The organism is Pseudomonas sp. CIP-10, assembly GCF_020911845.1.
Classification (GTDB): domain Bacteria; phylum Pseudomonadota; class Gammaproteobacteria; order Pseudomonadales; family Pseudomonadaceae; genus Aquipseudomonas; species Aquipseudomonas alloputida.
On sequence record NZ_CP087160.1, the window covers coordinates 2,270,834 to 2,383,852 of the forward strand.

A 113,019-nucleotide genomic window follows, 5' to 3' on the forward strand; every position below is an offset into this window, starting at 1 on the left:
GAGGAGGCCGTTGCAGGCTATCGCAGCGTCCGCTCAATCCCGCCGACCAGCAAGTTTTCCATCAGCTCCAACCCTTGCGCTTCAGGCAGTGCTTTGAGCAACCCCGGCAGCTGGTTGAGAAACGTCGCCAGTACATGCGCTGTAGCGTCCAACGCTTGCCCCGGCAGTTTCGCTTGCGGTGCGATCAAGCGCAGCAAACCCGCCTCATAGCGCTTGCGCAACGATGCCAGGTGCGCCTGTTGCGCCTCACTCAAACAACACAAATCCCGCTCGGCCAGCCGAAACTGCAGCGGCCGTTCGGCATGCAACTGCCAGTGCGCAGCAATCAGGCAGCTCAATGCCGATGTCCCCCGGGCCATGGCCCGGCGGGCCTGGTCCAGGGTGGCCTGCAGCTCTTCGTACAACTCTTCGATCAAGTCGTACAGCAGGTCCTGCTTGCTGGGAAAGTGATGGTACAGCGAGCCGGCGGTCAGCCCCACATGGGCCGCCAGCTCGCGCATGCTGACCTGGCCAAAGCCCTTTTCGGCAAACAATGCCATGGCCCGGTCACGTCGCTCCTCAAAGTTGGCACAGCGCATTGCGGCATTGACCGGGGGCATGGCGCTTGGTCCTCAGTAGGTGAAGAAACCGCGACCGCTCTTGCGCCCCAGCCAGCCGGCCGCGACCATTTCCTTGAGCAGCGGAGCAGGGCGGTACTTGCTGTCGTTGAAGCCTTCATGGAAGGCCTCCATGATCGCCAGCAGGGTGTCCAGGCCGATCAGGTCGGCCAACGCCAGCGGGCCGATCGGCTGGTTGCAGCCCAAGCGCATGCCGATGTCGATGTCCTCGGCACTGGCCAGGCCTTCCTGGCGCACGAAGATCGCCTCGTTGATCATTGGCACCAGGATGCGGTTGACCACGAAGCCCGGACGGTTGCCGGCGGTGATCGGGGTCTTGCCGACTTTTTCGGTCACCACCAGCGCCTGGGCGTAGGTGTTGTCGCTGGTCTGCAGGCCACGAATGATTTCGACCAGCGCCATCATCGGTACTGGGTTGAAGAAGTGCACACCAATGAAGCGCTCGGGGTGCTCGATGCTGGCGGCCAGTTGAGTCACCGACAGCGACGAGGTGTTGGTGGCGATCAGGCAGTCGGCGGCAACGTTGGTTGCCACCTGCTGCAGGATGCGCTGCTTGAGCTGCAGGTTCTCGGTCGCCGCTTCGATCACCAGGTGTGCAGCGCTGAGCTGGGTGTAGTCGGTGCTGGTGCGAATGCGTGCTTTGGCGGCTGCGGCCTTGTCGGCGTCGAGGGTGCCTTTGCTGACCTGGCGCTCGAGGTTCTTGCTCAAGGTGGCCACGCCGCGCTCGAGCGCTGCGTCGGAAACATCCACCAGCAGCACCTGGTAGCCGGCAATGGCGCACACCTGGGCAATGCCGTTGCCCATGGTGCCCGCGCCGATCACGGCGATCTGTTCAATGCTCATGTGTCAGTCTCCCTCAGACGCGCTCGAACACGACGGCGATGCCTTGGCCACCGCCGATACACATCGTGGCCAGGGCGTAGCGGCCCTGGATGCGCTGCAGCTCATGGATGGCCTTGGTGGCGATGATCGCACCGGTGGCACCCACCGGGTGGCCCAGGGAAATGCCCGAACCGTTGGGGTTGACCTTTTCCGGGTCGAAGCCCAGCTCTTGGGCCACGGCGCAGGCCTGGGCAGCGAAGGCCTCGTTGGACTCGATCACATCCAGGTCTTGTAGGTTCAGGCCGGTTTTTTCCAGCACTTTGCGGGTGGCCGGAATCGGCCCCAGGCCCATCAGCTCGGGCTCCACCCCGGCGTGGGCATAGCCCACCAGGCGTGCCAACGGTTTCAGGCCCAGGCGGCGCACTGCGTCACCGGTGGCCAACACCAGGCCGGCGGCGCCATCGTTGATACCGCTGGCGTTGCCGGCGGTGACGGTGCCGTCTTTCTTGAATACCGGCTTCATACCGGCCAGTTGTTCGGCGGTCACATCAGCACGCACATGCTCGTCGACACTGAACTGCACGCTGCCCTTGCGGGTTTTCAGTTCCAGCGCAACGATCTGGCTGGCGAAGCGGCCCTCGGCAATGGCACGCGCGGCGCGGCGCTGGCTGGTCAAGGCCAGTTCGTCCTGCATTTCGCGGGTAATGCCGTGCTTGGCCGAAACGTTCTCGGCGGTGATGCCCATGTGGAAGTGCTGGAACGGGTCCTGCAGCACGCCGACGGTATAGTCGATGCCTTGCAGGTCACCCATGCGTGCACCCCAGCGCGCCTGTGGCAGCAGGTAAGGGCCACGGCTCATGGATTCGGCGCCGGCTGCGACGGCCACATCGGTGTCGCCCAGCAACAGGCCCTGGGCCGCAGAGACAATAGCCTGCAGGCCAGACCCGCACAGGCGGTTGACGTTGAATGCCGGCGTTTCCTTGGGGATGCCAGCGTTCATTGCCGCTACCCGTGCCAGGTAGGCGTCACGCGGTTCGGTGGGGATCACCGTGCCCATCACCAGGTGGCCGACTTGCTCGGCGGCCAGGCCCGAACGCTCGATGGCGGCGCGGGTCACGGCGCTGGCCAGGTCGGCCAGTGGCAGGTCCTTGAGGGAACCGCCGAAGCCACCAATGGCTGAACGGACGGCACTGACGACGTAGATTTCTGCGTTGCTCATGAGGGCTCCGATTGCGAAGGCGTGGCGGGACCGGGCCAGGCTCTGCGAGAATGGTGGGCGGCCCCGGAGTGGGATCGAGTCTAGGCAAAGGCTCTGTTGCCGCCTATGCCGGATCTGTTCAAACAACCTGGCACTTTTTGCCACTCAGCATAGACAGCGAAAACCGCCATGCGCGAAAGCGATTCAGTCGCCGTGTACTTCCTCAACGCCATGCTCCACGCCCTGCGCGACACGCCCGCCGAGCGTGATGCCCAGCTGCGTGCGGTGGGCATTGCCCCGCAGCTGCTGGATCAGCCTCAGGCGCGGGTGCCGGCCAAGGCGTTCGCCCAGCTGTGGCTGGCGTTGATCCAGCGCCTGGACGATGAGTTCTTTGGCCTCGACAGCCACGGCATGCCGCTGGGCAGTTTTGCCCTGATCTGCCGGGGTTTGATCCTCGAGCCGAACCTGGAAAAGGCCTTGCGCCAGTGCATGGGGGGCTTCGGCCTGTTCCTGCGTGACCTGCGTGGCAGCCTGACGGTACGTGGCGGGCGGGCGCTGATCAGCGTGCAGTCGAACATTGCCGACCCATTGACCCGGGTCTATGCCGAGGAAACCTACCTGGTGCTGATGATCGGCATGCTGTGCTGGCTGGCCGGGCGGCGGATTGCCATCGACCGCACGGAGCTCGCGGTTTCGCGCCCGGCCCAGGAGGACGACTTGCTGCTGTGGGGGCCGGACCTGCGCCTGGGCAGCGGACGCACCGAGGTGGAGTTCGACAGCGCTTATCTGCGCCTGCCGGTGGTGCAGGACCGGGCGGCTTTGCAGACCTTCCTGCGCAGTGCGCCACAGGGCCTGGTGATCCGCTTTCGCAATCAGAACGGGCTGGTGGCTGAGGTGTATCGGCACCTGCGGGCATTGCGCTATGGACAGTGGCCGACATTGGCCGCGCTGGCGCAGCAGCAGGGGGTCAGTGCCAGTACCTTTCGCCGGCAGTTGGAGCGGGAGGGGCGTTCGTACCAGCAGATCAAGGATGAAGTGCGCCGGGCCATGGCCTTCGAGCGGCTGCGCGAAGGCGCGTTGAGCATTGCCGAAATTGCCGAGCAGGCGGGGTTTCAGGAACCGAGTGCCTTCCACCGGGCGTTCAAGAAGTGGACCGGGCAGAGCCCAGGAAGCTACCGGGCGCGGCTGGCCGGCCTGCGTTCTACCTGTGGGAGCGGGCTTGCCCGCGAAGAAACCAACGCGGTGGATGGCACCGGCTCTGCCGGTGTTCGCGGGTAAACCCGCTCCTACAGGGCACGCACAGAATTGTGGGAGCGGGCTTGCCCGCGAATAGGCCTGCACAGGCCGCCCGAAAGGATCAGGCCGGCACCATGGCAAAGCCGACGCCGAACCGGTTCCAGGCATTGATGGTGGCAATTGCCAAGGTCAGGTTGGCCACCTCGGCCGGCTCGAAGTGTTCCTGCAGGGCTTCATATTGGCCCTGCGGCGCACCCTGTTCTGGCAAGCGGGTCAGGCTCTCGACCCAGGCCAGCGCAGCACGTTCACGCGGCGTGAAGTAGCTGGTTTCCTGCCACACGCACAAGGTCTGCAGGCGTGCTTCGGACTCACCGGCCTTGCGCGCATCGTTGGCATGCAGGTTGACGCAGTAGGCGCAGCCGTTGATCTGCGAAGCGCGCAGGCGTATCAGCTCCAGCAGCGAGTGTTCAAGGCCGCTGTTAGCCAGCGCCTGCTCCAGGCCGACCATGGCTTTGTAGGCTTGCGGCGCGTGTTTGGCCCATTCGATACGGTTGTGCATGTCAGTCTCCAGGCGTGTGGGGGTGGATATGGCGCTACTGTAGCGCCGCTCATTGGCCACCCCGATAGCCAATTTTGCGCATAAGCGGGAGGCCAATCGTCCATTCAGGTGGCCACTGACCTGCATCCAATCTCTTCATTTCTGCCAAGCCAGCCGAGCCGGGATAATGACCAGTTCCTGCTAAAAGAGAACCGACTCACAATGAGCGCTGTACTGAACCTGTTGCTGGTGATCCTGCTGGCGTTGAACCTGCGGCCGATCCTGACCAGTATCGGCCCGTTACTCGAACCTATGCGCGCCAGCACCGGCCTGGGTTACCAACAGGCCGCCTTGCTGACGGCGCTACCGGTGCTGTGCATGGGCCTGGTGCCCCTGTTGCAACCGTGGCTGCGACGCTGGGTCAGCGAGCACGGCGGCATGCTTGGGGGCCTGACCGCCATTGCCTTGGCCTGCCTGTGGCGCCTGCAACTGGACAGTGCCTGGGCGCTGATCGCCAGTGCGCTGGTCGCCGGCCTGGGCGTGGCGGTGGTGCAGGGCATGATGCCGGGGCTGGTCAACCGCTGGTTCCCTGGCCGTCTGGCCGGGGCGATGGGGCTGTACTCGGCGGCGCTGATGAGCGGCGGCGGCTTGGCGGCAGTACTCGGTCCACACATCAGCGGCCATTTCGGTTACTGGCAGGCGGGCCTGGGCGTTTGGGCGATCCCGGCCGTGCTGGCGGTGCTGGCCTGGGCCGTGCTGCGGCCGAGGCAGGAGGCGCCAAAGCTGTCTGGGGCCGCAGGCGGGCACTGGTTCGGCACCCGCCGGGCGTGGTTGCTGGCCCTGTACTTCGGCCTGATCAACGGCGGCTACACCAGCATGGTGGCCTGGTTGCCGGCTTACCACATCGAGCACGGCGGCAGCGCTCAGGGCGGTGCCGACCTGGTGGGCCTGATGACCGTCTTTCAGGTGCTCGGTGCGCTTGGCCTGCCGCTGCTGCTGCGACGTTGGGCCGACAGGCGCCCGGGTTTGTGGCTGGCGCTGGCGATCCAGCTGGCGGGCTTCCTGGGGCTTTTGCTGGCACCTGCGGCGGCTTCCGGGCTTTGGGTCGCCATGATCGGCTTTGGCTTGGGTGCCTGCTTCAGCCAGTGCCTGACGTTGACCCTGGAACACCTGAAAACGCCTGCCGAGGCCGGCAGCCTGGCGGCGTTCGTACAGGGTATCGGCTTTATCATCACCGGCATCGTGCCGTATATCACGGGTTGGCTGCGGGATGTCAGTGGCGACTTCCAGGCTTCGTGGACGCTGTTGACCGTGACCGTGATGGCAATGCTGCTGGTGACCGCGTGCTTCAATCCGCGCGGCTATGCGGCGGCTATCGCCCGGCCGGCCGCAACCGGCAGGGCCGCACCGGTCAACTGAGGCGTTGCAGGGTATCGCGTACCCGGTCCAGCGCCGGGTCGATATCCAGCAGTTCGATGGCGCCGAAGCCCATCAATAACCCCGGGCGGACCGGCGCCTCGCTGAAGAAGGGTGCCAGTGAATACAGGCCGACCTCTACCTTGCGCGCGAGGTTGGCCAACAGTTCCACATCCACTGCGGGCGTAGCCAAGGCACTGAGGTGGAAGCCTGCGCTGGCGGGGATGGCGCTGAACCACGGTGCCAGATCGCCGCCAAGGCGCGCCAGGATGCGCTCGCGGCGTGCACTGTAGACCTCGTGGCAGCGGCGGATGTGCTTGTTCAGGTGGCCTTCGCCAAGGAAGCGCGCCAGCGCCCACTGCAGCAGGGTCGGGCTGTGCCAATCGCTAAGGTGCTTGGCCACGCAAGCGGCCTGCAGTACGGCAGGTGGTAATACGGCATAGCCCAGGCGCAGCTCGGGCAGCAAAGTCTTGGAAAAGGTCCCGACATAGGCGACCAGCCCATGCCGGTCCAGACGCTGCAGCGCGTCCGAGGCTGGCCCGTGGTAGCGGAACTCACAGTCGTAGTCGTCTTCGATGATCAGTGCACCCAGCTCGGCGGCCCGCGCAAGCAGGGCATGCCGGCGTGGCTCGCTCATCGGCATGCCCAGCGGGAACTGGTGCGAGGGTGTGACGTAGATCAGCCGGGTGCCATCGGCGATCTGTTCCACGCACAGGCCCTCATCGTCCACCGGCACCGATTGCAGGCGTGCCCCCAGGGCCAGGAACAATTGCCGTGCCGGTGGGTAGCCAGGATCTTCCATGGCCACCTGGCAGCCCGGTTCGACCAGCACCCGGGCGATCAGGTCCAGCGCCTGCTGGGCGCCGTTGCACACCAGCAGGTCGGCTGCGCTGCAGTGCACCCCGCGCGAGTAGGCGATGTGGTGGGCAATGGCTTCGCGCAGTTCCGGCAAGCCCTGGGCCGGGAATTGGCGCTCGGGGTGGCGCTGGCTGCGGCGCAGTGCGTAGTTCAGGCAACTGCGCCACTGGTCGAAGGGGAACTGTGCCTTGCTCGAAGCACCACCGACGAAGTCATAGCGCGATGGCGCCTGCACCTGGCGTTGGCTGAGCACGGTGGCGCGCTGCTGCCAGCGCTCGAGGGAGGCGGCGCCAGCCAGGGGTATGGTGGCTGATTCGTTACTGCGCAGCGGATGGCGTGGGGTGACGAACGTGCCACGGCCGACCACGCCGCTGAGCAGGTTATCGTAGGTCAGCCGCGAATAGGCCTCGGCCACTGTCTTGCGGGATACGCCCAGTTGTTCAGCCAGCAGACGGGTGGGCGGCAGTTGGGTACCGGCGGCCAGGTGGCCGCTGTCGATACCGTCGCGCAGTTGCTGGTAAAGCTGATCGGCCAGGCCTTTGCGGCCCTCCAGGCGAATGTGCAGTTCCATGGGCGGGTCCGGAGCGGAGGATTGCTCAGGATAGCGGATCGGCTGCGACTCAGGTGCTTGTCACAGGCGACGAAGAGGCCGAGCCAACCGCTCAGAGCCGGGCGGTGCTGACGGTGATATAGCCTTTTTCTGCCAGGGCAATGCGTATCACGGTTTCATCCTCCGGCGCGTTGCGGTTGCGCTTGATGCGCACGCCTTCAACCGCCGAAGCTTTCATATGCTCTGAAATGGCCCGCCCGTTCGCGTCGAAGAACACCTCGCTGGCCAGCAACTCGATGCGTTCGATCAATTGCCGGGAATGTTCATCGGTGGCGCAGAAGAACATGACCCCCGACAAGTGCGGGTCATTGTCGGGGTTGGTCATGTCATGGGCCAGCATTTCGCGCAGGCTGCTGCGCAGTTCGGCGATGGGGCGGGCGTACGGGTGCATGCGGAGCCTCCTCTGGATCGCGACCTTGCGTCCTCCAGTGCCGATCATGTTTTCTGTGGGCAGAGGCAGCAAGTAGGGCGCTTCTGAGGGCGGCGTAGGAAACGTCTTAAGATGCTGGGCGGTGGTCGAACCCCAGGGTCTACAAGGCAGCAGCCCCCGCCTTGGCCACCTGGGCATCCTGTTCGGATTTGACGCCGGATACACCAATGGCGCCCACCACCTGGCCTTCCACCCGCAGCGGCACGCCACCTTCAAGGCTGGTCAGCAGGGGGGCGGTCACGAAGGCCGTGCGGCCGCCATTGACCATGTCTTCATAATCCCGCGTCTCTTTGCGCCCCAGTGCGGCGGTGCGGGCCTTTTCCATCGCGATGTAGGCACTGGCCGGTGCGCAGCCGTCCAGGCGTTCCAGGGCCAGTGGGTGGCCGCCGTCGTCGACCACGACGATGGTCACGCTCCATTGGCGGGCCTGGGCTTCCTGGCGGGCGGCGGTCAGTACGCGGGCGATTTCGGTCTGGCCGATAACGAACTTGCTAAGCATGGGCGGGCTCCGGGTTCAAGGCGGCTTCGACGATTTCGATCCAGTGGCGCACGGGTGTGCGTCCAGCCCCATCGAGGTGGGCCTGGCAGCCTATGTTGGCCGTGGCAATAACGTGCGGTTTACCGCTTTCCAGCGCGTTCAGACGATTGTCGCGAAGTTGCAGTGACAGTTCAGGTTGGGTCAGCGAATAGGTGCCTGCCGAGCCGCAGCACAGGTGGCCATCGGGCACCGAGGTCAGGGTAAAGCCAAGCCGTGTCAGCAGCGCCTCTACCGCGCCGCCCAGCTTCAGTGCGTGCTGCAGGGTGCATGGGCAGTGGAAGGCCAGGCGCTGTTCGGTGCACAGGGCCAATTGTTCGATCGGCTCATCGCGCAGGACTTCCACCAGATCGCGGGAAAGTGCACTGACCCGTGCCGCCTTGGCAGCGTAATGGGGGTCTTTCTCCAGCAGGTGGCCATAGTCGCGGACAAACGCACCGCAGCCGCTGGCGGTCTGCACGATCGCCTCGGCACCCGCTTCGATGGCGGGCCACCAGGCGTCGATATTGCGCCGTGCCCGCTGCAGGCCTTGCTCCTGAGCATTCAGGTGATAGTCCACCGCGCCACAGCATCCGGCCTGCAGGATGGGTTGCACACTGATGCCCAGACGGTCGAGCAGCCGCGCAGCCGCGGCATTGGTATTGGGTGACAAGGCCGGCTGCACGCAACCTTCCAGCATCAGTACCCGGCGCGCATGGCGCACTGCCGGACGCTGGCCGGGTGTGGTGACCTGCGCCGGCAACTTGCGTTTGAGTGAGGCCGGTAGCAGCGGGCGCAGCGCCTGGCCGCTGCGGGTCAGGGCCTTGAACAGTGCCGGGCGCGGCACCACCGCACGCAGGCCCAGGCGCAACAGGCGCTGGCCGAGTGGGCGTGGCACCTGCTGCTCGACCACTGCGCGGCCGATGTCCAGCAGGTCGTGGTACTTCACCCCCGATGGGCAGGTGGTTTCGCAGTTGCGGCAGGTCAGGCAGCGGTCCAGGTGCAATTGGGTGCTGGCGGTGACCGGCTCGCCTTCGAGCATCTGCTTGATCAGGTAGATGCGCCCGCGCGGGCCGTCCAGTTCGTCGCCCAGCAACTGGTAAGTGGGGCAGGTGGCGGTGCAGAAGCCGCAATGTACGCAGGTGCGCAGGATGCGCTCGGCTTCGTCGGCGCGGGCCAGGCGGCGCGAGGTTTCGCTAAGGTTGGTTTGCATGGGCTGGCCTCACAGGTCCGGGTACAGGCGACCAGGGTTGAACACCCCCTGGGGATCGAGCTGCTGCTTGAGGGCGCGGTGGTAGCGCATCAGTGCAGCCGACAGTGGCGGGCTGCTGGCTGCACCGGGGGCGTAGCAGGTGGCGTGGCCGCCCACCCTGGCGACCTGGTCGCGAATGGCCTGCGCCGGTGCGCAGGTCTTGAGCCAGCGCTGGGCACCCCCCCAGTCGATCAGTTGCTGGCCGGGCAGGTCCAGCTCGCCGGTGACGGTGGGTACGGACAGGCGCCACAGGGGGGCGGCGTCGGCAAAGAACGCCAGGCGCTGCTCGCGCAGGTCGCTCCAGAAGCGGTTATCGAGCGTTTCGCCCCCCAACCGCTGGCGTGCCGATTGCACCGACCCTTCGCCGCCTTCCAGGCGCAGGTACAACGTTTCGCCGTCATGGCAGGCGGCGCTGATCGGGAGCGGTTGCTGGCCCCATTCGGCCAGCTCGGCCAGCGCTTCATTGCGGCCCATCGGCAGGCGCAGGCTCAGGCACAGGCGCGGCCGTGGCAGCACTTTCAAAGAAACCTCGGTCAGCAGCCCCAGGCATCCGAAGCTGCCCGCCATCAGGCGTGACACATCGTAGCCGGCGACGTTCTTCATCACCTCGCCACCAAATCGCAGCAGCTTGCCGTGGCCGGTGATCACCCGTGTACCCAGTACAAAGTCGCGCACCGACCCGGCCCACGGCCGTCGCGGGCCAGACAACCCGGCCGCGACCATGCCGCCCAAGGTGGCCTCGGGGCCCAGGTGGGGTGGTTCGCAGGGCAGCATCTGGCCGGCCTCGTGCAGGGCGGCCTCGATCTCGCGCAGGGGGGTACCGGCGCGGGCCGTGAGTACCAGCTCGGTGGGGTCGTAGCTGACAATGCCGCGGTGGTTGCGGGTGTCGAGTACTTCGCCGGCCACCGGGTTGCCGAGCATCGCTTTGCTGTTGCTGCCCTGGATACGCAGCGGCGTACCTTCGTTCAGCGCCTGGTTGACCTGCTCCAACAGCGTCTGGCTCATGTCGCGCTCCATGCTCATCAGAAGCGCTCCAGCTCGGGGAAGGGCAGTTGCCCTTGGTGCACGTGCAGGGCGCCGAATTCGGCGCAGCGGTGCAGGGTGGGAATGTTCTTGCCGGGGTTGAGCAGGCCCTGGGGGTCGAAGGCGGCCTTCACCGCGTGGAACAGGGTAATTTCGTCGCTGTTGAACTGCGCGCACATCTGGTTGATCTTCTCGCGCCCCACGCCGTGTTCACCGGTGATGCTGCCGCCCACCTTCACACACAGTTCCAGAATCTTGCCGCCGATCGCTTCGGCACGCGCCAGCTCGCCGGGCAGGTTGGCATCGAACAGGATCAAAGGGTGCATGTTGCCGTCGCCGGCATGGAACACATTGGCCACCCGCAGGCCATACTCCGCGGACAGGTCGCTGATGCCCTTGAGCACCCGTGGTAACTCGCGGCGCGGGATGGTGCCGTCCATGCAGTAGTAGTCCGGGGAGATGCGCCCCACGGCCGGGAAGGCGTTCTTGCGCCCGGCCCAGAAGCGAACGCGCTCGGCTTCGTCGCAGGCCAGGCGCACCTCGCGGGCCCCGGCTTGGGTCAGCACGGCGGCGACGCGCGCGCAGTCGTCGTGAACATCGGCTTCCACGCCATCCAGTTCGCACAGCAGGATCGCCGCCGCGTCCACCGGGTAGCCGGCATGGATGAAGTCTTCAGCGGCGCGGATCGCCAGGTTGTCCATCATCTCCAGGCCGCCAGGAATGATGCCGGCAGCGATGATGTCGGCGACTGCCCGGCCGGCGTCCTCGACGCTGTCGAAACTGGCCAGTATCACCCGCGCCACCTGGGGCTTGGGCAGCAGCTTGACAGTGACTTCGGTGACGATACCGAGCATGCCTTCGGAGCCGGTGAACAATGCCAGCAGGTCGAAGCCGGGGCTGTCCAAGGCATCGCTGCCGAGGCTCAGGCGTTCGCCCTCGACCGTAAGGATGTCAACCTTGAGCACATTGTGTACGGTCAGGCCGTACTTGAGGCAGTGCACGCCACCGGCGTTTTCGGCGACGTTGCCACCGATCGAGCAGGCAATTTGCGAGGAAGGGTCGGGTGCGTAGTACATACCATGGGGTGCGGCGGCCTGGGAGATGGCCAGGTTGCGTACGCCCGGCTGCACGCGGGCGTAACGCCCCTGCGGGTTGACCTCGAGGATACGGTTGAAGCGCGCCATCACCAGCAGGATGCCCTTGGCCAGCGGCAGGGCACCACCAGACAGGCCGGTACCGGCGCCACGCGCAACCACCGGTACGCCGCGCTGGTGGCAAAGCTTCAACAGCGTCTGCACCTGCTCCAGGCGCTCGGGCAGCGCCACCAGCAGTGGCACGGTGCGGTAGGCCGACAGGCCGTCGCATTCGTACGGTTTGAGGTCTTCATCGCGGTGCAGGATTTCAAGATCCGGCAGGGCATCGCGCAGCGCCTGCAACAGGGCGGCCAGGTCCACGTTGGGCAGCGCGCCATCGACGCGTTCGTCGTACAGGATATTCATTGGCTCACTCGCAACGGTTTTTGTTGTTGTTGGCGAAGCGGTCACCGATGCAGCGTGCGCGTGCTAGCGTTTGGGGTCGAGTGAGATGTTGACTGGTCCTACCAGTTTCTTCGGGCAGTACTGTTTATTCACGGTTCTGTCTGGCTAGATTGGCGCTATAAGTCAAAGTGGTCCTACCAGCAGGGGTGTGCGCAGTGGGTACTGAAGGCAAGGCCAAGGTCGCCGACCAGGTGGCCGAACGGGTCGAGCGGCTTATCGTCGAAGGCGTGCTCAAGGTGGGCCAGGCGCTGCCATCGGAGCGACGGCTGGTGGAAAAGCTTGGCTGTTCACGTTCGGCCTTGCGCGAGGGCCTGCGCATTCTGCGTGGGCGTGGCATCATCGACACCGAACAGGGGCGGGGTTCGTTCGTCGCCGATCTCACCGGGCAGGCGGGTGCTACGCCTTTAATGCACCTGTTCAGTTCGCAACCGCGCACGCTGTTCGACCTGCTGGAGGTCAGGGCGTTGCTGGAGGCTGAGTCGGCGCGGCTGGCAGCGTTGCGGGCTACCGACGTCGACCGCCTGCTGATCCGCCGGCGCTACGAAGAAATGCTGGCTGCGCACGAGGCTGCGCAGGCGCTCGATGCCCGTGAACATGCCCGCCGTGACCATGCCTTTCACCGGGCGATCAGTGAGGCGTCGCATAACCCAGTGCTGGTGCATACCCTGCAATCGCTCAGTGACCTGACGTTGAGCACGGTGTTTGCGTCGGTCAACAACTTGTACTGCCGGCCAGCGCAGAAACGCCAGATTGATCGGCAGCATGCGCGGTTGTACCGCGCAGTCATGGAGCAACTGCCCGAGCAGGCGCAGCGGGCGGCGCGTGAGCATATCAACGGCATACGCGACAGTTTGCGGGAGATCGAGCAGGAAGAGCAGCGCCTGGTCAGGGCGACCATGCGTATGGATGGCTGGGGGTGAAGCGGCCCTGTGCCGGCCCTCTCGCGTCGAACCGTCGCGAAAGGGCCGGTACAGGTTTACTCAATGGTCAGCCACGGGGTCATCTTGCGACAAGATGGCCCGGGCCAGTTCTTCATCGTTGGCCTGCAGCCCAGGATGGTCCTTGCGGGCCTGTTCAAGCGCCGACTCCACATAGGCGCCGCGGATGGCACCGCCGCTGGCGACGAACGCTGAAAGTTCGTCACGGGCCGGGATGATCCGTTTGTCATCCTTGAAGGTCGAATACAGCGAAGCGGAAATACCGGCCGAGGTGGCGACGTCGCCCGCATCGACGCGGGCCAGGGCAGCACCGGCAGGCATCAGGAGCAGCAGCGCAGGGGCGAGCAGTAGGTGGCGCATGTCGTGTTCTCCAGTAACGTGAAGCACAGGGAAATAAACCACTCAGTGTCTAAGACGGTTGAGGCGTTCGGGTAGTTCCCTTCTGCTGGCAGGAGCGTGGCGGGGATGAAGGTGAACCTGCCGCTGACGATATGGCTGAACGCACGGTTCTCAAGGTGTCGACGGAGCGCGTCATGGATTGACCGCGTCGGGACGCGCGTGATTTGCTTGGGTGGAGGGGCTTCGCGGGCAAACCCGCAGAGCGCCCTGCCGATCATTCAAAGGAAACTGAAGGTTCGCCCATGTCCGACTACAGGCTGCATTGCTTCGCCGAATCCGGTAACGCCTACAAGGCTGCGCTCATGCTTGAACTCACCGGCCAGAACTGGCAGCCGGTGTTCGTCGACTTCTTCCATGGCCAGACGCGTGAGCAAACCTGGCGCGATGAGGTGAACGAGCAGGGCGAGGTGCCGGTGATGGAGCATGCTGGCAAGCGCTTCACCCAGTCTGCGCTGATTCTGGAATACCTTGCCGAACAGACCGGCCAGTTCGGGCCCCGTGATGAAGATGAAAAGCGTGAGATCTGGCGCTGGATGCTGTTCGACAACCATAAATTCACCAGCTATTACGCTGCGCTGCGCTTCCTGTTCTGCCTGAAAAACACCGGCGAAACCGATGTCACGCGGTTCCTGCGCGAGCGTGCCACGGCGGCTTACCGTATTGTCGACGCGCACCTGGCGAAGACGCCATTCATGGTCGGTGGCCGGTTGACCATTGCCGACCTGTCGTTGGCGGGGTATGTGTTCATGCCAGAAGACACCGGTATCCCGTTGGCAGCGTTCACGCACATCGAGGCCTGGAAAGCCCGGATCCAGGCGCTGCCGGGGTGGAAACACCCGTATGAGCTGATGCCGCGCACGGCATCCTGACTCATTCGCGACTAAAGCCGCCTGCACAGCGGCTACGCCAAATCATGTGTGTGGCACACCCCGAGTGGGTGCGCCGCCCGCATACTCCGGCTTCAGGTGCCCTTGCTCATCCAGCAGATAAGCATCCATCACTTCCCGCACCACCGGCCCTGCGACCCGGCCTCCAGCCTCACCGTTCTCGATCATGACCGCCACCACCACACTGGGGTGCTCAGCCGGAGCAAAGCCGACAAACAGGGCGTTGTCGCGGTGGCGCTCCAGGGTCTTGTTGCGGTTGTAACGCTCACCCTGTTTGATCGCCACCACCTGCGCGGTACCACTCTTGCCGGCGATCCGATACTGCGCGCCTGCTGCTGCGGCGCGGGCAATGCCGCGCGGGTCGTGCATGACCATCTGCATGCCCTGGCTGACCTGGTCCCAGGCATGCTTGTCGTGTAGCACGATGTCGGGCATGGGGTTTGGGTCGATCGGCGTATTGCCACCCACGGTCATGGCCAGGTGCGGGCGGTGCCACACGCCCTTGCTTGCCAGCAGGCTGGTGGCCTGGGCCAGCTGCAGGGGGGTGACCTGCATGTAACCCTGGCCAATGCCAAGGATCAGCGTCTCGCCCGGGAACCAGGCCTGGCGTCGTGTGGCGCGCTTCCACTCGGCCGAGGGCATCAGCCCGGAGGCTTCCTCGAACATGTCCAGCGACACCTTCTGGCCCAGGCCGAACTCGGCCATGTAGTCGTGCAGGCGGTCGATACCCAGCTTGTGCGCCAGGTCGTAGAAGTAGGTGTCGTTGGAGCGCATGATGGCGGTGTACATGTCCACCCAGCCGTCGCCGCTGCGGTTCCAGTTGCGGTACTTGTGGTCATAGTTGGGCAGTTCGTAGTAGCCCGGGTCGAACACCCGGCTGCCAGGGGTGATCACCCCGCTGTCGAGGCCAGCGATGGCCACTTCAGGCTTCACGGTCGAGCCAGGCGCATACAGGCCGCGCAGGACGCGGTTGAACAGTGGGCGGTCGATGGAGTCGCGCAGCGCGGCATACTGCTTGAAGCTGATGCCCTTGACGAACAGGTTGGGGTCGAAGCTGGGGTTGCTGACCATCGCCAGTACGTCACCATTGGCCGGGTCCAATACCACCACCGAGCCACGGCGGTCACCCAGCGCTTTTTCTGCGGCTATCTGCAAATGGGCGTCCAGGGTGAGGACTATATCCTGCCCTGGGGTCGGGTCCTTGTGGTTGAGCACGCGCATCACCCGCCCCTGAGCGTTGGTCTCGACCTCTTCGTAGCCCACATGGCCATGCAGCTGGCTTTCGTAAAAGCGCTCGATGCCGGTCTTGCCAATCGATTGGGTGCCGCGGTACTCCGTGCTGTCGAGCGTCTTGGCTTCTTTCTCGTTGATGCGTCCCACATAGCCCACTGAATGCGCGAAATGCCCGGCCAGTGGATACTCGCGGATGAACTGCGGCTCCACCTCCAGGCCCGGCAGGCGGAACTGGTTCACCGCTACCAGGGCGATCTGCTCCTCGCTCAAGCCCACCATAAGGGTCACGGGCTCGAACGGTTTGCGGCCACGGCGCAGGTCCTTGTCGAACTGCTTACGGTCGTCTTCGGTCAGGCCCAGCACCTGCGTCAGGGTGTCGAGCACCTTGGCCGAATCGCCGCCTGATCGCTCGCGGGTCATGGTCAGGTCGAAGCTGGGCTTGTTGTCGGCCAGTACCACGCCGTTGCGGTCATAGATCAGCCCGCGTTCGGGGGCGATGGGCAGCACGTGCACGCGGTTGTTTTCCGACACGGCCGTTTGTTGGTCGTGCTGCAGCACTTGCAGCACATAGAGCCGGCCCACCAGGACAGCACACAGGCTGAACACCATGGCAGCGCAGGCCAGAAGCCGACGGTTGACCAGGTGTTTTTCCTTTTCGTGGTCCTTTAACGGGATGGGTTGCGGCATCTGTGAATCGATCCTGAGGGGTGGCAATACGCGCGCGATCGGGTCGCGGATGCTACGCAACCCGCACCGCACCCTCAAGGCGAGTCCCGGCTGCCGGCTGGCTGGCATCGGCTGTGCGCCCCATGATCAGGGCGCTGAGGGGGAACATGAAGATTTGTTCATTGCGTAGTCATGGTGGTGAGTCAAGGGGTGGTTTTTGATGGTTTGTGGATCCATAATTCGATTGTGTTCGTTAATCGAACATCAAGTTTCTTTGGTTTTAAATTTATAACCTATTGAATTTAATTATAAAAAATATGATTTTTCCTAACGATGAGCTGAGGTTGGTCGCGCCTGATTGATAGGCAGTGCTTTCGTAACGTTGTTTGTGGATCCATTATCTGGTTGATTAGCGCCTGACAACGGCCGGAGCCCTCCTGCCGTATGCGATAACAATTACAAAAAGGGTCCAGTCATGAATGGCTATCCAGCGGCACTGAACCGTCAGGGTTCCTCCCGTTGCGCCTGCGCGTGCGCATCGTTCCTCTCGCCTGTGGCCAAGCCTGGCCGGCAGGTGACCCCATGAATACCGATCTCAAGCAACGTCTGGACAACGACCCGATGGGGCGCTTTCAGTACCTGGCCATTGGTATTTGCATCATCCTCAACATGATCGATGGCTTCGACGTGCTGGTCATGGCCTTCACCGCCGCCTCGGTGTCTGCCGAGTGGGGCCTGAATGGGGCGCAGGTCGGGCTTCTGCTCAGTGCCGGCTTGTTCGGTATGGCGGCCGGGTCATTGTTCATCGCGCCGTGGGCTGACCGCTTTGGCCGACGCCCGCTGATCCTGCTGTGCCTGGCGCTGTCCGGTACCGGCATGCTGCTCTCGGCACTGAGCCAGAGCCCGCTGCAACTGGCGCTGCTGCGTGGCCTGACCGGGCTGGGCATCGGTGGCATCCTGGCCAGCAGCAATGTGATTGCCAGTGAATATGCCAGCAAACGCTGGCGCGGCTTGGCGGTGAGCCTGCAGTCCACTGGCTATGCGCTGGGTGCGACCCTGGGCGGTTTGCTGGCGGTATGGCTGCTGGGGCATTGGGGCTGGCGCTCGGTATTTCTGTTTGGCGGCATCGTCACCGTACTGGTAATCCCGCTGGTACTGCTGTGGTTGCCAGAGTCGCTGGACTTTCTGCTGGCACGCCGGCCGGCCAATGCGCTGGCCCGGGTCAACCGCCTGGCTGTGCGCCTCGGCCAGCCGGCATTGGCGCAACTGCCGGCTGTTGCCGCACGGGCAGAAGGTGCCAGTAGCGGTTTCAAGCAGCTGCTGGCGCCGGCCATGCGCCGCACCACGCTGGTGATCTGGTTGCTGTTCTTCCTGGTCATGTTCGGCTTCTACTTCGTCATGAGCTGGACGCCGAAACTGTTGGTGGCCGCCGGCTTGTCGGCCCAGCAAGGCATCACCGGCGGGGTGCTGTTGAGCGTGGGCGGCATCCTTGGCGCGGCGCTGATCGGCGGCCTGGCTTCGCGCTGGCCACTGACGCGCGTGCTGGCGTTGTTCATGCTCATTACCGCCGCGCTGCTGGTGCTGTTCGTGGCCAATGGCGCCTCGGTCACTGCGGCGCTGGCGTTGGGCCTGCTGATCGGGCTGTTTTCCAACGGCTGCGTGGCTGGGCTGTATGCCTTGTCGCCGGTGGTCTATGACGCATCGGTACGCGCCACCGGCGTGGGTTGGGGGATCGGCATCGGCCGCATGGGCGCAATCCTGTCGCCGACCGTGGCTGGCGTGCTGCTCGATGGTGGCTGGCAACCCCTGCATCTGTACGGCGTGTTTGCCAGCGTGTTCGTGCTTGCCGCGGGTTGCCTGCTGCTGTTGCGCCCAACGACAAAGCCTGCGTCCGCCTTGCCTGCTGATGCACTGAGTCACTGAGTGCAACCCGGCCTTGCCGGGTATCTGAATGCAACTTACTGCTCCGGGTCATGCTGGCCTGGGGCGGTCTGCTGCGCCTATTGAACGCGGAGAACAATAATAATGATGGACACAACTTGCACGCTGGCCCGTTCGGCCCTGGCAGTTTCGCTGGCGTTTGGCCTTGGTTTGCCGGCCTGGGCGCAAGAGGGGGGCTTCTTTGAAGATGCCAAGGGTGGGCTGACACTGCGCAACTACTACTTCAACCGCGATTTCCGCGACCCGGGGGCCGCCAAGGGCAAGGTTGAAGAATGGGCCCAGGGTTTCATCTTCAAGTTCAGCTCGGGCTACACCCCGGGGCTGATCGGTTTTGGCCTGGATGGTATCGCCCTGTTCGGCGTGAAGCTGGACAGCGGCGGCGGTACCAGCGGCTCAGAACTGTTGCCGGTGCACGATGACGGGCGAGCGGCCGACGACTACGGTCGGGCCGGGCTGGCGGCGAAGCTGCGTATGTCTGCGACCGAGCTGAAGGTGGGGGAATTGTTGCCGGATATTCCGCTGTTGCGTTACGACGATGGCCGCCTGCTGCCGCAGACCTTCCGTGGTGCCATGCTCGACTCGCGGGAAATCGAAGGCCTGAGCCTGCAGGCCGGCCAGTACCGCGAGGTGAGCCTGCGCCACTCTTCGGACATGCAGGACCTGTCTGCCTGGGCCGCGCCCGGGGTCACCTCGGACGGCTTCAACTACGCCGGCGCCGAGTACCGCTTCAACCAGCAGCGAACACTGATCGGCGCCTGGCACTCGCAGTTGGAGGACATCTACCAGCAAAGCTACTTCAACCTGCTGCACAGTCAGCGGGTAGGGGAGTGGACGTTGGGGGCCAACCTTGGCTACTTCATCGACCGGGATGACGGGCAGGCGCGCATCGGCGACATCCAGAGCCGCACCGGCTACGCCTTGTTGTCAGCTTCGCACAGTGGCCACACGCTGTACCTGGGGTTGCAGAAGGTCAGTGGCGACAGTCAGTGGATGTCGGTGTACGGCAGCAGTGGGCGAACCCTGGGCAACGACATGTTCAACGGCAACTTCAGCAATGCTGACGAGCGTTCGTGGCAAGTGCGTTACGACTACAACTTTACCGCGCTCGGTGTGCCAGGGCTGCTGGCCATGGTGCGGTACGGGCATGGCGAGAACGCCACCACGGCGGCGGGCAGCAATGGCAAGGAGTGGGAGCGCGATACCGAGGTGAACTACACCTTCCAGAGTGGGTTATTGAAGAACCTCAACATCCGGCTGAACAACGCGACCAACCGGCGCAGCTTCAACAGCGACTTCGACCAGACGCGACTGATCGTCAGCTACCCGCTGACCTTGTAGGAACGGGTTCAGCCGCGAACACCGGCGCAGCCGGTGCCATGTTCCGTGTTGCCTGCTTCGCGGGTAAACCCGCTCCTACATTTACGGCGCATGTCTTGAGACAGGTTGGTTTCTTGGCGCGCGCTCTCCCCGTAGGAGCGGGTTCACCCGCGAACACCGGCGCAGCCGGTGCCATGCACCGCGTTGCCTGCTTCGCGGGTAAACCCGCTCCTACATCTACGGCGCATGTCTTGCGCCAGGTTGGTTTCTTGGCGCGCGCCCCCCGTAGGAGCGGGTTCACCCGCGAACACCGGCAACGCCGGTGCCATGCACCGCGTCGCCTGCTTCGCGGGTAAACCCGCTCCTACATTTACGGCGCATATCTTGAGACAGGTTGGTTTCTTGGCGCGCGCCCCCCGTAGGAGCGGGTTCACCCGCGAACACCGGCAACGCCGGTGCCATGTTCCGCGTTGCCTGCTTCGCGGGTAAACCCGCTCCTACAACAGGTCAGCAGCAACCCCACGGCTTGCGCTAAGATGCCCGCTCATGTCTTTGGAAGTCGCCTGGATGAGCAAACCCGGTCAGATGGTGCTGGTTGCGTTGCGCAAGATGATCGCTTCGGGCGAGCTGGCGGCCGGCGAGCGCTTGATGGAAGTCCCAACCGCCGAACTGTTCGGCGTTTCACGCATGCCGGTGCGCATGGCATTTCGCACCCTCGAACAGGAAGGCCTGCTGGTGCGCTTTGGTGGCCGGGGGTTTCAGGTGCGTTCGGTCAGCGCCGATGACATCGCGGGTGCGGTCGAGGTGCGTGGTGTGCTGGAGGGGTTGGCGGCGCGTCAGGCTGCAGAACGTGGCTTGTCGGTGCAAGCACGCGCTGCGCTGCAACAGTGCCTGGTCGACGGCGATCAGCTGTTCGACAAGGGCTTTGTGAGCGAAGACGACTTGCAGGTCTATCACGACCTGAACATGCGCTTTCATCAGGTGATCATCGACGCCAGCCACAACCCGGCCATTGCCGTTGCCCTGGCGCGCAACGACCACCTACCATTCGCCTCGGTCACCGCACTGGCGGTGGACCGCCATGACCTGGCTCGCGAGTACCGGCGCTTCAACTTCGCCCATATGCAGCACCACGCCGTGTTCGACGCCCTGGTCAACCGCCAGGGTGCCCGCGCCGAAGCGATCATGCGCGAGCACGCCAATGCCACCTTGCGCTATGCCGAAACCTTTGGCGGGGCAGCGGCGGATGCGGGCATGAAAGTCATCCTGCCCTCGTCGTAAGCCGGTTCAGATGTCCAGCACCAGCAGCGGCGTCTTCGAGCGCGAGCAGCAGGGCGTGAACTGATCGTTCAGGGCCTGTTCCTCTTCAGTGAGAAACAGATCGCGATGGTCCGGTGTGCCCTGCAGCACGCGTGTCAGGCAGGTGCCGCAAATACCCTGCTCGCACGACATGGCGATCTCGATACCGTTCTCTTCCAGCACCTGCACTACGGTCCGGTCGGCTGGCACCTCGAACACCTGGCCCGTGCTGCCCACCTGCACCGAGAAACTGCCATCGTTGCTGGCATCCACCGGTGCTGCGGCGAAGTACTCGCGGTGCAGGTTGGCCTCCTGCCAGCCCAGCCCCTTCGCGCTGTCCAGCACATGCTGCATGAACCCGCCGGGCCCGCATACATACAGGTGCACATCAGTTTGCGGGTTGCCCAGCACCTGGGCGATGTCCAGCGCCGTTTCCGGCTGCTCGTCAAAATGCACGAACAGCCGATCAGCGAACGGCGCGCTGCGAATCCGCTCGATAAACGCCGCCCGCTCGCTGGAGCGGGCACAGTAGTGCAACTCGAAGGCCTGGCCGCAGTGGGACAGCTGCTCGGCCATGCACAGGATTGGGGTAATGCCGATGCCGCCGGCAAACAGCACACTGCGCTGCGCCCCCTCGGCCAGCGGGAACAGGTTGCGCGGCGCACTGATACGCAGCCGGGCACCGGCCTGCACCTGCTCGTGCAGGCTACGTGAGCCGCCCCGCGAAGCCGGGTCGTTGAGCACGCCTATCAGATAGCGATGGCGTTCTTCGGGGTGGTTGCACAGCGAATACTGGCGCACCAGCCCGTCGGGCAGGTGCACGTCGATATGGGCGCCGGCGCTGAACGCCGGCAGCAGGCTGCCATCTGCCGCTGCCAGCTCGAAGCTGCAGATACCCTGCGCTTCATCGTTACGGGATACCACTACGGCATCGATCATGTCGGCTGTTCCTCAGGCAGGGGTGGCGCTGGTGGCGATCAGTTGCGGCTGCGGCGCCCGCTCTTTGGCGATGATCCGCTCCAGCACTTTGCGTGACTGCACGCCGCCGGCATCGATGTTCAGCTTCAGCAAGTTGCGCTCGGGGTAGGCCAGCAGGTTTTGCTGCTGGCGTTCGAGCATTTCCAGGTCTTCGCTGAAAATCTTGCCCTGGCCCTCACGAATGTTGTCGGTCAGGGTCTGGTCGTGCGCAGCGAAATTGCGCGCCATGCCCCAGAAGTACCAGATCGAGGTGTCGCTTTCCGGGGTGATGAAGTCGACGACGATGCTCGATGCCTTGTGCTGTGCCTCGGCGTGGTAGCCGCCCTTGCCGGCATGCGCTACACCCACTTCGATCAGCACATGGCTAGGTGGGGTGAAACGGCAGATCTGCCAGCGGTCCACCGGTACATCGTCGGCCAGGCCGTTGCCACGCAAGGCCATGCGCCAGAACGGCGGCGCCATGAGGTTTTCCATGTGCCGGGCGGTGACCACTTCGTCGCCGGTGACGGTGGTGACCGGCGGTGCCTCGTCGATCTCCTTCTGGCCGATGCTGGACGCGTGCACATAGGTTTCATGGGTGAGGTCCATGAGGTTGTCGATCATCAGGCGGTAGTCGCAACCGATGTGGAACAGCCCGCCGCCGTAGGCCCACTCATCATTCACCGCCCATTCCAGATGCGGAATCAGCGCCGGGTCGGCCTGCGCCTGGTCACCGGGCCAGACCCAGATGAAGCCATAGCGCTCGACGGCCGCAAAGGTCTTGTTGCAGGGGAAGCCACGCACCCGTTGGCCCGGCATCGACACGGTCTTGCCGTCGCAACCCATCACCAGGCCGTGGTAGCCGCACACCAGGTTGCCGTCCTCGACATAGCCCAACGACAACGGGGCGCCGCGGTGCGGGCAGAAGTCCTCGACGGCGGCGACTTGGTTCTCTCGGGCGCGGTAGAACACGATTTTTTCCCCGCAGATCTGCCGGCCCAGGGGTTTGGTGGCGATTTCGTCGGGTGTGCAGGCGACGTACCAGGTGTTTTTAGGGTACATGGGAGGCTCTCCGGGGTTTTGTTTTTATTTAATGGATCCATTAAGGCTGTGACTGGCGTGCGAGGTCAATGCATTTTACTTGAGAGATGCGTATTCTGTGCGATTATCGGTTTTTAGTGGATCCATTGATGGGCGCCCTGCAATTCGAGCGGGCGGCTGCAGCAGCACGTCGTCTGAACAGGAAGGCACCGGCGAGATCGATCAATGCGGCCGGTGCAGCAGCAGGCTTGGCCGAACCTGCTATGCCTAAAGGGACACCCCACCCATCAAGGCCACTCGATGCTAGCCATCGAACAACTCTACAAATCATTCCCCACCCCCCAAGGCCCGCTCCCCATATTGCAGGGGGTGGACATGCGCCTGGCGCGGGGCAGCAGCCTGGCGCTGATGGGCGAGTCGGGCAGCGGCAAGAGCACTTTGCTGCACCTGGTGGCTGGCCTGGACCGAGCGGACAGCGGCCGTATTCTGATCGACGATGTTCCGCTCGATGGCCGGTCGGAAGCGTCGCTGGCGCAGTGGCGGCGGGAGGGGATCGGCCTGGTGTTTCAGCAGTACAACCTGATCAGCAGCCTGGACGTGGGCCTGAACCTTACGTTCCAGGCCCGCCTCGCCGGGCGGCATGACCCGCATTGGGCGGCTTACCTGGCGCAGCGCCTGGGCCTGGCGGACCTGCTTGAGCGTTACCCGGAACAACTGTCTGGCGGCCAGCAGCAGCGGGTCGCCATCGGCCGTGCGCTTGCCGGGCGCCCGGTCTGGCTGTTGGCTGACGAACCGACCGGCAGCCTTGATGAGGCCAGCAGTGACGAGGTGCTGAGTTTGTTGTTGCAGTTGGTCGCCGAAGCCGGCAGCGGGGTACTGATGGTGACCCACAGCCCGCGGCTGGCGGCGCGTTTGCAGCGCCGTTGCTACCTGCAGGCCGGCCGTGTGCGGCCCGAGCAGGGCTGATGAAGCTTTTGTCGCTGGCCCTGTTGGCGCTGCTCAGCCACTGGCGGCGCCATCGTGTGCAGTGCTTCAGCATCTTCACTGGCCTGTGGCTGGCCACGGCCTTGTGGACCGGTGTGCAGGCGTTGAACAGCCAGGCACGCAGCGACTATGCCCGGGCCAGCGCGGTATTGACCGGGCCGCTGCAGGCGCAACTGATCGCGCGCAATGGCGAGCGCTTCGATCAGGCGTTGTACGTGCAACTGCGCAGGCTGGGCTGGGCTGTTTCGCCGGTGCTGGAAGGGCGCTTGCGCTTGCCGGGCGAGCCCGCACGCAGTGTGCGACTGATCGGCATCGAGCCGTTGAGCCTGCCGCCTGCCAGCAGCATTGCCGGGGTGCAGGTGCAGGCATTCGACCTGCAAGCGTTCATCGGCACGCCCGGGCAAGCCTGGGTTGGGCCAGACACCTTGCGTCAACTGAACACAAGCCCCGGGCAGCCGACCCGCGACAGTGAAGGGCAGTTGCTGCCGCCTATGGTTTTGCAGCCTGCGTTGGCACCCGGGGTCATCGTGGTGGACATCGGCCACGCGCAGACGTTGCTGAACGCACCGGGGCAGTTGTCTCGTCTGCTGCTGGCTGATACGCCCGGGCCGTTGCCTGCGGATATTGCCCGCCACCTTGAACTGCAGCCGCGGCAGGACGATGGCGGCTTGCAGCGCCTCACCGACAGTTTCCACCTCAACCTGACCGCCCTCGGCCTGCTGGCGTTCGTTGTCGGCTTGTTCATCGCCCACGCCGCGATCGGTCTGGCGCTGGAGCAGCGCCGTGGGCTGATCCGCAACCTGCGCGCGTGCGGCGTGAGCCTGAAGACCCTGCTGGGTGCCCTGGTGCTGGAGCTGGGCCTGTTCGCGGCAGTGGGTGGGCTGGCCGGGGTGGTCAGTGGTTACGCATTGGCCGCGTGGCTGTTGCCCGACGTGGCCGCCAGCCTGCGTGGTCTGTATGGCGCCCAGGTCGCCGGTACGTTGAGCCTGCCGGCGGGGTGGTGGCTGCTGGGTGTGCTGGTAAGTGTACTCGGGGCATTGCTGGCAGGGCTGGAGAGTGTAATGCGTGCTGCCCGGTTGCCTTTGCTGGCGCTGGCGCAACCCCAGGCCTGGCGACTGGCGCAGGGGCCATGGTTGCAACGGCAGGCTTTGCTAGCGGGCCTGCTGCTGTTGCTGGCCTTGGGCTGTGGTGTCTTCGGGGCTGGCCTGCTTAGCGCGTTCGGCATGCTGGCAGGGTTGCTGCTGGCGGCGGCGCTGCTGTTGCCGGCCTTGCTCGATCGGGTACTGGCCTGGCTGGCGCGTCGTTGCCACCGGCCCTTGGCGCAATGGTTCGTGGCTGACAGCCGCCAGCAACTGCCAGCCTTGAGCCTGGCGTTGGTCGCCCTTTTGCTGGCGCTGGCTGCCAGTGTTGGCGTGGGCAGCATGACCGAGGGTTTTCGCAAGACGTTTGTCGGTTGGCTTGACCTGCGCCTCTCCGCCGACCTGTATGTCACCCCACGTGATACGGCCCAAGGCTTGCAGATAGTCGAGTGGCTCAAGCAGCAACCTGTGGCCAGCGTGGTCCTGCCTGGCTGGCGCGCAGACATGCAGCTGCAAGGTTGGCCGGTGCAAGTGCAGGGCATTGTCGATCACCCCGCCTATGGAACGCGCTGGCCATTGCTGGAACAGCATTCGCGCGCCTGGCAGCAACTGGCCAGTGGACAAGCCGTGATGCTCAGTGAGCAGTTGGCCAGGCGACTGAACCTGCAACTGGGCGACAGCCTGCAGTTGCCCGCAGACACGCCAGCCTTGCCCGTGGTGGGGATCTATGCCGATTACGGCAACCCCAAGGGGCATGTACTGGTCAATGCCGGCTGGTTGCGCGCCCACTGGCCACAGGCAACCCTGGCCGGCTTGAGTGTCGACCTGAGCGCTGAACGGGTGCCGGTGCTCAAGGCCGCGCTGCAACAGCACTTTGCCCTGGATGACAGCCGGGTGGTCGAGCAGGCGCGCCTGAAACGCTGGTCAACCGACGTCTTCAACCGCACCTTTGCCGCCACCGCAGCCCTCAACAGCCTTACCCTTGGCGTGGCCGGTGTGGCGTTGTTCATCAACCTGCTGACCCTGGGCCAGGCCCGGCTGGGCCAGTTGGCACCGCTGTGGGCGCTGGGGGTGCGGCGCATGCAACTGGTCTGGCTGAGCCTGGGGCAGACACTCATGCTAAGCAGCTTCACCGTGCTGCTGGCAATCCCGCTTGGGTTGCTGCTGGCCTGGTGCCTGGTCGCGGTGGTGAACGTGCAGGCCTTCGGCTGGCGCTTACCGCTGTATGTGTTCCCCATGCAACTGCTGCAGTTGACCGTGCTGGGCATGTTCACCAGCCTGCTGGCCTGCGCCTGGCCGCTGTGGCAACTGGCGCGCCGCCAGCCGCGCGAACTGTTGAGGCCGTTGGCCGATGAAGCTTAATGCGTGGCTGTTGCTGACCGGGTTGTTGTTGTGCGGCTGTGATCAGCCAGCACCGCAAAGCTATGCCGGGCTCGGGCAGCAGGCTGGCGAATTCAGCCAGGTGACCCGCGATCATCGTCTGGTCTTCCCGCATGACCACGGTCCCCACGACGGCTTTCGTATCGAGTGGTGGTATGTCACCGCTAACCTCAAGGACACCCAGGGCCGAGATTGGGGCGCCCAGTGGACACTGTTCCGCTCGGCCCTGCGCCCCGGCCCGGAGACCAGCGGCTGGAACAGCCCGAACCTGTGGATGGGGCATGCAGCACTGACCGGGCCGGGTGGCCATCAGGCTGCTGAAACCCTGGCGCGGGGGGGTATCGGCCAGGCCGGCGTGCAGGCCCAGCCGTTTCGTGCATGGATCAATGACTGGGTGTTACAGGGCCAGGGCGGTATTGAACAGCTACAGATGGTCGCAAGTGGCGACGGTTTTCGCTATGACTTGCAGTTGCACAGCGATCTTCCCTTGGTGCTGCATGGGGAGCAGGGCTACAGCGAAAAATCAGGCAAGGGCCAGGCTTCGTACTATTACAGCCAGCCGTTCTACCAGGTCCAGGGGCACGTCCAGCATGGCAGCCTGTGCATCGCGGTTACCGGGCAGGCCTGGCTGGACCGGGAATGGAGCAGTCAGCCGCTGGCGCCCGGGCAGACCGGCTGGGACTGGTTTTCCCTGCACCTGGACAGTGGCGCCAAGCTGATGCTGTTCCAGGTACGGGAGGCCCACGGGGAACCGTATCGCGCCGGGACCTGGGTAGGGCCACACGGGGACGTGATGGCGCTTGACGCCGCACAGATCCAGCTGCAGGCCCTGGCCTGGTCTGCGCAGAAAAACGGCAAGCAGGTGCCCACGCGTTGGCGGGTGCAAGTGCCGGAGCATAGGGTGGATGTGCAGGTCGATGCCGTGGAGCCGCAGGCGTGGATGCAGACACGGTTCCCGTATTGGGAAGGGCCGGTACGCTTGAACGGGAGTGCGGGCGGGCGCGGGTATCTGGAGATGACCGGGTACTAGTGCAACAACGTTTGCGCAAGACAGTTGCGCCCACAAAGGTCGCGCCAGGCCCTTCAATCCTTGATCAGCCCTCGCAGCACGGCCCGCGCTTCTTCAGTACGCAAGCACTCGATGAACAGGCGGCTTTCCCGCGCCACCGTGGCCTCCAGCTCCGCCCGCTGGCTGTCCTTGAGCAGCCGCTTGCTGATCCGCAGTGCCGCCTGCGGGTAGCCTTGCAGCTGCCGCGCCAGTGTGCGGGCAGCGTCCAGGCACTGTTCGCCGTTTTCATGCAGCTCATTGGCCAGCCCCCAGGCCAGCATCTGTTCGCCATCCAGCAATGCATTGGTCAGCAGCAAGCGTGCCGCCCTGGCCTGGCCAAGCACACGCGGCAGCAGCAGGCTGGAACCAAACTCCGGGCACACACCCAGCGGTGCGAAAGGCATGCGCAGCTTGGTCGAGCGGCTGACCAGCACCTGGTCGCAGTGCAGCAACAGGGTGGCCCCGATGCCGATCGCCGCACCACTGACCGCTGCGATCAGCGGCTTGTCCAGGCCCATGACCACCCGCATCAGGCGGAACACCGGGCTGTCCAGGTCGCTGGGCGGGTTGTCGAGGAAGTCGCGAAGGTCGTTGCCAGCGCTGAAGCAGTGCGGCCCACCGGTAATGATGATGGCATCGACAGCAGGGTCTTCACCTGCCGCCAGCAACAGGTCGCCCAGCAGCTGGTACATGGCAGTGTTCAGGGCATTGAGCTTGTCGGGGCGGTTGAAGGCCAGGGTCAGCAGGCCTTGGTCCAGTTCGCGTGTGATCAGGTCGTTCATGGCAGCCGCTTTTGTTGTTGTGAGGGGGCCCTGCCGGGCAGTGGCGCTTAGGGTTTATCACGCAGTCCGGCTTGTTGTACAGTCGTTCAGTCCAGCCCCTAACCAGAGACCCACCGATGACTCAGGAAGCCCGCTACCACCGCATGCTGCCGGAACTGCGCAAAGCCAACCTGGTCGAGGCGACCCTGGTGTGCCTCAAGCGCCATGGTTTCCAGGGGGCTTCAATCCGCAAGATCTCGGCCGAGGCCGGGGTCTCGGTCGGGCTGATCAGCCACCATTACGCGGGCAAGGACGAACTGGTGGCAGAGGCTTACATGGCCGTCACCGGTCGGGTGATGGGTTTGTTGCGCGAGGCCATGGCCCAAGCTGCGCCCAATGCCCGCGAGCGGTTGTCGGCGTTCTTCCGTGCCTCGTTCTGCGCCGAGCTGCTCGACCCGCAATTGCTCGATGCCTGGCTGGCCTTCTGGGGCGCGGTGAAGACCGCCGACGCGATCAACCAGGTGCACGACCACTCCTACGGCGAGTACCGCAACGAACTTGGCCAGCTACTGGCCAGACTGGCCGAAGAGGAGGGCTGGCAGGGCTTCGATGCCGACCTGGCGGCCATCAGCCTGAGCGCCTTGCTCGACGGCCTGTGGCTGGAGTCGGGCCTGAACCCCGGCACCTTCAGCCCCGAGCAGGGCGTGATCATCTGCGAGGCGTGGGTCGACGGCCTGCAGGCCGGCGGCCGGAGGCGCTTCAGCCTGCCCGAGGGCTGTTGATCACCTGTTCAGTAACGAGTACGCTGCTGTCGCGAGTGTGTAGAACAACACCAATAAAAAAGAGACAACACGCAATGACGCCTCGGGTATTGATCGTCGATGACGATCCGCTTATTCGTGACTTGCTGCAGGCCTACCTGTCCCAGGAGGGCTACGACGTACACTGCGCCGACACCGCGGAAAGGGCCGAAGCCCTGCTCGCCAGCCAGGATGTCGACCTGGTGCTGCTGGACATCCGCCTGCCCGGCAAGGACGGCCTCACCCTGACCCGCGAACTGCGGGTGCGCTCGGAGGTTGGCATCATCCTCGTCACCGGGCGCAATGACGACATAGACCGCATCGTTGGCCTGGAATGCGGTGCAGATGACTACGTGATCAAACCACTCAACCCCCGCGAGCTGGTGTCCCGGGCGAAAAACCTGATCCGCCGCGTGCGCCATGCCCGCGAGGCGCACCCCGCCCCGGCCTGCGCGCAATCGCTGAAGCAGTTCGCCGACTGGGCGCTGGATACCGACCGCCGGCGCCTGATCGACGCCCGTGGCGGGCAAACCCTGCTGACCCACGGCGAGTTCCAGTTGCTCAGCGTGTTCCTGCGCAACAGCGGCCACACCCTCAGCCGCGACCAGTTGATGGACCAGATTCGCAACCGCGAGTGGGTGCCCAACGACCGCTCCATCGACGTGCTGGTCGGCCGCCTGCGGCGCAAGCTGCATGACGACCCGGCCGAACCGCAGTTGATCATCACTATTCACGGCACCGGCTACCTGTTCACTGCCAGCGTGGCAGCATGATTCACCGCGCCTGGCGATTGGCGCTGGCCTTGACGTTGCCCACCCTGCACGCCAGTGCCAGTGAGCCGGTGCGTTACTGTGACTACCCGGTGTACCCGCCCATTTCCTGGAGCGACGGCCACCAGGTGCGCGGCCTGGCCCCAACTGTGGTGCGTGAACTGTTCGCGCGCATGGGCTACGAGGTGCAAACCGTGGTGCTGGGCAACTGGAAGCGCTGCCTGATGGACGCCGCCGCCGGGCGGGTGGACGTGGTCCTGGCCTACAACAGCGACCAGCGTGACCAGCGCATGCGTTTTTCCACGGAGCCGGTGGTGCGCGAGGAAGTGGCCGTGTTCTACAACCGCAAGCGACCGGTGCAGTTCCAGCAGCTGGAGGACCTGGCGGGTTACCGCGGCGGCCTGTTGTACGGCGAAAGCTACGGCGCCGAATTCGACCGCTTCGTCGCCCGCCACCAGAACATCGAGCGGGTATCGTCCAGTCAGCAGAATTTCGGCAAGCTGATCCGCGGGCGCATCGACTACGTGATCCAGGAGCGGCGCACCGGCCAACTGTTCATTGAGCACCTGCCCGGCGCGCAGGACATCCGCGTATTGCCCAGCGCGCTGAGCGTGGACTACCTGCGGGTAGCCGTATCGCGGCAATCACCCCTGAACCAGCACATGGACGAAATCGACGCGCAGTTGCGGCGCATGAACCAGGCTGGCGAGATCGCGCGCTGGCTGGAGCAGAGCGAGGTCACCTACCGCGACATGATCAACCTGCCGGCAGATGCCCGATGATTCGCCTGCACACCGATGGCCTGCTGCGCCGCCTGCTGCGGTTCATCCTCTTGTTCAGCCTGTGCTTTACCGTACTGGCCAGTAGCGCGCAGCTGTATTTTGAATACCGCCGCGAGATGCGCGACATCGAGGCGCGCATGGCGTTGATCCGCGCAGGCTACCTCGCCAGCCTGGAGCGCAGCCTGTGGGACTTGGACGAGGCGCAGCTGGATACGCAATTGCGCGGCCTGGTGGATTTTTCCGACGTGGCCCGGGTGCGCTTGGTTAGCGACGATTTTCAACTGCTGCGAGGGGAGGCCGAACCCAAGGGGCCGCTGCGCATCGAGCGCTTCCCCCTGGATTATCAGCCCCCCTCGGGCCCCCCCAGACACCTGGGTGAGCTTGAAGTGAGTATCGACTTGGGTGCGGTGCACCATCGGTTGTATGCCACTGGCCTTGCCTGCCTGCTGTGGATGGGCGTGTTCCTGTGTGGCCTGGCAGTGGCGCTGTCGGGGCTGTTCTATCGCCTGGTCACCCGCCATCTGCAAGTGATGGCCGAGTTCGCCCGGCGTATTGGCGCCGGCCAATGGCAGGAACCGTTGCGCCTGGGGCGCCGCCGTTCATCGCGCCCTGACGAGATCGACACGGTGGCCAATGCCCTGGACGATATGCGCCGCGCCATCCTCAGCGACATTGAACGCCGCGAACGCGACCGCCTGGCGTTGCAAGACAAGCGCGACGAACTACAGGCCATGGTCGAACGACGTACCGCCAGCCTGGCCCGGGCCAAGGATGACGCCGAGGCCGCCAACCTGGCCAAGTCACGCTTCCTGGCGACCATGAGCCACGAACTGCGCACCCCGCTCAACGGTATCCTGGGCATGGCCGAGCTGCTACGCGGTGGCCGGCTGGAAGCGGCCGACCGTCAGCGCCTGGAAGCCTTGTACAAGGCCGGCGAGGGGCTGTTGGCGATTCTCAACGAAGTGCTGTATTTCGCCCGGCTCGAAGAAGGTGAGAGCCGTGCCGAGCTGGTCGGCTTTTCGCTGCGCCAGTTGTGCCAGGAAGTGCTGGCGCTGCTCGAACCCATGGCCGCGGACAACGGAGACACACTGCATCTGGAGATTGATGAGCAATTAGCCGGTTACCAGCACGGCGCCGAGCAGTACCTGCGTCAGGTGCTCAGCAACCTGCTGGCCAATGCCATCAAATTCACCGAGCAGGGCCAGGTGCGGCTCAAGGTGCAGGTGCTGGTCAGCGATGCGACCACGCAGCGCCTGCGGCTGTCGGTCAGTGACAACGGCATCGGCATCGAGCCGGCCGTACAGGCAAAAATCTTCGACCGCTTCGTCCAGGCCAGCGAGGCCGTGGCACGCCGCTACGGCGGCACCGGTCTGGGACTGGCGATCTGCAAGCACCTGGTGGAAAAACTGGGGGGCTGCATTGGCCTGGACAGTGTACAAGGGCAGGGCAGCTGCTTCTGGTTCGAACTCGACATCGCCCTTGGGCAGCCGGTTGCGGCCAATACCCCGGCCCAGTCGGTCAGCGCCAGCCTGGATATCCTGGTGGTCGAGGACGTCGCGCTGAACCGTGAGGTGGCGAGCGGCCTGCTGGTGCGCGATGGCCACCGGGTGAGCTTTGCCGAGGATGCCGGGCAGGCCCTGCAGTTGTGCGCACAGCGGCGCTTCGACCTGATCCTGCTGGACGTTCACCTGCCCGGCATGAGCGGGGTGGAACTGTGCCGGCAGCTTCGCGCCACCCCCGGGCCTAACCACCACAGCCGGATAGTGGCGCTGACCGCTGGCGTGCAACCGGGGCAACTGTCGGATTACCTGGAAGCCGGCATGCAAGGTGTGCTGGCCAAGCCCCTGCGGCTGGCCAACCTGCGCCAGGCGCTGGCCGACGCAACGCCGACTGAAGAGGCCGGTATTGACGCAAACATGGACTGGTCGCTGCTGGCCACCCACCGCTCGCTGCTGGGCGAGCAGAAGCTGCAGGGCCTGCTGAATGTGTTGCGCCAGTCACTGGAGCAGCACGCCACGGCGTTGGCCGAGGCGCTGCCAGCCCAGGACTTTACCGAGGTGCTGCACCTGGCCCATCGCCTGGCCGGCAGTTGCGACTCCCTGGGTTTTTCTGGCCTGGCTGCGCTGTTGCGACGCCTGGAAGACGCAGCCCGCCAGCATGATGGGCAGGCGCTGAACGCACTGGCCGAGCCACTGGCAAGCCAGCTCGGCCAGGCCCGTGCGACCCTGGAACAGCTGATTCAGAGCTGACGTACAAAAAACTTACGACTTTTTACATCTTCGATCCGTTCGTACAACGGCACCTTACATCCGTTTCCAATAATCCATGGCAACCGTGTTGCACGCGGTCCATGAGGCTTATTGGAGACAAGAATAATGACATGCCGTAGCGCTCAGCCCCTCGTTCGCATCGCCACACGTACCTGCCGCAATGGTGAGGTGCGCCATGACTGACAACGTTGAAAAGATCCAGCTCACCCGCGCCCTGAAAAGCCGACACATCTTCATGCTGTCGCTGGGTGGGGTTATTGGAACCGGCCTGTTCATGGGCTCGGGCGTAACCATCAATCAGGGTGGGCCGGTGGGCGCGATCCTGGCTTACCTGGTCGCCGGCTTGCTGATGTACCTGGTGATGGTCTGCCTGGGTGAGCTGTCGGTGCAGATGCCGGTGTCCGGTTCGTTCCAGGCCCACGCCACTAAGTACATTGGCCCGGCCACCGGCTTCATGATCGGCTGGGTGTACTGGATGAGCTGGGCCACCACCGTAGGCCTGGAGTTCACCGCTGCCGGCATGCTGATGACCCGCTGGTTCCCGGAGGTGCCGATCTGGTACTGGTCGGCGCTGTTCGTGGTGGTGCTGTTCGGCCTCAACGCCCTGGCCACGCGTGCCTTTGGCGAAGCCGAGTACTGGTTCTCGGGCATCAAGGTGGCAACCATCCTCGGCTTCATTGTCATTGGCCTGCTGGTGATCTTCGGTGCCATCCCTCTGAGCAGCGGGGCACCCGCACCGATGCTGAACAACCTGGTGGGCGAGTCGCTGTTCCCCCATGGCCTGTCGGCAGTGTTCGCGGTGATGATGACCGTGGTCTATGCCTTCCAGGGTTGCGAAATCATGGGGGTGGCGGCTGGTGAGACCGAGCACCCGGAAAAAAGCATCCCGCGGGCGGTGCGCAATGTGGTGTTCCGCGTGCTGATCTTCTATGTGCTGGCGATTGCCGTGCTGTCGGCCATTGTGCCGCACGAGCAGGCCGGGCTGATGGAAAGCCCGTTCGTGCAGGTGTTCGACATGGTCGGCATCCCTTACGCCGCCGACTTGATGAACTTCGTCATCCTTACGGCCATCCTCTCGGTGGGTAACTCTGGGTTGTATGCCTCCACGCGCATCCTCTGGGCCATGTCCAAGACTGGCATGGCACCGAAAAGCCTGTCGCCGCTGAGCAAGCGTGGTGTGCCGCTGCGGGCGCTCAGCATCACCCTGTGCTTTGCGCTGATTTCGCTGATGACCAGCTTCGTTGCGGCTGACACGCTGTTCATGGTGCTGATGGCGGTAAGCGGTATGTCCGGCACCGTGACCTGGATCGTCATCGCCCTGGCGCAGTACCGTTTCCGCAATGCCTGGCTGCGTGACGGCGGGCAACTGCAGGACCTGAAGTACAAGGCGCCGCTGTACCCGCTGGTGCCACTGCTGTGCATCACCCTGTGCAGCTCGCTGTTCGTGTTCCTGGCGCTGGATGAAACCCAACGACCGTCGCTGTACTGGGGCTTTGGCTTCATTGCCCTGTGCTATGCGGCGTACTTCTTCGTCAACCGCCGCCGGCAGGGGGCCTTCGCACCCAGCGCACCAGGGGTTTGACACCGCAGCTCGTCGCCGGCGGGTGTCAATCGCTGCATGTTCAGCACCTGTGAGATCGAGCACCGCCCGCGCGGCGCGCGATCTCACAGGCCATAAAGCCGTCACGACGAACGCCCTTGTGTAACGCCAAACACCGAGTTGTGCGAAGTTGTAACAGCCCATCCCGTCTTGTTGAACACTCGTTTAGTATCTTCCTCGTCAAGCCCTCCAAAACCATCACAACAACACCGAGGCCCCCATGACTACCCCGTCGTCGCCACTGTTGAGCAAGGTCGAAGCTGGCGTTGCCTGGATCACCCTCAACCGCCCCGAGCAGCGCAACGCGCTGGACATTCCCACCCTCAAGCAACTGCACGCCTTGCTCGACAGCCATGCCGACGACCCCGCCGTACGCGTGGTGGTGCTGACCGGCAGCGGCCGCAGCTTCTGCGCTGGCGCCGACCTGGCCGAATGGGCTGCCGCCGAAGCTGCCGGCACCCTGGAAAGCTATGGCTGGACCGAAACTGCCCATGCCCTGATGTTGCGCCTGCACAGCCTCGACAAACCCACCATCGCCGCCATCAACGGCACCGCCGTGGGCGGTGGCATGGACCTTAGCCTGTGCTGCGACCTGCGCATCGCCGCCGCCTCGGCGCGCTTCAAGGCCGGCTACACCAGCATGGGCTACAGCCCCGATGCTGGCGCCAGCTGGCACCTGCCACGGCTGATCGGCAGCGAGCAGGCCAAGCGCTTGTTGTTCCTCGATGAACTGTGGGGCGCCGAGCGTGCCCTGGCGGCTGGGCTGGTCAGCGAAGTCTGCGCCGACGAGCAACTGCCCGCCGTGGCGGCCGAGTTGGCCGGGCGCCTGGCCAATGGCCCGACGTTCGCCTATGCGCAGACCAAGCAGCTGATCCGCGACGGCGCCCGGCGCACCCTGGCCGAGCAGCTGGAGGCCGAGCGCCACGCCGGCCTGCTGTGCGGCCGCAGCCAGGATGGCGCCGAGGCCCTGCAAGCCTCGGTTGAACGCCGCGCCCCCCGTTTTACCGGCCAGTAATCCGATACCCGACCCTCATCAGGACCTTCGCAGATGAATTTCCAACTGACCCAAGAACAAGAAATGTTGGTGGAAGCGGTACGCAGCTTTGTTGCCAAGGAGCTGCTGCCCCATGAGGAAGCGGTGGACCGCGCCGACGCTGTGTCACCCGAACTGGCCGCGCAGATCCGTGGCAAAGCCATCGCTGCTGGTTTTTATGCCTTCAACATGCCCGAGGAAGTGGGAGGGGGCGGTCTGGACTACCTGTCCCAGGCGCTGATCGAACGCGAGCTGTCCAAGGTGTCCTGGGCGCTGCATGTCTTCGTTGCACGGCCGTCGAAAATCCTCATGGCCTGCAAGGACGAGCAGATCAACGACTACTTGCTGCCTTGTGTGCAGGGCGAGAAAACCGACTGCTTCGCCCTCACCGAACCGGGTGCCGGTTCCGATGCCAACGCCATCAAGACCCGCGCCGTGCGCCAGGGCGATGACTTTGTCATCAACGGCAGCAAGCACTTCATCAGCCACGCCGGCCACGCCGATTTTGCCATCGTCTTCGCGGTCACCGACACCTACGAGCACAACGGGCGCAAGCGCAATGCGGTCACCGCCTTGCTGGTCGACCGGGGTACGCCGGGCATGACCATCCGCCGTGGTCCCAAGTGCGTGAGCAACCGTGGTTATCACACCTACGAGCTGTTCTTCGACGACTGCCGGGTGCCGGCCAGCAAGGTGCTGGGCGAAGTGGGCAAAGGTTGGGAAGTGGCCAATGCCTGGCTTACCGCCGGCCGGGTGATGGTCGCCGCCAACTGCGTGGGCCAGGCCCAGCGCGCCCTCGACCTGTCACTGCAATGGGCCGCCGACCGCAAGCAGTTCGGCCAGGCCATCGGCAGTTACCAGGGGGTGTCGTTCAAGCTGGCCGACATGGCCACGCAGATCCGCGCCGCGGAGATGCTCACCCTGCACACCGCCTGGAAGATGGACCAGGGCAACATGACCGACGGTGAAGCCGGCATGGCCAAGCTGTTTGCCAGCGAAGTGCTGGGCAAGGTCGCCGACGAAGCCGTGCAGATCTTCGGCGGCATGGGCCTGATGGACGAAGGGCCGGTTGAGCGCATTTGGCGCAACGCGCGTATCGAGCGCATCTGGGAGGGTACTTCGGAAATCCAGCGGCACATCATCGCCCGCGAACTGCTGCGCCCGCTGCTGCGCTGAGCGCCAGGAGAACACCCATGTCGCAATCGATTCGTGACAACCTCAAGCGCCTGCTGGCGCCCCGGCACCTGGCCTTCGTTGGCGGGCGCAGCATGGCGCGGGCGCTCAAGCGCTGCGCCGAAGGCGGCTTTGGCGGTGAGCTGTGGCTGGTCAACCCGCAGCATGAAAGCCTGGAAGGCATCCCTTGCGTGGCCCGCGTGGCCGACTTGCCTTACGCCCCGGACGCGGTGTTCATCGCCACCAACCGTGAGCTGACGTTGCAGTGCGTTGCCGAGCTGGCCGCGCGTGGCGCCGGGGGTGCCATCTGCTATGCCTCCGGCTTTGCCGAAAGCGGCGAAGAGGGCTGCCAGTTGCAGCAGCGCTTGCTCGCTGCGGCCGGCAACATGGCCCTGCTCGGCCCCAACTGCTATGGCCTGCTCGACTACCTACACGGTGCAGCCCTTTGGCCGGTGGCCCATGGCGGCCAGCAGGTGGAGAAGGGCGTGGCGATCCTCACCCAGAGCGGCAACTTTGCCTACAACCTGTCCATGAGCGACCGCTCGCTGCCGGTGGCCTACATGGCCTCGGTCGGCAACCAGGCGCAACTGGGTGTGGCCGAGCTGATGGATGTGCTGCTCGACGACCCACGGGTAACGGCCATCGGGCTGCACCTGGAAGGCTTGAAGAACGTGCCGGGCTTTGCACGCGCCGCCTACAAGGCATTGCAGCAGGGTACGCCGATCATTGCCCTGAAGACGGGCGTTTCGCAGATCGGCGCTGAACTGGCGCTCAGCCACACCAGCTCGTTGTCCGGCTCCGATGCGTTGTACGACAGCCTGTTCCAGCGCCTGGGGGTGATCCGCGTCAGCGGCCCGGTGAGCTTTGTCGAAACGCTCAAGGCCGCAGCCTGCGGACGCTTGCCGGCAGATGGCGAGCTGATTGCGCTGGCCTGCTCAGGCGGCGATGCCGGCCTGATTGCCGACTATGCCGAACGCAACCAGTTGCAATTGCCGAAGCTCGCGCAAGAGCAGGTGGCGGCACTGGCCGAGGTGTTGCCGGGCTATGCCAACCTGGTCAACCCACTGGACTTCACCACTGCCATCTGGGGCGATGAAGCCGCCCTGCAACGCATGCTCGACAACACCCTGAGCGGCGCCGCGGGCGCGGCGATGCTGGTGCTGGACTACCCGGCGGCCTTCACCGGCGAGCGCAAGGAATGCGACCTGCTGCTGGGGCTGTACTGCGATGCCGTTGAACGCCACGGCAAGATCGGCTTCGTCACCTCGGCTTTCCCGGAACTGTTGCCTGCCAGTGCGCGTGAGCGCCTGCATGCGCGGGGCATCGCTGCCCTGCAGGGCGTGGAAGACGGCCTGGCGGCCTGGGGGCGCATCGTCGCTTACCAAAAGAACCGCCAGCGGTTACTGGACCAGGGCGAGGCTGCGCGGGTACCGCTGTGCCCCCAGGCCCTCACGGGCGAAAGCCGACTGTTGGACGAATGGCAATCCAAGCAGGCCCTGCGCGCCTTCGGTCTGCCGGTGCCTTCGGGCGTGCTGAGTACGCCCGAACGCGCCGTGGCAGACGCCGCCCGCGTGGGATACCCGCTGGTACTGAAGGCGGTCAGCGCACAGCTGCCGCACAAGACCGAAGCCGGTGCGGTGGCGCTGAACCTGCGTGATGCCATCGCCCTGGAAGCTGCACTGTTGCAGATGCGCCAGCGCATCGCTGCCTACGCCCCGCACGTCGCGTTCGACCAGGTACTGCTCGAACCCATGGCCGAGCCGCCGCTGGCCGAGCTGATAGTGGGTATCAAACGTGAACACGACTTTGCCCTGGCCTTGGTGATCGGTGCCGGCGGCGTGCTGGTCGAACTGCTCAAGGACAGTGTCAGCCTGTTGTTGCCCACCACCGACAGCGCCATCCGCGCCGCACTGCTGAACCTGCGCAGTGCCAGCCTGCTGCAAGGCTTCCGTGGCCGCCCGGCTGCCGACCTCGACGCCTTGGTCGCAGCTATCCGTGCGGTGGCCGACTACGCCTGCGAAAACGCCGGGCAGCTGTTGGAGCTGGATGTGAACCCATTGATGGTCGGTGCCCATGGCACCACCGCGGTCGACGCGCTGATCCGCCTCGGCCAGGCGCAAGGAGAACGACATGAATGACCTTACCCTGACGGCCGGCCAGGCGCTGGTGCGGTTGTTGGCCAACTACGGCGTGGAGACCGTGTTCGGCATCCCTGGGGTTCACACCCTGGAGCTGTACCGCGGCCTGCCGGGCAGTGGCATTCGCCATGTACTGACCCGCCACGAGCAGGGCGCCGGCTTCATGGCCGACGGCTATGCGCGGGTCAGTGGCAAGCCGGGGGTGTGCTTCGTCATTACCGGCCCAGGCGTGACCAACGTCGCCACCCCCATCGGCCAAGCCTATGCCGACTCGGTGCCGATGCTGGTGATTTCCAGCGTCAACCACACCGCCAGCCTGGGCAAGGGCTGGGGCTGCCTGCATGAAACCCAGGACCAGCGCGCCATGACTGCGCCGATCACCGCGTTCTCGGCCGTGGCGTTGCGTGGCGATGACCTGCCCGAGCTGATCGCCCGCGCCTGGGCCGTGTTCGACAGCGAACGGCCGCGCCCGGTGCACATTTCGGTGCCGCTGGACGTGCTGGCCGCACCCGTCAGCCGTGACTGGAGCGATGAGGTGGTGCGCCGCCCCGAGCGTGGCCAGCCGTGCCGCGAAAGCCTCGACCAGGCTGCCCTGAAGCTTGCCGCCGCCCAGCGGCCGATGATCATTGCCGGGGGTGGCGCGTTGCACGCGGCTGAGCAGTTGCAGCAACTCAGTACACGGCTGGCAGCGCCACTGTTCACCAGTGTGGCCGGCAAGGGCGTGCTGCCACCAGACGCGCCACTCAATGCCGGCGCCAGTCTGTGCGTCGAACCCGGCTGGCAACTGATCAGCCAGGCTGATGTGGTGCTTGCCGTAGGCACCGAAATGGCCGACACCGACTTCTGGCGCGAGCGCCTGCCGATCACTGGCGAGCTGCTGCGCGTGGACATCGACCCGCGCAAGTTCAACGACTTCTACCCCTGTGCCATTGCCCTGCAGGGCGATGCCCGGCAAACCGTGGACGGTTTGCTCGAACACCTGCCTGCACTCGACCGAGACCCTGCTCAGGCGAGCGAAGCGGTGAGCGACCTGCGCCAGGCCATTCGTCATGGGCATGCACCGTTGCAGGCCACCCATCAGGCGATTCTTGACCGCATTGCCGCCGTGCTGCCTGACGATGCGTTCATCAGCAGCGACATGACCCAACTGGCCTACACCGGCAACTACGCCTTCGCCAGCCGGGCGCCGCGCAGCTGGCTGCATCCGACCGGCTACGGCACACTCGGCTACGGCCTGCCAGCCGGTATTGGCGGCATGCTTGCCACCGACCATCGCCCAGGCCTGGTGCTGGTGGGCGACGGCGGTTTCCTTTATACCGCCCAGGAGCTGGCCACGGCTGTAGAGGAACTGGACCGGCCGTTGGTGGTGCTGCTGTGGAACAACGACGCCCTCGGGCAGATCCGCGATGACATGCTCGGCCTGAACATCGAGCCGGTCGGCGTGCTGCCGCGTAATCCGGACTTCATCGGCCTGGCCCGTGCCTTTGGTTGCGCGGTGCGCCAGCCGCGTGATCTGGACGCGCTGCAGGCCGACCTGGCCAGCGGTTTCGCCACACCCGGCGTGACCTTCATCGAACTCAAACACACCTGCGTCTGTTAAGCCGCGAACAACCAAAAGAACAAGAGAAACCCACATGCCATTTCGCCGTACACTTCTGGCCGCATCCCTGGCCCTGCTGATCACCGGCCAAGCCCCACTGTATGCCGCCCCCCCGCTGTCGATGGACAACGGTACCAATGCCCTGACCGTGCAAAACAGCAATGCCTGGGTCGAAGTCAGCGCCAGCGCCCTGCAGCACAACATCCGCACGCTGCAGGCCGAGCTGGCCGGCAAGTCCAAGCTGTGCGCCGTGCTCAAGGCCGATGCCTATGGCCACGGTATCGGCCTGGTAATGCCATCGATCATCGCCCAGGGCGTGCCCTGCGTGGCGGTGGCCAGCAATGAGGAGGCCCGCGTGGTCCGCGCCAGTGGCTTCACCGGGCAACTGGTGCGGGTACGCCTGGCCAGCCTCAGCGAGCTGGAAGATGGCTTGCAGTACGACATGGAAGAGCTGGTGGGCAGCGCGGAATTTGCCCGCCAGGCGGATGCCATCGCCGCGCGCCATGGCAAGACCTTGCGCATTCACATGGCGCTCAATTCCAGCGGCATGAGCCGCAACGGGGTGGAGATGGCCACCTGGTCCGGCCGTGGCGAAGCGCTGCAGATCACCGACCAGAAGCACCTCAAGCTGGTCGCGCTGATGACCCACTTCGCCGTGGAAGACAAGGACGATGTCCGCAAGGGCCTGGCGGCCTTCAACGAGCAGACTGACTGGTTGATCAAGCACGCGAAGCTCGACCGCCGCAAGCTCACCCTGCACGCCGCCAACTCGTTCGCTACGCTGGAGGTGCCGGAAGCGCGCCTGGACATGGTACGAACAGGGGGCGCGCTGTTCGGTGACACCGTGCCGGCGCGCACCGAGTACAAGCGTGCGATGCAGTTCAAATCGCACGTGGCTGCGGTGCACAGCTATCCGGCTGGCAACACCGTGGGCTATGACCGCACCTTCACCCTGGCCCGTGATTCGCGCCTGGCCAACATTACGGTCGGGTACTCCGATGGCTACCGCCGGGTATTCACCAACAAGGGCCATGTGCTGATCAACGGCCACCGTGTGCCGGTGGTGGGCAAGGTGTCGATGAACACGCTGATGGTCGATGTCACCGACTTCCCGGACGTGAAGGGGGGCAACGAAGTGGTGCTGTTCGGCAAGCAGGCCGGGGGCGAAATCACCCAGGCCGAGATGGAAGAAATCAACGGCGCGTTGCTGGCCGACCTGTACACCGTGTGGGGCAGTTCCAACCCGAAGATCCTCGTCGACTGAAACCGCCAAAGAAGGGAGATTGCCATGCGCTACGCCAAGCTTACCCAACGCATCGCCGGCGACGGGGCTGCGGCCTGGGACATCCACTACCGCGCCCTTGCGCTGCAGGCCGAGGGTAAGGACATCCTGCTGCTGTCGGTGGGTGACCCGGACTTCGACACCCCCGCGCCTATCGTCGAGGCGGCCATCGACAGCCTGCGCGCTGGCCATACCCATTACGCCGATGTACGCGGCAAGCTGGCGCTGCGCCAGGCCATCGCCAACCGTCACCGGCAGCGCAGTGGCCAGGCGGTGAGCGTCGACCAGGTGACCGTGCTGGCGGGTGCCCAGTGCGCGCTGTTCTGCGTGGCCCAGTGCATACTCGACCCAGGCGATGAGGTGATCGTTGCCGAACCGATGTATGTCACTTACGAGGCCGTGTTCGGCGCCTGTGGCGCCAAGGTGGTACCGGTACCGGTCAAGCCCGAGAATGGCTTTCGCGTGTGCCCGCGTGACGTCGCCGAGCGCATTACCCCGCGCACCCGCGCCTTGGCGCTGAACAGCCCGCACAACCCTTCGGGGGCGAGCCTGCCGCGCGCCACCTGGGAGGCGCTGGCCGAACTGTGCATTGCCCATGATCTGTGGCTGATCTCTGACGAGGTCTACAGCGAGCTGCTGTATGAAGGCGAGCATGTCAGCCCCGGCAGCCTGCCAGGCATGGCCGAGCGCACTGCAACGTTGAACAGCCTGTCCAAGTCGCATGCCATGACCGGCTGGCGCATGGGGTGGGTGGTCAGCTCGACAGCACTGGCCACGCATCTGGAAAACCTCGCCCTGTGCATGCTCTACGGCTTGCCGGACTTCGTCCAGGATGCCGCCGTGGTGGCGCTGGAGCAGCCGTTGCCAGAGCTGGACGCCATGCGCGAAGCCTACCGCGAGCGGCGCGATCTGGTGTGCGAGCAGCTGGCCGGCTGCCCGGGCCTCAAGGCATTGAAGCCCGATGGTGGCATGTTCGTGATGGTCGATATTCGTGAGACCGGCGTAAGTGCCCAGGCCTTTGCCGACTACCTGCTGGACAGCCAGGGCGTGTCGGTGCTTGCCGGCGAAGCGTTCGGCCCCAGTGCTGCCGGGCATATCCGCCTGGGCCTGGTGCTGGGCAATGCGGCGCTGGTCGATGCCTGCCAGCGCATCGCCCGCTGTGCCGACGAACTGAAACGGGAGTACGGCCATGCGTGAGTACGCGCGGCTGTACATTGATGGCGCCTGGCAGGTGCCGAGCGGGCAGGGCATGGCTGAGGTGATCGACCCGGCCACCGAGCAGGCCATTGGCCGGGTACCCTTGGGCGCCGAGGCCGATGTCGAGCGTGCGGTGATGGCGGCGCGGCGAGCCTTCGATGGCTGGTCGCGCACACCGTCCAGCGTGCGCGCCGGGTACATCCGGGCATTGGTCGCACAGCTGAAAAACCGCGCGGCGCAAATGGCCGAGGTCATCACCGACGAGTTGGGCATGCCGGTGCAGTGGTGCCAGGCGGTGCAGGTCGAAGGCCCGATTGCCGGGTTGGAGCAATACGCCGAACTGGCCGGGCTGATGGACGAGGTGCGCGAAGTCGGCAACTCGTTGGTGTACCGTGAGGCCGTTGGCGTGTGCGCATTCATCAACCCGTGGAACTACCCGCTGCACCAGATGATCGGCAAGCTGGCGCCGGCCCTGGCTGCCGGGTGCACGGTGGTGGTCAAACCCAGCCAGGAAACGCCGCTACACGCATTTGTGCTGGCCGAAATGATCGACGCCATCGGCCTGCCGGCAGGGGTGTTCAACCTGGTCAGCGGCCCAGGTGCCAAGGTCGGTGAAGCCCTGGCCCGGCACCCGCAGGTGGACATGGTGTCGTTCACCGGCTCAACCGGTGCCGGGGTGCGGGTGGCACAAGCGGCTGCGCCGACGGTGAAGCGGGTATGCCTGGAACTGGGAGGCAAGTCACCGTTGCTGATTACCGCCGATGCCGACCTGCACGCTGCGGTGCGCCATGGCGTGCAGGACGTGATGATCAACTCGGGGCAGACCTGCACGGCACTGACCCGCATGCTGCTGCCGGCCAGCCGCTATGCCGAGGCGCTGGAAATCGCCGAGGCCGAAACCCGCGCACTGGTCATGGGCGACCCGCGTGACCCCGCCAGTTTCCTAGGGCCGATGTGTTCGGCAGGACAGCGGCGCACGGTGCTCGACTACATTCGCCAGGGACAGGAGGAGGGCGCGCGCTTGTTGTGCGGTGGTGATCACGGCGGCTTCGAACGCGGGTTCTACGTGGCGCCCACGTTGTTCGCCGACGTCGACAACCGCATGCGCATCGCCCAGGAAGAAATCTTCGGTCCGGTGCTGTGCCTGATCCCCTACGCCGACGAGGCCCAGGCGCTGGCGTTGGCCAATGACTCGCCGTTCGGCCTGTCCAGCGCAGTGTGGGCGGGCAGCCGCGAGCACGGCCTGGCGCTGGCGCGGCAGATACGGGCCGGGCAGTGCTTCATCAACGGGGGCGGGTTCAACTACCAGGCGCCGTTCGGGGGCTACAAGCAGTCGGGCAACGGCCGTGAGTGGGGCGAGGAGGGCCTGGCGGAGTTCGTCGAGGTCAAAGCGGTGCAGTGCTGAACCACTGCGGCAAGATAACCTGTTTTGTGTGAGGAGAATGCTTGTGAATGTACTGATCGTCCACGCTCACCCCGAACCGCAATCGTTCACGGCAGCCCTGCGTGACCAGGCTGTGGAAACCTTCCGTGCCCAAGGTCATCAGGTGCAGGTCAGTGACTTGTACGCCATGGGCTGGAACCCGGTGGCCAGTGCCGATGACTTTACCCAGCGCGAGAACCCCGAGTACCTGGTGTATGCCCTGGAGCAGCGCCAGGGGGTCAAGCGTGGTGCCATTGCCGCAGATATCCAGCAGGAGCTGGACAAGCTGTTGTGGGCCGATCTGCTGGTGCTGAACTTCCCGATCTTCTGGTTCTCGGCCCCGGCCATGCTCAAGGGCTGGATCGACCGGGTGCTGGTGTCGGGGGTGTGCTATGGCGGCAAGCGCTTTTACGACCAGGGCGGGTTGGCGGGCAAGAAGGCGCTGGTGACCGTGACCCTGGGCGGGCGCGAGCACATGTTTGGCGATGGCGCGATTCACGGGCCGTTGGAAGACATGCTGCGGCCGATCCTGCGGGGCACGCTGGCCTATGTCGGGTTCGAGGTGCTGCCGCCGTTCGTGGCTTGGCATGTGCCTTACATCAGTGCTGCTGCGCGGCAGGACTTTCTGCAGCAATACCGGCAGCGTCTGGAGCAGCTCTCGGACGACCAGCCACTGGTGTTCCCGCGCCTGGCGCAGTTCGATGAAGCGTTGTACCCGCTGACGTGACCTTTCTCCTGTACTGAACACTGGGGCCGCGTTGCGGCCCTTTCGCGACGCAAGGCCGCTCCCACAGGATTACCGCCAGCTTCGAAGGCTGCGCCGTCCTCCCACAGGATTACCACCAGCTTCGAAGGCTGCGCCGTCCTTGTGGGAGCGGCCTTGTGTCGCGAAAGGGCTGCAAAGCAGCCCCAACATTTTGTCGGCATACGATGTTCTGCAAACCTTCCAGCGCCACCTGCCGAAAAACGACCACCCACACATTCGGGGTATGTCACCCCTGGACGAATCCACCGATAGTGAACCCATCGGCTCGATCCGGAGCACTCACACGATGGAGTTGCCATGCGCAAGGTACTGAAGGTGATTGGCGGTCTGCTGCTGGCGTCTGGCGCCAGCCTGGCCCAGGCGGCAGAGGTGGACAGTGGTAACACGTTACGGTTGTACAACTGGACCGACTACATCGGTGAAACCACCCTGGCCGACTTCGAGAAGGCCACCGGCATCAAGGTCATCTACGACACCTTCGATGGCTACGAAACCGTGCAGACCAAACTGCTCACCGGCCGTTCCGGCTACGATCTGGTCATGCTCAACGCCTCGCTGGTCCCCCCGCTGATCAGCGCCGGCGTGTTCCAGGCACTGGACAAGCAGCAACTGCCTAGCTGGCAAAACCTCGATCAGCAGGTGGTCAACAACCTGCAGGGCTACGACCCTGGCCTGAAGTACTCGGCGCCCTATACCTGGGGCAGCTCGGGGGTCACCTACAACGTCGACAAGATCACCGCGCGCATGCCCGACGCGCCGATCGGTTCGCTGGCCATGCTGTTCGACCCCAAGATCGTCTCGCGCTTCGCCGACTGCGGCGTCACCCTGATGGACGCGCCCACCGAGGTCATTCCGCTGGCCCTGCAGTACCTGGGCAAGGACCCACGCAGCGCGTCGCCTGCCGACCTCAAGGCGGCCGAGCAACTGCTGCTGGGCATCCGCCCCTACATTCGCAAGTTCGACTCGGTCAACTACCTCACCAGCCTGCCCAACGGCGATGTCTGCCTGGCGCTGACCTGGTCCGGTGACTACGCCACCGCCCAGGCCCGCGCGGTGGAAGCGAAGAAGGACATCAAACTGTCGTTCTTCATCCCCCAGGAAGGTTCGCTGATCTGGTTCGACAACCTGTACATCCCCAAGGATGCGCCGCACGCGGCCAACGCCCACCGCTTCATCGAGTTTCTGCTGCAGCCGCAGACCATGGCCAAGGTCACTGACTACATCCACTACGCCAACAGCAACGCCGCCGCCACCGCGCTGGTGCGTGACGACATCCGCCAGGACCCGGCCATCTACCCCGACGCACAAACCCGTGAGCGCCTGTTCGCGCAGAAAACCCAGAGCCCCAAGGACATGCGCGCCATCACCCGGGTCTGGAGCACGGTCAAGACCGGTTTCTGAACACTGCCCAAACATTCTCGCCAAGGAGCTGCCCATGGCCACCCCAAGCAAAGCATTCGCTATCGCCCACGACCCGCTGGTGGAGGCCGACAAGGCCCACTACATGCACGGCTACCATGTGTTCGACGAGCACCGTGAGCAAGGCGCGCTGAACATCGTCGCCGGTGAGGGCGCCTACATTCGTGACACCCACGGCAACCGCTTCCTTGATGCCGTCGGCGGCATGTGGTGTACCAACATCGGCCTGGGCCGCGAGGAAATGGCCCTGGCCATCGCAGACCAGGTGCGCCAGCTGGCGTATTCCAACCCGTTCTCCGACATGGCCAACGATGTGGCCATCGAACTGAGCCAGAAGCTTGCGCAGCTGGCGCCGGGCGACTTGAACCATGTGTTCCTCACCACCGGCGGCTCGACCGCTGTCGACACCGCCTACCGGCTGATCCAGTACTACCAGAACTGCCGCGGCAAGCCACACAAGAAGCACATCATCGCCCGCTACAACGCCTACCACGGCTCCACCACCCTGACCATGTCGATCGGCAACAAGGCCGCCGACCGGGTGCCGGAGTTCGACTATCACCACGACCTGATCCACCACGTCTCCAACCCCAACCCTTACCGTGCCCCGCACGACATGGACGAGGCCGAATTCCTCGACTACCTGGTGGCCGAGTTCGAGGACAAGATCCTGTCGCTGGGTGCCGACAACGTGGCGGCGTTCTTCGCCGAGCCGATCATGGGCTCGGGCGGGGTGATCATTCCGCCCGCGGGCTACTTCCAGCGCATGTGGCAGCTGTGCCAGACCTACGACATCCTGTTCGTCGCCGACGAAGTGGTGACCTCGTTCGGGCGCCTGGGTACCTTCTTCGCCAGCGAGGAACTGTTTGGCGTCACCCCAGACATCATCACCACCGCCAAAGGCCTGACCTCGGCGTACCTGCCGCTGGGCGCGTGTATTTTTTCCGAGCGCATCTGGCAAGTGATTGCCGAGCCAGGCAAGGGTCGTTGCTTTACCCACGGGTTTACCTACAGCGGCCACCCGGTGTGCTGCACGGCGGCGCTGAAGAACATCGAGATCATCGAGCGCGAGCAACTGCTCGATCATGTCAACGACGTGGGGGGTTACCTTGAGCAACGCTTGCAGAGCCTGCGCGATCTGCCGCTGGTGGGGGATGTGCGCTGCATGAAGCTGATGGCCTGTGTCGAGTTCGTCGCCAACAAGGCCAGCAAGGCACTGTTCGCCGATGAGGTGAACATCGGCGAGCGCATCCACAGCAAGGCGCAGGAAAAAGGGTTGCTGGTGCGCCCGATCATGCACCTGAACGTGATGTCGCCACCGTTGATCATCACCCATGCGCAGGTGGACGAGATCGTCGAGACCCTGCGCCAGTGCATCCTCGAAACCGCGCGTGAACTCACGGCGCTTGGCCTGTACCAAGGCCGATGAACCTGGCGCAAAGGGCTGTGCGCGGGCGTGCCTGGCAGGCTAGACTGCCGGGCATGACCCAGGCCTCCCCCGATACCCCGCTTACCCTCACAATGGGCGCGCTGCAGCAGTGGCACGTGGCGTTGCAGCGCGCCCTGGCCCATGGCGAAACCCCCGAGGCGCTGGAGTATGTGGCCGCTGCCATCGGCCAGTTGGTGCAGGTGGAGTCGATGATGATCAGCCTTGAGTGCCAGGGGCGGGCACCGCAGTTGCTGTACCAGCAAGGCATTCCTGAACTGCACCGGGCTGCCGTGCTGGAGCGCTATTTCAGCGCCGGCTACCTGCTGGACCCTTTCTGCCTTGCCGTGCAAAGCGGCCTGGCCGAAGGCTTCTACCACCTGCAGGAAATCGCCCCCGACAACTTCTTCGACAGCGACTACTACAAGGCTTATTACCTGGGTACAGGTTGCAGTGAAGACAGCTACTACATCGTCGACCTCAGCGCAGGCCGCAAGCTGTCGCTGAGCCTGTTCCAGGGCTGCAGCGGCACGCGCCTGAATGCCGGGCAGGTCGACCTGTTGCGTGCGTTGGAGCCGATGGTGCGCGAACTGCTGGGGCGCTATGCCCGGCACAACCTGGAACCAGGCGCTGCATCAACCGAGCGCAGCAGCCTGCAGGCAGCGTTCGACAGCTTTGGCTGCCAGGTGCTGACCGACCGCGAGCGCGAAGTGGCCCACATGATCTTGCGCGGGCACTCGGTGAAATCTACTGCGCAGGAGCTGGGTATCTCGCCGGAGACCGTGCGCATGCACCGCAAGAACCTGTACATGAAGCTTGGGATCAACTCGCAATCGGAGTTGTTTGCACGGTTCATCGACTGGTTACGCGGTGATCAGCTGGAAATCCTTAGCGTAACGCGGTGATCAATTTTCTATACCTCCCGGTATATGGACAGCCCTGCACCTTGCCGCATAGCTTAACCCTCGACGGGGCGCGCCATGCTCAAGCCATAACAACAACGATGCCCCGTTACATTTCAGTCCTGCCAACCCAAAACTCTAAAAATGAGGCGGCAAATGGAAAGCATCGGCACCTATGTCATCTACGTCATCATGGTGTGCGCGGTACTGGGTGCCCTGGCATCCATCTACAACCCCGAAGGCGAACTGGGCCAGGAGTTCATCGCCGGCCTGCACAGCATCGGCCCCATCTTTATCCCGGTAGCCGGCATCATGGCGGCGATCCCGTACATTTCAGCTGGTATCAGTCATGTGATCGCGCCACTGTTCCAGGCCATCGGGGCCGACCCTGGCATCGCCGGTCCCATCTTCATCGCCTCGGACATGGGCGGCTACCAGTTAGCCAAAGCGCTGGCGCAAAGCCAGGAAGGCTGGATCCTAGGCCTGATCACCGGCTTTCAGTGCGGCGCCACCATCATCTTCGTCATTCCGGTCGGGTTGGCCATGCTGCGCAAGGCCGACCACAAGTACATGGCACTGGGGATCATGGCTGGGCTGCTGACCATTCCGCTGAGCATCATGATCATTGCCATGACCATGCAGGCGCTTGGCCTGAGCGTGCGTCCGGACATCGCTACCACTGGCGCCGCTACCCAGGCACTGCACTTCACCTGGGCAATGCTGCTGCGCAACCTGATGCCGTTGATCCTGTTTTGCATTGCCCTGGCAGCAGCATTGCGCTACTTCCCCACACTGATGGTGTACCTGTTCCTCAAGCTCGGCCAGTTCATGTACATCGCCGTGGTTCTGGTGCTGGTAGCGTCCATCGTGCAGTACTTCACCGGCCTGTTCAGCCACCTGTTCGGCAGCTGGGGTTTTGCGCCGATCATCGCCGATGCCGATGATCAGTTTCGCGCCTTGGAAATTGCTGGCTACATCGGCCTGATGCTGTGCGGGGCGTTCCCCATGGTGCACTTGCTCAAGCGCTTCCTGGCGCGGCCAATCGAACGGGTTGCCTCGCGCTTTGGCATGTCTGGTGTCGGTGCGGCCGGGGTATTGGCGGCCTCGGCGAATATCCTGGCCATGTTTCGCTTGGTCAGCGAAATGCCGCCCAAGGACAAGGTATTGGTGATCGCTTTCTCTGTGTGCGCCGCGTTCACCTTTGGCGACCACATGGCCTTCTCCGCCAACTTCCAGCCCTCGCTGATACTGCCGTTGATGATAGGCAAACTCAGTGGCGGCCTGATCGCCATGCTGCTGGCCAGTTGGCTGGCGGTGCCCAAGGCGCAGGAGTTGGGGCGTCAGGACGCTGCCGCAGGTGTCTGCAAGGGGGTGGCCGAGCCGTCCTGAGCAAAAGCGTCATGCGCATAATCCGGAGCGTCCTGGGCGCTCCGGATTTTGTGTTTTTAACCGATCAAGGCGGTAAGGTCATGCAGGCCTTCGGTGCATGAGCGTGTGGTGAGCAATGACAAAAGATGAGGCAAACGAGTTGGCAGCGGTGATCGAGGCGATCGGCAGCGAACAGCTGGGACCGGCGCTGGATGCGTGGCTGCGCAGCAAGCTGACGTTCGACATGAGTTGCGCCTATCTGTTCCAGTTCAATCAACCAGCACTGCTGGTGCATAACGGGTACAACCGTACGGTCACGGAGCGTACGTTGAACGCCTACGTGCGCGGCGGCTACCTGCTTGACCCGTTCTACGTTGCTTGCGTCAACGAGCACCCATCCGGGCTATGGCGCATGAGCGAACTGGCACCTGACTGCTTCTTCTCTTCAGGGTTTGCCATTTCCAAGGACATCCACCCCTGCGTGTCGTCCGACTATGGGACGGCGGTGGATGAGGTGGGCTTCATCATTCCCCTTCGGCCCCGGTTGGCGATCGTCTATTCGCTGATGCGCAACCACGGCAGCGGGGATTTCGGTGCAGGAGAAATGGACCTGTTGGCTGCAATGTCGCCGCTGCTGGCTTCGGTTTTTGGTCAGCACTGTCGATTGCGTTACGCTGATATCCTGCGCGCAGCACCAGAGGGGGTGGTGCTGGAGGACGCCTTCGTAGAGATCTTGCAAGGGCAACTGACTGAAACCCAGCGCCTTATCGCCAAGTTGTTGTTACAGGGGCACAGCAATGCGTCGATTGCGCGGCAGCTGAATATTTCCGATGGGACGGTAAAGGTGCACAAGCACAACATCTATCAGCGCCTGGAAATTTCATCCAACGCCGAACTGTTTCGCCTGTTCATCGATTATTTGGCCAAGGCCTGATACAGCAAGGGGCTGCAAAGCAGCCCCTTGCTGTATCAGGTACAGGTCACCTGAACAGCGGACTCAGGTGCTCGCTGAGGTAGATCCCTTGCGGATCGAGCTGGCGGCGCAGCTTACGGAAGTCCTCGGCACGCGGGTATATTGCACTCACATCTTCCCCCGTCAGGAAATGCAGCTTGCCCCAGTGCGGTCTGGCGCCATAGGAACGCAGGATCTGATCCACCGCCCGCAGATAGTCCCAATAGTCGGTACCCGGCTGGCCGGACACCGAAATGGTCACGCTGTCCTGCTCGAAGAATGGGCTCATCCACGCCCCGTCACCGGCAGTAAAGCGGTACTCGATGGGGTAGATGGCCTTGGGGAAGTCCTCCAGCATCAGCTTGCGCACGGCCCGCAACGCTTCCTTGCTGTGGCGCAACGGCACAGCGTATTCCAGCTCGTGAAAGTTGGGCAGGTACTCGATCGGGTACACATCCGAGCTGTAGGCCACTTTCTCGAACTCGCTTTCCCAGATCGGGTGGCCGGTGATGTCCATGACCTTTACTTCGCAGACATCGGTGGTGCGCCCGCTTGTAGAGGTGGCGGCGGTATCGGGTAGGCAATAGCAATGCCGGCTTTGCTCGTAGGGGCACCAGAAGAAGCTGAAGTGGCGGTGTTTGCGTGCCAGTTCGTCGTGCTTTTCCATCACGCTTTCGAAGTCTTCGCGCCAGATGCGCTCGTGCAGGTTGAAGCTGTCGGTCACCTGCAAGGTCAGTTCGGAAACAATGCCCAGTACGCCCAGCGACACTCGACCCGCTTGTAGCAGGTCAGGGGTGCTTTCGTCGACCACGAGTATTTCGCCATTGGGTTGCACCAGCTTCATGCCGACAATCGACGAGGCCAGGTTGCCGAGGGTCAGACCGGTGCCGTGGGTACCGGTAGTCAATGCGCCTGCAATCGACTGGCTGTCGATGTCGCCCTGGTTGACCATTGATAACCCGGCGGCACGCAATGTCTTGCCCAAGGCATTGATGGTGGTGCCGGCGGCAGCGGTGACGCGCTTCCTCTCGTGGTCGATATGGCGTACGCCGCTCATGTTGGCCAGGGTCAGGTGCAGGCCATTGGTCAGTGCCACCGGGGTGAAGGAATGCCCCGAGCCGGCCACGCGCACGTTCATGCCATTGCTGCTGGCCTGGCTGACCATTGAGCACAGTTCGTCCTCGCTGGCTGGTGCCCCGCGTGCTGTACGGATGCAGGACTGGTTACCGGCCCAGTTGCGCCAGTGCGCGTGTTCAAGGCCGAATTCGTTGATATGCATGTTGTTGGAAGAGGTGCTCACATCGTTCTCCTGCCGGTTGTTCTTGTAATCAGAGGGCGGTGTAGCCATTGTCGGCAAACAGGTGCGCACCGTTTACGAAACTGGCGTCGTCACTGGCCAGGAACAAGGCTGCGCTGGCGACTTCCGAGGGTTGGCACAAGCGCCCCTGGGCGGCAGCGATGGCCTGTTCGCTGACGTCCACGCCATGTTTGCGCAACATATCGATCTCGCGCAGGCCGTGGGCGGTGGCGATGAAGCCCGGGCAGATGGCATTGGCGCGAATGCCTCGGTCGCGAAACTCCACAGCGATAGCCCGGGCGAACATATGGGTGGCACCCTTGCTGGTGCAATACAGCACCTCCATCGGCGTGCCCACCACTGCCGAGATGGATGAGGTGCAGACGATACTGCCGCCGCCGGCCGCGAGCATGCCCGGCAACACCGCGCCGGTGACCAGGAACATGCTCTTCACGTTCACGGCCATGATCCGGTCCCATTCTTCTTCACTGGTTTCCAGGAAGGGCATGGCCGACAGGATGCCCGCGTGGTTCATCAGCACGGTGATGTGGCCGAAGGCCTCTTCTACGGCCGCCACCGCGGCCTTCACTTGTTGTGCGTCCGAGACATCGGCGGCGGCGAAGATGGCCTGGTAACCTGCATCACGCAATCGCCTTGCAACTTCGGCGCCCTTGCTGCCGGGCAGGTCGACAATGCCTACCCTTGCCCCTTCTGCCGCGAACAGCTCCGATGCGGCCAGCCCGCAGCCACCCGCACCGCCAGTGATCAGCGCCACCTTGCCGTTAAGACGTCCAGCCATGTTCGACTCCCGATGATTTTTAATTGACTGTCTTGAGCCCGGGCGTTTCGCGATTCGCGTGCCGGAGCATGAAACAGATCATCGGGAACATCCATATACCGATGGGTATACGGGGCACGCATAGGCAATGGGGCAGGGCTATAGAGTCCCTGTGGGGCCTGCCCGCGAAGCAGGAGAACCGGTGCATGGCACGGGCTTTGCCCGTGTTCGCCGGCGCGTCCGCTCCCACAAGGTGCATGGTGTGTTCAGAGTGCCTGTTGCTCGATCAACGCCAGGCACCGCTGCACGATCGGGCTTACATCACCCTTGCGCCGGCTGAGGATGATGGGGCTGACGGCGCCGCTATCAAGCAGGCCGACATACTCGATATCGGGACGGTGCTGCTGCTGTACCGATGCTGGCACCAGGGTCACCCCGACGCCAACCGCTACCAGGCCGATGGCGGTCTGCAGTTCGTTGGCCCATTGGCTGACACGAATGCTCATGCCGTGGTGGGCGAACAGCGCCAGCACGTGGTCGGCATAGCTGGGCCGGGGATTGGCCGGGTAGAGGATGAACGCTTCGCCAGCCAGCTGGGCCAGACTGAGCGGGCTGCCCGCCAGGGGGTGGCCCTTGGGCAGCACGGCCACCAGCGGGTCCTCGCACAGCACCTGCTGGTGAATCACCGGGTCGTCGATGCGAATGCGGCCGAAGCCAATGTCGATACGCCCGCTTTTCAGCGCCTCCACCTGTTGCAGTGTGGTCATCTCGTTCAGGCCCAGTTCCAGCTCGCTGTCCTGGCGAAGTTCGCGGATCAGCTCCGGCAGCACGGTGTACAGGGTAGAGGGCGCAAAACCGATGCCCAGCCACTGGCGCTGGCCCTGGCCGATGCGGCGGGTGTTGTCGCTGATGTTCTGCAACTGCTGCAGCACGGTGCAGGTCTGCTCGTAGAAGAAGCGGCCGGCTTCGGTCAGCCGCAGCGGACGTTCGCGCACCACCAGCAGGGTGCCGAGCTGGTCCTCCAGCTGGCTGATCTGCCGGCTCAGGGGTGGCTGGGCGATGTGCAGCAGCTCGGCGGCGCGGGTGAAGTTCAGGGTCTCGGCCAAGACTTTGAAGTAACGCAGGTGGCGCAGCTCCATCAGACCTCCAGGGTATGGTGGGAGATTCATTTGATATTGGACGGTCGTCAGGGTCTCGCGCAATCCTTCAACAATCAAGTAAACGCATCACTCGGGCTCACGACTGTAAGCCCGACCTGACGGGACCTGGCAACAATGACAAGCGCGCTGATTGAACACATAGATGCAATTATCGTCGATCTCCCGACCATTCGCCCGCACAAGCTGGCGATGCACACCATGCAGCAGCAGACCCTGGTGGTATTGCGACTGCGCTGCAGTGATGGCGTGGAAGGCATCGGTGAAGCCACCACCATCGGTGGCCTGGCGTATGGCTACGAAAGCCCCGAAGGCATCAAGGCCAACATCGACGCGTACCTCGCCCCGGCGCTGATCGGCCTGCCGGCAGATAACATCAATGCCGCCATGCTCAAGCTGGACAAGCTGGCCAAGGGCAACACCTTCGCCAAGTCCGGCATCGAAAGCGCCTTGCTCGACGCCCAGGGCAAACGCCTGGGCCTGCCGGTCAGCGAACTGCTGGGTGGCCGCGTACGGGACAGCCTGGAGGTGGCCTGGACCCTGGCCAGCGGCGACACCGCCCGCGACATCGCCGAAGCCCAGCACATGCTGGACATTCGCCGGCACCGGGTGTTCAAGCTGAAAATCGGCGCCAACCCGGTGGCCCAGGACCTCAAGCACGTGGTCGCGATCAAGCGCGAGCTGGGTGACAGCGCCAGCGTGCGGGTCGACGTCAACCAGTACTGGGACGAGTCCCAGGCCCTCCGCGCCTGCCAGGTATTGGGCGACAATGGCATCGACCTGATCGAGCAGCCGATTTCGCGCATCAACCGCGGTGGCCAGGTGCGCCTGAACCAGCGCAGCCCGGCACCTATCATGGCCGATGAGTCGATCGAAAGCGTCGAGGACGCCTTCAGCCTGGCCGCCGACGGCGCCGCCAGCATCTTCGCCCTGAAAATCGCCAAGAATGGTGGCCCGCGCGCGGTGCTGCGCACTGCACAGATCGCCGAGGCCGCTGGCATTGCCTTGTACGGCGGCACCATGCTCGAAGGTTCGATCGGCACCCTGGCTTCGGCCCATGCATTCCTCACCCTGCGCCAGCTCACCTGGGGTACAGAGCTGTTCGGGCCGCTGCTGCTGACCGAGGAGATCGTCAACGAGCCGCCGCAATACCGCGACTTCCAGCTGCACATCCCCCATACCCCAGGCCTGGGCCTGACGTTGGACGAACAGCGCCTGGCGCGCTTCGCTCGTCGCTGACAAGCAAGGAGATAACCATGTTGTTCCACGTGAAGATGACCGTGAAGCTGCCGGTCGACATGGACCCGGCCAAGGCCGCCCAGCTCAAGGCCGATGAAAAGGAACTGGCCCAGCGCCTGCAGCGCGAAGGCACCTGGCGCCACCTGTGGCGCATTGCCGGGCATTACGCCAACTACAGCGTGTTCGATGTGCCCAGCGTCGAGGCGTTGCATGACACGCTGATGCAGCTGCCGCTGTTCCCGTACATGGACATCGAGGTCGACGGCCTGTGTCGGCATCCCTCGTCTATTCACAGCGACGATCGCTGATTCGCACCTGTATGCCTGACAAGAACAATACGAGGTAAGCACGATGACCGTGAAAATTTCCCACACTGCCGACATTCAAGCCTTCTTCAACCGGGTGGCTGGCCTGGACCATGCCGAAGGAAACCCGCGCTTCAAGCAGATCATTCTGCGTGTGCTGCAAGACACCGCTCGCCTGGTCGAAGACCTGGACATCACCGAGGACGAGTTCTGGCACGCCGTGGACTACCTCAACCGCCTGGGCGGCCGTAACGAGGCAGGCCTGCTGGCTGCTGGCCTGGGCATCGAGCACTTCCTCGACCTGCTGCAGGATGCCAAGGATGCCGAAGCCGGCCTTGGCGGCGGCACCCCGCGCACCATCGAAGGCCCGTTGTACGTTGCCGGGGCGCCACTGGCAGAGGGCGAAGTGCGCATGGACGACGGCACTGACCCAGGCGTGGTGATGTTCCTTCAGGGCCAGGTGTTCGATGCCGACGGCAAACCGTTGGCCGGTGCCACCGTCGACCTGTGGCACGCCAACACCCAGGGCACCTATTCGTACTTCGATTCGACACAGTCCGAGTTCAACCTGCGTCGGCGTATCATTACCGATGCCGAGGGCCGTTATCGCGCGCGCTCGATCGTACCGTCGGGGTATGGCTGCGACCCGCAGGGGCCAACCCAGGAATGCCTGGACCTGCTCGGCCGCCATGGCCAGCGCCCGGCGCACGTGCACTTCTTCATCTCGGCACCGGGGCACCGCCACCTGACCACGCAGATCAACTTTGCGGGCGACAAGTACCTGTGGGACGACTTTGCCTATGCCACCCGTGACGGGCTGATCGGCGAACTGCGTTTTGTCGAGGATGCGGCGGCGGCGCGCGACCGCGGCGTGCAAGCAGAGCGCTTTGCCGAGTTGTCATTCGACTTCCGCTTACAGGGTGCCAAGTCGCCTGACGCCGAGGCGCGAAGCCATCGGCCGCGGGCGTTGCAGGAGGGCTGAGTTCAAGGTTGTGTCACTGTGATTTTGCCTGGGGCTTTCCGTGCGGGGAGGTCCCGGGCTTTTTGTCGCCAGGGGCGGGTGATCTAGAATCGTCTTTTTGTTCAGGCCTCCCACACCATGCTCCCCATCGCGCTGCTGCCAACCACCCTCGACCAGGCTTCGCTGATCCGCAATCTCTACCAGTTCTATTGCTACGAGTCCTCCGACTGGGAGCAGGAAGACGTCGAGGCGGATGGCCGTTTCTACATCCACGAGGAGCACCTGCAACGTTACTGGCAGGACGACGGCTGGGGCGCGTATCTGGTGCTGGTGGACGGATTCATCGCCGGCTTCGTCCTGGTCGAGCGCAGCGAACTGCCTGGCATCGATGCGCAGGAACTTGCCGACCTGTTTATTTTGAAGAAGTACCGTCGCCAGGGCATCGGCCAAGCGGTGGCGTTGCAGTTGCTGAGTGGCGAGGGAGACTGGCTGCTGCGTTGCTACGCACAGGATCTGCCCGCCGTGGCTTTCTGCAATGCCGTGCTGGCGAGCCTGCCGCGGCCGGCGCAGGCTATCGCCTTGGGGGATGAGCCGGACTTGCTTAATTTCCTGGTGACCGGCACCCGCCATTGAGGGGGCGCCTTTTCGTTGGTGCGGATAAGGGATAGTGCCATTTTTGTGATGTGCTTCACAAAATGCTCACGAGCGGCATAATGCCACCATCGCTTTCCAAGACCCGGCCGCCGCTTGCCGGGGTCCCTTTTCATGCGCTTCGAAGGTTCAGGTAAAGTTCATGTCGCTCGCAGCAAACCCCGACATCATGTACCGGCTGTTGATCCAGAGCGTGGTGGATTATGCCATCTACCTGCTCACCCCTGAAGGTATCGTCGCCAACTGGAACCCCGGCGCCCAGCGCGCCAAGGGGTACCGTGCCGAGGAAATCGTCGGCCAGCATTACTCGTTGTTCTACACCGATGCCGAGCGCGTAGCCGGGTTGCCGGCGTTAAACCTGGAGCAGGCGCGCAGCACCGGACGCTTTGAAGAAACGGGCGCACGCCTGCGCAAGGACGGGACGGTCTTCCACGCCCATGTGGTCATCGAAGCGGTGTACGACGATGCCGGGCAACTGGTGGGTTACGCCAAGGTCACCCGCGACATTTCCGAACGCCACCGCCAGGAGCTCGAACTGCTGCAGGCCAAAGAGCTGGCCGAGCAGTACAGCCAGGAAATGGCCAAGCTTTCGCAGTTTCTCGACTCGGTGATTGCCAACATTCCCGCGAGCGTCATCGTCCAGGACCTGGAAAGCCAGCGCATCCTGTTGGCCAACCAGCAGGCCGAACGCCTGTTCGGCGGGCCGCAGCGCAGCATGATCGGCCAGTTGCCCAAGGAATGCCTGGCGCCGGCTGCCGGTGACTACCTGGAGCAGCAATTCGTGCGGGGTGCCCGCAGCACCAAGGGACACGCCGCCGAAACGCGCGTCGAGACCGCCCGTGGCCCTCGCACCCTGCGCAGCCGTACCCTGCTCAGCCAGAGCCGCGAGGGGCAGGCCGATTACGTGTTGTTCGTGGCTGAAGACGCCACCGAAGAGCTGGCCGCCCATGCGCAGATCCATCACATGGCGCACCATGACGCGCTCACCGGGCTGCCCAACCGTACGCTGTTCCACGAACGGCTGCGCCAGGCCCTGTTGCGCGGCAGCGAAAACGCCAAGCTGACGGCTGCCCTGTGCCTGGACCTGGACAACTTCAAGAACATCAACGACTCCCTTGGCCATGCGTTTGGTGACAAGTTGCTACGCGAGTTGGGCAAGCGTCTGCGCCGCGAACTGCGTGAGCACGACACCTTGGCCCGCCTGGGTGGCGACGAGTTTGCCGTGGTGCTGACGGGCCTGGAGGGGCGGGATGCCGCGTGTAATACCGCGCAGCGCCTGATCAAGGCCATCAGCCCGCCATTCCAGATCGAAGGGCATCAGTTCGTGGTGGGGGTGAGCATCGGCATCGCCATCGCGCCTGATGACAATGACCAGGCAGAGCAACTGTTGGGTTACGCCGACATGGCCCTGTACCAAGCCAAGCGTAACGGCCGTAATCGTTATGAATGCTTTGATGTCGAACTGGACGTTGCCGCCCGTCAGCGCCGCCTGGTGGAAACCGACCTGCGCACAGCGCTGCACCTGGGGCAGTTGCAGTTGCACTACCAGCCGGTAGTCGATCATCAGACCAGCAGCGTTACCGGTTATGAGGCGCTGCTGCGCTGGGAACACCCGACCCGTGGCATGGTCATGCCGATGGACTTCATCCCCATTGCCGAAGAAACCGGGTTGATCCACGAGTTGGGCAACCGTGCGCTGAATCTGGCCTGCCAGGAGGCGGCCAGTTGGGAGAGTGAGCAGACGGTGTCGGTCAACCTGTCGGCGGTGCAGTTCAAGAACGGCGATCTGGTGCATACCGTCGCCCTCGCGCTGGCCGACTCGGGCCTGCCGCCGCAGCGGCTGGAGCTGGAAATTACCGAGTCGGTACTGCTGGGCAACAGCGAGGAAAACGTGCGCACCTTGCGCGCGCTGAAAGACCTGGGCGTGTCCATTTCACTGGATGACTTTGGTACCGGCTACTCATCGTTGGGCTACCTGCGTTCGTTCCCGTTCGACCGGATCAAGATCGACAAGTCGTTCGTGCATGACATGTGCGACAGCCGCGAGGCCATGTCGATCATTCGCGCCATTACCGAGCTGTCCAACAGCCTGATGATCAAGACCACGGCCGAAGGCGTGGAGTCGGAGGAGCAGATGCGCCGGCTCGCGGCGGAAGGCTGTTCGCACTTCCAGGGCTACTTTTATGGGCGGCCGGCACCGGCGAGCGAGCGGTTGAAGCAGGTCATCACGCAAGAACAATGACTTGCGCGGCGGCCTCAGCTGTTCCAGTCCGGCGCAAACGGCGGGCTAACCACGCGCTGGTCTTTCGGCAGCCCGGCAATGGCTGCGCGGTCTTCGTCATCCAGCTGCACGGTCAACGCGGCCAGGTTGGCCAGCTGGTTTTCGCGGCTGCTGGCTTTGGGGATCGCCGCCACGCCGTCCTGGTCCAGCAGCCATTTCAGCGCGACCTGGCTGGGCAGTACGCCATGCTTGCGGGCAATCGCCTGGATCACTGGCTGCGCCGCTGCCTGGCCGCGTGCCAGCGGGGTGTAGGCGGTGAGCAACAGGTCATGGCTGCGAGCGAAGTCGAGTAGCGGTTGCTGGCTGAGCAGAACATGGTATTCCACCTGGATCGCCGACAACGGCGCGCCCAGGGTTTCCACCACCTGGCGCAGTAACCCCAACGGGAAGTTGGCCACCCCAATATGGCGCGCCTTGCCTTCGTCACGCAGGGCTACCAAGGTGTCGATGCTGCGGGCCAGGTCCCAGTCTTTGCCTGGCCAGTGGATGTGGAACAGGTCGACCTGTTCGGTACCCAGCGCGCGCAGGCTGTCTTCCAGCGACTGACGCATGGCGTTGGGCTCCAGGCGGTCCCACCAGACCTTGGTGGTCAGGTGGATCTGCTCGCGTGGCACGTCGCTGTCGCGCAGCGCCTGGCCAACGGCTGCTTCGTTTTCGTAGGCGGTGGCAGTGTCGATGTGCCGGTAACCCACGTCCAGTGCCTGGCGCACGGCCTGGGTGCATTCACTGCCGGTCATTGGCCAGGTGCCCAGGCCGATGGCGGGCAGGTCCAGGCCGGTGCGGGTGCTGAGCCTTTGCATGTAAATTCCTTGTAGGGTGTGCAGGGTCGGTCGATGGTCGGCGATCAACCGTGCACGGGCCATGCAGACAAGGTGGAAAGTGGTCGATCAGCGAACACAAATTGCACTTGACCGGGTCAAGCGGCAAATGAACTTCCTTATGCTGCGGCATCTCTTCTAGAATCCCAGCTGTCACATCCGCCAGGCAATGCCTGCGCGGCCTTCCTTGGGCGGGGCATGTTGCCGCGCCGTCATCGAGAGAGCCATGAGTTCCAGCACACCGCTGTCCGGCGTCAACCAACCCCTGCGCGGCATCGCTTTGGTGGTGGTGGCGACGTTCCTGTTTGCCAGCCACGATGCCTTGTCCAAATTCCTGGGTGGCCTGTACCCGATAGTCATGGTGGTGTGGGCGCGTTATGTGGTGCACACGTTGCTGATGGCCGGTATCTTCCTGCCCAAGTCTGGGCTCAATGTATTGCGCACACGCCGGCCGGTACTGCAGACCTTGCGGGCCCTGAGCCTGCTGAGCACCAGCCTGCTGTTCACGACCGGTTTGCAATACCTGCCACTGGCCGAGGCCACGGCCGTCAACTTCCTTGCCCCGGTGCTGGTCACCGCGCTGTCGGCGCCGCTGCTCAAAGAGCGAGTGACAGTGGGGCAGTGGGTGGCGGTGGTCATGGGCTTTATCGGCGTGCTGGTGGTGGTGCACCCGGGTGGGGCGATGTTTACCCCGGCCATTCTGTATCCGTTCGGTTCGGCGTTGGGCTTCTGCTTCTATCAGTTGCTGACGCGGATTCTGGCGGCGCATGACAGCCCGACCACCAGCAACTTCTACGCGGGGCTGTGCAACACCTTGGCAATGAGTGCGCTGGTGCCGTTCTTCTGGGAAGTGCCGCGCTGGGACCATGCCCTGTTGATGCTGGCACTGGGGGGCTTTGGCATGACTGCGCACCTGCTGCTGACCCAGGCCTTCCGCCATGCGGCGCCGGCGTTGCTGGCGCCGTTCAGCTATTGCCAGATCGTGTTTGCCGGGTTGCTTGGCTTCGTGGTGTACAGCCAGGTGCCGGATACCCTGAGCCTGGTGGGGATTTTGGTGATCTGCCTCAGTGGGCTTGGCGCAGCGTGGATGCAGCGCAGCAAATAGCAGTTGCGTACTTCAGGCTTTACGGCCGGTAGCAACAGCGTTGTGCTGCGAAGAGGGCATCACGGCGTGGCCATGAACTGCAGGATGCGGTCGCGCAGCCAGCGCTCGGCGGGGTCGTTGTCCTGGGCGCCGCTCCAGACCATCGACAGCTCGGCCTCGGTGATGTCGAACGGCGCCGGGTCGGCGCGCAGGCTGCCGTCGTCGGCGAGGGCACAAGCGGCATAGTCCGGCACCGTGGCGATCAGCTCGGTGTTGCGCAGCAGGGCGCGCAGGCTACCGAACTGCGGCACCGCCAGCACCACCTTGCGGCAGCGACCGATGCGTGCCAGGTCGAGGTCGATATTGCCGCTCATGTCACCGGAAAACGACACCATCACATGCGGGCGGGCGCAGTATTCGTCGAGGGTCAGCAGCCCCGGGCGGTCGTCGGCGCGCAGCACCCGTACACCGATGCCGCGCAGCTTGCGGCGTTTGGCGGTGGCCGGCAGGTCGGTGGTATAGCTCACACCTACCGAGATCTCGCCGCTGGCCAGCAGGCCCGGCATCAGCAGGAAATTGGCCCGCCGCACTACCACGCTAATGGCGGGGGCTTCTTCACGCAGGGCCTGCAGCAGGGCCGGAAACAGGCCGAACTCGGCATCGTCAGAAAGGCCCAGGCGGAACACGTTGCAGCTGTTGGCCGGGTCGAACTGGCGGGCGCGGCTGATGGCGGCGGAAATCACGTCCATGGCCGGGCCCAGTTCGGCAAAGATCTGCATGGCCCGTGGGGTGGGTTCCATGGCCCGGCCGCTGCGGATCAGCAGCGGGTCGTCGAACAGCTCGCGCAGGCGGGCGAGGGCGGCGCTGACGGTGGATTGGGTGATAAACAGCTTTTCACCCACGCGGGTCAGGTTGCGCTCGATCATCAGGGCTTCGAACAGCACCAGCAGGTTCATGTCGACGTGGCGCAGGTCGTTGCGGTTCATGAGGGCTCGGCGTCCTGGGCAAAGGGTATGGCTTTGTATTGAAGCATGGTGCAGGGCCCTGTGCCTTGTATGGATGTGCCGGCCTCATCGCGGGCTTGACCGCGATGAGGCCGATACAGGCCTGCGCCTGACAGAGCCAGCCTATCAGGCCCCAACAGCCACTCTATTAGAACTCTGCCCAAGCTCGGCTAGTCTTTCTCGTGGCCCCGCGAATTCCGCGACAGGGCAGCGCGTCAGCACCTGCGTGCAAGACCGTGCCCCCCCGCCGTGACAGCTTCGCAAGCCCCGTGTACACCTGATGAGGGGTAGTACGAGCCCACCCGCTCGGCTGAAAGAACACTGGCATAGACCGGAAATCTGGATAACCGACCCAAAGGTACCCGCAGATGTCGAACGAATCGAAATGCCCGTTCCATCAAACCGCAGGTGGCGGCACCACCAACCGTGACTGGTGGCCTGACCAGCTCAACCTGAGAATTCTTCACCAGCATTCCTCCAAGTCCAGCCCCGACCCGGACTTCGACTATGCCAAGGCGTTCAAGAGCCTCGACTTCCAGGCCCTGAAGAAAGACCTGACTGCCCTGATGACCGACTCGCAGGATTGGTGGCCGGCCGACTTTGGCCACTACGGCCCGCTGTTCATCCGCATGGCCTGGCACAGCGCGGGCACCTACCGCATTGGTGATGGCCGCGGTGGTGCGGGCTCTGGCCAGCAACGCTTCGCCCCGCTCAACAGCTGGCCGGACAACGTCAGCCTGGACAAGGCCCGGCGCCTGCTGTGGCCGATCAAGCAGAAGTACGGCAACAAGATTTCCTGGGCCGACCTGATCGTACTCACCGGTAATGTTGCCCTCGAATCCATGGGCTTCAAGACCTTCGGCTTCTCCGGCGGGCGTGCCGATGTGTGGGAGCCGGACGAAGACGTGTACTGGGGGTCGGAAAAGGTCTGGTTGGGCGGCGATACCCGTTACGGCAAGGATCAGGTCAAGGCGCAGCCGCCGGGGCAGGGTGACCTGGTGGCCGAGCCGGCCAAGCATGGTGAAGAGCAGAATCGCGACCTGTCGGCCGAACGTAACCTGGAAAACCCGCTGGCCGCCGTGCAGATGGGCCTGATCTACGTGAACCCGGAAGGCCCGGAAGGTAACCCCGACCCCGTGGCCTCGGGCAAGGACATCCGTGAAACCTTTGGCCGCATGGCCATGAACGATGAAGAAACCGTGGCCTTGATCGCCGGTGGCCACGCGTTCGGCAAGACCCATGGTGCCGGCCCCGCCGACAACGTCGGCCCCGAGCCGGAAGCGGCAGGCCTGGAGATGCAGGGCCTGGGCTGGCACAACACGTTTGGCTCCGGCAAAGGCGGGGATACCATCACCAGCGGCCTGGAAGTGACCTGGACCTCCACCCCGACCCGGTGGGGCAACGAGTACCTGAATAACCTGTTCGACTTTGAGTGGGAGCTGACCAAAAGCCCGGCCGGCGCGCACCAGTGGCGGCCGAAAGACGGCAAAGGCGCAGGCACGGTGCCCGATGCACACGATCCCGGTAAAAAGCACGCACCGTCTATGTTGACCTCCGACCTGGCATTGCGTTTCGACCCCATTTACGAGCCAATCGCTCGCCGCTTCAAAGACAACCCTGAGCAACTGGCGGATGCTTTTGCCCGTGCATGGTACAAGCTGATCCACCGCGACATGGGCCCGCTGGCGCGCTACCTGGGCCCGGAAATGCCCAATGAAGAGTTGCTGTGGCAAGACCCGTTGCCCAAAGCTGACCCATCCACGATCAGCGAGCAAGACATCGCGGCCCTCAAGGCCAGGATCCTGGCCTCCGGTTTGAGCGTGGGCGAACTGGTCTCCACCGCCTGGGCATCCGCGTCGACCTTCCGCGGCTCCGACAAGCGCGGTGGTGCCAACGGCGCACGTTTGCGCTTGGCGCCACAGAAGGACTGGGCTGCAAACCAGGGCGTGGACAAGGTGCTGGCGGCATTGGAGAAGATCCGGGGCGAGTTCAACAACGGCGGCAAAAAGGTTTCCCTGGCCGACCTGATCGTGCTGGCCGGTACCGCGGCAGTCGAAAAAGCTGCCAAGGATGCGGGTTACAGCGGCAGCGTAGGGTTCCGCCCGGGCCGAGTCGATGCGTCCCAGGAGCAGACCGACGTCGAGTCGTTCGCCGTGCTGGAACCGCTGGCCGATGGCTTCCGCAACTTCACCAAGGCACGCTACAGCGTCAAGGCCGAGAAACTGTTGCTGGACAAGGCGCAGTTGCTGACCCTGACCGCGCCGGAACTGACCGTGCTGATCGGTGGCCTGCGGGTGCTCGGTGCCAACCATGGTGGCAGCAACCTCGGCGTGTTCACCGACAAGCCGGGGACGCTGAGCAACGACTTCTTCCGCAACTTGCTGGATATGAGCGTGGAGTGGAAACCGACCTCGGCGGACAACGAAACCTTCGAAGGCCGCGACCGCAAGACCGGGCAGGTGAAGTGGAGCGGTAGCCGGGTCGATCTGGTGTTCGGTTCGCATGCCCAGTTGCGGGCGTTGAGTGAGGTGTATGGCAGCAGTGATGGGGGTGACAAGTTTGTCCGCGACTTTGTGGCCGCCTGGCAGAAGGTCATGGAGCTGGACCGCTTTGATTTGAAATAGCGTTGCCTGGCGGGGGGGCGCGCTCAGCGTCCCCTTGGCCAGTGGTTATCCCGCCAATTCCAGGTCGGATAGATACAAAAGTGTCCTCGTCGGTTCTGTTGCAATGCTTCTCAGGCGGCCGGCCTGAACAGCGTGCTCACAACGACAAGGAACCCCGACCATGCAAATGCCCAAGACCCTGAAAATCCGCAATGGCGACAAGGTGCAGCCAACCTTCTCCGCTCAGGAATACGCTGCTCGCCACGCCCGGCTGCGGGCCTATATGGCCGAGCAGGACATCGAGGCGGCAATCTTCACCTCGTACCACAACGTCAACTACTACAGCGATTTCCTCTACTGCTCGTTCGGCCGCCCCTATGCGCTGGTGATCACCCAGGACAAGGTGGTCTCGATCAGTGCCAACATCGACGGCGGGCAACCCTGGCGGCGCACGGTCGGCACTGACAACATTGTCTACACCGACTGGCAGCGCGACAACTATTTCGTCGCCATCCAGCAGGCGTTGCCGCTGGCCTCGCGCATCGGCGTGGAGTACGACCACCTGAACCTGCAGAACCACGGCAAACTCGCCGCCTGCTACCCCAAGGCCGAGCTGGTGGACATCGCTGCGCCGTGCATGCGTATGCGCATGATCAAGTCGGCCGATGAGCAGGCACTTATCCGTCACGGTGCACAGGTGGCCGACATCGGCGGGGCGGCAGTGGTCGAGGCCCTGCGTGAGCAGGTGCCCGAGTACGAGGTGGCACTGCATGCCACCCAGGCGATGGTGCGCGAAATTGCCAAACGCTTCCCCGACGCCGAGCTGATGGACACCTGGACCTGGTTCCAGTCCGGGCTCAACACCGATGGCGCACACAATCCGGTCACCAGCCGTCGTGTGGGCAAGGGCGAGATCCTCAGCCTCAACTGTTTCCCCATGATCGCCGGCTACTACACCGCGCTGGAGCGCACCCTGTTCCTTGACCACTGCCCGGACGAGTACCTGCGCCTGTGGCAGGCCAACGTCGAAGTGCACGAAGCCGGGCTGAAACTGGTGCGCCCGGGCATGCGCTGCAGCGATATCGCCCGCGAACTGAACGAGATCTTCCTGCGCCACGACCTGCTGCAGTACCGCACCTTCGGGTATGGCCATTCGTTCGGCACGCTCAGCCATTACTACGGCCGCGAGGCGGGGCTGGAGCTGCGCGAGGACATCGATACCGTGCTGGAACCGGGCATGGTGGTGTCGATCGAGCCGATGATCATGCTGCCTGAAGGGCGGCCGGGGGCGGGCGGTTATCGCGAGCATGACATCCTGATCGTCAACGACAGCGGCGCCGAGAACATCACCAGGTTCCCGTATGGGCCGGAGCACAACATCATTCGCAAATAAGCATCGGCGTCGGCTGCTTCGCGGGCAAGCCCGCTCCTACGGGGATTTCACCGTTGTCGTAGGCGCGGGTTTTCCCGCGAAAAGGCTGGCCCAGACAACAACAAGATCCCCGTATGACCACCAGACCCTGCCTCCAATTAAAAGAACCAGAGGGTACCCGTCATGTCCAGCACCACCCTAGACCCATCCGCCATCGCCGGCCCCGCGCACAACGCCGAACGCCAGGCGCTGCGCAAGGCCGCCCGGGCCAGCTTCATGGGCAACTTCGTCGAGTGGTTCGACTACGCCGCCTACGGCTATCTGGCCACCATCATCGCCGCCACCTTCTTCCCGCAAACTGACAAGACCACCGGCCTGCTGGCTACCTTCGCGGTATTCGCGTTGTCGTTCCTGGTACGCCCGCTGGGCGGCATTGTCTGGGGCCATTTCGGCGACCGACACGGTCGGCGCAACGCGTTGTCCTGGTCGATCCTGATCATGTCGGTATCCACCTTCTGCATCGGCTTGTTGCCGGGCTATGCGCAGATCGGGCTGTGGGCACCGGCCCTGCTGTTGCTGATCCGCCTGGTACAGGGGTTTTCCGCCTCGGGTGAGTACGCCGGGGCCGCTGCGTTCCTGGCCGAGTACGCGCCGCCTGGGCGGCGTGGCTTGTACACCAGCATCGTGCCGGCCAGCACGGCGGCGGGGTTGTTGTTCGGTGCGGCGTTCGTTGCGGTGCTGCATGAGCTGCTCAGCAGTGAAGCCCTGCATGAATGGGGCTGGCGCCTGCCGTTCCTGCTGGCGGCGCCGTTCGGCCTGGTAGGGCGCTATATCCGCATGAGCTTGCAGGACACGCCCAAGTTCCTGGAGATGGAGCAGCGCCTGGAAACCAAGGCCGGCATGGCCACGACGCCGCTGCGCGAACTGCTGGGCCAGCACCGGCGCAGTCTGGCGATCGGCATAGGTGTCACCTGCCTGAATGCGGTTGCGTTCTACCTGTTGCTCAGTTACATGCCGACCTACCTGTCCAGTGAAATGGGCATGAGCGAGCGGGATTCGTTCATCGCCTCGACGGTGTCGCTGGCCACCTATATCGGCTTGATCTTCCTGATGGGGCGGCTGTCCGACCAGTTTGGTCGCAAGACCATGCTGGTGGTGGCCTCGCTGTTGTTCCTGGGGTTGACCGTGCCGTTGTTTCGCCTGCTGGACGGCCAACCGCTGCTGGTGATTCTGGCCATCCAGATCCTTTTCGGTGCGATGCTGGCGATGAACGATGGGACCTTGCCGTGCCTGCTGGCCGAAATCTTTCCGACCCGGGTGCGCTTCAGTGGGTTTGCCCTGAGCTTCAATGTGGCCAATTCGCTGTTTGGCGGGACTGCGCCGTTCATTGCCACCTGGCTGATTCAGGTGACGGGCAGCAAGCTGGCCCCGGCAGGATACCTGCTGGCGGCAGCACTGGTGGCGCTGGTGGCCATGCTGATGTGTCGGGAGACGGCGCACGCGGCCCTTGAAGATTAGTTGACCTGCACTGGCCTCTTCGCGGGCAAGCCCGCGCCTACAACGGCCTGTGGCGGACCACCGATGTGCGTGTAGGCGCGGGCTTGCCCGCGAAGAGGCCAGCAATGCCAATACCTGACCCCCGTCAGTGGAGAGAGGCCTGCCGCCGCTCCCCTAAAGGCGACAGCCCGAAGAACCGGCTATAACTCTTGGAAAAATGCGCAGGCGAACTGAAGCCGCAGGCCAGCGCTACCTCACGCACTTGCACGTCGCTGCGCAGCAGTAACTCCCGCGCCCGCGACAGCCGCAGTTCCAGGTAATACTGGCTGGGCGTGCGCTGCAGGTACTTGTGGAACAGCCGCTCCAATTGGCGCACGGTCACGTCGTTGAGGCTGGCCAGTTCCTCCAGCCCCAGCGGCTCCTCCAGATTGGCCTCCATGATCGCCACCACCTGGCTCAGTTTGGGCTGGGCGCTGCCGAGCAGGGTACGCAGCGGCACACGCTGCCGCTCACGCTCACCGCGTACGCGGTCGCACAGCAACAGCTCGGCGGCCTTGGCCGCGATGTCCTGGCCGCCCGTGTCGCGGGCCACCAGTTGCAACATCATGTCCATGGCTGCCACGCCGCCTGAGCAGGTGTAACGGTCGCGGTCCAGTTCGAACAGCTGGCTGGAGATCACGATACCGGGGAAGTGTGCCTGCAACGTCGGCAGGTCTTCCCAGTGGATGGTGCAGCGGTAACCCTTGAGCAATTCGGCCTTGGCCAGCAGGTAGCTACCGGTGCAGATGCCGCCTAGCGGCAAGCGCTGGCGGGCCAGTTGGCGCAACCAGTCGATCAATGGGCGGTTGCTACGGCTTCGGTCGATCGGGTTGGCGCCAACCACCAGCAAAGCATCCAGCGCGGGGGCGTTGGCGATGTTGTAGTCGGGCAGTACGCGCATGCCGTTGCTGGCCACCACCGGCGCGTCGTCTGCGGCGATCAGCACACTGCGATACAGTGGCTTGCGCGCGGCCAGGTTGGCCATGCGCAGGGTCTCTACCGCCGACGCAAGGCCGATGGTGGTGAAATTGGGCAAAATCAGGAAGCCAAAGGTCTTTGCCGAACAATTCTTTACACTAGACGGCGATAGGTTTGCAGAAGCGGGGTGGACCATTGCGCTGTTCCTGTGCAAGCTGAGGCCTGGTTGGTCAGGGGCAGTGAGAAAGCAGAGCCTCGCGTGGTTCTTGTTGTTATGGGTCGTTGCCGGGTCGATCATACACCCCGGATGCAGCGGCCAGGAATGGCCCCGCCGGCTGGCAGGGCCGACAGTGATTGCACAGAGAAGGTGAGCGTCAGTGAACCCCGAAACCATGCTGGCGGGCTTGCCAGGCTATGCCATGGCCCCCGAAGCGATCCAGGTGCTGCCCGATGCCAGGGCTTACCGCGCCTGCCTGTTCGAGCGCATCCGTACGGCGACTCGGCGCATCGTTATTGTCGCGTTGTACCTGCAGGAGGATGAGGCTGGCCAGGAAGTGCTGGATGCCTTGTACCAGGCCAAGGCCGAGCGGCCAGGCCTGGAGATCACCATCGTGGTCGACTGGTTCCGCGCCAGGCGCGGGCTGCTGGGGGCCGGGCGTCAGCCGGGCAATGCCGCCTGGTATCAGGCCCAGCGCCAGTTGCGCGGGCTGGACATCGCGATCCATGGCGTGCCAGTGCAGACCCGCGAACTGTTCGGGGTGTTGCACCTTAAAGGCAGCATCATCGACGATTGCGTGATCTACACCGGCGCCAGTCTGAACAACGTCTACCTGCATCGTTTCGACCGCTATCGCCTGGATCGCTACCACGTGTTCCAGTCACCGGCACTGGCTGATGCCATGGTCGGCCTGGTGCAGCGTTTGCTGCACCACACCGCCACACCGCGCCTCGACCTGCCGGCGCCACCTTCCACCCGCAGCCTGCGCGGCGACATTCGGCGTTTACGCGCAAGGCTGCGACGCATGGCCTACGAGGTACCGGCCAGCATGACGGGGCAGGGCTTGCAGGTGATCCCGCTGCTGGGTGTGGGCCGTGGCAATCCACTGAATCGGGCGCTGTGCGCCTTGCTGGCAGTGGCGCGCACGCAGATCATCATCAGTACGCCGTATTTCAACCCGCCACAGGTCGTGATGCGCGAACTTGACCATGCCCTGGCACGGGGGGTTGGGGTGGAACTGATTGTCGGTGACCGCACCGCCAACGACTTCTACATCGCCCCTGGCGAACCGTTCAGTGCCAGTGGTGCATTGCCCTATCTGTATGAGGACAACCTGCGCACCTTCGCCCGCCGCCGCCACGCCGCGATTGCCAGCGGCCAGCTGCAAATACGCATCTGGAACGATCCGGGGCATACCTTCCATGCCAAGGGCGTGTGGATCGACCAGCGTTATTCGCTGCTGACCGGCAACAACCTGAACCCGCGCGGGTTCAACCTGGACCTTGAGAACGGCCTGCTGATCGACGACCCGCAGGGGCAATGGCTGGCGCCACGGGAAGCGGAGTTGAGCGAACTGCGGCGCTTTGCGCCGAGAATCGGTTCGGCAGAGGCGCTGGGGGAGAAGGCCGAACATCCCAAGCAAGTGCGCAAGTTTCTGCGTCGGTTGCGCTATAGCCGGTTGGAACCGTTGATCAAGCGGGTGCTCTGACATCGCCTGTACTGGCCCTGTCGCCGGCAAGCCAGCGACAGGGCCAGAGTGGTGCGCACCGCGCATTGATGTCATTATGATATTGCTGCCCACGGCCCTTTGTCAGGGGCTGGATTACAATGTGCAGGCAACCGTGCAAGGCCCCTCTGAACGTGATCACGATCGCATACAGTCGGGCCTTTTCCCGTTAACCAGACAGGCCAATGCGTATATGGCGTTAGATCCACCCACGATGCTGACTATTTCAGTCGCTTTGGCCGCTGCGGCCGCCTTGTACCTGGCGATTGAATGGCGCAGTGTGCGCGAAACCTCATTGCTTTACTGGAGTGCGGGTTTCGCCACGATTACGGTTGGTAGCACCCTGGCATTGTTGCGCGGGGTCGGCTTGCTGTTCATCGGTATCTGGTTCGCCAATGGCTTGCTGGTGGTGGCCCACGTTTTTTTCCTGATCGGCGTGCTGCGCTTCACCCAGGAGCGCTTGTCACGTGCCTGGTTGATGATCGTGCTGGTCTGGTTCGCCTTGCTGCTGCTGCCCGTGGGCCCGCAGTGGTCGAAGGTGATGCTGATGGTCAACTCGTTGTTGGTGGCCTCGCTGACGCTCAAGGCCAGTTTCCTGCTGCGGCCACATGGCAAATCGCTGAGTGTCGGGGCCGTGCAGCTGCGCTATGTGTTGCTGATCCATGGGCTGTTCTATGTGGCCAAGGCGGCCATCGCGATCACGCCAGGCACGCTGATTGACCTGGCGACCTTTGGCGGGCTGATCATTCAGGTTTCGCTGGTGGAAGGCGCGATGGCGATCATGCTGATTGCCTTGTCGATGACCGGCACCGTACGTTACCGGCGTGAAGAGCGGATTGCCCGGCTGGCCGCCCGTGACCCGCTGACTGCGCTGTACAACCGGCGTGCACTGGAGGTGAGGGCGGGGCATTTCTTCAAAGATGTGAGCCCGGCGCAACCTGGAGCATTGCTACTGATCGACATTGACAACTTCAAACTGGTCAACGACCTGCACGGGCATATAGCCGGCGACCGTTTGCTGATTGCCTTGAGCGAGATGATTCGTACGGCGCTGCCCGAGCGCTCGCTGGCGGCGCGATTGGGCGGGGATGAATTCGTCATCTTGCTCAGTGGCGCGAGCAGTGAACGGGTTATGGAACTGGGTAGTGGGCTGCGTGAGCAGTTCCAGCAGTACGCCGACAAGACGGTGCCTACGCCCCAGGCGGTGACCTTGAGCATTGGTGCCAACGTGTTCGATCAGCCGCCGGCGAGCCTGGCGGCGTTGATCGAGCAGGGGGATGTGGCGTTGTACCAGTCCAAACGTGGGGGGCGCGACAGCATTCGGTTTTTCGAGCGGACGGTGGTTGAACTCCGGCAGTGAGCGAGTCACCTAGGTGGGGGCGCTTTCATGTAACCCATGTGGGTGATCCGTACAGACGCTCCCGTCACCCGGCCCCCGCGTTTGACGGGCATCCATGCCCGTCCTTAGTAAAGCAGCGTGGTCAGGTTGCCACCTGATAGCACGGTACATACGCCGCGCCGCCGGGCAGCTTCATCCGGTGCTGGTCGACGAATGCCTGCAGCAGCCGGCCCAGCGGGTCCAGTACGGCGCTGTCACCGTGGATCTGATACGGCCCGTGTTCCTCGATCAGGCGGATGCCTTTGTCCTTGACGTTGCCTGCGACAATCCCGGAAAACGCCCGGCGCAGGTTGGCCGCCAGTTCATGGGGCGGCAGCTCACGACGCAAGTCCAGGTCGGCCATGGCCTGGTGGGTCGGGTCGAACGGTCGCTGGAAGCTCTCCTCGATCTTCAGCAGCCAGTTGAAGTGGAAGGCATCGTTGCGCTCGCGGCGGAACTGCTTGACCGCTTTGAGGCCTTCGACCATGTGCCGGGCGACTTCCGCCGGGTCATCAATGATGATTTCGTACAGGCGATGGGCCGCTTCACCCAGCGTGGCGCCGACGAAAGCGTGCAACTGTTGCAGATAAGGCTCGGCGCTGCGCGGGCCGGTGAGCACCACCGGGAACGGCAGGTCGTGGTTGTCCGGGTGCATGAGGATGCCCAGCAGGTACAGGAACTCCTCCGCCGTGCCGGCACCGCCTGGGAAGATGATGATGCCGTGGCCGACACGCACGAAGGCCTCCAGGCGCTTCTCGATGTCTGGCAGGATCACCAGTTCGTTGACGATTGGGTTGGGTGCCTCGGCGGCGATGATGCCGGGCTCGGTGAGGCCCAGGTAGCGGCTGCCGTGCATGCGTTGCTTGGCGTGGGCGATGGTGGCGCCCTTCATCGGGCCTTTCATCACGCCCGGGCCGCAGCCGGTGCAGACATCCAGCTTGCGCAGGCCCAGTTCGTGGCCGACCTTCTTGGTGTACTGGTATTCCTCGGTGCTGATCGAGTGGCCGCCCCAACACACCACCATCTTCGGCTCCACGCCCGGGCGCAAGGTACGCGCGTTGCGCAGCAGGTGGAACACGTAGTCGGTGATGCCCTGGGAGCTTTCCAGGTCGATGCGCTGGCTGGCCAGCTCGCTTTCGGTGTAGACGATGTCGCGCAAGGCGCTGAACAGCATTTCACGGGTGCTGGCGATCATTTCGCCATCGACGAAGGCGTCGGCCGGCGCGTTCAGCAGCTCCAGGCGCACGCCACGGTCCTGTTGGTGGATACGCACCTCGAAGTCTTTGTAGGCCTCAAGGATAGTCTTGGCATTGTCGACATGGGCGCCAGTGTTGAGGATTGCCAGGGCGCACTGGCGGAACAGTGTGTAAAGGCTACCGGTACCGACTTCACTCAGTTGCTGCACTTCACGTTGTGACAGCGTCTCCAGGCTGCCTTTGGGGCTGACGGATGCATTGATGACATGGCGTTGAGGCATCTAAGTCTTTCCTGTGCGGGTAAAACATCCTTCTTTGACACCACCATACCGAGAAATGTGGACGGCAACGAGGGGGGCTGTGAAAAACCTTGAGACCGGGCGGCCTGCTTCGCGAGTAAACCCGCTCCTATACAGGTACAGCGCAAGCCTTGATGGCGGTGCGGACCTGTGTAGGAGCGGGTTTACCCGCGAAGCAGCCGACTCGGTCTCCCGTCAGCCCAACAGCTTCTGTACCCCCAGGGTAATCGCCAACCCCCCGCCAACCAGCCACAGGTTGAGGATCGCCCCGGTCGCCAGCGCCCGTGGCCCGGCCTGGCGAATCTGGCTGAAGCGGGTCTCCATGCCCAACGCCGTCATGGCCATGGTCAAGGCAAAGGTGTCCAGGCTGTTCACGGCCTGGGTCACGCTGCCAGGCAGCACTTGCAGTGAATTCACCAGTACCAGTGCCAGGAAGCCGAAAGCGAACCAGGGCATGGCAATGCGCCCGTTGCCCTGCGCCTGGCCAGCCTTGCGCGAACGGCTGATCCACAGGCCCACCACCAGCAGTACCGGCACCAGCAGCATGACCCGGGTCATCTTGACGATGGTGGCGATATGCGTGGCTTCGGGGCTGACATTACTGGCCGCGCCTACCACCTGCGCCACTTCGTGGACTGTGCCGCCCAGCAACAGCCCGGCGCCCATGGTATCCAGATGCAGCCAGCCGGCATTGATCGCCAGCGGGTAAAGGAACATCGACAAGGTACCGAACAGCACCACGCTTCCGACTGCCATGGCGCTTTTATGGGGGGCGCTGCGCAGCGCCGATTCAAATGCCAGCACGGCGGCAGCGCCGCAGATAGCGCTGCCGGCGGCGGTGAGCAAGGCGGTATCGCGGTCGAGCTTGAACACTTTCATGCCACACCACAGGCCGATCAGCAGGGTACTGGTGACTACCAGCACCGACACGATAAGCCCCGACCAGCCGACTTCGGCAATTTCCTGCAGGCTTACCCGCAGGCCAAAAAATGCCACCGCAATGCGTAACAGGCCGCGAGCGGAAAAATTGATGCCTGCCGCCCAGCTTGCCGGTACGCCGTCACGCAGCGCGTTGCCATACAAGGCACCTGCGACGATACCCACGATCAGCGGGCTGATGCCCAGGTTGGCGATAGCGGGCAGGGCCGCCAGTTGAGTGACTGCGACCGCGAACAGCGCGACGAAAAGAATGCCATTGAGCCGCCCTCGGGTGGAGAGGGTAGGGGCAAAGGCAGGGTTGGACGGAACCGTGGCCATGTGAGTCCTCCGGAAAAGGTGTTTCGACAAGGCCTACGTTAATCTGGTTATAAGCTTATAAAAAATCGTAATTTAGGATGGCAAATATCCGAAAAGCTGATAATTTTCAAAAATGACCCCAGAACAGCTGATAACATTCGCCACGGTTGCCGAACACGGCAACATCAGCCATGCCGCTCAAGCCCTGCACCTGTCGCAGCCGGCGGTGTCCGGCCAGCTCAAGCTCTTGCAAGAGGCGTTTGGCGAACCCCTTTACCAACGTGCCGGCCGCGGCGTGCGGCTGACAGCGGCCGGTGAGCAGTTGCTGGCGCATGCCGAGCGCCTGCGCGAAACCTTCCGACAGGCGCAAGCACTGCGCGAGGCCATGCGCGGGCTGGAGCGCGGCACCTTGCGCATCGGCGCCAGTACCACGCCCGCCAGTTACCTGCTGCCTTACCTGATCGCCGATTTTCACGGGCGTCATCCGGATGTGCTGGTCAGCACCTCGCATGGCAATACGGCGGAGATCGTCGCCGCCCTGGACAGTGTTGATATTGCCCTGATCGAGGGGCCGCCCGGGCAGGAGTTGCCGTTGGGTACGCAAGTGACGCCGTGGCGCGAGGACGAGATCGTGGCGATTGTGCCCCGTGGGCATCCCCTGGCAAGCAGTGACCAGCAGACACTGGCGGCGCTCGGCACCTACCCCTTGGTACTGCGTGAAAGCGGCTCGGGTGTGCGGCAGATCGTCGAGCGGGCGTTTGCCCGTGATGGCGTGGCAATGCGAGTGGCGCTGGAGATCGCTGGCGTTGAAGGGGTAAAAGAGGCGGTCCGGGCCGGGATGGGGGTTGGCTTTGTGTCGGCGATGTCCATTCGTCATGAAGATGGGGCGCTGCACCGGCTGCAGGTTGCGCCGCAGGCGCTGGTGCGGCGTTTTTCCATTCTGTTGCCGCATGGGGCTACGCCTTCGCGGGCTGCCTCGCGGTTTCTTGAATTGTGTATTGCCATGCAAGAGGTGGGTTGACTGTGCTGGCCTCTTCGCGGGCGTGCCCGGTCCCACAGGTTACAGCACAGATGTTGAAGACTGTGCTGTACCTGGACTGCCCGCCAAAATTTGAAAGCCTGCGCGCTGCGCTTGCTCAGCCGCTTCGCGCAATTGCGACCCTCTGACGGCGGTACTTGAGAGAGATGTTTGGGGGCTTCTGAGCAATGAGGATTGGCCAAATGGATCGGCGTCGGGGTCATTTTGCTCGTGCGATTAGCACGGTCAGGTCGTAAGTCAACACCGAACCGGTGCCGGTTACCTGCACAGCAATCGCGAGCGTGACCCAGCCGCAATCGTCTCGACGAGCGTGCTGTGAGACATTCATCACCTTTGCCGTCAGGCTGAGCCTATCTCTCGGCTTCACAGGTCGATGCATGATGAAGTTTTCAATGCGGTGCCCGGCCACGACATGCGTCACCGAAAACAGCGCATCACACAGCATTCGCTGAGCCAGTGCGAAGGTATGCACGCCGCTTGCACAATGTACGCCCAGGGGGCTGGAAAGCGCCTGAACAGGATCAGTGTGCATGTATAGCGGATCGTATTGCTTTGCGAAGGCGATGATTTCGTCTTGCGCCAACGCTTCATCTCGATGGTGTGTCCACGCCTGGCCGACAGAAAACTGCTCCCAGAACATCTCGCTGGCACTCATGGAAAGGGCCTTAAACAGGTGGGGTGACTATCCTGTATGCAGGGGCGAGAATGAAGCAATGCCCGCTTACCTCAGGTGTTGTGACCTCTCTGGGCGGTAATCCAAAACCTGTTGCAATAAAAAACAAGGGGCGTTGACACCTGGCACAGTGATATTGGTACGGTAGATCTTCTACGGGTGTGTCTGCTTTGCAAGGCAGCCTTTGGTATCGAGTTAGCAACGGAGCCCCAGATGGAGTTTTCTGCCCACAAAGGCACCACGTCGATCAGCCTCGTGCGGGACGCACTTCAAGGAGCAGAACTGCGTGGCCTGGATGTTGCTACTGTGCTCAGCCACGCGCATATTGATCCACGCCTGCTGGACCAGCGCTACGCCAGGGTACCTGCTGGTACGTTCTCCAGATTGTGGATTGCGTTAGCGGATTTGCTCGACGATGAGTTTTTTGCGGCAGACAGTCACCCTCTTCGCAGAGGTAGCTTCAAGCTGATGGCGCAGTTGGCCCTCGGCTGCGACACCATTGGACAGGCGCTCAAGCGGATTCTGGCGTTTCTCAGGACTGCCCTTGATGACATCTATGGGTCGGTGGAGTGCGATGGAGAGTATGCTGCAATTGTCATCCATGATCATGGTGAGTCGCGAAGGGCGTTTTGTTATGGTGCCTGGCTGGTCCTCGTGCACGGTCTGCTTTGTTGGCTGTGCGACAGGCGCATCCCTGTTTTGAAGTTATCGATGCGTCCTCCTCAGCCAGAGGACGACAGCGACTATCGAATGCGTTTTTGTGAGGAAATCGAGTGGCGGGCCGAGAGAACCTCCGCTGTTTTCGAGAAGAATGTTCTGGAGTACAAGGTTTGCCAAACGCTCAGCACACTGCCTTTGTTTTTGAAGGGAACGCCAAGTAACTTCCTTGTGAAATACCGTAACGACGACAGCACGAGCATTACGATCCGGCGGCGACTAAAACTGCTCTCTCCACACACGTGGCCTGAACTCGATGAACTCGCACGCGACTTGAGCATGTCCAGTTCCACCCTACAGCGAAGGCTCTACGCTGAGGGTTTCACCTACCAACGGCTCAAAGATAATCTAAGGCGGGATATTTCCATCAGTCTGCTCTGCCGGGCAGGTATGACGGTGGATGGCGTTGCGTCAGAGGTTGGCTTCATTGAGACCAGTGCGTTCCACAGGGCATTCAAAAAATGGACGGGTATCACCCCTGGTGCTTACCGACGCTCGTTGCGTAGCCCTCGAGGGGACTAGTCCTCTGCGCTTGGGCTGATCACCCGCTGATTGAAGCCATCTGGTTTTCCAAAACTGCCCGTTCCGGTCAAGCAGAATGATGCCATTGGGCATGGTTGGCGCTTGCCATAAGGCCTACGATTTTTCTCGGGCGCCGTCTAGTTGGTGCCTCTCAACTCTCCCGACTCACACGCGGAACCATGCGTACCTGTGCGTGTGGTCGAGTTGTGCCAGATCGCTATACGTATGTGGACTTCAAAAACACAACAATAAGATTGAAGGAGACACGGTATGAGTTCTTTGAATATGTACACGTTGACCGAAGAGTCGAAGTTTAACCGCTTTCATGGAATTATTCTGTTCTGGTGCGTGTTAATTCTGATTATCGATGGCTACGACTTGGCAGTGGTGGGGGCTGCCTTACCGGCCATCATGGCCGATATGCAAATTGACGCAACCAGCGCCGGGGTAATGGCTGGCTCAGCATTGTTTGGGACAATGCTGGGCGCCATTTTTTTAGGTACATTGGCAGATCGAATTGGCCGGCCGAAAATGATCGCGATCTGTGTGGCGCTGTTCAGCGTTTTCACCGCTGCGGCAGGGTTCACTGACAGCCCGCTGACCTTCAGTATCATGCGCTTTATCGCCGGCTTGGGCATCGGCGGTGTGTTGCCCATCTGTACGGCGCAGATGGGTGAGTTCTCGCCCTTGAAAGTTCGCACCCGGCTGGTGACCATCGTTTTCGCAGGCTATTCGGTGGGCGGAATTCTGGTAGCGCTGACCGGTAAACAACTGATCGAAAGCTACGGTTGGCAATATGTGTTTTACGTGGCCGTCCTGCCAGTGGTTTTGATTCCTTTCATTCTCAAGTCAATGCCCGACTCTATCGGCTTTATGTTGAAGCAGGGTCGACAAGACGAGTTGAAAATCATCGCGCGTCGCCTTCGTCCTGACCTTGTGATCAAGGATGACACGCAGCTCGTCGGCAATCCGCAGGTTATCTCTGCTCAAGACAAGCCGGTACGAAGCCTTTTCCTGGAAGGCCGTGGATACAGCACGGTCATGATCTGGATGGCATTCATGACCGGGCTGTTCATGGTGTATGCGCTCAATTCGTGGCTCACCAAGTTGATGGCCATGGCGGGCTTCAGCCTCGGTTCAGCCCTGAATTTCGTCATCGTGTTCAACCTCGGTTCGATCTTCGGTGCAATTCTGGGTGGATGGCTTAGCGACAAATTCAGCATCAAGCACGTCTTGGTGGTGTTCTATGTAGTGGGCGCGGTCGCACTCACGTTGCTGGGATATACCCGCTCCACCGAACTGCTCTTTGTCGTCGTGTTCATCGTGGGGGCCTCGACCCTTGGCACCCAGCTTCTGGCCTATGCATACGCCGGCGATTTCTATCCCTCTACCATGCGCTCAACTGGCGTCGGTTTTGCCTCGGGCGTCGGTCGCGTCGGGGCGATTGTCGCACCTGTTTTGATTGGTGCCTTGGTGTCGATGGCGTTGCCGCTGGAGCAGAACTTCATGGCAATCGCGCTCGCCGGCCTGGTAGGGGCTGTTGCAGTGACCATGATCAACCAATCTCGCTCGGACTCGGCTGTAGTGAGGAAGAAGGCCACGGTTGCCCACGAGCTGACCTGACCATAATGCTGAGAGACAGGTGCCAAGTATGCTTATTGATCGCTTGCGCAAATCACCGGTAGGTTCGGACGAAACTGCCCGTTTGATCGACTGGGCAATCGTCTCACGTCGGAGCATCAGGTCGTTCCTCCCAACCCCAGTTCCGCGAGAGGAAATTGAAGCGGTTCTGAACGTTGCGCGCTATAGCGCAACAGGCGTCAACCTGCAGCCCTGGAACGTGCATGTTGTTACCGGCGATATGAAGGCACGGTTGTCCGCAGCAATTACTGAGGTTGATGACCATCCGGCTGATGACCAACGCTTTTCTGATCCCTACGCGTATTACCCCAGGGAGTGGACATCTCCCTACATCGAACGGCGCAGGGAGGTAGGGTGGGGGCTCTATAGCTTGTTGGGCATCAGTCGAAGCGATAAACAAAGGATGCACGAGCAACACGGCCGGAATTATCGCTTCTTCGGGGCGCCTGTTGGCCTGTTCTTCACGATTGACCGCGTGCTTCAGGAAGGGAGCCTGCTGGACTATGGCATGTTCCTGCAAAGCCTCATGATTGCCGCACGGGGAAGAGGCTTGCACACCTGCCCGCAGGCAGCATTCCTTAAATATCACAGCATCATCACTGAAATGCTGGCAATACCGAAGAGCCAAATGCTCGTCTGTGGGATGAGCTTGGGTTATGCCGATGATGGCAGCATTGAGAACACGTTGGTTACTGGCCGTGAACCCGTGCGTGCATTCACGACCTTTCACTCAGAATAAAAAACCTGGCGTGCGCCCTGTCCAAGTTTAGCGCCGGGCAGGGTGATACTGTTTCGATCATTCCGCTAAAGCGGGCCTTCACCCATTTGTAGGATTGGCATTGCATGGGGCGCTTCGCTGCGCTCCATGTTCAAGCACACAACAAGAACAAGGTGCCTGTGATGTCTATTGCTTTAAAAAAATCGTTGGCTTGTTCAGCAGCATTGCTGGTCGCGCCTTATGCTTCTGCCGCGTTCGTGGAAGACTTCAAAGGCAGTCTCGAACTCCGTAACTTCTACTATAATCGCGATTTTCGCAATGATGGCGCCACTCAGTCCAAGCGCGATGAGTGGGCGCAAGGCTTTATTTTGAACTTGCAATCGGGTTTTACAGAAGGGCCCGTGGGCTTCGGTATTGATGCGATGGGCTTGCTGGGGGTGAAGCTTGATTCCAGCCCGGACAGAACGGGATCAGGGCTGCTGGCCTACGATTCCGACAGGCAGGTTGAGGATGAATACGGTAAGTTCGTAGCCACCGCCAAAGCAAGGATGGGTAAGACGGAGTTGAGGATAGGGGGGGTGAACCCTCTGATGCCTTTACTCTGGAGTAATAACAGCCGCCTGCTGCCTCAGGTCTTTCGCGGTGGTTCGCTGACCGTCAACGACATCGATAAATTGACGGTAACGGCTATAAGGGTCAACGCCGTGAAGCAGCGTAACTCCACCGATTTCGAATCACTCACAGCCACGGGCTATGCCCCGGTTGAGGCGGATCACTACAACTACCTGGCATTTGACTTCAAGCCCACGAAGGACATGACCTTCAGCTTGCACGCCGCCGAGCTTGAAGACCTCTACACCTCCTACTTCGCCGGCATTAAAGTCATCAAACCGTTGGGGGAAGGCAATGTGATCGCGGATGTTCGCGTGTTCGATGCCAGCGAGACAGGCTCCAAAAAACTGGGTGAGGTGGACAACAGAACGCTGAGTAGCTACTTCGCCTACAGCATCAAGGGACACACCCTCGGTGGCGGTTACCAGAAGGCTTGGGGCGACACCTCGTTTGCGTTTGTAAACGGCACGGATACCTACCTGTTCGGCGAATCGCTGGTCAGTACATTCACTGCCCCTGAGGAGCGGGTGTGGTTCGCAAGGTACGACTTTGATTTCGCTGCGTTGGGTGTACCAGGCTTGCTGTTCACCACCCGGTACATGAAAGGTGATGATGTTGATCCTGATTTGCTGAAGAGCCGCCAAGCCGCTTCACTCCGCCTTAACGGGGAGGAGGGCAAAGAATGGGAGCGGGTCACTGATATCTCTTATGTCATTCAGAGTGGGCCGGCGAAGGGTGTTTCGTTCCAATGGCGAAACTCCACGAACCGCTCGACCTACGCTGACAGCGCTAATGAAAATCGCTTGATCATGCGTTACACCTTCAACTTCTGAATAGCGAAATGGGCCGGCCTTCTGGCGCCGGCCCCTTTTTTGCCATTCATTCCCAATCGACGGGTTCGCTGTTTCCCGCCTGAATTGCACCAGGCGTTCGGACGCCTGCACCCAGCCGTTTCATCTTTTGCTGCGAAAGGCCAGTACCGATCAAGCCACTGCTGCCAGCTTGGCGCTGGTCTGCCGACGACGGTAGGCACTGTCACGGCTCGCCAGCCACCAGTACAGCGGCGAGGTGATCGCCAACCCTACCAGCCACGACAGGTCAGCCCCATTGATGTGCTCGGAAATCGGCCCGACGTACAGCGGGGTGTTCATGAACGGTATCTGCACCACGATACCCACAGCGTAGGCGATCAGGGCCTGGGGGTTGTAGCGCCCGTAGATCCCACCATCGACCTGGAAGATCGACTGGATGTCGTAGTCACCTTTGTGAATGGCGTAGAAGTCGATCAGGTTGATCGCTGTCCACGGCACCAGCACCACCAGCAGTACCAGCACCATGTCAACGAAGTGGCCGATGAAGTCTGCCGAAGCGAACACCGCTACCACGCAGCAGGCCGACAGCACGATCAGCGACAGCACTGCACGGCTTTTGGCGGTGGGGATCCAGCGGTAGGCGAACGTTTGCACCAGGGTGATGATCGACAGCACCGCGCCATACAGGTTGAGGGCGTTATGGCTGATCACACTGAGCAGGAACAGCACCAGCATGATCGGGCCGAGCGTGCCGGTGGCCAGCTTGACCGCGTCCATGGTGTCCATGCCGGCCGGGATCGCCAGCACGGCCACGGCGCCGAAGATGAACGACAGGCTTGAACCCAGGGCCGAGCCCAGGTAGGTGGTCCAGAAGGTCGAGCTGACTTTGACATCTGCCGGCAGGTAGCGCGAGTAGTCCGACACATAGGGCGCAAAGGCGATTTGCCACAACGCCGCCAGCGACACGGTGGCCAGCCAGCCGGCCAGGTTGAAGCCGCCGCGGGTGAGGAAATCGTCGCTCTGCACATGGGTGAAGATGTAGGCGAAGCCAACCACGATACCGATACCCAGTACCCAGGTGCCAATGCGATTGAGCACGTGGATGAAGCGGTAGCCGATGATGCCGATGATGCCTGAACCCAACGCACCGACGACGATGCCCACCGGTACCGGAACGGCGTCGACCACGCCATGCAGTGACTTGCCGGCAAGGACGATGTTGGAAGCGAAGAAACCGATGTACATGACGCCGGCGATCACCACCACCAGCAGCGCGCCGAGGGTGCCGAACTGGGCGCGGCTCTGGATCATCTGCGGAATGCCCATTTGCGGGCCCTGGGCCGAGTGCAGGGCCATCAGCACCCCGCCGACCAGGTGACCGACGAGGATGGCGACGATGCCCCATACCAGATTCAGGTGGAACAGCTGCACACCCAGCGCGCCGGTGACGATGGGCAACGGCGCGATGTTGCCGCCGAACCAGAGTGTGAACAGATCCCTTACCTTTCCATGGCGGTCTTGCGGGGGCACGTAGCCGATCGTGTGTTTTTCTATCAGGGGTGCCGAATTGGCTGCACTGGTCATGACTGACTCCAAGGCAAGGTAGGGCATTGGGAACTGCCCGGGGGCGTGCCGGCGGTGGGCGACGCGTTCTTGTTGGAGCGATGATGAGGGGCGCGGGGGTAACGAGAAATTAGTAAATATGTTCCCATAAGCGTTAAAAAAACTAAGGCTGACAAAAGCTTAAGCGGGTGACGGTAGCAAGGAGAGTGCCAGCTGGCTGAAGGCCGTGGGGTAGAGGGGCGGCGGGTTGGCAACCCGGATCACGGTGGGCTGGGTTGGTGCGATGTGCGCGTTTTCAGGGCAGATGAAAGGTTGCCTGGGCCGGCCTTTTCGCGGGTAAACCCGCTCCTACAGCAGGCGCGGGTTTACCCGCGTAGGGGCCGGCACAAGAGGAAACAGCTACATGGGGAGCAACCGATCCTGAATCACTTCCTTCATCACCAAGGTCGAGCTCAAGCGTTTCACATTGGGAATACTGGTCAGATGCTCGTCATACAGCTTCTGAAACGCCGGCAGGTCCTTGGCGACCACATGCAGCAGGTAATCCGGGTCGCCAAACAGCCGCTGCGCTTCGACAATCTGCGGGATCTGCGCCAGTGCCGTTTCAAAGTCCGCCACCGGCTGGCGGGTCACCTCGCGTAGCGTCACGAACACCAACGCGGCAAAGTTCAGCCCAAGGGCGCTCGGTGCCAGCCGTGCGTGATAGCCCAGAATGGCGCCGGACTCTTCCAGTGCCTTCAAGCGCCGATGACAGGGTGACAGGCTGAGCCCCACGCGGTCGGCCAGCTCGGTTACCGACAGCCGCCCGTCTTTTTGCAGCTCGGCAAGGATTTTTCGATCAGTTCTATCCATTGGGAAGAATCTTCTAGTACATGAATGCTGAGGGGGAATATACGAAAGAAAATCCCCGGACGGAATCCGTAATCTATCGACATCCCAATGCAGTAGATAAGGAAGATTCAAGTGGCTATCAGTGTGCTGACGGCGTTCTGGGCTGTGTCGATGCTGTTCGTGATTACCCCCGGTGCAGACTGGGCCTATGCCATCTCGGCCGGCATGCGTGGGCGCTGGGTGATGCCAGCGGTGGCGGGGATGTTGTCGGGGCATTTCCTGGCCACGCTGGTGGTGGCGGCCGGGGTCGGCAGTTTGCTGGCAGGTCACCCGTTGGCGCTGACCTTGCTGACCCTGGCGGGGTGCAGTTACTTGCTGTGGCTGGGCGGCAACCTGTTGCTCAGCCCGGCATTGCCGGCGGCCGGGCAGGGCGGCGCGGGGGAGTCGGGCTCACGCTGGGCGTTGAAGGGTTTTTGCGTCAGCGGCCTGAACCCCAAGGTATTCCTGCTGTTCCTGGCCCTGCTGCCGCAGTTCACCGACCCGCAGTCGAGCTGGCCTGTGCCCTTGCAGATCTTGTTGCTGGGGCTGGTCCACCTGTGCAGTTCGCTGGTGATCTACACGCTGGTCGGCTATGGCGCCAAAGCTGTGCTGAGCACTCGGCCGGGTGCGGCAAAGCTGGTCGGGCGGGTGTCGGGGATGGCGATGATTACCGTGGCCCTGGGCTTGATAGCCGGGCAAATGACCTGAATTTACCGGTTCAGCATGACTTCAGATAAACTCGCTGCAACCTAATGCACAACCAGGATGTGCCCCGTGCCCGAAACCACGCAACTGCTCACGTTCGCCTTGATTTGCCTCGGCATGGTCCTGACCCCAGGGCCGAACATGATCTACCTGATTTCCCGCTCGATCTGCCAGGGCCGCCAAGCCGGCTTGATTTCGCTTGGCGGTGTGGCTCTGGGCTTCGTCATCTACATGTTCTGCGCGGCAATGGGCATCACGGCGCTGGTGATGGCGGTACCCTTTGCCTACGACGCGCTGCGCATCGGTGGCGCGCTGTACCTGTTGTACCTGGCCTGGCAGGCGCTGCGGCCGGGTGGCCAATCGCCGTTCCAGCTCCGTGAACTGCCCGCCGACAGCCCGCGGCGGCTATTCACGATGGGGTTTGCCACCAGCCTGCTCAACCCCAAGATTGCCGTCATGTACCTGTCGCTCATGCCGCAATTCATCGAGCCGGGCCACGGCAGCGTGCTGTTGCAGTCGCTGGTGCTGGGTTCGACGCAGATCGCCATCAGCGTTACGGTCAACGCGCTGATTGCGATCATGGCCGGTTCCATCGCCGTGTTCCTGGCTGGCAGGCCGCTGTGGCAACAGGTTCAGCGTTGGTTGATGGGAACGGTGCTGGCGGGGCTGGCGGTGCGCATGCTGGCAGAAGGGCGCCGTTGATCGCCTATTGCGATGCAAGGTATCAGTGGCCGAATACTTTGCCGAGTATCTGGCACACCTGTTCTGCCGAGTAGGGTTTGGCCAGGAAGGTAAACCCTTGGTGCCCGCCTTCGGCAATCGCCTCGCTATAGCCCGAAGTCAGGATCACCGGCAACTGCGGGCGCTGGCGGCGAAGTTCGCGGGCCAGTGCCAAGCCACCCATGCCGGGCATGACCACATCGGAAAACACCGCATCAAAATCACCTGCCGGGCCAGTCAACTGCGCCAGCGCTTCTTCTGCCGACCGTGCATAGCTGATTTGGTAGCCGTGGTCCTCGAGGAACTGAGCTGTGAAACTGCCCAGGTCGGGATTGTCTTCTACCACCAGTATTCGTCGCCGCTCGCCCTGTACCTGTGGCTGGCTGCCGGCCGAGGCGTCTTCGGGCGAGGCCGCAGTTGGTGCCTCCTGCGGCAGATACAGGGTAAAGGTGGTGCCCTGGCCGGGGATGCTGTTCACCTGTACATCGCCCCCGGATTGCTTGGCGAAACCAAACACCTGCGACAACCCGAGCCCGGTACCTTCACCTGGGGCCTTGGTGGTGAAGAACGGGTCGAAGATGCGCTCCAGCAACTCGGTGGCAATACCGACTCCGTTGTCGCTCACCGATATCGCCGCGAACGGGCCTGGCTGTGAAGGCTGACCGCGCAAGGCCGGCAGGCACTGGTCGGCCTGCAGGCGCAGCTGCAAGGCACCTTCGCCAGCCATGGCATCGCGGCCGTTGAGCATCAGGTTGATTACCGCGGTTTCCAACTGGCTGAGGTCGGCGCGGATGTGGCAGGGCGCTTGGGGTAGCTGCAGCTCGACCCGGATGCGCGCGCCAGTGACGGTGTCGAGCATGTCGGCCATGGCCTCCAGCCGTGGCCCGGCTTCGAACACCTGTGGGCTGAGGGCCTGGCGTCGGGCGAAGGCCAGTAGCTGGCCGGTCAGTTTGGCACCACGGTCGACTGTGTCGGACATGGTCTTGAGGTAGCGCTCTCGGCGCTCCTCGGCCAGGTTGGGGCGCTGCAGGAAGTGCAGCGACGAGCGGATGATGGTCAGCAGGTTATTGAAGTCGTGGGCTACGCCGCCGGTCAGCTGGCCAATGGCTTCCAGCTTCTGGGCTTGGCGCAGCACGGCCTCGGTGTGCAGCAGCTGAGTGGTGCGTTCTTCTACGCGATGTTCCAAGGTCGTGTTGAGCGCTTCAAGGGCCGCCATCGCTTCGCGCACTTCGGCATGGGCCTGCGCCCGCTGTATGTGCGCCCAGCATCGCTCGGTCACTTCGCTGATCAGTGCTTGCTCGTAGTCGGTCCATACCCGGGGTACGCGGTCGTGAATCGCCATCAGCGCGGTCAGCCTGCCACCCTTGATCAGTGGCATGCAGATGGTGGCCGTAATGCCGATGGCCTGAAAAGTCGCCGCCTCGTCAGTGGCCAGTTCGCGCAGGTTGTCGTTGATCACCAAGGCCAGGCCGCTGCGCAGGCGGCTGACCGCCAGGCGGCCGAAGTCATGCAGGTGATAGTGGCCCACCAGGCGTGGTGAGCCGGGTGTCACCGCATCGCCGCAAATGGTGAAACCGTCCTCGTCGGGGTCCATCATTGCATAGGCGCAGCTGGACAAGCCAAGGTGCTCGACCAGCATGCGGGTGGTGATGGCCATGATCTGGTCCGGGTCGGTCGCCTCGGTCACGGCTCGCCCGAGGGTATCGAGAAAGTTCAGGCGCTGGTTGGTGACCACGCTGGCGGTGGTTTCGGTGACCGTGTCGAGCATGCCCAGTATCTCGCCATCATGGCCGCGAATCGGGCTGTAGCAGAAGGTAAAATAGGCCCGCTCCAGGCCGCCGTTGCGGTCGATCATCAGCGGGAAGTCTTCGATGTAAACCGCTTCGCCGGCCAACGCGCGGGCCGCCATGCTGCTGATTTCATCCCAGGCTTCGTGCCACACGTCGCGGAAGGGGATGCCCAAGGCCAGGGGCTTGCGACCGAGAATCGGGGTGAAGGCATCGTTGTACAGGGTGATCAAGTCCGGGCCCCAGAGCACGGCTTGCGGAAAGCGCGAGGCCAGGCACAGAGCTATCGTGGTTTTCAGGGCATCGGGCCAATGTTCCAGCGGGCCCAGGGGGGTGGTGGCCCAGTCGTGGTTGCGGATGCGTTCGGCCATTAGCCCGCCGCCATCTAGCCATCTAGCCATGTGCTTTGCCGGTCCTCTTTCTCAAGGCCCTTAGGGTGCACCGAGAATAGACCGTTGGCGAGGGTTTTGTGAGGGCTGTGCCACTGCACGAGCCTCTGTAACTGCGCGATCCGGGTGAGTGCAGGTTCACCCGCGAAGAGGCCGTACCGGCTAGCGCATGAAGTGCACCTTGCCGGTGTCATCATTGCCCATGTAAATGCCATACACCCCGGCCTGCCGCTCGAGGATGTAGCGTTCGAGAATTTGCCGGATGGCCGGGTAGTAGATCTCATCCCAGGGGATTTCATCCGGCTCGAAGAACTTGTACGCCAGCGTCTCAGGCCCGTACTGCCCGGTCTCTTCGGTGACGATGGCACGGAAGATGATGTACACCTCGCTGATCTTTGGCACGCTGAAGATCGAATACGGCGAGACGATGTCTGCACGTACGCCGCTTTCTTCCCATACCTCGCGCAGCGCCGCCTGTTCGGTGGTTTCGCCAGCCTCCATGAACCCGGCAGGCAAGGTCCAGGTGCCGGAGCGAGGGGGAATGGCGCGCTGGCACAGCAGGTACTTTCCATCGCGCTCGATGATGCAGCCGGCGATGATCTTGGGGTTGATGTAGTGGATGTAGCCGCAGCCGGCGCAATGCAGGCGTTCGTGGGTATCGCCTGTGGGAACGCCCCGGGCCAGTTCCGTGGTGCAGTGCGGGCAGTAGCGCGGGGCATTGGGCATGATCAGCGACCTATGCGGGGTTCCTTCAGGGCCAAGGGTTCGACAATGTCGCGCACCTTGGCGTTGTCATCCTGCTTCTGGCGCAGGTAGTCCAGGGCCACCTTGGCGGCGGCGCGGACGTGGTCGACCGAGGCCTGGTGGGCTACCAGCGGGTCACCGCCCTTGATTGCCTCGACGATCTTTTCCATTTCGCGGTTGCTGGCGCCGCGGCGGTTTTCCTGCGATACCGAGGTGGCGCGCAGGTAGCTGATGCGTGCTTGCAACTGGCGCAACTGCTGGGCCGCCACCTGGTTGCCGGAGCCTTCCAGCAGCACATCGTAGAAACCTTGTACCGAATCCAGTACCTGTTGCAGCTCACCTTCTTCCAGTGCCTCGCGGTTCACTTCCAGCGCGCGTTCCAGCGCACGGATGTCCTTGGCCTTGGCGTTGAGGGTGAACAGTTGCACGATCAGGCCTTCGAGCACGCAGCGCAGCTCATAGATGTCACGTGCGTCTTCCAGGGTGATGATGGCCACCCGTGGGCCTTTGGCGTCGGCGAACTCCACCAGGCCTTCGGACTCCAGGTGACGCAGCGCTTCACGTACCGAAGTGCGGCTGACGCCGAGGCGGTCGCACAGGTCGCGTTCGACCAGGCGGTCGCCGGGCAGCAGGTGAAAGTTCATGATAGCGGCGCGCAGCTTGTCGAGCACGATTTCGCGCAGAGTAACGGGATTGCGGTTGACCTTGAAGCTGTCGTCGAGTGGCTGGCGTTTCATCAGGTGCGCTCTTTATGAGGCTGTTGCGCCAACATCGCGGAATGCCTCGAACCGAGGCTTTCCATGCAGTGGTTCGAACAGCCCGTTGTTAACGGGTTGGCTCCGCATCGGCTTCGGCAAAGGCTTCACGGGCCAGGCGGAAACTGTCCACCGCCGCGGGTACGCCGCAATAAATGCCGACCTGGAGCAGGATTTCGCGAATCTGTTCACGGCTCAGGCCATTGCGCAGGGCACCGCGAATGTGCAATTTGAGCTCGTGGGGCCTGTTGAGCGCGGAAATCATGGCCAAGTTTATCATGCTGCGCTCTTTCAGCGACAAGCCTTCACGGCCCCAGACGTGACCCCAGCAATACTCGGTGACCAGCTCCTGCAACGGTTTGGTGAACTCATCTGCGTTCTGGATCGAGCGGTTGACGTAGTCCTCGCCCAGCACCTGGGTGCGGATTTTCAGACCCTTTTCGTACTTTTCATTGCTCATGTGCAGTACTCCGGCATAAAACAGGGGCCGCAACCGAGGGTGAGACGATTAGCGCGACCCCTGAAAACAGGGTCATCGGTGTTGGCTTTTTCGCGGGCTTGCCCGCTCCCACGGGTTCCAGGATCTGTGCGATACCTGTGGGAGCGGGCGAGCCCGCGAAAAAGCCAACACCGACTTCAAGATGTATCAGCCAAGCGGCGGCAGGGCGCCGAGCTTGCCTTTGTGGTAGACCATCGGGGTCACCGGCTCGGCCGGCAACACCAGGTTCTTCACCGCGCCGACGATGATCGCGTGGTCACCGCCGTCGTACTCGCGCCACAACTCGCACTCGATGATCGCCGTAGCCTTGGCCAGCAGGGGGTTGCCCAGCTCGCTCAGGTGCCACTCCACACCCTTGGCCTTGTCCTTGCCCTTGCCTGCGAAGGCATAGGCTTCGGCGGTCTGGTCGGCGGACAGCAGGTGAATGGCGAACTGCTTGCTGTCGCGCAGGATCGGGTAGGTGTCGGAGGCGTAGTTGGGGCAGAACAGCACCAGCGCCGGGTCGATCGACAGCGCGCTGAATGCACTGGCGGTGATGCCGACGATGCCGCCGTCGGCGTCCAGCGTGGTCACTACCGTGACGCCGGATGGGAAGGAGCCCATCACGTCTTTGTAGATGCCGGGTTCGATCATCTCGTGTTCCTCTTAGCGCATCACGAACGGGTCGGGCATCGGCGCGGTGGACAAGTTGATCCACACGGTCTTCAGCTCGGTATAGGCCAGCACCGAATCGATGCCGCTCTCACGGCCGTAGCCGCTGTTCTTGAAACCACCTATCGGTGCCATGGCCGACACGGCACGGTAGGTGTTGACCCAGATGATCCCCGAACGCACGTCGCGGGCCAGGCGGTGGGCACGGCCCAGATCGCGCGTCCAGATGCCGGCAGCCAGGCCGAATTGCGAGTCGTTGGCTATGGCCAGTGCTTCTTCTTCGGTCTTGAAGCGGATCACCGCGGCGACCGGGCCGAACACTTCTTCTTGCATGATGGTCATCGCGTTGCTGTCGCACTCGAACAGGGTCGGCTCGTAGAACCAGCCGTCACCTTCAACGTCGGCACGCTTTCCGCCCATGTGCAGTTTTGCGCCTTCGGCCTTGGCTGCTGCCACCAGGCCTTCGACGACTGCCAGCTGTTGCGCGGTGGCCATCGGGCCCATTTCGCTGGCGTCGTCCTGCGGGTTGCCGATGCGGATGCGCTTGGCGCGGGCAATCAGGCGCTCGACGAACACGTCGAAGATTTCATCCTGCACCAGCAGGCGCGAACCGGCCACGCAGCTTTGCCCGGACGCGGCGTAGATGCCGGCCACGGCGCCATTGATGGCGCTGTCCAGGTCGGCGTCGGCGAAGATGATGTTCGGCGACTTGCCACCCAGTTCCAGCGACAGCTTGGCGAAGTTTTCGGCACTGCTGCGCACCACGTGGCGGGCGGTGGCGGCACCGCCGGTGAAGGCGATCTTGCGCACCAGCGGGTGGCGGGTCAGCGCCGCGCCGGTGCTGGGGCCGTAGCCGGTGACCACGTTGACCACACCGGCCGGGAAGCCGGCCTCAAGGGCCAGTCGGGCCAGCTCGAGGATGGTCGCCGAGGCGTGCTCGGACGGTTTGAGCACGATGGTGTTGCCGGCAGCCAAGGCCGGCGCCAGCTTGATCGCGGTGAGGTACAGCGGGCTGTTCCACGGGATGATCCCGGCAACCACGCCGATTGGCTCGTGCACGGTGTAGGCGAACAGGTCGGGTTTGTCCAGCGGCAGGGTGCCGCCTTCGAGCTTGTCGGCCAGGCCCGCAGTGTAGTGGAAGAACTCTGGCAGATAGCCGACCTGACCGCGGGTTTCGCGGATCAGCTTGCCGTTGTCACGGCTTTCCAGCTGGGCCAGGTGCTCCTTGTTCTCGGCAATCAGGTCACCCAGACGACGCAACAGCTTGCCGCGCGCGGTGGCGGTAATGCTGCGCCACGCCTTGCTGTCGAAGGCACGCTGGGCGGCCTGAACGGCCAGCTCCACATCGGCTTCATCGGCGTCTGGCAGTTGCGCCCAGGCCTGGGCGGTGGCCGGGTTGAGGCTGTCGAAGGTCTTGCCGCTCTGGGCATCGCGCCATTGGCCGTCGATGCACATCTGGAAACGAACGAGGGTCATGCAACAATCCCCTTGGCGGATTCGGTGAGGGTGCGGGCTTGGGTGAGGAAGTCCAGCAGCATCTTGTTGACTTCACGCGGTGCTTCCACTGGCATCATATGCCGTTGCTCGGCGAGGACCACACTGCGTGCGCCAGGAATGCTGGCGGCGAGCTGGCGGGTCATGGCCGGGGTGGAGCCCGAGTCGAGTTCGCCGGTGGCGATCAGCGTCGGCACCTGGATACTGCCCAGGTCGTCGGCGCGGTACATGTCCTGAGTGGCGAACAGCGAATAAGTGGTGTGGTAGCCCTGCGGGTCGTTGCTCGCCAGCACCTGGCGAATGGCGGCGACCTGCGCCGGGTTGGCAGCCTTGTATTCACGGCTGAACCAGCGGTCCAGGGCAGCATCGACGTTGGCGTCTGGGCCCAGCTCCGCCGCCTGGGCAGCGCGGGCGATCACCCCGGCACTTTGCTCGGGGGTGCGGTTGAACACGCTGTTGAGCACGACGAGTGCAGCCAGGCGCTGCGGGTAATTGAGGGCGAACGCACGGGCAACCAGGCCGCCCATGGAGAAGCCGATCACGGTGGCTTGTGCAATTTGCAGGTGGTCAAGCAGTTCGGCGAGCTGGTCGGCATAGCCTTCCAGCGGTGTGTCGGCGGCCGGTACGCGGCTTTGACCGTGGCCGAGCATGTCGTAGGCGATGACGCGGTAGTCGTTGGCCAGGCCAACGAACTGACCGCCCCACATTTCCTTGTTCAGGCCCACGCCGTGGATCAGCACCACGGGTTGGCCCTGGCCGACATCCAGATAGCTGGTGCCGGCAGGTGTGCGTTCAGCGACAGGCTGAATCATGGAGGGCGCTCCTTGAAGGTCGGGCGCGGCGGGTAAGCACGCCACGCCCCGGCCCGTCTTGGTTGTTGTTATTGAGCGTTGGCTTTTTCGGCAGCCAGTTCTTCCAGGTCGATGTAACGGTTGCCGATGCGCGGGTGCAGGCGGCCGCCATCGGCTGCGCCCAGGACCACGACGATTTCATCGGCACGCGGGGCATCTTCGATCTGCATTTCCAGGGTGATGTAGTGCGAACGCAGGCCTTCGTCGTCCTTCTGCATCATCGGGATCTGGATCGAAGTGCCTGGGCCGCCGCGCTTGTTGGTGAAGCTCAGGTAGCTCTTGGCCTGTACCGCCTCGCGGTAGTGGTTGCCGAAGCGCAGGGTATGGATGACGGCCGAGGCGTGCTCGATTTCGCCATCGGCGCCGACGACGGCGGCCTTACCGTAGGCCTCGATCTTGTCGGCGCCGCCAATGGCAGCAGTCAGGCGCTCGACCATCAGGGCACCCAGCTCCGAGCAGTTGGCGCGAATTTCCGGCTTCAGATCTTCAACGAAACCGCGACCGGCCCATGGGTTCTTGATCACGACGGCCAGGCCGACCATGGTCACCGGCTTGTCAGTGGCCTTGCCGCCTTCGATGCGGGTCTCTTCGGAGTAGGTGACGATCTTGCGGATTTCGAAACTCATGGATGGCTCCTGGTGAGGGTTATCAGCTCTTGTTGTCTGATGGTATACCATAATATTTGTTGTGCAAGAGGTGTCAGGAAATTTCTCTTGCCGGGGGACGAAAGGTGGCCTGATGCCTTGATTTCTCTGTTGTCTGTACTGGCCTCTTCGCGGGCTTGCCCGCTTCCACAGGGACTGCACAGGTTTCAAAAAAAAGCCCGCTCACGCAGGCCGAAGGGGCCCACGGGAGCGGGCGCGCCCCGCAATGATTCAGGCAATGGGAATTCAGGCGAACGCCGGCACCACTTCCTTGATGAACAGCTCGAGCGACTTCTTCTTCTCGGCGTGGGGCAAGCTGTTGTCGCACCAGAAGCTGAACTCGTCGACGCCCAGTTCCTGGTAGTACTTGATGCGTGCGATGATCTCTTCCGGCGTGCCGATCATGGTGTTCTTGCGGATGTTCTCCAGCTGGAACGCCGGCACTTCGGCGAATTTCGACTCCGGGCTCGGCTCCAGGAAGCCATTCACCGGGGTGGTCTTGTTGCCGAACCAGGCATCGAAGGTGCGGTAGAAGCGCGAGATCGCCTGGGCGCCGACCTTCCAGCCTTCCGGATCAGCCGGGCTGTGCACATGGGTGTGGCGCAGTACCATCAGTTGCGGGCGCGGCACATCTGGGTTGTTGTCCAGGGCGGCCTGGAACTTGTTCTTCAGGTCCAGCACTTCTTCGTCCCCCTTCATCAGCGGGGTGACCATGACATTGCAACCATTGGCAACGGCGAAGTTGTGCGAGTCCGGGTCGCGGGCGGCGATCCACATAGGCGGCGTGGCGTTGAACGGCTTCGGTACGCTGGTGGAGGTCGGGAACTTGTAGATTTCACCGTCGTGGGCGTAGTCGCCTTCCCACAGCTTACGCACCACCGGTACCATCTCGCGCAGCGCCTTGCCGCCGTCGGTGGCCGGCATGCCACCTGCCATGCGGTCGAACTCGAACTGGTAGGCGCCGCGGGCCAGGCCCACTTCCATGCGGCCGTTGCTGATCACGTCGAGCAGGGCGCATTCGCCAGCGACGCGGATCGGGTTCCAGAACGGCGCGATGATGGTGCCAGCGCCCAGGCGGATCTTCTCGGTGCGCGCGGCCAGGTAGGCCAGCAGCGGCATCGGGCTTGGCGAAATGGTGTATTCCATGGCGTGGTGTTCGCCGATCCACACGGTGCTGAAACCGCCGTCTTCGGCCATCAGGGTCAGTTCGGTCAGGTCTTCGAACAGCTGGCGGTGGCTGACCTGTTCATCCCAACGTTCCATGTGTACGAACAACGAAAATTTCATGGGTTTTTCCTCAACGCTTGTTATTGCCCGTCAGTCAATCGGGCTTCAGTGTGGGAGCAGGCTGCGTCCAACTGCAGGCTTCAGGCAAAGGCCGGCAGGCTGGCCATCTTGCCGCGGCAGTACACCATCGGCCGTGGCGCTTCGGCAGGGACGATCAGGTTGTGTACCTTGCCCACCATGATGGCGTGGTCGCCACCTTCATATTCACGCCACAGTTCGCATTCGATGACGGCGGTGGCACCGGCCAGGATCGGGTTGCCCAGTTCGCTCAGGGTCCACTCGATGCCGCTGGCCTTGTCCTTGCCCTTCTTGGCGAACGCGTAGGCTTCAGCCTGCTGTTCACCGGACAGCAGGTGAATGGCAAAGCGCTTCTGCTTGATCAGTACCGGGTAGGAGTCGGAGGTGTAGTTGGGGCAGAACAGCACCAGCGGCGGGTCCATCGACAGGGAGGAGAAGGCGCTGGCGGTCAGGCCGACGACCGAGCCGTCGTCGTCCTGGGTGGTGATGACGGTAACGCCGGACGGGAAGGAGCCCAGAACGTTCTTGTAGACAGTTGCGTCGATCATCGGGAGTACCTCTGAAGGGCTGCGGTGGTCCGCGGTTTTTATCGTTGATGTGTCTGATGGTATACCGTAATACCTATTTTGCAAGCGGAATTTTCAACCCTGCGTTTTCGCGATGAACGGCCCAAAGCCACGAAAACCGTGGCCTTGAGCGGTGAGGCGGTTTGTCGCAGGGGTTTCGCAAGCGGATCAGTGGCCGTTTTTTCATGCGGATCAGTGTTGTCAAAAGTTTGGAATACCATAATATGGTCCGCAGCTGAGAGGCCGCCTTGATGCGGTTTCCTTACAAAGATAAAAACGACCTTTCGAGCTGAAAACCATGTCCCAACCGTCGTCGCAACACCAGTTTGTCGAGAATCACACGGTCGATTACGTTCCACCTGCCGAGCGCCATGGGAAGGCGCGCGACCTGTTCACCCTCTGGTTCAGTACCAACATTGCGCCATTGCCTATCGTGACCGGCGCCATGGTGGTCCAGGTGTTCCACCTGAACCTGTTGTGGGGCCTGATCGCCATCGTGCTGGGCCATCTGGTCGGGGGCGTGGTCATCGCCCTGGCCTCTGCACAGGGGCCGCAGCTGGGCATTCCGCAAATGGTGCAGAGCCGTGGCCAGTTTGGCCGCTACGGTGCCTTGCTGATCGTGTTCTTCACCGCGCTGATCTATGTCGGCTTCTTCATTTCCAATATCGTCCTGGCGGGCAAGACCATTCACGGCATCGCGCCGAGCGTGCCGATGCCCGGCGCGATCGTGATCGGTGCCCTGAGTGCGACTGCCATTGGCGTGATCGGCTACCGCTTTATCCATATCCTCAACCGCATCGGTACCTGGGTGATGGGCTCGGCGTTGCTGGCCGGTTTCATCATGATGTTCGTCCAGGATCTGCCGGCTGACTTTTTCAGCCGTGGCGCGTTCAACCTGTCGGGCTTCATTGCCACCGTGTCGCTGGGTGTGATCTGGCAGATCAGCTTCTCGCCGTACACCTCTGACTACTCGCGCTACCTGCCCCGTGAAGTGGGCATTGCCAAGCCGTTCTGGGCCACTTACTTCGGCGCCACCCTGGGCACCATCCTGTGCTTCAGCTTTGGTACGGTGGCGGTGCTGTGCGTGCCGGAAGGCACCGACGCAATGGATGCGGTGAAGCAGGCCACCGGCTGGCTGGGCCCGATCCTGATGGTGCTGTTCCTGCTTAACATCATCAGCCACAACGCCCTCAACCTTTACGGCGCCGTGCTGTCGATCGTGACCGCGATCCAGACCTTCATGGCCGAGTGGACGCCGAGCATCAGGGTACGGGTGATCCTGGCCTCGGTCATTCTGGTGGGCTGCGGGATGGTGGCACTGAATGCCTCGGCGGACTTCATCGGCCAGTTCATCGGCCTGATCCTGGCGCTGCTGCTGGTGCTGGTGCCGTGGGCTTCGATCAACCTGATCGATTTCTACCTGATCAAGAAGGGCCAGTACGACATCGCCTCGATCTTCAGTGCCGACGGCGGCATCTATGGCCGCTTCAACCACCACGCGATCATTGCCTATGCCTGCGGCATCCTGGTGCAGCTGCCGTTTGCCAATACTTCGCTGTATGTGGGGCCGTACTCGAACATTGTCGAAGGGGCTGACCTGTCGTGGCTGTTCGGCTTGCTGGTGACCGTGCCGCTTTACTACTGCCTGGCGACGCGCGGCAAGGCTGTCGAGAAGGCGGGGCGGGTGGTAAGCGTCAACGACTGATAGACCGCTGTTGCTGTAGCCGGGGCCGCAATGCGGCCCCGGCTGTTTTTGGATCAAACCTTGAACTGCGCCACCATCCCGTTCAGGTCCACCGCCAACCGCGACAGATCCTGCGCCGCCGCACTGGTCTGGTTCGCGCCCGCCGACGTTTGCATCGCCAGGTCACGAATATTCACCAGGTTCCGGTCCACCTCGCGTGCGACCTGCGCCTGCTCTTCCGAGGCACTGGCAATCACCAGGTTGCGCTGGTTGATCGAAGCAATGGCCTCGGCAATCACTTCCAACGCCTGCCCTGCGCTTTGTGCCACTTCCAGCGTACCCGTGGCGCGACCCTGGCTGCTGTGCATTGCTGCTACCGCCCGCTCGGTGCCGTTCTGGATACCGGCAATCATCTGCTCGATCTCTGCCGTCGATTGCTGGGTACGGTGGGCGAGGGCGCGTACCTCGTCAGCCACCACGGCAAACCCACGTCCTGCCTCTCCGGCCCGTGCCGCCTCAATGGCGGCGTTCAGTGCCAGCAGGTTGGTCTGCCCGGCAATTGCACCAATCACGTCCAGCACCCGGCTGATCTCGTTGGCGTTGCTGGCCAGCTGCTCGATCTCAACCGATGTGCCGGTCACATCCGCTACCAGATGCTGGATGGATGCCAGCGCCTGGTTGACCTGGTCGCGGCCATCGCGGGTGGTCTGGTCAGCGCCTTTGGAAGCATCAGCAGTGCTGACCGCGTTGTTCGCCACTTCCTCGACTGCCGCAGTCATCTGGTTCACCGCCGTGGCGGCCTGGTCGATTTCTGCACTTTGCTGATGCAGGCCGCGGCTGGTGTCTTCAGTGACGGTGTGCAGTTCTTCCGAGGCCGAGGCCAGTTGGTCGGAGGACGCGGCGATCTGGCGAATGGTATCGCGCAGGCTGCCCTGCATCCGGCTCAGGGCGCGCAATAGCATGGCCGGCTCATCGCGGCCGGTTACCCGTATCTCCCGGGTCAGGTCGCCGGTCGCCACGCGCTCGGCCACAGCCAGTGCATCGGCCAGCGGCACGACGATACTGCGGGTGAGCACGGTAGCGATGGCGGCAAGGGCCAGCATGATCACCACCAGTGAGGCAACCAGCGCGGTGAACGCTTCGTCCGCTACGTCGCTGCTGCGCTGCGAGGCTTGTTCGGCACCTGTGCCGTTATAGGCGATCAACGCTGCCATGGCCTGCATCATGCTGTCGGCGCGCTGAGTCAGCGGGCCGCTGATCTGCTGCTTGGCATCGTCCATGCGCCCAGCTTGAATGTCTTGCAGCACACGGGTCTGTAATTCGAAATAGTGCTGATAAGCAGCGCTGAAGGCATTGAACAGGGCGCGGTCATCGGCAGCGATGATCGTGTCGGCATAATCCTTCAGCGCATTATTCAGCTCGGTATTGATGCCGTTGAGCATCTGCAGGTTGCGCTCGCGGTCACTGGGGTTGTCGTCCAGCGCGGCACGCAAGGTGACGGCGCGGGCACGCCCGAGGTTGGTGCTCATGTTACCGAGGGCTATTACGGCCGGTATCCAGGTCACCCGGATTTCATCCGTGGCCTTGTCCATCTGCCGGGTTTCGTAAAGTGCGATCAAGCCCATGAACAGGACCAGGATGCCCAACAGGGCGAACACGCTTGCAGCGCGAATGCCGATCTTCAAATTCCGTAACTGCATGGAATGCTCCTTGACGGTGGCGTGCAGGCCTCAGGAGCTTGGGTGGATGGCCGGGTCACCGGTATGGCGCCAGGCTCTTGATGCGCTGCGGAGTTGTTTGTGTGTCTCACCCTCGTGACTTTTTTGATTTCAATGATGCCATATGGCCATCATTATTGAACAGCCATTCAATGTAACGGCCAAAACTGACAAAACCGCCAATTGTTGACGGTTTTGTCAGAAAAAATGCCGTTAAACGATGGCGATCATTGGGTCCGCCGCAGCCAGCGCCAAGGCGCGGTCAGCCGCTGGCGGATAAATCCATACCGAGTTGATCTGGCGCTTGAGGGCCTTGCCTTCCTGGCCGTGCAGCTTCAGTTCGCGCTCCCAGCCTTCGCTGAAAGCGGCGCCCCAGTCTCCCAGGTCCAGGCAGGTGACGTATTTGGGCTGGCGATACAGCACCGGCTGCAGGCCGAGCAGGTCGGCGGCGGCGTTGTTGCCGGCGTGGCGGCCCATGGGGATGGCGTGCTGGCACGTCATCAGGGCATGGTTGCCCAGGTCATCCACCGCAGCCCAGGCGGTGTCGCCGGTGGCGTAAACGTGCTCCTGGCCCAGCACTTTCAAATGGCCATCCACTTTCAGCCTGCCGAAGGTATCGCGCTCGCCGGCAACGTGCGCCGTCAACGGACTGGCCTTGACGCCAACGGTCCAGATTACCGTGTTGCTGGCGATGTGCTCGCCGTTGTCCAGGGTGACTCCCGCAGCATCGACAGCCACCACCGAAGCGCCGGCCAGCCATTCGACCCCGGCCTGTTCACACGCGGCAACAATCGACGGTGTGATCCCTTCACCCAATGCCGCCCCCACTTGCGCACCACGGTCGACCACCACTACCCGCAATGCCGCGTCGGCCCCGAGGATCGAGCGCAGGCGAGTAGGCATTTCGGTTGCGGTCTCGATGCCGGTGAAGCCGCCGCCGCACACCACCACGGTATTGCGAGTTGGCGAAGCGGGCAGGGCGGCCAGATCGACCAGATGCTGCTCCAGGCGCATGGCCGATTCCATCTGGTCGACATCGAACGCATGCTCCGCCAGGCCTGGTACTGCCGGGCGGGCAACCTGGCTGCCTGCGGCCAGGATCAGGCGGTCGTAGGCGATGTGCTGTGGCTGGCCGTGGGTATCGGTATAGCTGACGCTGCGGCCTTCGGTGTCGATGCTGTCGGCGTTGCCCGGGAAGAAGTGAATGCCCACGGCCTCGAACAGATCACCCAGAGGTGCCTTCATGCCATGCACGTCGGCCTCGTAAAAGCGCGGACGAATGCGCAGTTCCGGCCGTGGCGCCAGCACGCTGATGCTGAGGTCGGCACGTTGCGCCTGGTCGAGTAGTAGGGAAGTACGCCGATCAGCGCCCTTCGTGTTGGCGCCGATAGGCCCCAGGCTGCACCCCCATGGCCTTGGCAAACGCCCGGGTAAACGCCGCCACCGACTGATACCCCACCTGCGCACCCACTTGCTCCACGGTATTACCCGCCCGCAGCAACTGGCTGGCATGGCGCATGCGCAGTGCCAGCAGCACCTGCCCTGGCGATTGCCCCGCCAGTTCGTTGAAGCGCTTGAAAAACGCAGACCGCGATAAGCCGGTGCAGGCGGCCATGCTCTCCAGCGTCCAGGCTTGCCCCGGTTGTTCGATCAACTGCTCCAGCAGCCCGGTAAACGCTGGCTGGCGAGCGAGGGCGACAAGCCCGCCCAGTGACTGCCCGGCAATGACCTGCTGGCGCAGCACGTACAGGAACAACAGGTGCGTCAAGCGCTCCAGCAACGCCTGCGACGGGCCGGCGGCCCGCCGGCATTCTTCCAGAATGAGCTCGAACAGCGCCCGCGCCGCACTGCCGGCGGGGTCTTCGGCGCGCAGCAGGATCCAGTCGGCCAGGCCTTCGACAATCAGTGAAGACAGGCCGGACTGGAAATGGAAGAAGCCGCAAACCAGCCCGACGCCGTCGCTGGCTTCGCTATCCAGCGCCTGCATGGCCTGGCGCGGTTGGGCACAGGCGTCGACCGGGTCCTGATCGCTGGACAAGCGATAGGCAAGGTCGCGCAACAGGAATACGGCATCTCCCTTCTCCAGGCGCACCGGTTGCGGCTGGCCGTCAATGTGCAGCCAGCAATGCCCTTGCACCACCAGGTGAAAGCTGGCGCGGCCCATGCCCTGGGTGCTGGCATGCCAGCCACCGCAATAGCGCCCGACATGAAACAGGCTGGCATCGAGCTCCAGGCCCTCTAATAACCAATCGACAAGGTGGCTGGACGAAATCATCTAATACAAAGACTCAGGAACAAGGAAAGGCGACTGATGAATATGGAGGGTAGTTCTTATAACCAACAGACTGTAGTGACACTCATCAAAGGAGATCACTGCATGTCCTCGCGCATTACTTTACACACGCTGCAGAGCGCCCCGGAAGCGGCACGGCCGTTTCTTGAGAATGCCCAGAAGAATTCCGGCTTCATCCCCAACCTGCTCGGCGTGCTGGCCAACGCCCCGGCGGCGCTTGAAACCTACGTGACCGTTTCGGCACTCAATGGCAAGTCTGAGCTTGGCCTGGCCGAGCGTGAAGTGGTGCAACTGATCGCGGCCACCCAGCATGGCTGCGACTTTTGCGTGGCCGGCCATACGGCCGTCGCGCTGAACAAGGCCAAGCTGCCGCAGGAGGTGGTCGATGCTCTGCGTGCCCGTGGCGAACTCCCCAACGCCCGCTACGAAACCCTGGCCGCCTTTGCCCGCGAAGTGATCGCCACCCGTGGCAATGTCAGCGAAGCCACCTACCAGGCCTTCCGTGAGGCCGGCTTCAGTGAAGGCAACGCCTTGGAGGTGATTCTGGGCGTAAGTCTCGCAACCCTGTGCAACTTTGCTAATGTTTTCGCCCAGACGCCACTCAACGAAGAGCTTGGCAAATACCGCTGGCAGCCTTCTGCGTAGCCCACCTGTGATAATGGCCCTTACCAGGCCGTTGTAGGAGCGGCCTTGTGCCGCGAACGGGCCGCAGAGCGGCCCCGGCGTTATCAAAGGAGCAAGACCATGCAAGATTGTGCATTTCGACACTGGCTGGATGCCAATGCCGAGGCCATCGACCGGGGCCTGTGCGAACCGCAGCAGGTGCTGGCGCAGATCGCAGAATCGCAGCTGTTGCGCACAGGGGTCGACCCAGCGCTGGGCGGTACGGGCGGGCAGGTGACCGATGCGGTCGAGGCCATCGCCGCCATTGCCAGCCGCTCATTGGCTGCGGCTTTCGTCTGCTGGGGCCAGCGTGCCTTCATCGAATACCTGCTGCACAGCCCCAACCAACCCCTGCGTGAGCGCCTGCTGCCGCGCCTGTTGACCGGTGAATTGGCCGGTGCCACCGGGCTGTCCAACGCCATGAAGTTCCTGTCCGGTATCGAAGCGCTGCAGGTGCGTGGCCGCCCGGCAGCCGATGGCTGGCACCTGGAAGGGCGACTGCATTGGGTGACCAACTTGCGTAAAAGCGGCTTCGTGGTGGCGGCGGCCATCGAGGATGAAGCCGGCGGCGCGCCGTTTGTGCTGGCCGTTCCTTCCGACGCTCAAGGCCTGGAACGTTCTGATGATCTACAACTGATGGGCCTGCAGTCGAGCAACACGGCAGCACTGGCTTTTCACCAGGTATCGCTGGCACGCGACTGGCTGCTGCATGAAAATGCACGCGAATTCCTGCCACGGGTACGCCCGGCCTTCCTGGCGCTGCAATGTGGCATGGCCATCGGCCTGGCGCGACGGGCGCTGGAAGAGGTTCACGCGCACCTGCATGGCCGAGCCTCGTTCCTCGACGAAGCCCGTCAGGTGCTTAGCGAACGCCTGGAAAACACCGTCAGCGAACTCAAGCAGGGCTTGCTCGACGGTCGCTTCCAGCAGCAGCCGGCGGCCTTGTTCAAGCTGCGCATCATCCTGGCTGAAAGTGCTGCCGACGCAGTGCAACTGGAATTGCAGGCCAGTGGCGGCAAGGCTTACCTCAGCGAATACGGCGAAGGGTTTGCCCGCCGCTGGCGGGAGTCGGCCTTCGTGCCGATCGTCACGCCCAGCCTGGTGCAATTGCGCGCCGAACTGCAGCGCCAGGCGGGCGTTGCATGAGCGCAGTGTTGCTGGAGGCCCGTGACATCCGCCTGGGCTACCCGCGTGAGGGGGGTTGGCAGCAGGTGCTGGCGCAGTTCGACCTGCAGCTCGCGCCAGGTGAAGTCGTGAGCATTCTTGGCCCCAGTGGTGTGGGCAAGTCAAGCCTGCTGCGGGTGCTGGCAGGCCTGCAGCAGCCTGGCGGCGGTAGCGTGAGCTTGCACGGCCAGCCGCTGCAGGGGCCGCACCCGCGTCTGGCGGTGGCCTTTCAGGACCCAAGCCTGCTGCCATGGCTGAGCCTGGAGAAAAACGTCGCCTTCGGCCTGGACTTCGCCCGTCAGCCCAAGCTGGCGGATGCCGAACGCCGTGCGCGCATCGACCATGCGATTGCGGCGGTGGGCCTGGCCCACGCGCGTGGCCAGTACCCGGCGCAGTTGTCTGGCGGCATGGCCCAGCGCACCGCGCTGGCCCGCTGCCTGGCACGCCAGCCCGAAGTCTTGCTGCTGGATGAACCCTTCGGTGCGTTGGATGAGGTGACCCGCGCCGACATGCAGCAGCTGCTGCTGCAACTGATCGCCACGCACAAGACCGCGGCCGTGCTGATCACTCACGATATCGACGAAGCCCTGCTGCTGTCAGACCGGGTTCTGCTACTGGGCAACCACCCAGCGCACATCCTTGGCCAGTGGCACATCGACCTGCCGCAACCGCGCACGCAGAGGGTCGAAGAGCTGGGGGCCTTGCGCATAGACATCCTCAAAACCCTTCGGCGGGCAAGCCGCACAGTCGAACCTACCCCAACCCCTTTGCCCTCGGAGGCTGTCCATGTGCATGGATGACTGCTGTTCTTCTTCTTCGCGTCGTGACTTCCTAAAGCTCGGCGCCATGCTCACTGCTGCCGGTGCATTGCCGTTGCTGTCGAGCTTGCAGGCACGTGCTGCTGCCGAGCCGGACGCGCCGGTGCGCATCGGCTACCTGCCGATCACCGATGCCACGCCGCTGCTGGTGGCACATAACAACGGCTTGTTCGAGGCCGAAGGCATCCAGGCCGAGCGCCCGGTGCTGCTGCGCAGCTGGGCGCAGGTGATCGAGGCATTCATTTCCGGCCAGGTCAATGTCATCCACCTGCTTTCGCCGATGACGGTGTGGGCGCGCTATGGCAGCAAGGTGCCAGCCAAGGTGGTGGCCTGGAACCACGTGGGCGGCTCGGGCCTGACTGTAGCGCCGGATATATCCGACGTGAAACAGCTCGGTGGCAAGACGGTGGCCATTCCGTTCTGGTACTCGATCCACAATGTGGTACTGCAACAGATGCTCAACGACAACGGCCTGACGCCAGTGTCGAAGCCGGCCAATGCGCAATTGGCCGCCAACGAAGTCAACCTGCTGGTGCTGCCACCGTCCGACATGCCACCCGCTCTGGCCAGCAAGCGCATTGCCGGCTACATCGTTGCCGAGCCGTTCAACGCACTGGCCGAGAACCTCAAGGTGGGCCGCGTGCAGCGCTTTACCGGCGATGTATGGCGCAACCATGCGTGCTGCGTGGTGTTCATGCACGAGCATGACCTGAATAACCGCCCGGAATGGTCGCAGAAAGTGGTCAACGCCATCGTCAAGGCCCAGCAATGGACCCGTGACCATCGCACCGAAGCCGCCGCACTGCTGTCCCGGGCGGGCCCCAACAAGTACACCCCGCACGAGCCTGCGGTGCTGACCAAGGTCCTGGCGCCCGCCGCCGAAGACCGTGCTGGCTACATTGCCAGTGGTGCCATTCGCCATCAGCAGTGGGACGAAAAGCGCATCGACTTCCAGCCATACCCGTTCCCGAGTTACACCGAAGAGCTGGTCAAGCGCCTGAAAACCACCCTGATCGAAGGCGACAATGCCTTCCTTGCCGGGCTGGATCCGGCGTATGCCGCCCGCGACCTGGTCGACGATCGCTTCGTGCGTAATGCCATCGCGACAGTGGGTGGCCCGTCGGTGTTCGGCATTGCCGACAACTTCGAGCGTAGCGAGGAGTTTGCGGTCTGATGCGCACCCATGTCGTACATGCCGGCCTTGGGCTGGTCGGGTTGCTGGCCTTGTTGCTGTTATGGTGGGCCGGTGTAGCACTGTTCGGCCAGGCCGACGGCCTGTCGGCGCGCTTTTCGCCGGCGGCAACCCTGGCCAGCCTGGTCGAGCTGCTGGGGCAGGGCGAGGTCTATGGGCATATCTGGGTCAGCCTCAAGCGCATCCTGATTGGGCTGCTGCTGGCGCTGCTGATGGGTGTGCCGCTGGGCTTGCTGGTAGGCAGCTACCGGCACCTGGAGGCGGCGACCACGCCAGCATTCCAGTTTCTGCGCATGATATCGCCATTGTCGTGGATGCCTGTGGTGGTGATGCTGATGGGCGTGGGTGACCAGCCGATCTACTTCCTGCTGGCGTTTGCCGCGTTGTGGCCGATCTTGCTGAATACGGCGGCAGGGGTGCGTCAACTGGACCCGCGCTGGCTGCAACTTAGCCGCAGCTTGAGTGCAACGCGCTGGGAAACCTTGTGCAAGGTGATCGTGCCGGGGGTGATCGGTCACGTGCTGACGGGCGTGCGCCTGGCCATCGGTATTCTGTGGATTGTGCTGGTGCCGTGCGAAATGCTTGGGGTGAGTGCGGGGCTTGGGTATTTCATTCTTGATACCCGCGACCGGCTGGCGTATTCCGAACTGATGGCGATGGTGCTGTTGATTGGCGTGCTGGGGTTTGTGCTGGATGCCCTGGCGCGTGGGCTGCATCGGCGCTGGGTGCATGGCTGAAAGGCCAATGGGGTTTCTTCGCGGGCTCGCCCGCTCCCACAGGTACATCACCGGCCTTGGGCCTTACGGTATTCCTGTGGGCGCGGGCAAGCCCGCGAACAGGCCATCGGATCAATGCACGGTCTTGCGCTGGCGCACACATTCCTGGGCCTGAGCGGTCAGCTCATCCAGCCGCTCATCGCGCATCTGCTCCGCTTCGATCATTGCATCCTCACCCTGCTGGTTAAGCAGATAGGTGTGAATCTGCAGCACTTCAGCCGTCTGATAAATCGGCGCAATGTCCAGGCGCCCGATCAGCGCACCACTGGGCTGGCCGGTACTGCTCATCAGCACCTGCGGTCCATTGGCGGCCACCACTTGCATGCCCATCGCCTCGAACCACGGCACCTGGTTGGCAAAGGCGTTCAGCTCCACGCAGGCATGGCGCGACCGCAGGTCGCCCAGCAGAGCACGGGCGATGCCCTGGCGGCGATGGCTGGCGCACACGGCCAGAAAGGCCAATGCACAGGCCCGCCCATCGTCCTGGGCTGGCAGCGACAGCGCAAAGCCCAGCAACTGGTCCGGTGCTTCGGCATCCAGCGCCAAGGTAAGTGCCACCGCCAGACCGCGGGCGCCGTCCAGCGCTTGCAGGTACTGGTGGACTTCCATGCCGACGCCGTACTGGTACAGCGGGTACAGCGGGTTGTCGACGGCGATGGCGACACTGCTCAAATCGCCAACATTGTGAATGACCAGCTCGCGGATCTGGTTCTGGAAAGATTCGGGCGGCACGCTGTCGAGGCGGCTCAGGATGAACATCTGGGGGCTCCGGCGGATGAGAATACGACCCGCGCTGTGTTGGCGCGGGTTGTACAGTCTAACCGTTTTTGCCGTATCAGCCGTGTGCCTGTAAGGCACCGAGCATCAGGTCGAGGTTTTGCACGGCAGCACCAGAGGCACCTTTGCCCAGGTTGTCGAACACTGCGGTGAGCAGTACCTGGCCATGCTCGGGGTTGGCGTACAGCGCCAGGCGCAGGTCATTGCTGCCGTTCAATGCCTCGGGGTCGAGGTTTGCCGCAGCGCCGCCCTGATGCAGAGGCATCACCTGAACATGGCGGGCACCCTGGTAATGCCGTTCCAGGCAGCCTTGCAGCTGCTCGGCGCTGACCTGTCCAGGCAGCAGGCGAAGCTGCAGCGGAATGCTCAGCACGATGCCTTGGCGGTAGGCGCCATAGCCGGGCATGAACATCGGCCGCGCCGACAACCCCGCGTGCTGCTGGATCTCCGGTACGTGCTTGTGCGCCAGCTCCAGGCCATACAGCTGTAGCGCCGGCGCTTTGGCGGCGCCGGGCTGTTCGTGCCGCTCGACCGCCGCGCGACCACCGCCGGAGTAGCCAGACACGGCGTGGATGTTCAGGGGGTAGTCCGCAGGCAGCAAGCCAGCCTTGACCAGTGGGTGCAGCAGCGCGATGGCGCCGGTGGGATAGCAGCCGGGATTGCTGACACGCGTACTTTGCGCGATGCGCTCGGCTTGCTGTTCGTCAAGCTCCGGCAGGCCATACACCCAGCCTGGTGTGGTGCGGTGCGCCGAGCTGGCGTCGATCACCCGCACCTGTGGGTTGTGGATTGCGGCCACGGCCTCGCGGGCGGCGTCGTCGGGCAGGCACAGCAGGGCGATGTCGGCGCTGTTGATCGCTTCGCGGCGGCGTTGCGGGTCCTTGCGCTCGGCCTCGGGGAGGGTCAGCAGGCGAAGATCGCTACGGCCCTGCAGGCGGGCATGGATCTGCAGGCCTGTGGTGCCTTGGTCGCCGTCGATGAAAACAACAGGGGTGTGCATGCTCGGGGTCCGGTTGGGGAAAGATAGCCTATGCTCGCCCGTAGCGTTGGTAATGAAAATTTGAATATGATGATCGATACATTCAGGTTTTCTGAATGAGTTTTGAAACGCGTGGTGAACCTGTGGGTTTACCCGCAAAAGGGCCGGCTCTGAACAATGCGCGAAATCAGCCTCGACCGCCTCCGCACATTGGTGGTCATCACCGACCTGGGCTCCTTTGCCGAGGCCGCCCGCCAGCTTAACCTGGCGCCGCCCACCATCAGCTTGCACGTGGCCGAGTTGGAGGCGCGTATCGGCGCCCCGTTGCTCACCCGCACCCGCGGCCAGGTGCGGCCTACCGTCATCGGTGAAACACTGCTGGGGCGTGCCCGACGCCTGCTGGCGGACGCTGACTTGGCGCTGGACGAAGTACGCCGGCAGGTCGAAGGGTTGACCGGGCGTGTGCGGCTGGGCGCCTCCACCGGTGCCATCGCCCATTTGCTGCCGCAGGCGCTGGCGCGCCTGCGTGTGGAGCACCCGGGGATCGATGTGCAGGTCCAGGTGCTGACCTCCCAGGCGTCGCTCGCGCGCTTGCGTGAGGGCACACTGGATATCGGCCTTGTGGCCTTGCCGCAGGTGGCCGGCAAAGGGCTGACGGTTACCCCCTGGCGGCGCGACCCGATCCTGGCGTATGTGCCGGCCGACTGGCAGCCACCGGCCAGTATCACCCCGGCCTGGCTGGCGCAACGGGCGTTGATTCTCAACGACAGCACCACCCAGCTGTCGCGGGTTACCGGCGAGTGGTTTGCAGCGGCGGGGTTGTACCCCGAACCGCGGATCGAGCTGAACTACAACGATGCGATCAAAAGCCTGGTCGGCGCCGGGTATGGAGCGACCTTGTTGCCGCAGGAGGGGGAGGCGACCGAACTGGACCGGCGCATTGCCCGCCGACCGCTGCGGCCGGGGTTGTGGCGGCAGCTGGGTATTGCTTGTCGGGAAGAGCAGGTGGAGCGGGCCACGGGGTATGTGCTGGAGGCGCTGGAGCGGTTGCTGTAGGGGCGATTGCGCTGCGGCAAGACCTGTGGCAGGTACGCACGTTCCAGCCCCGACGCCTTGCCAAACTCAGAACCAGCGATCGTTCTTCTTGCGCCCACGGGTCAGTGCCGGCAGGATCAGCCCCGCCAGCAAGCCTGCACCGGCAATGCTGCCGCCATACACCATGTAGCGCATCATCACCTGCTTGTTCTCATCCCCCAGGCGGGCCTGGGTATCGCGCAGGTCCGACTGGCTCTGATCGAGCTGCTCGTTCAGTGCCTTGTTGCGTGCCTCCAACTCGTCAATCAGCTGCTTGCGCGAATCAAGCGTTTCCTGCATGCCCTGTACGCGGTTCTTCCAGCTGTCGTCGATGGTCTTCAACTGCCCGGTCAGTTCGGTGACCTGGGCATCGAGCAACGGCAGGCGCTCGTTCTGCCCGGGCACTGCCTGCAGGTCGTTGCTGAGGATCCACACCACATCGCCGTTCTGCCCGCGCACCTGGCTGTAATTGCCCTGGCTGCCGAGCAGGGTCAGCTTCTGCCCGGACTTGAGCGTGCCGACAATGCGGTGCCCGTCGGTCGGGCCGCTGCGCACGTAGGTGCTCAGGCTGTCACTGACCCAGCGTGCGTCGCTGGCAGGCTCTTCGGCGTGCACGGGGGCGGCCAGGCCCACCAGGGCGGCAATCAGGCCGATGCGCAGGGCAGGGAGGGCGGAAGCATTTGGGCGGGAATCGGGCATGTTGGGTCTTCGCTGAAACAGGACAAAAAGTAGGCCCGGTGACTGGGCCGATGAACCGGTCGGTGAGTTGACCGTCAGCGAAAGACCGTTTTTTTGTCAGCAGGTTCACTGCCTAGTGTCGGAAATGTCTGCAGAATGTTGCAGTGCCCGCCCCAGAGCGCTGCGTTGCCGATGACGCAATTGTAATGCGCCGATCACCTTGGCGTTATCTGCCGGCCGTCAATCTTGGCCCGCCGACATAACAACAAATGCGACGTTCAAGGAGCATCGGATGACGTGCAGATCACCCCTGACACTGGCTGCTTGCCTGGCGCTGGCCGGCGTTGGCAGCCAGGTTGTTGCTGCAGAAAAAAGTGCGGACGGCTTCATGGAGGGCAGCACCCTCAGCGTGCTTAACCGCAACTTCTACTTCAACCGCGATAATCGCGATTCTGTGGCCCCCACACACAACCCGAGCAAACAACCTGACAACGGCTACTCCGAGGCCTGGGGGCATGCCGTGATTACCCGATTCGAGTCGGGCTTCACCCAGGGCACCGTAGGTGTTGGCCTGGATGCGTTTGCCATGCTTGGCCTCAAGCTCGACACTGGCGGCGGCCGCAACGGCGGGCGCAGTTCTTTCGACGTATTGCCGGTTGACCGCGACGGCCAGGCACGTGACGAATACACCAAGGTGGGGGCGCGGCCAAGCTACGACTGTTCGACACGGTACTGAAGGTGGGGGATGTGTTCCCGGCCAACCCGGTGGTGGCGGCTGGCGACTCGCGGCTGCTGCCGGAAAGCTTCCGTGGGGTGACCCTGGAGAACACCAGCATCAAGGACCTTACCCTGCAAGCCGGGCGTCTGCATGCCATGAGCCAGCCGATGTCCAGCGACCTGCGGGAGAACTTCGTGACCTTCTATGGCGGCCCGGTCGATTCGCCCTGGATCGCCTATGGTGGGGGGGATTACAGGCTCAATGAGCATGTCAGCGTCAGCCTGTTCAGTAGCCGGCTCAAGGACGCGTGGAACCAGTACTACGCCGGCACCAGCCTGAGCTGGCCACTGAGCGAGGCGCTGGCGCTGATTGGCGGTTTCAACTATTACAAGGCTGTGGATGAAGGGCAGCAGCGCCTGGGCGCCTTTGACAACGACATCTGGAGCGCCAAGCTGGGTGTGCGCTTTGGTGCTCACACCCTGGCCCTGACGCACCAGCGCAACAACGGAGACGACGACTTCGACTACCTGCGTCAGTCCGACTCGATCTTCCTCGACAACTCCATCCAGTACAGCGACTTCAACGCGCCCAAGGAGCGTTCGTGGATGCTGCGTTATGACCTGAACATGGCTGCCTACGGCGTACCCGGGTTGTCGTTCATGACACGCTACGGCAAGGGTACCGATGCTGACTACTCCAATGCCAACGCCACCTACATGCGCCGTGACGTTGCGGGCAACCCGCTGACCGACCAGAAACGCTGGGAGCGTGACATCGAGGTGAAGTATGTGGTGCAGACGGGCGCGGCCAAGGACCTGTCGTTGCGGGTTCGCCAGGCCACCACCCGGGCCACGGCGTTCGAGTCGGACCTGGACGAAGTGCGGCTGATCGTGGAGTACCCGTTGTCGATTCTGTGATTCCACCTTGGCAACCTTGTTGCTCCTTTGGTTTGGGTGGATTTTCTGGCGCTCCGCTTGGGGCGCTTTTTTTATCGGCTTGATCGCCTATCAAACCTGCATTTGCATCAGGTTTTCAGGTGCTACCGGTACGCCGGGGCTATGGGGCTAGACTCAAGGCTCACCTTCGATCGTGGAGCAAGACCATGACTGCCAAGAACACCGTCTGCCTGTGGTATGACCACGCTGCCGAAGAGGCGGCGAACTTCTATGCCCGAACTTTCCCCGATAGCCGGGTGGTCGCTGTGCACCAGGCACCCGCCGATTACCCTTCAGGCAAGCAGGGCGATGTGATCACCGTGGAATTCACGGTAATGGGTATCCCGTGCGTGGGGCTCAATGGTGGATCGGCCTTCAAGCACTGTGAGGCATTTTCGTTCCAGGTCAGTACCGTGGACCAGGCAGAGACCGACCGCTTGTGGGAGGCCATTGTCGGCAACGACGGCGAGGCCAGCGTTTGCGGCTGGTGCAAGGACAAATGGGGGATTTCGTGGCAGATCACTCCACGCATCCTCATCGAAGCCATCGGCCACCCCGACCGTGCGGCGGCCAAGCGTGCGTTCGAGGCCATGATGCAGATGGGCAAGATTGATGTGGCGAAGATAGCGGCGGCGTTGAAAGGTTGAAGCGGGTCTGTGTTTCAGCAGGCGCGGCCTCGAATCGCGAACGGGCTGCGTGGCAGCCCGTGGTTTTCGGGTTGGCGCCGTCAGTTGCTGGTTACTTCGGCCTCTGCCGCTGTCTTGGCCGATGCCTTCTTCTCCTGCACCACAATGTAGAACTCCTCCCCATGCTTCACCGCCCCATACAGTACGGCCTTCTCGATCAGCTCGTTGCCGCGCAGGTGGCGCAGCATCATCGGGTCCTTGCGCAGGTCGCGGTACAGCGCCAGGCATAGCAGCACCATCACCACCACGAATGGCAAGGCCACGACGATGGTCAGGTTCTGCAGCCCGGTCAGCGCCTCGCCAGGGTTGCCTGGGTCGCCGATCGCCAGCATGATCGCCGCCACCGTACCAGTCAGCGTCCCCCAGAAAATCACTGTGCGTCGCGATGGCGCGGTGGTGCCGTGTTCCGACAGCGTGCCCATCACCAGCGAAGCGGCGTCGGCGCCCGAAACAAAAAAGATGCCCACCAGGATCATCACCAGCACCGAGGTTGCCGAGGCCAGCGGGTAGCTGTCCAGCAACTGGTACAGCGCGTGATTACTGTTGACCGCCCCGTTGGCCAGCTGGAAGGCGCCCTCGCGCACGGCCTCGATGGCGGCGCCACCGAAGATGGTGAACCACACCAGGCTGACCAGGCTTGGCACCAGCAGCACCCCGGTAACGAACTGTCGAATGGTGCGACCGCGGCTGATGCGGGCGATGAACATGCCCACGAAAGGCGTCCAGGAGATCCACCAGGCCCAGTAGAACACGGTCCAGCCGGCCAGCCAGCTGTTCATCTGCTCGCCGCCGCTGGCGTTGGTGCGGGCCATCATTTCCGGCAGCATCTTGATGTAGATGCCGAGTGAGGTCGGCAGCAGGTTGAGCATCAGCAGCGTCGGCCCGACCATGAACACGAACACCGCCAGCACCAGTGCCAGCACCATGTTGGTGTTGGACAGCCACTGGATACCCTTGCCGATGCCCGACACCGCCGAGGTTACGAAGGCAATGGTCAGCAGGGTGATGATCGAGATGTAGAACAGTTTACCGGGGCTTTCGATCCAGCCGTTGTATTCCAGGCCGCCGGCAATCTGCAGCGCCCCAAGGCCCAGCGAGGCGGCCGAGCCGAATAGCGTGGCGAAGATTGCCATCATGTCGATCAGGCGGCCGAGAGGGCCGTTTGCGTGCTTGCCGATCAGGGGTCGGAAGGCGGCGGAAATCAGCTGCGAGCGGCCACGGCGGAAGGTGCCGTAGGCGATTACCAGGCCGACGATGGCGTACATGGCCCAAGGGTGCAGGGTCCAGTGGAACAAGGTGGTGGCCATTGCCACCTGCATCGCTTCGCTGGTCTGCCCGCTGGCCGAGCCGGGCGGCGGCGATATGTAGTGCGACAGCGGCTCGGCCACGCCGAAGAACATCAGGCCGATGCCCATACCGGCGCTGAACATCATTGCTACCCAGGACACCGTGCGAAATTCTGGCTGTTCGCCATCACGGCCCAGCGGCACTCGCCCGTAACGGCTGGCGGCCAGCCACAGCACGAACACCACGAACAGGGAGGAGGTGAGTACGAAGAACCAGCCGAAATTGAGAATGACCCAGGATTGCGCGCTGGAGGCGCTGCTGGCCAGGCTGACCTGGTTGAGGAAGCCCCAGAGCACGAAGGCGATGGCCAGAAGGCTGGTGAAACCAAAGACAATCCAGTCAAGCTTACCCTCGAAATGCCGGTCCTGGCGGGCTTCTGCGGTTTTCGAGGGGTCTGTGACGCCAAGATCGAGTGTTTCGGGGATGTGTTCCTTTGCCATGTATGATGAGGCCCCATTGTGTCTGCCTGAGCGCGCAGGCTTGTTGTTGTGTGGGCTGCCGAGCGCGATGACAGCCTCGG

The 113,019-nt window shown here is 63.2% G+C and carries 97 protein-coding genes and 1 pseudogene; 55 read left to right on the forward strand and 43 right to left on the reverse strand.

Translation table 11 applies throughout. From position 1 onward, the window contains the following. Positions 1-17 precede the first annotated feature (17 nt). From LMH93_RS10335 to LMH93_RS10345, 3 genes are read right to left on the reverse strand one after another with little or no spacing between them, the layout of a single operon-like run. Entirely contained in the window at positions 18-599 is a 582-nt protein-coding gene (locus LMH93_RS10335; RefSeq protein ID WP_014859099.1) for a TetR/AcrR family transcriptional regulator, read from the reverse strand. A gap of 12 nt (positions 600-611) precedes the next feature. Beyond that, the gene (locus tag LMH93_RS10340) at positions 612-1,460 is read right to left on the reverse strand and encodes a 3-hydroxybutyryl-CoA dehydrogenase (RefSeq protein ID WP_070095768.1); all 849 of its coding nucleotides are present in this window, start codon (positions 1,458-1,460) and stop codon (positions 612-614) included. A 13-nt stretch (positions 1,461-1,473) separates the two neighbouring features. Next, positions 1,474-2,658 (reverse strand): acetyl-CoA C-acyltransferase family protein, encoded by a 1,185-nt coding sequence (locus tag LMH93_RS10345; protein WP_230065127.1) that lies wholly within the window; start codon positions 2,656-2,658, stop codon positions 1,474-1,476. Between the two features lie 168 nt (positions 2,659-2,826). On the opposite strand from LMH93_RS10345, the gene LMH93_RS10350 reads away from it, so the two are divergent. After that, entirely contained in the window at positions 2,827-3,915 is a 1,089-nt protein-coding gene (locus tag LMH93_RS10350) for an AraC family transcriptional regulator (RefSeq protein ID WP_003256171.1), read from the forward strand. Between the two features lie 79 nt (positions 3,916-3,994). Here LMH93_RS10350 and LMH93_RS10355 read toward each other — a convergent pair whose 3' ends face one another. Then, positions 3,995-4,432 carry a carboxymuconolactone decarboxylase family protein gene (locus tag LMH93_RS10355; RefSeq protein WP_070095770.1) on the reverse strand — a complete coding sequence of 146 codons (438 nt, stop codon included), beginning with the start codon at positions 4,430-4,432 and terminating at the stop codon, positions 3,995-3,997. A 201-nt stretch (positions 4,433-4,633) separates the two neighbouring features. Here LMH93_RS10355 and LMH93_RS10360 point away from each other — a divergent pair, with 201 nt between their 5' ends. Continuing rightward, positions 4,634-5,830, forward strand: coding sequence for a CynX/NimT family MFS transporter (locus tag LMH93_RS10360; RefSeq protein ID WP_070095771.1), 1,197 nt, complete (start codon positions 4,634-4,636; stop codon positions 5,828-5,830). Here the strand turns inward: LMH93_RS10360 and pdxR are convergent. The 6 genes from pdxR to glcD all read right to left on the reverse strand — a co-directional run bounded on the left by pdxR (position 5,823) and on the right by glcD (position 12,013). Beyond that, positions 5,823-7,256, reverse strand: coding sequence for a MocR-like pyridoxine biosynthesis transcription factor PdxR (pdxR, locus tag LMH93_RS10365; protein ID WP_014756217.1), 1,434 nt, complete (start codon positions 7,254-7,256; stop codon positions 5,823-5,825). The genes LMH93_RS10360 and pdxR overlap by 8 nt on opposite strands. 91 nt (positions 7,257-7,347) lie before the next feature. Further along, the gene (locus LMH93_RS10370; protein ID WP_004576022.1) at positions 7,348-7,686 is read right to left on the reverse strand and encodes a hypothetical protein; all 339 of its coding nucleotides are present in this window, start codon (positions 7,684-7,686) and stop codon (positions 7,348-7,350) included. 139 nt (positions 7,687-7,825) lie between these two features. After that, the gene (locus tag LMH93_RS10375) at positions 7,826-8,224 is read right to left on the reverse strand and encodes a heme-binding protein (protein ID WP_003256164.1); all 399 of its coding nucleotides are present in this window, start codon (positions 8,222-8,224) and stop codon (positions 7,826-7,828) included. Beyond that, positions 8,217-9,452 (reverse strand): glycolate oxidase subunit GlcF, encoded by a 1,236-nt coding sequence (gene glcF, locus LMH93_RS10380; RefSeq protein WP_185279509.1) that lies wholly within the window; start codon positions 9,450-9,452, stop codon positions 8,217-8,219. Before glcF ends, LMH93_RS10375 begins: the two co-directional genes overlap by 8 nt. 9 nt (positions 9,453-9,461) lie before the next feature. After that, positions 9,462-10,514: a glycolate oxidase subunit GlcE gene (gene glcE, locus LMH93_RS10385; RefSeq protein ID WP_230065128.1), complete on the reverse strand. Its 1,053-nt coding sequence runs from the start codon at positions 10,512-10,514 to the stop codon at positions 9,462-9,464. Next, on the reverse strand, positions 10,514-12,013 hold the full coding sequence (glcD, locus tag LMH93_RS10390) for a glycolate oxidase subunit GlcD (RefSeq protein ID WP_003256158.1): 1,500 nt from the start codon (positions 12,011-12,013) through the stop codon (positions 10,514-10,516). The genes glcE and glcD overlap by 1 nt, the downstream gene beginning before the upstream one ends. A 194-nt stretch (positions 12,014-12,207) precedes the next feature. On the opposite strand from glcD, the gene glcC reads away from it, so the two are divergent. After that, positions 12,208-12,972, forward strand: coding sequence for a transcriptional regulator GlcC (gene glcC / locus LMH93_RS10395; protein ID WP_003256156.1), 765 nt, complete (start codon positions 12,208-12,210; stop codon positions 12,970-12,972). A 60-nt stretch (positions 12,973-13,032) separates the two neighbouring features. Here glcC and LMH93_RS10400 read toward each other — a convergent pair whose 3' ends face one another. Next, positions 13,033-13,350: a DUF2388 domain-containing protein gene (locus LMH93_RS10400; protein WP_003256154.1), complete on the reverse strand. Its 318-nt coding sequence runs from the start codon at positions 13,348-13,350 to the stop codon at positions 13,033-13,035. Between the two features lie 281 nt (positions 13,351-13,631). On the opposite strand from LMH93_RS10400, the gene LMH93_RS10405 reads away from it, so the two are divergent. Further along, positions 13,632-14,258, forward strand: a complete 627-nt coding sequence (locus LMH93_RS10405) for a glutathione S-transferase family protein (protein ID WP_012051960.1) — start codon at positions 13,632-13,634, stop codon at positions 14,256-14,258. 42 nt (positions 14,259-14,300) lie between these two features. Here the strand turns inward: LMH93_RS10405 and mrdA are convergent, their stop codons facing one another. Continuing rightward, positions 14,301-16,196, reverse strand: a complete 1,896-nt coding sequence (gene mrdA, locus LMH93_RS10410) for a penicillin-binding protein 2 (RefSeq protein ID WP_108190622.1) — start codon at positions 16,194-16,196, stop codon at positions 14,301-14,303. 561 nt (positions 16,197-16,757) lie between these two features. Between mrdA and LMH93_RS10415 the strand changes: the two genes are divergently transcribed. The 3 genes from LMH93_RS10415 to LMH93_RS10425 all read left to right on the forward strand — a co-directional run bounded on the left by LMH93_RS10415 (position 16,758) and on the right by LMH93_RS10425 (position 20,714). Beyond that, complete coding sequence (locus LMH93_RS10415) at positions 16,758-18,098, forward strand: MFS transporter (protein ID WP_230065129.1); 1,341 nt, start codon at positions 16,758-16,760, stop codon at positions 18,096-18,098. A gap of 102 nt (positions 18,099-18,200) precedes the next feature. Then, positions 18,201-19,454 carry an OprD family porin gene (locus tag LMH93_RS10420; protein WP_230065130.1) on the forward strand — a complete coding sequence of 418 codons (1,254 nt, stop codon included), beginning with the start codon at positions 18,201-18,203 and terminating at the stop codon, positions 19,452-19,454. A 546-nt stretch (positions 19,455-20,000) separates the two neighbouring features. Beyond that, positions 20,001-20,714 carry a GntR family transcriptional regulator gene (locus LMH93_RS10425; protein ID WP_003256147.1) on the forward strand — a complete coding sequence of 238 codons (714 nt, stop codon included), beginning with the start codon at positions 20,001-20,003 and terminating at the stop codon, positions 20,712-20,714. Positions 20,715-20,720: 6 nt separating this feature from the next. On the opposite strand, the gene LMH93_RS10430 is transcribed toward LMH93_RS10425, so the two are convergent. Both LMH93_RS10430 and LMH93_RS10435 read right to left on the reverse strand, forming a co-directional pair. After that, positions 20,721-21,671 carry a PDR/VanB family oxidoreductase gene (locus LMH93_RS10430; RefSeq protein ID WP_060538025.1) on the reverse strand — a complete coding sequence of 317 codons (951 nt, stop codon included), beginning with the start codon at positions 21,669-21,671 and terminating at the stop codon, positions 20,721-20,723. A 12-nt stretch (positions 21,672-21,683) separates the two neighbouring features. Further along, positions 21,684-22,751, reverse strand: a complete 1,068-nt coding sequence (locus LMH93_RS10435; protein WP_003256145.1) for an aromatic ring-hydroxylating oxygenase subunit alpha — start codon at positions 22,749-22,751, stop codon at positions 21,684-21,686. A 279-nt stretch (positions 22,752-23,030) separates the two neighbouring features. On the opposite strand from LMH93_RS10435, the gene LMH93_RS10440 reads away from it, so the two are divergent. Genes LMH93_RS10440 through LMH93_RS10450 form a run of 3 tightly spaced genes read left to right on the forward strand, consistent with a single transcriptional unit; the run spans position 23,031 to position 27,203 of the window. Further along, positions 23,031-23,696 carry an ABC transporter ATP-binding protein gene (locus tag LMH93_RS10440; RefSeq protein ID WP_230065131.1) on the forward strand — a complete coding sequence of 222 codons (666 nt, stop codon included), beginning with the start codon at positions 23,031-23,033 and terminating at the stop codon, positions 23,694-23,696. After that, a complete protein-coding gene (locus tag LMH93_RS10445) occupies positions 23,696-26,155 on the forward strand; it encodes an ABC transporter permease (RefSeq protein ID WP_230065132.1) in 2,460 nt (819 codons plus the stop codon). Before LMH93_RS10440 ends, LMH93_RS10445 begins: the two co-directional genes overlap by 1 nt. Next, the gene (locus LMH93_RS10450; RefSeq protein WP_230065133.1) at positions 26,145-27,203 is read left to right on the forward strand and encodes a lipocalin-like domain-containing protein; all 1,059 of its coding nucleotides are present in this window, start codon (positions 26,145-26,147) and stop codon (positions 27,201-27,203) included. Before LMH93_RS10445 ends, LMH93_RS10450 begins: the two co-directional genes overlap by 11 nt. Before the next feature lie 53 nt (positions 27,204-27,256). On the opposite strand, the gene LMH93_RS10455 is transcribed toward LMH93_RS10450, so the two are convergent. Further along, on the reverse strand, positions 27,257-28,003 hold the full coding sequence (locus LMH93_RS10455; RefSeq protein WP_019751073.1) for an enoyl-CoA hydratase-related protein: 747 nt from the start codon (positions 28,001-28,003) through the stop codon (positions 27,257-27,259). A gap of 116 nt (positions 28,004-28,119) precedes the next feature. Between LMH93_RS10455 and LMH93_RS10460 the strand changes: the two genes are divergently transcribed. The 18 genes from LMH93_RS10460 (at position 28,120) to LMH93_RS10545 (ending at position 50,865) form a co-directional block, all read left to right on the forward strand. Beyond that, on the forward strand, positions 28,120-28,764 hold the full coding sequence (locus tag LMH93_RS10460) for a TetR family transcriptional regulator C-terminal domain-containing protein (RefSeq protein ID WP_014756232.1): 645 nt from the start codon (positions 28,120-28,122) through the stop codon (positions 28,762-28,764). 74 nt (positions 28,765-28,838) lie between these two features. Beyond that, complete coding sequence (locus LMH93_RS10465; protein WP_003256139.1) at positions 28,839-29,555, forward strand: response regulator; 717 nt, start codon at positions 28,839-28,841, stop codon at positions 29,553-29,555. Beyond that, the gene (locus tag LMH93_RS10470; RefSeq protein ID WP_230065134.1) at positions 29,552-30,334 is read left to right on the forward strand and encodes a substrate-binding periplasmic protein; all 783 of its coding nucleotides are present in this window, start codon (positions 29,552-29,554) and stop codon (positions 30,332-30,334) included. Before LMH93_RS10465 ends, LMH93_RS10470 begins: the two co-directional genes overlap by 4 nt. Next, positions 30,331-32,583 carry an ATP-binding protein gene (locus LMH93_RS10475; RefSeq protein WP_230065135.1) on the forward strand — a complete coding sequence of 751 codons (2,253 nt, stop codon included), beginning with the start codon at positions 30,331-30,333 and terminating at the stop codon, positions 32,581-32,583. The genes LMH93_RS10470 and LMH93_RS10475 overlap by 4 nt, the downstream gene beginning before the upstream one ends. Positions 32,584-32,779: 196 nt before the next feature. After that, on the forward strand, positions 32,780-34,186 hold the full coding sequence (locus LMH93_RS10480; RefSeq protein WP_185279502.1) for an amino acid permease: 1,407 nt from the start codon (positions 32,780-32,782) through the stop codon (positions 34,184-34,186). A gap of 238 nt (positions 34,187-34,424) precedes the next feature. Next, positions 34,425-35,219: an enoyl-CoA hydratase/isomerase family protein gene (locus LMH93_RS10485; protein ID WP_004576437.1), complete on the forward strand. Its 795-nt coding sequence runs from the start codon at positions 34,425-34,427 to the stop codon at positions 35,217-35,219. A 33-nt stretch (positions 35,220-35,252) separates the two neighbouring features. Further along, positions 35,253-36,413, forward strand: a complete 1,161-nt coding sequence (locus LMH93_RS10490) for an acyl-CoA dehydrogenase family protein (RefSeq protein WP_003256129.1) — start codon at positions 35,253-35,255, stop codon at positions 36,411-36,413. Between the two features lie 17 nt (positions 36,414-36,430). Beyond that, positions 36,431-38,548 carry an acetate--CoA ligase family protein gene (locus tag LMH93_RS10495; RefSeq protein WP_230065136.1) on the forward strand — a complete coding sequence of 706 codons (2,118 nt, stop codon included), beginning with the start codon at positions 36,431-36,433 and terminating at the stop codon, positions 38,546-38,548. Beyond that, positions 38,541-40,148 (forward strand): 5-guanidino-2-oxopentanoate decarboxylase, encoded by a 1,608-nt coding sequence (locus LMH93_RS10500; RefSeq protein WP_230065137.1) that lies wholly within the window; start codon positions 38,541-38,543, stop codon positions 40,146-40,148. The genes LMH93_RS10495 and LMH93_RS10500 overlap by 8 nt, the downstream gene beginning before the upstream one ends. 34 nt (positions 40,149-40,182) lie before the next feature. Next, positions 40,183-41,412: an alanine racemase gene (alr, locus tag LMH93_RS10505; protein WP_185279499.1), complete on the forward strand. Its 1,230-nt coding sequence runs from the start codon at positions 40,183-40,185 to the stop codon at positions 41,410-41,412. Positions 41,413-41,436: 24 nt separating this feature from the next. After that, complete coding sequence (locus tag LMH93_RS10510; RefSeq protein ID WP_014860013.1) at positions 41,437-42,627, forward strand: pyridoxal phosphate-dependent aminotransferase; 1,191 nt, start codon at positions 41,437-41,439, stop codon at positions 42,625-42,627. Next, positions 42,620-44,032 carry an aldehyde dehydrogenase family protein gene (locus tag LMH93_RS10515; protein ID WP_064493059.1) on the forward strand — a complete coding sequence of 471 codons (1,413 nt, stop codon included), beginning with the start codon at positions 42,620-42,622 and terminating at the stop codon, positions 44,030-44,032. Before LMH93_RS10510 ends, LMH93_RS10515 begins: the two co-directional genes overlap by 8 nt. Positions 44,033-44,075: 43 nt before the next feature. Continuing rightward, entirely contained in the window at positions 44,076-44,777 is a 702-nt protein-coding gene (locus LMH93_RS10520) for an NAD(P)H-dependent oxidoreductase (protein WP_004576441.1), read from the forward strand. Between the two features lie 336 nt (positions 44,778-45,113). After that, complete coding sequence (locus LMH93_RS10525; protein WP_003256117.1) at positions 45,114-46,217, forward strand: polyamine ABC transporter substrate-binding protein; 1,104 nt, start codon at positions 45,114-45,116, stop codon at positions 46,215-46,217. A gap of 34 nt (positions 46,218-46,251) precedes the next feature. Next, the gene (locus LMH93_RS10530; RefSeq protein WP_185279497.1) at positions 46,252-47,664 is read left to right on the forward strand and encodes an aminotransferase; all 1,413 of its coding nucleotides are present in this window, start codon (positions 46,252-46,254) and stop codon (positions 47,662-47,664) included. Positions 47,665-47,717: 53 nt separating this feature from the next. Beyond that, on the forward strand, positions 47,718-48,566 hold the full coding sequence (locus tag LMH93_RS10535) for a helix-turn-helix transcriptional regulator (RefSeq protein ID WP_064493063.1): 849 nt from the start codon (positions 47,718-47,720) through the stop codon (positions 48,564-48,566). Positions 48,567-48,719: 153 nt separating this feature from the next. Further along, positions 48,720-49,952: an ethanolamine utilization protein EutH gene (gene eutH / locus LMH93_RS10540; protein WP_103444252.1), complete on the forward strand. Its 1,233-nt coding sequence runs from the start codon at positions 48,720-48,722 to the stop codon at positions 49,950-49,952. Between the two features lie 115 nt (positions 49,953-50,067). Next, positions 50,068-50,865: a helix-turn-helix domain-containing protein gene (locus tag LMH93_RS10545; RefSeq protein WP_108190640.1), complete on the forward strand. Its 798-nt coding sequence runs from the start codon at positions 50,068-50,070 to the stop codon at positions 50,863-50,865. 46 nt (positions 50,866-50,911) lie between these two features. On the opposite strand, the gene LMH93_RS10550 is transcribed toward LMH93_RS10545, so the two are convergent. From LMH93_RS10550 to catR, 3 genes are all read right to left on the reverse strand, one after another. Continuing rightward, on the reverse strand, positions 50,912-52,183 hold the full coding sequence (locus LMH93_RS10550) for a D-arabinono-1,4-lactone oxidase (RefSeq protein WP_017148266.1): 1,272 nt from the start codon (positions 52,181-52,183) through the stop codon (positions 50,912-50,914). A 28-nt stretch (positions 52,184-52,211) separates the two neighbouring features. Continuing rightward, positions 52,212-52,979 carry an SDR family NAD(P)-dependent oxidoreductase gene (locus LMH93_RS10555; RefSeq protein WP_012051983.1) on the reverse strand — a complete coding sequence of 256 codons (768 nt, stop codon included), beginning with the start codon at positions 52,977-52,979 and terminating at the stop codon, positions 52,212-52,214. A gap of 245 nt (positions 52,980-53,224) precedes the next feature. Then, entirely contained in the window at positions 53,225-54,097 is an 873-nt protein-coding gene (gene catR, locus LMH93_RS10560; RefSeq protein WP_185279496.1) for an HTH-type transcriptional regulator CatR, read from the reverse strand. Positions 54,098-54,232: 135 nt separating this feature from the next. Here catR and LMH93_RS10565 point away from each other — a divergent pair, with 135 nt between their 5' ends. The 5 genes from LMH93_RS10565 (at position 54,233) to LMH93_RS10585 (ending at position 59,513) form a co-directional block, all read left to right on the forward strand. Beyond that, entirely contained in the window at positions 54,233-55,354 is a 1,122-nt protein-coding gene (locus tag LMH93_RS10565) for a muconate cycloisomerase family protein (protein WP_003256112.1), read from the forward strand. A gap of 17 nt (positions 55,355-55,371) precedes the next feature. Beyond that, positions 55,372-55,662, forward strand: coding sequence for a muconolactone Delta-isomerase (gene catC / locus LMH93_RS10570; RefSeq protein WP_003256111.1), 291 nt, complete (start codon positions 55,372-55,374; stop codon positions 55,660-55,662). A gap of 43 nt (positions 55,663-55,705) precedes the next feature. Beyond that, the gene (gene catA / locus LMH93_RS10575; protein ID WP_003256110.1) at positions 55,706-56,641 is read left to right on the forward strand and encodes a catechol 1,2-dioxygenase; all 936 of its coding nucleotides are present in this window, start codon (positions 55,706-55,708) and stop codon (positions 56,639-56,641) included. Between the two features lie 117 nt (positions 56,642-56,758). Continuing rightward, the gene (locus tag LMH93_RS10580) at positions 56,759-57,253 is read left to right on the forward strand and encodes a GNAT family N-acetyltransferase (RefSeq protein WP_003256109.1); all 495 of its coding nucleotides are present in this window, start codon (positions 56,759-56,761) and stop codon (positions 57,251-57,253) included. Positions 57,254-57,413: 160 nt separating this feature from the next. Continuing rightward, entirely contained in the window at positions 57,414-59,513 is a 2,100-nt protein-coding gene (locus LMH93_RS10585; RefSeq protein ID WP_004577501.1) for a putative bifunctional diguanylate cyclase/phosphodiesterase, read from the forward strand. 14 nt (positions 59,514-59,527) lie between these two features. Here LMH93_RS10585 and LMH93_RS10590 read toward each other — a convergent pair whose 3' ends face one another. Next, positions 59,528-60,352: an aldo/keto reductase gene (locus LMH93_RS10590; RefSeq protein ID WP_003256107.1), complete on the reverse strand. Its 825-nt coding sequence runs from the start codon at positions 60,350-60,352 to the stop codon at positions 59,528-59,530. A 244-nt stretch (positions 60,353-60,596) separates the two neighbouring features. Between LMH93_RS10590 and LMH93_RS10595 the strand changes: the two genes are divergently transcribed. Further along, the gene (locus LMH93_RS10595; protein WP_003256106.1) at positions 60,597-61,475 is read left to right on the forward strand and encodes a DMT family transporter; all 879 of its coding nucleotides are present in this window, start codon (positions 60,597-60,599) and stop codon (positions 61,473-61,475) included. A 59-nt stretch (positions 61,476-61,534) separates the two neighbouring features. Here LMH93_RS10595 and LMH93_RS10600 read toward each other — a convergent pair whose 3' ends face one another. Continuing rightward, the gene (locus LMH93_RS10600; protein ID WP_019751087.1) at positions 61,535-62,440 is read right to left on the reverse strand and encodes a LysR family transcriptional regulator; all 906 of its coding nucleotides are present in this window, start codon (positions 62,438-62,440) and stop codon (positions 61,535-61,537) included. 386 nt (positions 62,441-62,826) lie between these two features. Here LMH93_RS10600 and katG point away from each other — a divergent pair, with 386 nt between their 5' ends. From katG to LMH93_RS10615, 3 genes are all read left to right on the forward strand, one after another. After that, the gene (katG, locus tag LMH93_RS10605) at positions 62,827-65,082 is read left to right on the forward strand and encodes a catalase/peroxidase HPI (protein ID WP_060546046.1); all 2,256 of its coding nucleotides are present in this window, start codon (positions 62,827-62,829) and stop codon (positions 65,080-65,082) included. A 160-nt stretch (positions 65,083-65,242) separates the two neighbouring features. Beyond that, positions 65,243-66,454: a M24 family metallopeptidase gene (locus LMH93_RS10610; protein WP_185279495.1), complete on the forward strand. Its 1,212-nt coding sequence runs from the start codon at positions 65,243-65,245 to the stop codon at positions 66,452-66,454. A 162-nt stretch (positions 66,455-66,616) separates the two neighbouring features. Next, positions 66,617-67,951 carry an MFS transporter gene (locus LMH93_RS10615; protein ID WP_103462361.1) on the forward strand — a complete coding sequence of 445 codons (1,335 nt, stop codon included), beginning with the start codon at positions 66,617-66,619 and terminating at the stop codon, positions 67,949-67,951. A 124-nt stretch (positions 67,952-68,075) separates the two neighbouring features. Here the strand turns inward: LMH93_RS10615 and LMH93_RS10620 are convergent, their stop codons facing one another. Then, on the reverse strand, positions 68,076-69,083 hold the full coding sequence (locus LMH93_RS10620; RefSeq protein WP_014860028.1) for a GlxA family transcriptional regulator: 1,008 nt from the start codon (positions 69,081-69,083) through the stop codon (positions 68,076-68,078). Between the two features lie 181 nt (positions 69,084-69,264). Here LMH93_RS10620 and pssA point away from each other — a divergent pair, with 181 nt between their 5' ends. Together pssA and LMH93_RS10630 are read left to right on the forward strand one after the other, a co-directional pair. Then, positions 69,265-70,593, forward strand: a complete 1,329-nt coding sequence (gene pssA, locus LMH93_RS10625) for a CDP-diacylglycerol--serine O-phosphatidyltransferase (RefSeq protein ID WP_004577497.1) — start codon at positions 69,265-69,267, stop codon at positions 70,591-70,593. 232 nt (positions 70,594-70,825) lie between these two features. Then, entirely contained in the window at positions 70,826-71,971 is a 1,146-nt protein-coding gene (locus LMH93_RS10630; RefSeq protein ID WP_004577496.1) for a GGDEF domain-containing protein, read from the forward strand. A gap of 121 nt (positions 71,972-72,092) precedes the next feature. Here LMH93_RS10630 and ppnN read toward each other — a convergent pair whose 3' ends face one another. Together ppnN and LMH93_RS10640 are read right to left on the reverse strand one after the other, a co-directional pair. Further along, positions 72,093-73,466, reverse strand: a complete 1,374-nt coding sequence (gene ppnN / locus LMH93_RS10635; RefSeq protein WP_003256095.1) for a nucleotide 5'-monophosphate nucleosidase PpnN — start codon at positions 73,464-73,466, stop codon at positions 72,093-72,095. Positions 73,467-73,679: 213 nt separating this feature from the next. Beyond that, entirely contained in the window at positions 73,680-74,741 is a 1,062-nt protein-coding gene (locus LMH93_RS10640; RefSeq protein ID WP_003256093.1) for a YeiH family protein, read from the reverse strand. Between the two features lie 112 nt (positions 74,742-74,853). On the opposite strand from LMH93_RS10640, the gene LMH93_RS10645 reads away from it, so the two are divergent. Continuing rightward, complete coding sequence (locus tag LMH93_RS10645; RefSeq protein WP_230065138.1) at positions 74,854-75,741, forward strand: LysR family transcriptional regulator; 888 nt, start codon at positions 74,854-74,856, stop codon at positions 75,739-75,741. Positions 75,742-75,958: 217 nt separating this feature from the next. Here the strand turns inward: LMH93_RS10645 and LMH93_RS10650 are convergent, their stop codons facing one another. After that, on the reverse strand, positions 75,959-76,414 hold the full coding sequence (locus tag LMH93_RS10650) for a MaoC/PaaZ C-terminal domain-containing protein (RefSeq protein ID WP_230065139.1): 456 nt from the start codon (positions 76,412-76,414) through the stop codon (positions 75,959-75,961). A gap of 231 nt (positions 76,415-76,645) precedes the next feature. Here LMH93_RS10650 and LMH93_RS10655 point away from each other — a divergent pair, with 231 nt between their 5' ends. From LMH93_RS10655 to LMH93_RS10670, 4 genes are all read left to right on the forward strand, one after another. Beyond that, positions 76,646-77,671 (forward strand): AraC family transcriptional regulator, encoded by a 1,026-nt coding sequence (locus LMH93_RS10655; protein WP_004577492.1) that lies wholly within the window; start codon positions 76,646-76,648, stop codon positions 77,669-77,671. Between the two features lie 270 nt (positions 77,672-77,941). Continuing rightward, on the forward strand, positions 77,942-79,294 hold the full coding sequence (locus LMH93_RS10660; protein ID WP_185279491.1) for an MFS transporter: 1,353 nt from the start codon (positions 77,942-77,944) through the stop codon (positions 79,292-79,294). A 28-nt stretch (positions 79,295-79,322) separates the two neighbouring features. Further along, positions 79,323-80,051, forward strand: a complete 729-nt coding sequence (locus tag LMH93_RS10665) for a nitroreductase (RefSeq protein WP_003256082.1) — start codon at positions 79,323-79,325, stop codon at positions 80,049-80,051. 104 nt (positions 80,052-80,155) lie between these two features. Next, the gene (locus tag LMH93_RS10670; protein WP_003256081.1) at positions 80,156-81,475 is read left to right on the forward strand and encodes an OprD family porin; all 1,320 of its coding nucleotides are present in this window, start codon (positions 80,156-80,158) and stop codon (positions 81,473-81,475) included. A 150-nt stretch (positions 81,476-81,625) separates the two neighbouring features. Here LMH93_RS10670 and LMH93_RS10675 read toward each other — a convergent pair whose 3' ends face one another. Continuing rightward, complete coding sequence (locus tag LMH93_RS10675) at positions 81,626-83,038, reverse strand: purine-cytosine permease family protein (RefSeq protein WP_003256080.1); 1,413 nt, start codon at positions 83,036-83,038, stop codon at positions 81,626-81,628. A 378-nt stretch (positions 83,039-83,416) separates the two neighbouring features. Then, on the reverse strand, positions 83,417-83,869 hold the full coding sequence (locus LMH93_RS10680; RefSeq protein ID WP_003256079.1) for an Lrp/AsnC family transcriptional regulator: 453 nt from the start codon (positions 83,867-83,869) through the stop codon (positions 83,417-83,419). Positions 83,870-83,980: 111 nt separating this feature from the next. Between LMH93_RS10680 and LMH93_RS10685 the strand changes: the two genes are divergently transcribed. Beyond that, on the forward strand, positions 83,981-84,595 hold the full coding sequence (locus LMH93_RS10685; RefSeq protein ID WP_003256078.1) for a LysE family translocator: 615 nt from the start codon (positions 83,981-83,983) through the stop codon (positions 84,593-84,595). A gap of 66 nt (positions 84,596-84,661) precedes the next feature. Beyond that, positions 84,662-85,294, forward strand: a complete 633-nt coding sequence (locus tag LMH93_RS10690; RefSeq protein ID WP_003256077.1) for a LysE family translocator — start codon at positions 84,662-84,664, stop codon at positions 85,292-85,294. A gap of 22 nt (positions 85,295-85,316) precedes the next feature. Here LMH93_RS10690 and LMH93_RS10695 read toward each other — a convergent pair whose 3' ends face one another. From LMH93_RS10695 to LMH93_RS10740, 10 genes are all read right to left on the reverse strand, one after another. Further along, positions 85,317-87,500: a GAF domain-containing hybrid sensor histidine kinase/response regulator gene (locus LMH93_RS10695; RefSeq protein ID WP_185279489.1), complete on the reverse strand. Its 2,184-nt coding sequence runs from the start codon at positions 87,498-87,500 to the stop codon at positions 85,317-85,319. Between the two features lie 150 nt (positions 87,501-87,650). Continuing rightward, positions 87,651-88,214 carry an NUDIX hydrolase gene (locus LMH93_RS10700; protein ID WP_185279488.1) on the reverse strand — a complete coding sequence of 188 codons (564 nt, stop codon included), beginning with the start codon at positions 88,212-88,214 and terminating at the stop codon, positions 87,651-87,653. A gap of 2 nt (positions 88,215-88,216) precedes the next feature. Then, on the reverse strand, positions 88,217-88,969 hold the full coding sequence (locus LMH93_RS10705) for a GntR family transcriptional regulator (protein WP_003256074.1): 753 nt from the start codon (positions 88,967-88,969) through the stop codon (positions 88,217-88,219). An 88-nt stretch (positions 88,970-89,057) separates the two neighbouring features. Then, entirely contained in the window at positions 89,058-89,447 is a 390-nt protein-coding gene (locus LMH93_RS10710; protein WP_003256073.1) for a carboxymuconolactone decarboxylase family protein, read from the reverse strand. A gap of 186 nt (positions 89,448-89,633) precedes the next feature. Next, positions 89,634-90,119 (reverse strand): flavin reductase family protein, encoded by a 486-nt coding sequence (locus tag LMH93_RS10715; protein WP_003256072.1) that lies wholly within the window; start codon positions 90,117-90,119, stop codon positions 89,634-89,636. Between the two features lie 12 nt (positions 90,120-90,131). Beyond that, positions 90,132-91,613, reverse strand: a complete 1,482-nt coding sequence (locus tag LMH93_RS10720; RefSeq protein ID WP_003256071.1) for an aldehyde dehydrogenase — start codon at positions 91,611-91,613, stop codon at positions 90,132-90,134. Then, entirely contained in the window at positions 91,610-92,443 is an 834-nt protein-coding gene (locus tag LMH93_RS10725; protein ID WP_003256070.1) for an alpha/beta fold hydrolase, read from the reverse strand. The genes LMH93_RS10720 and LMH93_RS10725 overlap by 4 nt, the downstream gene beginning before the upstream one ends. Before the next feature lie 68 nt (positions 92,444-92,511). Further along, positions 92,512-93,108, reverse strand: a complete 597-nt coding sequence (locus tag LMH93_RS10730) for an amino acid synthesis family protein (protein WP_003256068.1) — start codon at positions 93,106-93,108, stop codon at positions 92,512-92,514. A gap of 264 nt (positions 93,109-93,372) precedes the next feature. After that, on the reverse strand, positions 93,373-94,413 hold the full coding sequence (locus tag LMH93_RS10735) for an LLM class flavin-dependent oxidoreductase (RefSeq protein ID WP_003256063.1): 1,041 nt from the start codon (positions 94,411-94,413) through the stop codon (positions 93,373-93,375). 80 nt (positions 94,414-94,493) lie between these two features. Further along, entirely contained in the window at positions 94,494-94,979 is a 486-nt protein-coding gene (locus tag LMH93_RS10740) for a flavin reductase family protein (RefSeq protein WP_003256061.1), read from the reverse strand. A gap of 316 nt (positions 94,980-95,295) precedes the next feature. Here LMH93_RS10740 and LMH93_RS10745 point away from each other — a divergent pair, with 316 nt between their 5' ends. After that, entirely contained in the window at positions 95,296-96,702 is a 1,407-nt protein-coding gene (locus tag LMH93_RS10745) for a purine-cytosine permease family protein (protein ID WP_012052008.1), read from the forward strand. Between the two features lie 53 nt (positions 96,703-96,755). Here LMH93_RS10745 and LMH93_RS10750 read toward each other — a convergent pair whose 3' ends face one another. The 3 genes from LMH93_RS10750 to LMH93_RS10760 all read right to left on the reverse strand — a co-directional run bounded on the left by LMH93_RS10750 (position 96,756) and on the right by LMH93_RS10760 (position 100,674). Further along, the gene (locus LMH93_RS10750) at positions 96,756-98,381 is read right to left on the reverse strand and encodes a methyl-accepting chemotaxis protein (RefSeq protein WP_230065140.1); all 1,626 of its coding nucleotides are present in this window, start codon (positions 98,379-98,381) and stop codon (positions 96,756-96,758) included. A gap of 231 nt (positions 98,382-98,612) precedes the next feature. Further along, entirely contained in the window at positions 98,613-99,797 is a 1,185-nt protein-coding gene (locus LMH93_RS10755) for an NAD(P)/FAD-dependent oxidoreductase (RefSeq protein WP_230065358.1), read from the reverse strand. Then, positions 99,763-100,674: an AraC family transcriptional regulator gene (locus LMH93_RS10760; RefSeq protein WP_047603034.1), complete on the reverse strand. Its 912-nt coding sequence runs from the start codon at positions 100,672-100,674 to the stop codon at positions 99,763-99,765. The genes LMH93_RS10755 and LMH93_RS10760 overlap by 35 nt, the downstream gene beginning before the upstream one ends. 102 nt (positions 100,675-100,776) lie before the next feature. Between LMH93_RS10760 and LMH93_RS10765 the strand changes: the two genes are divergently transcribed. The 5 genes from LMH93_RS10765 to LMH93_RS10785 all read left to right on the forward strand — a co-directional run bounded on the left by LMH93_RS10765 (position 100,777) and on the right by LMH93_RS10785 (position 105,266). Continuing rightward, positions 100,777-101,337, forward strand: coding sequence for a carboxymuconolactone decarboxylase family protein (locus tag LMH93_RS10765; RefSeq protein ID WP_003256052.1), 561 nt, complete (start codon positions 100,777-100,779; stop codon positions 101,335-101,337). A 99-nt stretch (positions 101,338-101,436) separates the two neighbouring features. Next, entirely contained in the window at positions 101,437-102,501 is a 1,065-nt protein-coding gene (locus tag LMH93_RS10770) for an acyl-CoA dehydrogenase family protein (protein WP_185279484.1), read from the forward strand. Continuing rightward, positions 102,498-103,319 (forward strand): ABC transporter ATP-binding protein, encoded by an 822-nt coding sequence (locus LMH93_RS10775; RefSeq protein ID WP_012052014.1) that lies wholly within the window; start codon positions 102,498-102,500, stop codon positions 103,317-103,319. The genes LMH93_RS10770 and LMH93_RS10775 overlap by 4 nt, the downstream gene beginning before the upstream one ends. Further along, positions 103,306-104,511, forward strand: coding sequence for an ABC transporter substrate-binding protein (locus tag LMH93_RS10780; RefSeq protein ID WP_230065141.1), 1,206 nt, complete (start codon positions 103,306-103,308; stop codon positions 104,509-104,511). The genes LMH93_RS10775 and LMH93_RS10780 overlap by 14 nt, the downstream gene beginning before the upstream one ends. Further along, positions 104,511-105,266, forward strand: a complete 756-nt coding sequence (locus LMH93_RS10785; protein ID WP_003256045.1) for an ABC transporter permease — start codon at positions 104,511-104,513, stop codon at positions 105,264-105,266. The genes LMH93_RS10780 and LMH93_RS10785 overlap by 1 nt, the downstream gene beginning before the upstream one ends. Positions 105,267-105,377: 111 nt before the next feature. Here LMH93_RS10785 and LMH93_RS10790 read toward each other — a convergent pair whose 3' ends face one another. Together LMH93_RS10790 and argC are read right to left on the reverse strand one after the other, a co-directional pair. After that, the gene (locus tag LMH93_RS10790; protein ID WP_230065142.1) at positions 105,378-106,064 is read right to left on the reverse strand and encodes a GNAT family N-acetyltransferase; all 687 of its coding nucleotides are present in this window, start codon (positions 106,062-106,064) and stop codon (positions 105,378-105,380) included. 76 nt (positions 106,065-106,140) lie between these two features. Next, the gene (argC, locus tag LMH93_RS10795) at positions 106,141-107,082 is read right to left on the reverse strand and encodes an N-acetyl-gamma-glutamyl-phosphate reductase (protein ID WP_070095795.1); all 942 of its coding nucleotides are present in this window, start codon (positions 107,080-107,082) and stop codon (positions 106,141-106,143) included. Between the two features lie 156 nt (positions 107,083-107,238). Here argC and LMH93_RS10800 point away from each other — a divergent pair, with 156 nt between their 5' ends. Beyond that, complete coding sequence (locus LMH93_RS10800) at positions 107,239-108,117, forward strand: LysR family transcriptional regulator (RefSeq protein ID WP_185279481.1); 879 nt, start codon at positions 107,239-107,241, stop codon at positions 108,115-108,117. Positions 108,118-108,183: 66 nt separating this feature from the next. Here the strand turns inward: LMH93_RS10800 and LMH93_RS10805 are convergent, their stop codons facing one another. After that, positions 108,184-108,834, reverse strand: a complete 651-nt coding sequence (locus tag LMH93_RS10805) for a TIGR04211 family SH3 domain-containing protein (RefSeq protein WP_010954473.1) — start codon at positions 108,832-108,834, stop codon at positions 108,184-108,186. 271 nt (positions 108,835-109,105) lie between these two features. Here LMH93_RS10805 and LMH93_RS10810 point away from each other — a divergent pair. Together LMH93_RS10810 and LMH93_RS10815 are read left to right on the forward strand one after the other, a co-directional pair. Beyond that, a pseudogene (locus LMH93_RS10810) lies at positions 109,106-110,448 on the forward strand (OprD family porin). A 185-nt stretch (positions 110,449-110,633) separates the two neighbouring features. Then, positions 110,634-111,113 carry a VOC family protein gene (locus LMH93_RS10815; RefSeq protein WP_003256035.1) on the forward strand — a complete coding sequence of 160 codons (480 nt, stop codon included), beginning with the start codon at positions 110,634-110,636 and terminating at the stop codon, positions 111,111-111,113. Between the two features lie 80 nt (positions 111,114-111,193). Here the strand turns inward: LMH93_RS10815 and LMH93_RS10820 are convergent, their stop codons facing one another. After that, positions 111,194-112,939, reverse strand: a complete 1,746-nt coding sequence (locus LMH93_RS10820) for a BCCT family transporter (protein WP_003256034.1) — start codon at positions 112,937-112,939, stop codon at positions 111,194-111,196. Positions 112,940-113,019 lie beyond the last annotated feature (80 nt).

Excerpts from the sequence above, each read along its gene's own strand:
- LMH93_RS10335 (WP_014859099.1), bottom strand. The coding sequence starts at position 599 with ATGCCCCCGGTCAATGCCGCAATGCGCTGTGCCAACTTTGAGGAGCGA.
- LMH93_RS10340 (WP_070095768.1), bottom strand. The coding sequence starts at position 1,460 with ATGAGCATTGAACAGATCGCCGTGATCGGCGCGGGCACCATGGGCAAC.
- LMH93_RS10345 (WP_230065127.1), bottom strand. The coding sequence starts at position 2,658 with ATGAGCAACGCAGAAATCTACGTCGTCAGTGCCGTCCGTTCAGCCATT.
- LMH93_RS10350 (WP_003256171.1), top strand. The coding sequence starts at position 2,827 with ATGCGCGAAAGCGATTCAGTCGCCGTGTACTTCCTCAACGCCATGCTC.
- LMH93_RS10355 (WP_070095770.1), bottom strand. The coding sequence starts at position 4,432 with ATGCACAACCGTATCGAATGGGCCAAACACGCGCCGCAAGCCTACAAA.
- LMH93_RS10360 (WP_070095771.1), top strand. The coding sequence starts at position 4,634 with ATGAGCGCTGTACTGAACCTGTTGCTGGTGATCCTGCTGGCGTTGAAC.
- pdxR (WP_014756217.1), bottom strand. The coding sequence starts at position 7,256 with ATGGAACTGCACATTCGCCTGGAGGGCCGCAAAGGCCTGGCCGATCAG.
- LMH93_RS10370 (WP_004576022.1), bottom strand. The coding sequence starts at position 7,686 with ATGCACCCGTACGCCCGCCCCATCGCCGAACTGCGCAGCAGCCTGCGC.
- LMH93_RS10375 (WP_003256164.1), bottom strand. The coding sequence starts at position 8,224 with ATGCTTAGCAAGTTCGTTATCGGCCAGACCGAAATCGCCCGCGTACTG.
- glcF (WP_185279509.1), bottom strand. The coding sequence starts at position 9,452 with ATGCAAACCAACCTTAGCGAAACCTCGCGCCGCCTGGCCCGCGCCGAC.
- glcE (WP_230065128.1), bottom strand. The coding sequence starts at position 10,514 with ATGAGCATGGAGCGCGACATGAGCCAGACGCTGTTGGAGCAGGTCAAC.
- glcD (WP_003256158.1), bottom strand. The coding sequence starts at position 12,013 with ATGAATATCCTGTACGACGAACGCGTCGATGGCGCGCTGCCCAACGTG.
- LMH93_RS10400 (WP_003256154.1), bottom strand. The coding sequence starts at position 13,350 with ATGCGCCACCTACTGCTCGCCCCTGCGCTGCTGCTCCTGATGCCTGCC.
- LMH93_RS10405 (WP_012051960.1), top strand. The coding sequence starts at position 13,632 with ATGTCCGACTACAGGCTGCATTGCTTCGCCGAATCCGGTAACGCCTAC.
- mrdA (WP_108190622.1), bottom strand. The coding sequence starts at position 16,196 with ATGCCGCAACCCATCCCGTTAAAGGACCACGAAAAGGAAAAACACCTG.
- LMH93_RS10415 (WP_230065129.1), top strand. The coding sequence starts at position 16,758 with ATGAATACCGATCTCAAGCAACGTCTGGACAACGACCCGATGGGGCGC.
- LMH93_RS10420 (WP_230065130.1), top strand. The coding sequence starts at position 18,201 with ATGATGGACACAACTTGCACGCTGGCCCGTTCGGCCCTGGCAGTTTCG.
- LMH93_RS10425 (WP_003256147.1), top strand. The coding sequence starts at position 20,001 with ATGAGCAAACCCGGTCAGATGGTGCTGGTTGCGTTGCGCAAGATGATC.
- LMH93_RS10430 (WP_060538025.1), bottom strand. The coding sequence starts at position 21,671 with ATGATCGATGCCGTAGTGGTATCCCGTAACGATGAAGCGCAGGGTATC.
- LMH93_RS10435 (WP_003256145.1), bottom strand. The coding sequence starts at position 22,751 with ATGTACCCTAAAAACACCTGGTACGTCGCCTGCACACCCGACGAAATC.
- LMH93_RS10440 (WP_230065131.1), top strand. The coding sequence starts at position 23,031 with ATGCTAGCCATCGAACAACTCTACAAATCATTCCCCACCCCCCAAGGC.
- LMH93_RS10445 (WP_230065132.1), top strand. The coding sequence starts at position 23,696 with ATGAAGCTTTTGTCGCTGGCCCTGTTGGCGCTGCTCAGCCACTGGCGG.
- LMH93_RS10450 (WP_230065133.1), top strand. The coding sequence starts at position 26,145 with ATGAAGCTTAATGCGTGGCTGTTGCTGACCGGGTTGTTGTTGTGCGGC.
- LMH93_RS10455 (WP_019751073.1), bottom strand. The coding sequence starts at position 28,003 with ATGAACGACCTGATCACACGCGAACTGGACCAAGGCCTGCTGACCCTG.
- LMH93_RS10460 (WP_014756232.1), top strand. The coding sequence starts at position 28,120 with ATGACTCAGGAAGCCCGCTACCACCGCATGCTGCCGGAACTGCGCAAA.
- LMH93_RS10465 (WP_003256139.1), top strand. The coding sequence starts at position 28,839 with ATGACGCCTCGGGTATTGATCGTCGATGACGATCCGCTTATTCGTGAC.
- LMH93_RS10470 (WP_230065134.1), top strand. The coding sequence starts at position 29,552 with ATGATTCACCGCGCCTGGCGATTGGCGCTGGCCTTGACGTTGCCCACC.
- LMH93_RS10475 (WP_230065135.1), top strand. The coding sequence starts at position 30,331 with ATGATTCGCCTGCACACCGATGGCCTGCTGCGCCGCCTGCTGCGGTTC.
- LMH93_RS10480 (WP_185279502.1), top strand. The coding sequence starts at position 32,780 with ATGACTGACAACGTTGAAAAGATCCAGCTCACCCGCGCCCTGAAAAGC.
- LMH93_RS10485 (WP_004576437.1), top strand. The coding sequence starts at position 34,425 with ATGACTACCCCGTCGTCGCCACTGTTGAGCAAGGTCGAAGCTGGCGTT.
- LMH93_RS10490 (WP_003256129.1), top strand. The coding sequence starts at position 35,253 with ATGAATTTCCAACTGACCCAAGAACAAGAAATGTTGGTGGAAGCGGTA.
- LMH93_RS10495 (WP_230065136.1), top strand. The coding sequence starts at position 36,431 with ATGTCGCAATCGATTCGTGACAACCTCAAGCGCCTGCTGGCGCCCCGG.
- LMH93_RS10500 (WP_230065137.1), top strand. The coding sequence starts at position 38,541 with ATGAATGACCTTACCCTGACGGCCGGCCAGGCGCTGGTGCGGTTGTTG.
- alr (WP_185279499.1), top strand. The coding sequence starts at position 40,183 with ATGCCATTTCGCCGTACACTTCTGGCCGCATCCCTGGCCCTGCTGATC.
- LMH93_RS10510 (WP_014860013.1), top strand. The coding sequence starts at position 41,437 with ATGCGCTACGCCAAGCTTACCCAACGCATCGCCGGCGACGGGGCTGCG.
- LMH93_RS10515 (WP_064493059.1), top strand. The coding sequence starts at position 42,620 with ATGCGTGAGTACGCGCGGCTGTACATTGATGGCGCCTGGCAGGTGCCG.
- LMH93_RS10525 (WP_003256117.1), top strand. The coding sequence starts at position 45,114 with ATGCGCAAGGTACTGAAGGTGATTGGCGGTCTGCTGCTGGCGTCTGGC.
- LMH93_RS10530 (WP_185279497.1), top strand. The coding sequence starts at position 46,252 with ATGGCCACCCCAAGCAAAGCATTCGCTATCGCCCACGACCCGCTGGTG.
- LMH93_RS10535 (WP_064493063.1), top strand. The coding sequence starts at position 47,718 with ATGACCCAGGCCTCCCCCGATACCCCGCTTACCCTCACAATGGGCGCG.
- eutH (WP_103444252.1), top strand. The coding sequence starts at position 48,720 with ATGGAAAGCATCGGCACCTATGTCATCTACGTCATCATGGTGTGCGCG.
- LMH93_RS10545 (WP_108190640.1), top strand. The coding sequence starts at position 50,068 with ATGACAAAAGATGAGGCAAACGAGTTGGCAGCGGTGATCGAGGCGATC.
- LMH93_RS10555 (WP_012051983.1), bottom strand. The coding sequence starts at position 52,979 with ATGGCTGGACGTCTTAACGGCAAGGTGGCGCTGATCACTGGCGGTGCG.
- catR (WP_185279496.1), bottom strand. The coding sequence starts at position 54,097 with ATGGAGCTGCGCCACCTGCGTTACTTCAAAGTCTTGGCCGAGACCCTG.
- LMH93_RS10565 (WP_003256112.1), top strand. The coding sequence starts at position 54,233 with ATGACAAGCGCGCTGATTGAACACATAGATGCAATTATCGTCGATCTC.
- catC (WP_003256111.1), top strand. The coding sequence starts at position 55,372 with ATGTTGTTCCACGTGAAGATGACCGTGAAGCTGCCGGTCGACATGGAC.
- catA (WP_003256110.1), top strand. The coding sequence starts at position 55,706 with ATGACCGTGAAAATTTCCCACACTGCCGACATTCAAGCCTTCTTCAAC.
- LMH93_RS10580 (WP_003256109.1), top strand. The coding sequence starts at position 56,759 with ATGCTCCCCATCGCGCTGCTGCCAACCACCCTCGACCAGGCTTCGCTG.
- LMH93_RS10585 (WP_004577501.1), top strand. The coding sequence starts at position 57,414 with ATGTCGCTCGCAGCAAACCCCGACATCATGTACCGGCTGTTGATCCAG.
- LMH93_RS10590 (WP_003256107.1), bottom strand. The coding sequence starts at position 60,352 with ATGCAAAGGCTCAGCACCCGCACCGGCCTGGACCTGCCCGCCATCGGC.
- LMH93_RS10595 (WP_003256106.1), top strand. The coding sequence starts at position 60,597 with ATGAGTTCCAGCACACCGCTGTCCGGCGTCAACCAACCCCTGCGCGGC.
- LMH93_RS10600 (WP_019751087.1), bottom strand. The coding sequence starts at position 62,440 with ATGAACCGCAACGACCTGCGCCACGTCGACATGAACCTGCTGGTGCTG.
- katG (WP_060546046.1), top strand. The coding sequence starts at position 62,827 with ATGTCGAACGAATCGAAATGCCCGTTCCATCAAACCGCAGGTGGCGGC.
- LMH93_RS10610 (WP_185279495.1), top strand. The coding sequence starts at position 65,243 with ATGCAAATGCCCAAGACCCTGAAAATCCGCAATGGCGACAAGGTGCAG.
- LMH93_RS10615 (WP_103462361.1), top strand. The coding sequence starts at position 66,617 with ATGTCCAGCACCACCCTAGACCCATCCGCCATCGCCGGCCCCGCGCAC.
- LMH93_RS10620 (WP_014860028.1), bottom strand. The coding sequence starts at position 69,083 with ATGGTCCACCCCGCTTCTGCAAACCTATCGCCGTCTAGTGTAAAGAAT.
- LMH93_RS10630 (WP_004577496.1), top strand. The coding sequence starts at position 70,826 with ATGCTGACTATTTCAGTCGCTTTGGCCGCTGCGGCCGCCTTGTACCTG.
- ppnN (WP_003256095.1), bottom strand. The coding sequence starts at position 73,466 with ATGCCTCAACGCCATGTCATCAATGCATCCGTCAGCCCCAAAGGCAGC.
- LMH93_RS10640 (WP_003256093.1), bottom strand. The coding sequence starts at position 74,741 with ATGGCCACGGTTCCGTCCAACCCTGCCTTTGCCCCTACCCTCTCCACC.
- LMH93_RS10645 (WP_230065138.1), top strand. The coding sequence starts at position 74,854 with ATGACCCCAGAACAGCTGATAACATTCGCCACGGTTGCCGAACACGGC.
- LMH93_RS10650 (WP_230065139.1), bottom strand. The coding sequence starts at position 76,414 with ATGAGTGCCAGCGAGATGTTCTGGGAGCAGTTTTCTGTCGGCCAGGCG.
- LMH93_RS10655 (WP_004577492.1), top strand. The coding sequence starts at position 76,646 with ATGGAGTTTTCTGCCCACAAAGGCACCACGTCGATCAGCCTCGTGCGG.
- LMH93_RS10660 (WP_185279491.1), top strand. The coding sequence starts at position 77,942 with ATGAGTTCTTTGAATATGTACACGTTGACCGAAGAGTCGAAGTTTAAC.
- LMH93_RS10665 (WP_003256082.1), top strand. The coding sequence starts at position 79,323 with ATGCTTATTGATCGCTTGCGCAAATCACCGGTAGGTTCGGACGAAACT.
- LMH93_RS10670 (WP_003256081.1), top strand. The coding sequence starts at position 80,156 with ATGGGGCGCTTCGCTGCGCTCCATGTTCAAGCACACAACAAGAACAAG.
- LMH93_RS10675 (WP_003256080.1), bottom strand. The coding sequence starts at position 83,038 with ATGACCAGTGCAGCCAATTCGGCACCCCTGATAGAAAAACACACGATC.
- LMH93_RS10680 (WP_003256079.1), bottom strand. The coding sequence starts at position 83,869 with ATGGATAGAACTGATCGAAAAATCCTTGCCGAGCTGCAAAAAGACGGG.
- LMH93_RS10695 (WP_185279489.1), bottom strand. The coding sequence starts at position 87,500 with ATGGCTAGATGGCTAGATGGCGGCGGGCTAATGGCCGAACGCATCCGC.
- LMH93_RS10700 (WP_185279488.1), bottom strand. The coding sequence starts at position 88,214 with ATGCCCAATGCCCCGCGCTACTGCCCGCACTGCACCACGGAACTGGCC.
- LMH93_RS10705 (WP_003256074.1), bottom strand. The coding sequence starts at position 88,969 with ATGAAACGCCAGCCACTCGACGACAGCTTCAAGGTCAACCGCAATCCC.
- LMH93_RS10710 (WP_003256073.1), bottom strand. The coding sequence starts at position 89,447 with ATGAGCAATGAAAAGTACGAAAAGGGTCTGAAAATCCGCACCCAGGTG.
- LMH93_RS10715 (WP_003256072.1), bottom strand. The coding sequence starts at position 90,119 with ATGATCGAACCCGGCATCTACAAAGACGTGATGGGCTCCTTCCCATCC.
- LMH93_RS10720 (WP_003256071.1), bottom strand. The coding sequence starts at position 91,613 with ATGACCCTCGTTCGTTTCCAGATGTGCATCGACGGCCAATGGCGCGAT.
- LMH93_RS10725 (WP_003256070.1), bottom strand. The coding sequence starts at position 92,443 with ATGATTCAGCCTGTCGCTGAACGCACACCTGCCGGCACCAGCTATCTG.
- LMH93_RS10730 (WP_003256068.1), bottom strand. The coding sequence starts at position 93,108 with ATGAGTTTCGAAATCCGCAAGATCGTCACCTACTCCGAAGAGACCCGC.
- LMH93_RS10735 (WP_003256063.1), bottom strand. The coding sequence starts at position 94,413 with ATGAAATTTTCGTTGTTCGTACACATGGAACGTTGGGATGAACAGGTC.
- LMH93_RS10740 (WP_003256061.1), bottom strand. The coding sequence starts at position 94,979 with ATGATCGACGCAACTGTCTACAAGAACGTTCTGGGCTCCTTCCCGTCC.
- LMH93_RS10745 (WP_012052008.1), top strand. The coding sequence starts at position 95,296 with ATGTCCCAACCGTCGTCGCAACACCAGTTTGTCGAGAATCACACGGTC.
- LMH93_RS10750 (WP_230065140.1), bottom strand. The coding sequence starts at position 98,381 with ATGCAGTTACGGAATTTGAAGATCGGCATTCGCGCTGCAAGCGTGTTC.
- LMH93_RS10760 (WP_047603034.1), bottom strand. The coding sequence starts at position 100,674 with ATGATTTCGTCCAGCCACCTTGTCGATTGGTTATTAGAGGGCCTGGAG.
- LMH93_RS10765 (WP_003256052.1), top strand. The coding sequence starts at position 100,777 with ATGTCCTCGCGCATTACTTTACACACGCTGCAGAGCGCCCCGGAAGCG.
- LMH93_RS10770 (WP_185279484.1), top strand. The coding sequence starts at position 101,437 with ATGCAAGATTGTGCATTTCGACACTGGCTGGATGCCAATGCCGAGGCC.
- LMH93_RS10775 (WP_012052014.1), top strand. The coding sequence starts at position 102,498 with ATGAGCGCAGTGTTGCTGGAGGCCCGTGACATCCGCCTGGGCTACCCG.
- LMH93_RS10780 (WP_230065141.1), top strand. The coding sequence starts at position 103,306 with ATGTGCATGGATGACTGCTGTTCTTCTTCTTCGCGTCGTGACTTCCTA.
- LMH93_RS10785 (WP_003256045.1), top strand. The coding sequence starts at position 104,511 with ATGCGCACCCATGTCGTACATGCCGGCCTTGGGCTGGTCGGGTTGCTG.
- LMH93_RS10790 (WP_230065142.1), bottom strand. The coding sequence starts at position 106,064 with ATGTTCATCCTGAGCCGCCTCGACAGCGTGCCGCCCGAATCTTTCCAG.
- argC (WP_070095795.1), bottom strand. The coding sequence starts at position 107,082 with ATGCACACCCCTGTTGTTTTCATCGACGGCGACCAAGGCACCACAGGC.
- LMH93_RS10800 (WP_185279481.1), top strand. The coding sequence starts at position 107,239 with ATGCGCGAAATCAGCCTCGACCGCCTCCGCACATTGGTGGTCATCACC.
- LMH93_RS10805 (WP_010954473.1), bottom strand. The coding sequence starts at position 108,834 with ATGCCCGATTCCCGCCCAAATGCTTCCGCCCTCCCTGCCCTGCGCATC.
- LMH93_RS10815 (WP_003256035.1), top strand. The coding sequence starts at position 110,634 with ATGACTGCCAAGAACACCGTCTGCCTGTGGTATGACCACGCTGCCGAA.
- LMH93_RS10820 (WP_003256034.1), bottom strand. The coding sequence starts at position 112,939 with ATGGCAAAGGAACACATCCCCGAAACACTCGATCTTGGCGTCACAGAC.